Origin of the sequence: Herbaspirillum sp. RV1423, from assembly GCF_000577615.1 — a bacterium.
GTDB lineage: Bacteria > Pseudomonadota > Gammaproteobacteria > Burkholderiales > Burkholderiaceae_D > Herbaspirillum.
Window position 1 is genome coordinate 1 of the sequence record NZ_CBXX010000018.1, and the last position, 81609, is coordinate 81609.

At 61.2% G+C, this 81609-nt stretch carries 68 protein-coding genes and 1 pseudogene; 36 read left to right on the top strand and 33 right to left on the bottom strand.

Annotated elements, in window-relative coordinates; all coding sequences use genetic code 11:
• The first annotated feature begins 269 nt into the window (after positions 1-269).
• Positions 270-566, top strand: a complete 297-nt coding sequence (locus tag RV1423_RS16645) for a hypothetical protein (RefSeq protein ID WP_155835135.1) — start codon at positions 270-272, stop codon at positions 564-566.
• Here RV1423_RS16645 and hpaC read toward each other — a convergent pair.
• Positions 547-1077, bottom strand: coding sequence for a 4-hydroxyphenylacetate 3-monooxygenase, reductase component (gene hpaC / locus RV1423_RS16650; RefSeq protein WP_034298756.1), 531 nt, complete (start codon positions 1075-1077; stop codon positions 547-549). The genes RV1423_RS16645 and hpaC overlap by 20 nt on opposite strands.
• Before the next feature lie 384 nt (positions 1078-1461).
• Between hpaC and RV1423_RS16655 the strand changes: the two genes are divergently transcribed.
• Positions 1462-2094, top strand: coding sequence for a response regulator transcription factor (locus tag RV1423_RS16655; protein ID WP_034298758.1), 633 nt, complete (start codon positions 1462-1464; stop codon positions 2092-2094).
• Between the two features lie 167 nt (positions 2095-2261).
• Here the strand turns inward: RV1423_RS16655 and RV1423_RS16660 are convergent, their stop codons facing one another.
• The gene (locus RV1423_RS16660; RefSeq protein WP_034298916.1) at positions 2262-3656 is read right to left on the bottom strand and encodes a PLP-dependent aminotransferase family protein; all 1395 of its coding nucleotides are present in this window, start codon (positions 3654-3656) and stop codon (positions 2262-2264) included.
• Positions 3657-4098: 442 nt separating this feature from the next.
• Between RV1423_RS16660 and RV1423_RS16665 the strand changes: the two genes are divergently transcribed.
• The 9 genes from RV1423_RS16665 to prpE are packed head-to-tail and all read left to right on the top strand — an operon-like array spanning position 4099 to position 13128.
• On the top strand, positions 4099-4581 hold the full coding sequence (locus tag RV1423_RS16665) for an MSMEG_0572/Sll0783 family nitrogen starvation response protein (protein WP_034298760.1): 483 nt from the start codon (positions 4099-4101) through the stop codon (positions 4579-4581).
• 16 nt (positions 4582-4597) lie between these two features.
• Positions 4598-5665 carry a Nit6803 family nitrilase gene (locus RV1423_RS16670; protein WP_034298762.1) on the top strand — a complete coding sequence of 356 codons (1068 nt, stop codon included), beginning with the start codon at positions 4598-4600 and terminating at the stop codon, positions 5663-5665.
• Positions 5598-6710: an MSMEG_0568 family radical SAM protein gene (locus tag RV1423_RS16675; RefSeq protein ID WP_197034952.1), complete on the top strand. Its 1113-nt coding sequence runs from the start codon at positions 5598-5600 to the stop codon at positions 6708-6710. The genes RV1423_RS16670 and RV1423_RS16675 overlap by 68 nt, the downstream gene beginning before the upstream one ends.
• Positions 6707-7273 (top strand): MSMEG_0567/Sll0786 family nitrogen starvation N-acetyltransferase, encoded by a 567-nt coding sequence (locus RV1423_RS16680; RefSeq protein WP_034298764.1) that lies wholly within the window; start codon positions 6707-6709, stop codon positions 7271-7273. The genes RV1423_RS16675 and RV1423_RS16680 overlap by 4 nt, the downstream gene beginning before the upstream one ends.
• Positions 7270-8310: a sll0787 family AIR synthase-like protein gene (locus tag RV1423_RS16685; protein WP_051516724.1), complete on the top strand. Its 1041-nt coding sequence runs from the start codon at positions 7270-7272 to the stop codon at positions 8308-8310. Before RV1423_RS16680 ends, RV1423_RS16685 begins: the two co-directional genes overlap by 4 nt.
• A gap of 1 nt (position 8311) precedes the next feature.
• The gene (locus RV1423_RS16690; protein WP_051516725.1) at positions 8312-9529 is read left to right on the top strand and encodes an MSMEG_0565 family glycosyltransferase; all 1218 of its coding nucleotides are present in this window, start codon (positions 8312-8314) and stop codon (positions 9527-9529) included.
• Positions 9522-9809: an MSMEG_0570 family nitrogen starvation response protein gene (locus RV1423_RS16695; RefSeq protein ID WP_034298766.1), complete on the top strand. Its 288-nt coding sequence runs from the start codon at positions 9522-9524 to the stop codon at positions 9807-9809. The genes RV1423_RS16690 and RV1423_RS16695 overlap by 8 nt, the downstream gene beginning before the upstream one ends.
• Positions 9810-9867: 58 nt before the next feature.
• On the top strand, positions 9868-11187 hold the full coding sequence (locus tag RV1423_RS16700) for an MSMEG_0569 family flavin-dependent oxidoreductase (protein ID WP_034298768.1): 1320 nt from the start codon (positions 9868-9870) through the stop codon (positions 11185-11187).
• A 24-nt stretch (positions 11188-11211) separates the two neighbouring features.
• Positions 11212-13128, top strand: a complete 1917-nt coding sequence (prpE, locus tag RV1423_RS16705; protein ID WP_051516726.1) for a propionate--CoA ligase — start codon at positions 11212-11214, stop codon at positions 13126-13128.
• A gap of 34 nt (positions 13129-13162) precedes the next feature.
• Here the strand turns inward: prpE and RV1423_RS16710 are convergent, their stop codons facing one another.
• Complete coding sequence (locus tag RV1423_RS16710; protein ID WP_034298771.1) at positions 13163-13600, bottom strand: universal stress protein; 438 nt, start codon at positions 13598-13600, stop codon at positions 13163-13165.
• Positions 13601-13821: 221 nt separating this feature from the next.
• Between RV1423_RS16710 and RV1423_RS16715 the strand changes: the two genes are divergently transcribed.
• Positions 13822-14190, top strand: a complete 369-nt coding sequence (locus tag RV1423_RS16715) for an SPW repeat protein (protein WP_197034953.1) — start codon at positions 13822-13824, stop codon at positions 14188-14190.
• 206 nt (positions 14191-14396) lie between these two features.
• Here the strand turns inward: RV1423_RS16715 and RV1423_RS16720 are convergent, their stop codons facing one another.
• From RV1423_RS16720 to tssJ, 4 genes are read right to left on the bottom strand one after another with little or no spacing between them, the layout of a single operon-like run.
• Positions 14397-15176, bottom strand: a complete 780-nt coding sequence (locus RV1423_RS16720) for a hypothetical protein (protein WP_034298773.1) — start codon at positions 15174-15176, stop codon at positions 14397-14399.
• Positions 15177-15188: 12 nt separating this feature from the next.
• Positions 15189-16397, bottom strand: a complete 1209-nt coding sequence (locus RV1423_RS29895; protein ID WP_155835136.1) for a hypothetical protein — start codon at positions 16395-16397, stop codon at positions 15189-15191.
• A 4-nt stretch (positions 16398-16401) separates the two neighbouring features.
• Positions 16402-17781, bottom strand: coding sequence for a hypothetical protein (locus RV1423_RS16735; RefSeq protein WP_155835137.1), 1380 nt, complete (start codon positions 17779-17781; stop codon positions 16402-16404).
• A gap of 26 nt (positions 17782-17807) precedes the next feature.
• Entirely contained in the window at positions 17808-18320 is a 513-nt protein-coding gene (gene tssJ / locus RV1423_RS16740) for a type VI secretion system lipoprotein TssJ (RefSeq protein ID WP_081768857.1), read from the bottom strand.
• Positions 18321-18882: 562 nt separating this feature from the next.
• On the opposite strand from tssJ, the gene fnr reads away from it, so the two are divergent.
• The gene (gene fnr, locus RV1423_RS16745) at positions 18883-19650 is read left to right on the top strand and encodes a fumarate/nitrate reduction transcriptional regulator Fnr (protein ID WP_034298784.1); all 768 of its coding nucleotides are present in this window, start codon (positions 18883-18885) and stop codon (positions 19648-19650) included.
• 28 nt (positions 19651-19678) lie between these two features.
• Here fnr and RV1423_RS16750 read toward each other — a convergent pair whose 3' ends face one another.
• From RV1423_RS16750 to RV1423_RS16760, 3 genes are all read right to left on the bottom strand, one after another.
• On the bottom strand, positions 19679-20707 hold the full coding sequence (locus RV1423_RS16750) for a zinc-dependent alcohol dehydrogenase (RefSeq protein WP_034298786.1): 1029 nt from the start codon (positions 20705-20707) through the stop codon (positions 19679-19681).
• A gap of 57 nt (positions 20708-20764) precedes the next feature.
• Positions 20765-21415, bottom strand: coding sequence for a BON domain-containing protein (locus RV1423_RS16755; RefSeq protein WP_034298789.1), 651 nt, complete (start codon positions 21413-21415; stop codon positions 20765-20767).
• 63 nt (positions 21416-21478) lie between these two features.
• Positions 21479-21913, bottom strand: a complete 435-nt coding sequence (locus RV1423_RS16760; protein ID WP_034298792.1) for a universal stress protein — start codon at positions 21911-21913, stop codon at positions 21479-21481.
• 218 nt (positions 21914-22131) lie between these two features.
• Here RV1423_RS16760 and RV1423_RS16765 point away from each other — a divergent pair, with 218 nt between their 5' ends.
• The 10 genes from RV1423_RS16765 to RV1423_RS16810 all read left to right on the top strand — a co-directional run bounded on the left by RV1423_RS16765 (position 22132) and on the right by RV1423_RS16810 (position 37305).
• Entirely contained in the window at positions 22132-22980 is an 849-nt protein-coding gene (locus tag RV1423_RS16765; protein ID WP_034298795.1) for a universal stress protein, read from the top strand.
• Positions 22981-23100: 120 nt separating this feature from the next.
• Positions 23101-24900 carry an alpha/beta hydrolase gene (locus RV1423_RS16770; protein ID WP_034298797.1) on the top strand — a complete coding sequence of 600 codons (1800 nt, stop codon included), beginning with the start codon at positions 23101-23103 and terminating at the stop codon, positions 24898-24900.
• 119 nt (positions 24901-25019) lie between these two features.
• Positions 25020-27590, top strand: a complete 2571-nt coding sequence (mgtA, locus tag RV1423_RS16775; RefSeq protein ID WP_034298937.1) for a magnesium-translocating P-type ATPase — start codon at positions 25020-25022, stop codon at positions 27588-27590.
• A gap of 170 nt (positions 27591-27760) precedes the next feature.
• Positions 27761-29164, top strand: coding sequence for an efflux transporter outer membrane subunit (locus RV1423_RS16780; protein WP_034298800.1), 1404 nt, complete (start codon positions 27761-27763; stop codon positions 29162-29164).
• Positions 29161-30234, top strand: a complete 1074-nt coding sequence (locus RV1423_RS16785; RefSeq protein ID WP_034298803.1) for an HlyD family secretion protein — start codon at positions 29161-29163, stop codon at positions 30232-30234. Before RV1423_RS16780 ends, RV1423_RS16785 begins: the two co-directional genes overlap by 4 nt.
• Positions 30231-32990, top strand: a complete 2760-nt coding sequence (rbbA, locus tag RV1423_RS16790) for a ribosome-associated ATPase/putative transporter RbbA (protein WP_034298806.1) — start codon at positions 30231-30233, stop codon at positions 32988-32990. The genes RV1423_RS16785 and rbbA overlap by 4 nt, the downstream gene beginning before the upstream one ends.
• Before the next feature lies 1 nt (position 32991).
• Entirely contained in the window at positions 32992-34134 is a 1143-nt protein-coding gene (locus tag RV1423_RS16795; RefSeq protein WP_034298809.1) for an ABC transporter permease, read from the top strand.
• 46 nt (positions 34135-34180) lie between these two features.
• Positions 34181-35599 (top strand): bifunctional enoyl-CoA hydratase/phosphate acetyltransferase, encoded by a 1419-nt coding sequence (locus RV1423_RS16800; protein WP_034298812.1) that lies wholly within the window; start codon positions 34181-34183, stop codon positions 35597-35599.
• Positions 35596-36789 carry an acetate/propionate family kinase gene (locus tag RV1423_RS16805; protein ID WP_034298816.1) on the top strand — a complete coding sequence of 398 codons (1194 nt, stop codon included), beginning with the start codon at positions 35596-35598 and terminating at the stop codon, positions 36787-36789. The genes RV1423_RS16800 and RV1423_RS16805 overlap by 4 nt, the downstream gene beginning before the upstream one ends.
• Positions 36790-36831: 42 nt before the next feature.
• Positions 36832-37305, top strand: a complete 474-nt coding sequence (locus RV1423_RS16810; RefSeq protein WP_034298819.1) for a universal stress protein — start codon at positions 36832-36834, stop codon at positions 37303-37305.
• Between the two features lie 115 nt (positions 37306-37420).
• Here RV1423_RS16810 and RV1423_RS16815 read toward each other — a convergent pair whose 3' ends face one another.
• The 3 genes from RV1423_RS16815 to phbB form a co-directional block, all read right to left on the bottom strand.
• Complete coding sequence (locus RV1423_RS16815; RefSeq protein ID WP_034298821.1) at positions 37421-37987, bottom strand: phasin family protein; 567 nt, start codon at positions 37985-37987, stop codon at positions 37421-37423.
• Between the two features lie 84 nt (positions 37988-38071).
• Entirely contained in the window at positions 38072-38479 is a 408-nt protein-coding gene (locus tag RV1423_RS16820) for a bacteriohemerythrin (RefSeq protein WP_034298825.1), read from the bottom strand.
• A 29-nt stretch (positions 38480-38508) separates the two neighbouring features.
• On the bottom strand, positions 38509-39231 hold the full coding sequence (gene phbB, locus RV1423_RS16825) for an acetoacetyl-CoA reductase (RefSeq protein ID WP_034298828.1): 723 nt from the start codon (positions 39229-39231) through the stop codon (positions 38509-38511).
• Between the two features lie 353 nt (positions 39232-39584).
• Here phbB and RV1423_RS16830 point away from each other — a divergent pair, with 353 nt between their 5' ends.
• From RV1423_RS16830 to RV1423_RS16850, 5 genes are read left to right on the top strand one after another with little or no spacing between them, the layout of a single operon-like run.
• The gene (locus RV1423_RS16830; protein WP_034298831.1) at positions 39585-40802 is read left to right on the top strand and encodes an O-antigen ligase; all 1218 of its coding nucleotides are present in this window, start codon (positions 39585-39587) and stop codon (positions 40800-40802) included.
• A 43-nt stretch (positions 40803-40845) separates the two neighbouring features.
• On the top strand, positions 40846-42582 hold the full coding sequence (msbA, locus tag RV1423_RS16835; protein WP_034298834.1) for a lipid A export permease/ATP-binding protein MsbA: 1737 nt from the start codon (positions 40846-40848) through the stop codon (positions 42580-42582).
• A 32-nt stretch (positions 42583-42614) separates the two neighbouring features.
• A complete protein-coding gene (locus RV1423_RS16840) occupies positions 42615-43727 on the top strand; it encodes a glycosyltransferase family 9 protein (protein WP_034298837.1) in 1113 nt (370 codons plus the stop codon).
• Positions 43724-44722 carry a glycosyltransferase family 8 protein gene (locus RV1423_RS16845; protein ID WP_155835138.1) on the top strand — a complete coding sequence of 333 codons (999 nt, stop codon included), beginning with the start codon at positions 43724-43726 and terminating at the stop codon, positions 44720-44722. The genes RV1423_RS16840 and RV1423_RS16845 overlap by 4 nt, the downstream gene beginning before the upstream one ends.
• Positions 44723-44764: 42 nt before the next feature.
• A complete protein-coding gene (locus RV1423_RS16850; RefSeq protein WP_034298839.1) occupies positions 44765-45820 on the top strand; it encodes a glycosyltransferase family 9 protein in 1056 nt (351 codons plus the stop codon).
• 1 nt (position 45821) lies between these two features.
• Here RV1423_RS16850 and RV1423_RS16855 read toward each other — a convergent pair whose 3' ends face one another.
• The 3 genes from RV1423_RS16855 to dnaE form a co-directional block, all read right to left on the bottom strand.
• Positions 45822-46949 (bottom strand): glycosyltransferase family 9 protein, encoded by a 1128-nt coding sequence (locus RV1423_RS16855; protein ID WP_034298841.1) that lies wholly within the window; start codon positions 46947-46949, stop codon positions 45822-45824.
• A 75-nt stretch (positions 46950-47024) separates the two neighbouring features.
• The gene (locus tag RV1423_RS16860; RefSeq protein WP_034298942.1) at positions 47025-48275 is read right to left on the bottom strand and encodes an O-antigen ligase; all 1251 of its coding nucleotides are present in this window, start codon (positions 48273-48275) and stop codon (positions 47025-47027) included.
• A 12-nt stretch (positions 48276-48287) separates the two neighbouring features.
• Positions 48288-51746: a DNA polymerase III subunit alpha gene (dnaE, locus tag RV1423_RS16865; protein ID WP_034298843.1), complete on the bottom strand. Its 3459-nt coding sequence runs from the start codon at positions 51744-51746 to the stop codon at positions 48288-48290.
• Positions 51747-51941: 195 nt separating this feature from the next.
• Between dnaE and RV1423_RS16870 the strand changes: the two genes are divergently transcribed.
• A complete protein-coding gene (locus tag RV1423_RS16870; protein ID WP_034298845.1) occupies positions 51942-52832 on the top strand; it encodes a sulfurtransferase in 891 nt (296 codons plus the stop codon).
• A 96-nt stretch (positions 52833-52928) separates the two neighbouring features.
• Here RV1423_RS16870 and RV1423_RS16875 read toward each other — a convergent pair whose 3' ends face one another.
• Positions 52929-53504, bottom strand: a complete 576-nt coding sequence (locus RV1423_RS16875; protein WP_034298847.1) for a flavodoxin family protein — start codon at positions 53502-53504, stop codon at positions 52929-52931.
• Between the two features lie 210 nt (positions 53505-53714).
• Between RV1423_RS16875 and RV1423_RS30840 the strand changes: the two genes are divergently transcribed.
• Positions 53715-53846 carry a hypothetical protein gene (locus tag RV1423_RS30840; RefSeq protein WP_255344215.1) on the top strand — a complete coding sequence of 44 codons (132 nt, stop codon included), beginning with the start codon at positions 53715-53717 and terminating at the stop codon, positions 53844-53846.
• The gene (gene gluQRS / locus RV1423_RS16880) at positions 53843-54739 is read left to right on the top strand and encodes a tRNA glutamyl-Q(34) synthetase GluQRS (RefSeq protein ID WP_034298849.1); all 897 of its coding nucleotides are present in this window, start codon (positions 53843-53845) and stop codon (positions 54737-54739) included. The genes RV1423_RS30840 and gluQRS overlap by 4 nt, the downstream gene beginning before the upstream one ends.
• A 4-nt stretch (positions 54740-54743) precedes the next feature.
• Here gluQRS and RV1423_RS16885 read toward each other — a convergent pair whose 3' ends face one another.
• Positions 54744-56231, bottom strand: a complete 1488-nt coding sequence (locus tag RV1423_RS16885) for a DEAD/DEAH box helicase (protein WP_034298851.1) — start codon at positions 56229-56231, stop codon at positions 54744-54746.
• Positions 56232-56570: 339 nt separating this feature from the next.
• A complete protein-coding gene (locus RV1423_RS16890) occupies positions 56571-57254 on the bottom strand; it encodes a fumarylacetoacetate hydrolase family protein (RefSeq protein WP_034298854.1) in 684 nt (227 codons plus the stop codon).
• A 184-nt stretch (positions 57255-57438) separates the two neighbouring features.
• On the opposite strand from RV1423_RS16890, the gene RV1423_RS16895 reads away from it, so the two are divergent.
• Entirely contained in the window at positions 57439-59244 is a 1806-nt protein-coding gene (locus tag RV1423_RS16895; protein WP_051516730.1) for a tetratricopeptide repeat protein, read from the top strand.
• Between the two features lie 74 nt (positions 59245-59318).
• On the opposite strand, the gene RV1423_RS16900 is transcribed toward RV1423_RS16895, so the two are convergent.
• Entirely contained in the window at positions 59319-60200 is an 882-nt protein-coding gene (locus RV1423_RS16900) for an SMP-30/gluconolactonase/LRE family protein (protein ID WP_034298857.1), read from the bottom strand.
• Positions 60201-60383: 183 nt separating this feature from the next.
• On the opposite strand from RV1423_RS16900, the gene RV1423_RS16905 reads away from it, so the two are divergent.
• Complete coding sequence (locus RV1423_RS16905) at positions 60384-61325, top strand: LysR family transcriptional regulator (RefSeq protein ID WP_034298860.1); 942 nt, start codon at positions 60384-60386, stop codon at positions 61323-61325.
• A gap of 172 nt (positions 61326-61497) precedes the next feature.
• Here RV1423_RS16905 and RV1423_RS16910 read toward each other — a convergent pair whose 3' ends face one another.
• The 10 genes from RV1423_RS16910 to RV1423_RS16955 form a co-directional block, all read right to left on the bottom strand.
• The gene (locus tag RV1423_RS16910; RefSeq protein WP_034298863.1) at positions 61498-62274 is read right to left on the bottom strand and encodes an SDR family NAD(P)-dependent oxidoreductase; all 777 of its coding nucleotides are present in this window, start codon (positions 62272-62274) and stop codon (positions 61498-61500) included.
• A gap of 26 nt (positions 62275-62300) precedes the next feature.
• Positions 62301-63299, bottom strand: a complete 999-nt coding sequence (gene araD1 / locus RV1423_RS16915; protein WP_034298867.1) for an AraD1 family protein — start codon at positions 63297-63299, stop codon at positions 62301-62303.
• A 43-nt stretch (positions 63300-63342) separates the two neighbouring features.
• A complete protein-coding gene (locus RV1423_RS16920; protein ID WP_034298870.1) occupies positions 63343-65091 on the bottom strand; it encodes an IlvD/Edd family dehydratase in 1749 nt (582 codons plus the stop codon).
• 172 nt (positions 65092-65263) lie between these two features.
• A complete protein-coding gene (mmsB, locus tag RV1423_RS16925; protein WP_034298873.1) occupies positions 65264-66478 on the bottom strand; it encodes a multiple monosaccharide ABC transporter permease in 1215 nt (404 codons plus the stop codon).
• 240 nt (positions 66479-66718) lie between these two features.
• Complete coding sequence (mmsA, locus tag RV1423_RS16930; RefSeq protein WP_034298876.1) at positions 66719-68263, bottom strand: multiple monosaccharide ABC transporter ATP-binding protein; 1545 nt, start codon at positions 68261-68263, stop codon at positions 66719-66721.
• A 190-nt stretch (positions 68264-68453) separates the two neighbouring features.
• Positions 68454-69527: a multiple monosaccharide ABC transporter substrate-binding protein gene (gene chvE / locus RV1423_RS16935; RefSeq protein WP_034298879.1), complete on the bottom strand. Its 1074-nt coding sequence runs from the start codon at positions 69525-69527 to the stop codon at positions 68454-68456.
• 243 nt (positions 69528-69770) lie between these two features.
• Positions 69771-70796 (bottom strand): galactofuranose ABC transporter, permease protein YjfF, encoded by a 1026-nt coding sequence (yjfF, locus tag RV1423_RS16940; protein ID WP_034298882.1) that lies wholly within the window; start codon positions 70794-70796, stop codon positions 69771-69773.
• Positions 70797-70810: 14 nt separating this feature from the next.
• Complete coding sequence (locus tag RV1423_RS16945) at positions 70811-71908, bottom strand: ABC transporter permease (RefSeq protein ID WP_373419970.1); 1098 nt, start codon at positions 71906-71908, stop codon at positions 70811-70813.
• Positions 71905-73467, bottom strand: coding sequence for a sugar ABC transporter ATP-binding protein (locus RV1423_RS16950; protein WP_034298887.1), 1563 nt, complete (start codon positions 73465-73467; stop codon positions 71905-71907). Before RV1423_RS16950 ends, RV1423_RS16945 begins: the two co-directional genes overlap by 4 nt.
• A gap of 207 nt (positions 73468-73674) precedes the next feature.
• Complete coding sequence (locus RV1423_RS16955; RefSeq protein ID WP_034298889.1) at positions 73675-74646, bottom strand: ABC transporter substrate-binding protein; 972 nt, start codon at positions 74644-74646, stop codon at positions 73675-73677.
• 673 nt (positions 74647-75319) lie between these two features.
• Here RV1423_RS16955 and RV1423_RS16965 point away from each other — a divergent pair.
• From RV1423_RS16965 to dgoD, 3 genes are all read left to right on the top strand, one after another.
• Positions 75320-76318, top strand: a complete 999-nt coding sequence (locus tag RV1423_RS16965; RefSeq protein WP_034298899.1) for a 2-dehydro-3-deoxygalactonokinase — start codon at positions 75320-75322, stop codon at positions 76316-76318.
• A 13-nt stretch (positions 76319-76331) separates the two neighbouring features.
• Positions 76332-77012, top strand: coding sequence for a 2-dehydro-3-deoxy-6-phosphogalactonate aldolase (locus RV1423_RS16970; RefSeq protein WP_034298902.1), 681 nt, complete (start codon positions 76332-76334; stop codon positions 77010-77012).
• A 67-nt stretch (positions 77013-77079) separates the two neighbouring features.
• Positions 77080-78228, top strand: coding sequence for a galactonate dehydratase (gene dgoD, locus RV1423_RS16975; RefSeq protein WP_034298905.1), 1149 nt, complete (start codon positions 77080-77082; stop codon positions 78226-78228).
• Between the two features lie 90 nt (positions 78229-78318).
• On the opposite strand, the gene RV1423_RS16980 is transcribed toward dgoD, so the two are convergent.
• The 3 genes and pseudogenes from RV1423_RS16980 to RV1423_RS29900 all read right to left on the bottom strand — a co-directional run.
• Entirely contained in the window at positions 78319-79713 is a 1395-nt protein-coding gene (locus RV1423_RS16980; protein WP_155835139.1) for a T6SS immunity protein Tli4 family protein, read from the bottom strand.
• Positions 79710-81365, bottom strand: coding sequence for a hypothetical protein (locus RV1423_RS16985; RefSeq protein ID WP_155835140.1), 1656 nt, complete (start codon positions 81363-81365; stop codon positions 79710-79712). The genes RV1423_RS16980 and RV1423_RS16985 overlap by 4 nt, the downstream gene beginning before the upstream one ends.
• A 17-nt stretch (positions 81366-81382) precedes the next feature.
• Positions 81383-81609 (bottom strand): annotated as a pseudogene (locus RV1423_RS29900) (hypothetical protein); the annotation flags it as partial.

The following is an 81609-nucleotide window of genomic DNA, read 5'->3' on the forward strand; positions in this document are numbered from 1 at the left end:
GCGAGACGCAGGCACCCTTCATTCCTGTTACTGTCGTCCCGGCGAACGCCGGGACCCAGCGTCGTCAAAACGACCACACGGCGCTGGGTCCTGACTTGCGTCAGGACGACGGTGATGTGGAATTTGCAATGAAGGACTGAACGACGTCAGGCGCGCAGCCGGCTTTCCGCACCGGCGAGACGCAGGCACCCTTCATTCCTGTTACTGTCGTCCCGGCGAACGCCGGGACCCAGCGTCGTCAAAACGACCACACGGCGCTGGGTCCTGACTTGCGTCAGGACGACGGTGATGTGGAATTTGCAATGAAGGATTCAACGGTATCCGGCGCGAAGCTGGCTTTCCGCACCGGCGAGACACAGGTGCCATTCATTCCTGTTGCAGTCGTCCCGGCGAACGCCGGGACCCAGAATCGTGAAAACGACCATGCGACGCTGGGTCCTGACTTGCGTCAGGACGACGGTTATGTGGAATTTGGAATGCAGGACTCAACGGTATCCGGCGCGCAGCCGGCTTTCCATGCCGGCGAAGCGCCTCGGACGAAGCACCTCAGATCGCCATGCGCTTGACCTTGTGGAACAGGCGATTGAAGTAAATCAGGCTGTCTTTTTCTTCGCTGACATGGATGTCGCTCAGTTCGACGAACATGACGGAATGCGAGCCGACTTCCTTGAACTCCTTGATGCGCCCCTGCAAGGTCACCAGCGCGCCGGCCAGCACCGGCTGCCGCAGCGGCCCTTCTTCCCAGATATCCCACGAAAACCGTTCCTCCATCGCCACCTTGGTGGCGCCGGAAAAATGCATGGCCAGTTGCTCCTGCTCGTCGCTCAGCACGTTGACGCACAGGTACTGGTTTTCCTTGAACACGTCGTGCATGGCGCTGCCGCGATTGATGCACACCAGGACGGTCGGCGGCGCATCGGTCACCGAGCAGACTGCGCTGGCGGTGATGCCGCAGCGGCCGCCGCTGCCGTTGGTGGTGATGATGCTGACCGCTGCCGGCAGATGCGCCATGGCGTTGCGAAACGCGATCTGTTCCTGGCTCAAGGTATTGCCGCTGGTAACGCCTCTGGCGCTCATGCTCTGCTCCCGATTGACTGCTCGATTGCGCGTCGGGAACCGCACCGGCCGGATTCGGTGCAAGCTGCCCGAAGTTCGTCCATCGCGTGCCCCATCGCGGTTAATGGATCACCAGAGTAAAACAATTGCATGCCGCAAACAATTCGGCCGACTACCAGACTTCAGGGGGAATCCAGCTAAGGGCCTAGGTAGTTTTACCTATAGTCCCTTGCACCGGCTATGGAGAAATTTTCCACAACCCGCACAGCCTGGCGGCACATCAACGTGGACACCTGTCCGGGCCTGATTTTTGCTTGATACAAGGAGACGATTCATGACCTGCACCCGGGCGATTGCCGCTATTCGCTGCCATCGCCGCGTTGCTAATTTTTTGAAGGCATGCCGATGGATACCAGTACCCCCGTGGTTTACATTGTCGACGACGATGATGCCGTTCGCACATCGCTCGCATGGCTGCTCAGCTCGGTCAACATCCGCACCGAATGTTTCGACGGCCCGGAGGCATTCCTGAAAGCCTACGACGCCAACAGCCAGGGTTGCCTGATCCTGGATGTGCGCATGCCGGAGATCAGCGGCTTCCAGTTGCAGGAACGCCTGAATGAAATCGGTGCGGATATCCCGGTCATTTTCGTTTCCGGCCACGGCGACATTCCCATGTCGGTGCGCGCCTTGCGCAACGGCGCCGTCGATTTCCTCGAAAAGCCGTACAACTCCCAGCAGATGCTGGAACGCATCCAGGTCACGCTGAAAACCGTGGCCGGCAACCGCCACGCGCGCGAGCGCCGCCTGCAATTGCAGGCCCGGCTCAAGACGCTGACCTCGCGCGAGCGCGAAATCCTCGACAAGGTCATCCTCGGCGCCTCCAGCAAGATCATCGCGCGCGACCTCAACATCAGCGTCAAGACCGTCGACGTTCATCGCGCCAGCATCAAGGACAAGCTGGGATGCCAGAGCACGGCGTCGCTGGTGCGCGATGTGCTGCTGGATCTGGGACAGGATTTTCTCAAGGCTGCCTGAGGTCCCTCCTCCTGCACTTCCCGAAGAGCCGCCGCAAGTTCCATGCGGCTCTTGGCGCATTCCAGTGAAATCCTGATGCACGGCGGTGGATTGTTTTCTCCGTAGCAAAAAAAACCCGGACGCAATCACGCTCAGTCCTTCCAGCCGCGGATGCCGCCACGCACGCATCACACCACGGCGGGCCGGACCAGCGGCGATACGCGCAAAGTGTCCCTGATCAGTTCCAGCGCATGCTGGATATCGTCCCGGGTGGCGATGCCGCCGATGCAGACCCGGACCGCTTCCGGCGGTTCGTTGGAGACGGCGAAGGCATCGCTGGCCACCACGCCGATGCCCGATGATTTCATCTGCGCGGCGAAGGCGGCGGCCGTCCATTCCTTCGGCAAACCGATCCACAGATGGAATGCCTCCGGCTGCGAGACATAGCTATGCTCGGGCAAGATGCGGGCAGCCATCTTCTGGCGCAGCATCGACTCCTTGCGGATGCCGGCCAGCGCCAGATCGGCTGCGCCGTCGCGTATCCAGCGCGTGGCCAGCGCCGAGGTGATCGGCGACGCCATCACCGTGGTGGCGCGCAACGACGATGCCAGCCTGGCGGCATATTGCGCGTCGGGCGCGACCATGTAGGCGATGCGCAAGCCGGCGCCGACGCTTTTGGACAGTCCCGTCATGTAGAAAGTCAGTTCGGGACCGATGGCGGCGATCGCCGGCGGCGCCGCGCGCGGCAGGAAGCCGTAGGCGTCGTCCTCGATGATCGCCACCTCGTAGTGCCGGGCGATTTCCACCAGCGCCTGGCGCCGCGACAAGGACGTGGTGCAGGTGGTCGGGTTCAGCAACGTCGGATTGCAATACAGGGCTTTGGGCGCGTACTGGGCGCAGGCGCCGGCGAAGGCCACGGCATCGATTCCTTCCGTATCCATCGGCAGTCCGACCAGCTTGATTCCCAGTTGTCCCGCCAGCGCGCGCAAGCCGGGATAGGTCACGTCTTCGCAGCACAGCACGCCGCCGGGGCCGACCTGCATGGTGAGGATGGCCAGCAAGGCGCATTGCGCGCCCGGCACCACCAGAATCCGTTCCGGCTCGATATTGAGTCCGCGCCGGCGCAGCCACAGCGCGCCGGCTTCGCGATCCTCCATCGATCCGCCGAAATCCTGATAGCGCATCAGGTCGCGCAGCCTGCCGTTGACGTGCGCCCAGCCGGCCTGCATGAGTTCCAGCAACTCCGCCGACTCCGGTTCGGGCGGCATGTTCATGGACATGTCGACGTTGGGACGGCCTTCCGTGACGCGCGGGATTCGCGGACGGCGCTTGCCGCACACGAAGGTGCCGCGGCCGACCACGGAATCGACCAGGCCGCGCCGATGCGCCTCGCTGTAGGCGCGCGCCACCGTCGTGAAATCCAGGTGCAGGGCTTCGGCCAGTTTGCGCTGCGGCGGCAGGCGCTGTTCGGCCATCAGATGCCCGGTCGCGATGTCTTCAGCGATGGCGTTGGCGATGGCGAGGTATACCGGTCCGCTCCCTTTCTTCAGTTTCGGCGTCCATATAGTGGCGTTCTTGAGCATCGCGAATCCTTTCATTGAATGCCTCGGCATGTCGTCATTGAATGCAAATCCCATTCCATGCAATCGCCCTCGCCGGTTCCTCTTCTCGCCTTCCTTTTGCACCGTTTACCGCCCTTTCCGAGCATCTCCGCGCACCAATAAAAAACACGCCGCCACATGCAATTGCATGGATTTGTCGGCGATTGTATGGACGCATTGTATGGACCGGCCATTTTTTGCCGAAAGCCTTTCCCCGCCTGACTCTGCGGCGAACAAGAAAACATGCGGGAGATGCCGTCGCGTCATCGGATTGATCGGATTTTTCTGCATTCAATTTGATGCATTCCATCAATTGCATGGCACGCCCGATGCATTCAATCGGGATGTCGCGGCGCGTTGCCGGACCGACTAGCCAGATCGGCGATGTCCTCATATCAACAACATTCTTTCAAGGAGTTCCACCATGCCAGCAGTGACCAAAGCCGCGCACGCCCCGGGCGATTTCTTCGTCGATTACGAAGAGAAGGTATTCGAAGACGTCAAGGCCCAGCAGGGCGAGAAAGCGTTGGTGACTTTTCATACCGTGGCATTCGAAGGATCGATCGGCTTCGTCAATCTCCTGCAGGCCACGCGTCTCAAGCGCAAGGGTTTTGAAACCTCCATCCTGCTGTACGGTCCCGGCGTCACGCTCGGCGTGCAGCGCGGCTTCCCGACGCTGGGCGACGAAGCGTTTCCCGGCCACCAGAACTTCAACAAGCAGATCGCCAAGTTCATGGAAGAAGGCGGCAAGGTCTACGCCTGCCGCTTCGCGCTGCAGGCGCTGTACGGCCACGGCGAACCGTCGCTGATCCCGGGCATTCGTCCGATCAATCCGCTCGATGTGCTGGACCTGGTGTTGCTGCATCGTCGCGACAACGCCTTCATCCTCGACACCTGGACGCTATAAGCGGAAAGGGCGGACCATGACATTCAAAAAGAAAACGGTGCGTGCGGCGGCGGTCCAGATCGCGCCGGATCTCGACAGCGCGGACGGCACCCTCGGCAAGGTCTGCCAGGCCATCGCCGACGCCGCGGCCAGGGGCGCGGAGCTGGTGGTCTTTCCCGAGACCTTCGTGCCCTACTATCCGTATTTCTCCTTCGTCAGGCCGCCCTTCGCCTCCGGGCCCGAGCACCTGCTGCTGTACGAGCGCGCCGTGGTCGTTCCCGGCGCGGTCACCCAGGCGGTGGCGGCCGCAGCCCGCAGCCACGGCGTGGTGGTGGTGCTGGGCGTGAACGAACGCGATCACGGCACGCTGTACAACACGCAACTGGTGTTCGACGCCGACGGCGAACTGGTGCTGAAGCGCCGCAAGATCACGCCGACCTATCACGAACGCATGATCTGGGGACAAGGCGACGGCAGCGGCCTGAAAGTGGTCGACACCGCCGTCGGCAGGCTGGGCGCCCTGGCTTGCTGGGAACATTACAACCCGCTGGCCCGCTATGCCCTGATGGCCCAGCATGAAGAAATCCATTGCGCGCAGTTTCCCGGATCGATGGTCGGGCAGATCTTTGCCGACCAGATGGAAGTGACCATCCGCCACCACGCGCTGGAATCCGGCTGCTTCGTGGTCAATGCAACCGGCTGGCTGACCGACGCGCAAATCGCCGCGATCACCGCCAATCCGAACGAACAGAAGGCGCTGCGCGGCGGCTGCTGCACCGCCATCGTCTCGCCGGAAGGCAAGCTGCTGGCCGAGCCGTTGCGCAGCGGCGAAGGCATCCTGGTGGCCGACCTCGACATGGAACTGGTCACCAAGCGCAAACGCATGATGGACTCGGTCGGACACTATGCGCGCCCCGAACTGCTGCACCTGATCGTCGACGACCGCGCTGCCGTGCCGGTGTCGCCGCTGTTTCCGGCCGCCGCGCCCGCTTCTTTCAACGCATCCCACGCAACACCACCCTTGACGAGGTCGAACCATGCAGACAAACACAGCCCCGAACCAACAGTTGATCACGGAACTGCAATCCTTCGGGCTGCGCCTTAGCGATCCGAACGCGGGCGTGGCCAGCCGCCGCGGCGGCGCCGGTCCCTCCGATCACAAGGCCGTCACCGTCGACGGACATACCGTGATGATCCCGGTGCATACCGCCAGTTCGTGGTCATCGCCTTACGTCGCCGCGCCGCCGGGACGCGACGGCACCAGCAAGATCGTGCGCGACGGCGTGGAAGTGGGCGTGATCTCGTTTCCGCGCCAGCCGCGCTTCTACAAGATGCAGACCTTCGACGGCATTCCCTACAACAAGATCGCCACCCTGCATGGCGCCGACGTGCTGGCGACCACCGTCCTGCAAAGCTGCATCCGTTACGAGAGCCGTCGCAAGTCGTGCCAGTTCTGCGCCATCGGCCAGTCGCTGGCCGCCGGCCGCACCATCCTGCGCAAGACGCCGGAACAGCTCGCGGAAGTCGCCCGCGCTGCCGTCCTGCTGGACGGCGTCAAGCACATGGTGATGACCACCGGCACGCCCAACGCAACCGATCGCGGCGCGCAGATCCTGTGCGAAAGCGCATTCGCGGTGAAAGCCGCGGTCAACCTGCCGATCCAGGGACAGTGCGAGCCGCCGGACGACGACGCCTGGTTCCAGCGCATGCGCGACGCCGGCATCGACACATTGGGCATGCATCTGGAAGCCGTCACGCCGGAGGTGCGCGCGCGCATCATGCCCGGCAAGGCCAGCGTGTCCGTGGAACGCTATTTCTCGGCGTTCGAAGCCGCAGTGCGCGTGTTCGGCCACGGCCAGGTCAGCACTTACATCCTGGCCGGTCTGGGCGACACCCAGGAAGCCATCCTCGCCACCAGCAGCAAGCTGATCGACATCGGCGTCTATCCGTTCGTGGTGCCGTTCGTGCCGATTTCCGGCACGCCGCTGGAAGACCATCCGGCGCCGAGCGCCTCCTACATGCGCGAGCTGCTGACGCCGCTGTCGGCCATGCTGGAAGCCGGCGGATTGCGTTCCGGCGACATCAAGGCCGGTTGCGGCAAGTGCGGCGCCTGCTCCTCGCTGTCCACCTACGAGAAGAGGCCGTCATGAACCAGGTCGCCGACAACATCGCAGCAGTCGTGCAAGACGGACAGGCGCACATCGCCCGGCATGTCCGCATCAAGCTGGCGCTGACGCCGTGGGAGCGCGAAGCATGCCGGCGGCTGCGGCGCGAGGTATTTTGCGCCGAGCAGGGCATCTTTCAGGATGACGACGCCGACGCCATCGACGCCGTCGCCATGCCGATCGCCGCATTGCTGGAGGCCGACGACGGCAGCCGCGAAGTCGTCGGCACGGTACGCATCCATGCATCGGAAGCCGGCGTCTGGCATGGCTCGCGCCTGGCCGTGGCGCAGCATGCGCGACGCATCGGTTCGGTCGGCAGCGGCCTGATCAAACTCGCCGTCGGCACCGCGCATGCGCACGGCTGCCATACCTTCCTGGCGCAGGTGCAGAGTCAGAACGTGCCGCTGTTTCGCCGGCTGCACTGGGACAGCCTGTCGGAAATCGAGGTCCACGGCCGCGCCCATCATCTGATGCAGGCCGATCTCGGCTTCTACCCGCCGATCAGCGACGGCGAGGTCGGTTTCGTCCTGGAAAGGGGCCGCTCATGACTTGCGCCCGCCCGCTCCCCGATCTGGCCGCCGAGCTGGCGCCGTCGGCGCTGGAACAACTCGCGGAAACGCTGCGCCAGTCGCGCGGCATCGCCCACAAGCGCGACATCGGCGAAGTCATGCAGACCGTGCATCCCTCGCTGCCGACGATCGTCAACGGACAGACCATCGCCATCGGCGACGACTGCGCTGCCATTCCCGACGGCGACGGCTATCTGCTGTTCGCGATCGAGGGTTTCATCAACGAATTCGTCGAGAAACAACCCTGGTTCGCCGGCTACTGCGGCGTGATGGTCAACGTCAGCGACATCTACGCCATGGGCGGACGGCCCGTGGCCGTGGTGGATGCGCTGTGGAGCCGCGGCGGCAACGCCGCGCAGCCGGTGCTCGAAGGCCTGATGAAAGGCGCCGAGGTCTACGGCGTGCCGCTCGTCGGCGGCCACAGCAATCGCCGCAACGACCGCGAGCAATTGTCGGTGGCGATCGTCGGCCGCGCCAGACGCCTGCTGACCAGCTTCGACGCGCTGCCCGGCGACAACCTGGTTGCCGCCGTCGACTTGCGCGGCCGTTTCGAGGAACCGTACTCCTATTGGAACGCCAGCACCGGCGCGGCGGCGCAACGCCTGCGCGGCGATCTGGAACTGCTGCCGTCGATTGCCGAGGACGGCTTGTCCGCCGCCGGCAAGGACATCAGCATGGCCGGCATCGTCGGCACCGCGCTGATGCTGCTGGAATGTTCCGGTGTCGGTGCGACCATCGACCTGGATGCGATCCCGCGTCCCGCGGGCGTCGACTTCGCGCGCTGGCTGGGCGCGTTTCCCAGTTACGGCTTCCTGCTCAGCGTGAGCGATGCGGCATTGCCGGAGGTGCTGCAACGCTTCGCCGCGCGCGATATCGCCTGCGCCGCCATCGGGCGCATCGACGACACACGCCAGGTCCATCTGCGCAATCGCACGGCCAGCGTGCCGTTCTGGGACCTGAACCACGAATCCCTGATCGGCTGCGCCCCGACGAAACCGCGAAAAACAGGAGCCTGAGATGAGCCGCCTGTCCTTGCCCTCATCCGCGCCGTTGCCTCCACCGCTACCGCTCAGCATTGCGATGCTGACGCATTCGATCAATCCGCGCGGCGGCGTCGTGCATTCCCTGCAACTGAGCGAAAGCCTGCAGGCGGCCGGCAACGAAGTCACGCTGTTCGCACCCGATCCGCACGGACAAGGCTTGTTCCGCCGGCCGCGTTGCGGCTTCACGGCCATCCCCGGCGCGCAGAAAACCGACAGCGTGGCCGACATGGTCGGCCGGCGCATCGACGCCTACCTCCAGCATTTCTTGCGCGACGACACGCCGCGCTACGACATCTACCATGCGCAGGATTCGATCAGCGCCAACGCGCTCGCCACTTTGACGGAGCGCGGCGTCATCCCCGGTTTCGTGCGCACGGTGCATCATCTGGACCAGTTCGACGATGCGCAATTGCAGCAGTGGCAGGAGCGCGGCTTCCGCCAGGCCGACCGGCTGCTGTGCGTGAGCAAGCTGTGGCAAGACAAGCTGCGGCATGAACACGGCGTCGCCGCCGACATCGTCAACAACGGCGTCGACCTGGAACGCTATCAGCCGCACGCCGCGGCGCGCGATGCCGACCTGAGGGAAGAACTCGGCCTGGCCGAAGGTCCGGTCTTCCTGGCGGTGGGCGGCGTCGAACCGAGGAAGAACACCAACGGCATCCTGCAGGGATTCCTGCGCGTGCGCCGGGTCTTTCCCTCGGCGCAGCTCGTCATTGCCGGCGGCGCCAGCCTGCTCGACCATCGCCGCTACCGGCAACAGTTCGATGCATTGCTCCTGGCCGGCGGCATCGAAACCGGTCCGGGCAAACCGATCATGATTCTCGGCCAGGTGGCCGACGCCGACATGCCCTCGCTGTTTCGCTGCGCCGATGCGCTGGTGTTCCCTTCGCTCAAGGAAGGCTTCGGGCTGGTGGTGCTGGAAGCCATGGCCTGCGGCGTACCGGTCGTGGTGTCGCGCATCGCGCCTTTTACCGAATACCTGCGCGGCGGCAGTTGCGCCTGGGTCGATCCGGAAGATCCGGCCTCGATCGCCGCCGGCATGGCGCACGCCTGCGACCCGGCGGTGCGCGCGCAGTTGCGCGAGGCCGGCGCCGACATCTGCAGGCAGTTCTCATGGCCGCATTCCGCCGGCCTCCACCTTCACATCTATCGCGCCCATCTGGCGCAATCCAGGGAGATTTCTTATGCCTGAAATGCATTTCAGCGTGCGCTGGCCCGACAACAGCGTCACCGATTGTTATTCGCCGTCATTGGTGATCAAGGAATACCTCGAGGTCGGCAAGACCTATCCGCTCGACGACTTCGTCGCACGCAGCGCGACCGCCCTCCATATCGGCAGCGAACGCGTGCGGCAAAAGTTCGGCTACGCCTGCTCGTCGGCGCTGGACCAGTTGCAGCGCATCGAAGCAACCGCCAGCCGCTTCCAGGACGTCGCCGATGCGCAGGTAAGCATCGAGGGCTTCCGTCCCTGACGCCTCCTGGCGCCGATCGCCCATTCAATCACATCGTCATTTCATACAAGGAGTCGCCATGAACCTCTTAACAACGCAAGATCCCGACCGTCACTACGCCGTGCTCATCATCGGCGGCGGCCAGGCCGGCCTGTCGATCAGCTATTACCTGAAGCAGGAAGGCATCGATCATCTGGTGCTTGAAAAAAACCGCATCGGCCACGCCTGGCGCAACGAGCGCTGGGACACGTTCTGCCTGGTGACGCCGAACTGGCAATGCACGCTGCCCGGCTTCCCGTATAACGGCGACGATCCTTACGGTTTCATGAAAAAGGATGACATCGTCGCCTACATCGACGCCTTCGTCGCCAGCTTCCAGCCGCCGGTGCAGGAAGGCGTCGCCGTCACCCGCCTGCATCGCGACGCCGACGGTGTCTATCGGTTGGAAACCACGCAAGGCAATTACAGCGCCGATCAGGTGGTGATCGCGGTGGGCGGCTATCACTTGCCGGTCGTGCCGCGCGTGGCGGAGAAACTGCCGGCCGGCATCGTGCAGATCCACTCCAGCGACTATCTCAATCCGCAATCCCTGCCAGCCGGCGAAGTGCTGGTGGTCGGCACCGGCCAGTCCGGCTGCCAGATCGCCGAAGACCTGCACCTGGCGGGACGCCGCGTCCATTTGTGCGTCGGCGATGCGCCGCGCGTGGCGCGCACCTATCGCGGCAAGGATGTGGTCGAATGGCTGGACAAGATGAAGTATTACGACTTGCCGGTCGACCGCCATCCGCTGGGCACCGGCGTGCGCGAGAAAACCAATCACTACGTCACCGGCCGCGACGGCGGGCGCGATATCGACCTGCGCAAGTTTGCGCTGGAAGGCATGCAACTGTACGGCCGCTTCGAGGGCCTTGACGATGGCGTCGCCAGCTTCGGCCCCGGGCTGGCGGGTTATCTGGACGGTGCCGATGCGGTTTCCGAAAGCATCAAGGACAGCATCGACAAGTTCATCGAGGCCAACGGCATCGCGGCGCCCACGGAAGCGCGCTATGTGCCGGTGTGGCAGCCCCCGGCCGACATCCCGTCGAGCCTCGACCTGCAAGGCAGCAACATCTCCGCCGTGGTCTGGTGCGTGGGCTTCCGCACCGACTTCAGTTGGATCGAGGAAGCCATCTTCGACGGCCGCGGCTATCCCGGCCACGAGCGCGGCGTGACCGGCGCACCCGGCCTGTATTTCCTCGGCCTGCCGTGGCAGTACACATGGGGATCGGGCCGGTTTTCCGGCATTGCGCGCGATGCGCAATACCTGTCCGAACACATTGTTGCGCATCGCGGACGGCGGCAGGATGCCGTCGGATCGGCGCGGACGACGATGTCGCCATCGATGTCGCAGGCGGCCTGAGTTTTTGTGACGCCGGGATCCATCATGTCCACTTACCGCACGCTGCTGCAAACCGCGCTCGACAATCCGCACGATTTCTGGCGCGAGCAATCGCGCCGCATCGCATGGCGGCGCGATTGCTCCGCCGTCCTGGAAGGCAGCGATCCGCCCTCCGCGACATGGTTTGCCGGCGGATTGACCAATCTCTGCCACAACGCGGTCGACCGGCATCTGGCGGCGCGCGGCGATCAGGCGGCGCTGATTTTCGTCTCCGCCGAAACCGGTGCGGAACGGATCCTCTCGTATCGCGAACTGCATCGCGAGGTCAACGCCATGGCGGCGGTGTTCCTGAAGATGGGCGTGCGGACCGGCGACCGCGTCCTGATCTATCTGCCGATGATCGCCGAAGCGGCGATCGCCATGCTGGCCTGCGCGCGCATCGGCGCGATCCATGCGGTGGTGTTCGGCGGCTTCGCGGCCGCCAGCCTGGCGGTGCGCATCGACGACGCGCAACCGGCGCTGGCGATATGCGCCGATGCAGGATTCCAGAACGGCCAGCTCGTCAATTACAAGCAGTTGATGGACGAGGCGCTGGCGAAAAGCCGGCACGCGCCGGCCCGGCTGCTGCTGGTCGACCGCTGCCTGTCGCCTTGCGACATGACGGCCGGCCGCGACTTCCGCTATGCCGATGAACGCCTGCGGCAAGACCAGGCGGATGTTCCCTGCGTCTGGCTGGATTCCGGCGCGCCGTCGTACATCCTGTACACCTCCGGCACCACCGGCAAACCCAAGGGCGTGCAGCGCGACACCGGCGGGCATGCCGTGGCGCTGGCGACATCGATGGAACTGCTGTTCCATGCGCGCGCCGGCGACGTCATGTTCACCACTTCCGATCTCGGCTGGGTCGTCGGCCATAGCTACGGCCTCTATGCGCCATTGCTGGCGGGCCTGACCAGCGTGCTGATGGAGGGCTCGCCGGTGCGGCCCGATCCCGGCATCTGGTGGCGGCTGGTGAAGAAATACAAGGTGAACCTGATGCTCTCGTCGGCGACGGCCATGCGCTTGCTGAAGCGGCATGGCATGCCTGGCGCCGAACCGGCGCAACTCGCCTCGCTCAGGGCCTTGTTCCTGGCCGGCGAACCGCTGGACGAAGCCACCGCGCAAGGCATCGAGCGCAAGCTCGGCGTCCCGGTGATCGATCACTACTGGCAAACCGAAACCGGCTCGCCCATGATCGGCTTGCCGCCAGGAGATCCGCAAACCGCTCCGCGCACCGGATCGCCAGGCATCGCCGCCGCCGGCTACCGGCTTTGCATCGTCGACGAAGAGACCGGCGCGCCCTGCCCGCCCGGCAAGAAGGGACTGCTGGTCGCCGAAGGCGTGTTGCCGCCCGGCTGCCTGAGCACCTTGTGGCGCAAGGATGAAGAGTATCGCCGCCTCTACTGGAGCAGGCATGGCGCGCAGTGGCGCTATTCCACCTTCGACTGGGCGGTGGCCGATGAGGACGGCTACATCCGCATGCTGGGACGCGCCGACGACGTCATCAACGTCGCCGGCAAGCGCATCGGCACGCGCGAGATCGAGGAAATCCTGCTCGACGACGAGGCCGTCGCGGAAATCGCCGTGGTCGGCATGCCGCACGATCTGCGCGGCCAGATTCCGGTGGCGTTTGCGGTATTGAAGGAAGGCGGCGATACCGATACCGGACTCAGGGACGCCGAACGTCGCCTGATCAAGGCCGTCGGCGATTCGCTCGGTGCGCTTGCCAGGCCGCGGCGCATCGTATTCGTCGACGGCTTGCCGCGCACCCGCTCGGGCAAGGTCATGCGCCGCGTGATTCAGGACGTCATCGCATCCCGCTCAGTGCAGCATCTGGATGCGCCCGACCTGCAAGGGATCATCGCCGACCTGGCCAGCGCGTTTCACGGCGCCGCCGCAGAGCGGACCGCTCTGGAGACTTAGCACCGGCCGTCAACGTAACGACGCAGCAACGCCGTCACTTGTAAACGATGACGGGGACGGTGCTGTGGATGAGGATTTTTTGCGTCTGGCTGCCAAGCAGGATGCGGTTCAGGCCGCTCCTGCCGTGCGAGGCCAGGAATATCCCGTCGCAAGCATAGGTCTCCACGGCATGAACGATCGCACTCCAGGGGTTGGCGTTCTCCGCCGTGTGGACTTCACAGGGTACGCCGGCGCGCTCGGCCAGGTCGCGGATGATCCCGACATTGTCTTGCGCCTGCTGGCGAATCGACTCGGACAGCAGCGTGAAGTCTTCGCGCCGGCTGATCAGCGTAAATGAAGAATAAGGAAGGACCTCCGCCACCGACAGACCGACGATATGGCTGCCGTTGTCCGCGGCGAATTCGATCGCCGCCCTCACCGCGCGATTGGACAGGTCCGAACCGTCCGTCGGCACCAGTATCTTTTTGAACATGTTTTCCTCTGCTGGAGATGGAGTGAGCGTCTATCCTACGCCCGGAGCAGGTTCTATCCTTGATCGATATCAAATGATGTGCAAGGCGCACAGCGCCCGGCGGTCAGCACGTCCCATCGCTGTCGAGAAACCGGCCAACACGCGGCTTTTTGATTTGCGTCATGGTCTGCGCTGACCGCTTCTCCATAATGAATCCTGTCGTTCAAACCGGGAGGTCAATCATGAATATGCTCATGGAAACGGATGAAGCCGCACGCTGGCAGGATTGCCTGACGGTCGCGATAGGAATATCACTGGTCGTCTCTCCATTCGTGATGCAGTATCCCGGGCAAGCCATTTCGCAAAATGCCTTTCTCGTCGGCGCGGCAATTGCCGCCGTCTCCATCGTCGCCATCCTGATGCCGGGACTGTGGGAGGAAGCACTGTTGTTGATGCTGGGATGCTGGCTGGCGGCCTCGCCGTGGATACTCGACTTCACCAAGGATCGCGATGCGGCGCTGCTAGCGGTAATTGCAGGGGGCGCAGTCCTGCTCTGCGCCCTGTGGTCCATGAAGAATGAAGATCGCTCCAGAACCAGGGCGGCAAGCTGATCCAGGCCTTGCAGGACGTCACTTGCCTGGACCCAGGCGTTGTTGCAGACAAGACAAGTCGGGTTGAACGCCAAGGCGCACGCATGGTGAGCAAGCGGTATCGTTGGCCGCCTGCTCTTGGGCGGTCTTGGCCTTCTCTTCGGTCTTTTTCTTCCATCCGAAAATGGGTTCTGGAACTCATTTCATCAATAGGCGTGGGATGCGTTCTAGCAACCGGGGTCCCACAATGGCCAGTAAGAAAACTTGGCGCTGGGCTTCCACGGCTTGCCGGCTTGCAACGTGGTGGATAGAAATAACTGCAGATAGACGCCGCCACTGCGGGATTGGGACTGGAGCAGCAAATCCGGCTTGCCGTCGCTATCTATATCACCTACCCACACCAGAAATTGATTGACGTCGAATTGGACTTCTGGTCCCTGGACATAGTCATCGGGAAGAGAAATCAGGGTGCGTTCAATTGTTCCCATTGCCATTTTCCAGATCACTCCGGATTCTGGCTCACAGGCAGGACACTTGCGAATCGCCTTTTCTACCCGGTGCCCACTGATGTGCAAATTCGTTCCATTGACGTTGATGGTTCGGCTCCATCTGGGGGGTGTGAAGACGGGTTGATTTTGCCCATCGTCCCTGTAGCGGAAAGGCTGGAAATACCAGGTTTTCACAGGACCTTCCTTGAGACCGGGTATTCCGCGTACGAACGCCAGTGCTCTATTTATATCCGCGCGTTGCACGTAGCCATCCTGCTGCTCATCGTAGTCATACATGTCCACCTTGGCAGCCTGATTACTCAACCTGGCTAACCGCAGCTTGCATTTTTTTGCAGCGCAAACCAAAGCAAAATATTTTCCTGGGGGCGCTGCCAGATTTTTGTAGCGGTCGGCGAATTCCAAGCCATCCCTGGTGGCATAGGCCAATGTCGGGCGGGCGGACACTTGGCCAGCGCAGATTGCCACGATGACGAAGACGATCTTTGAAAGAAATTTCATTTGAACTCCTGATCACTTTCCTGAACCCAAGCGTTCTTGCAGATAGGCCAGATTGAACACCAAGGCGCGTGCGGCGACACGATGGATGCTGTGGGTAGCGACATCCACGCTGTCGGGATCGGTGACGGGCGCGCGCGTGGTGGGCAAAGGAGCGGTGTCGTTGGCCGCCTGTTCCTGCCCGGCGTTGTCGGGAGTAACACTGTCGGGCGCGGTCAATTGCGCCATATACGCCAGCATGCGGGCGATGCCGGCTTTGGCTGCGCTGGTGTTGTTGGCCTCCAGGGCGGGGATCAGGAGCTTGAATTCGCGCTGGAGTTGCTCAAAAAGGGCGGGGGCCAGCATGGTCCGGCTGTAATCATCATCCCGGTACCACTTATCCTCGATTTCGCTCCACAACTGACGTGTGACAGCAGTAGCGTTGAAAGGCTCGTCAATAGGAAAGACCGGTGCGAGAACGGGCAGCCATCGTCCGTCCGAACGCGCAATGGCTGCAATTTCAGCCTTTAGCTTGGGATCGTCGGTGTCGATGTTGTAGCTGCCGGGGAATTGGTCATTGTTGGAGAAGCCCTGCAATTTGGCGATGCGCACGCTGGGTAATTCGGGACGTGCAAAGGCGAAGCTGTCGGACCAGGCGTTGGGCGGCATGCCGTAGATCCGTTTATCTTTAGGAATGGCGTTGTCGGCAAGCGCCAGCCAGCCATAGCCTGCGCTACCATCGCTTTGTTTAAGAGAAGGACGCCAGGTGGAGGGGCTTTGCAAATATCGTTTTCCCGCACCAACGACGAATTTGGCATTGGCTCGTGAGCGCTTACGCCAAGCATCCATAGCCGCCTCGTCCTGCACTGTATTTCCGGTTCTCTTGGGGTAGGATTCATCTGGCGGAACGACAAAAACCTGTAAAGGCACGCAACAAATCCAGAAATAGTCAATGGGTTGTACCGCACGCGGACCATTGGCGAGCCGATAGCGATAGACGAACTGTTGCGCGGCCTGATCCCGATCAATCGTGCTGCGCGCCAAGAGATCGATTTTGTTTTGCAATACATAGCGGAAAGAAGTGACCTCCTCCGATTCGGGATCGAACTCGTGGACTTCCCATACATCCTGTCCGGGAAGTTGCGTGATGGTGCTTTTAACTGATTCGGGGGACGAGGTTTCTTGCGCCAATACACATTGGCACAGACACATCAGAATTAAAGTCCGCAAGATGGCATGGGGCATGGCGTCATCCTTTCTTTGGTTTCGCTGGTTTGGGTTTATCTGCTTCGTCTCGACAATTTGCGGGGCGCCCTGTTGGATCGGCGCCGATCAGGTAGACATGAAAATGCTCAGCCTTGCCGCGATGCCAGAGAATTTTGGTATTGGGTAAACGCTTGCTCAGCGCCTCGGAGTCTTCGGGATCTTTAGACGTGCTGCACAGGCCCCTATAAACCCCCGCCTTGGTATCCACTGCAATCGTCTTCGAATGCAGGTCTACCGCCGTGCCCGCGCTATGGTCAAAATGAGAAGGCAGCCAGTCGCCATCGATATCAAAGAGTCCCCCCCAAGGCAGTCCGGCATCGTTGACGCGCACGATTCCCCACTTGGCCTCGCTCATGGCTTCAATTAATTTTTCGAGGTTTTGTGCGGCTGCCTTGCTTAGGTAATGCCGTTGTGCATGCTTCTCCGCCGCGCCAGCGCCATCCTCTCTGGCAATGGCCGAATCCGGCACGTACCTTTCCAAATCCAGCACCTTGACATTGATTGTCGCCGTTTGCTCGCCACAAGCATCCCGAACACATTCGGCCTTGATGCGGTGCACGCCCGCCAGCTCGGAAGCAGAAAAGATCAGTTTGACCTGGCCTGCCCCATCCGTCGTTGCCGGCGCGACGACCTCGCCGCGTTCGTCCGTAATACGTTGCTTGCCGACAAAAAGGTCGGCCAAGGGAGGTCGCTTGCCGTGTTTGGCTTTGGTATGGCCACCGGAATCCTCCTCCACGGTGTGCGTGATTTTGATCGATTGGCCTGCGAGCGGCTTGTCATCGGCACCAACGACTGTGACGACAACGTAGCCTTGCCAGGGCAAGAGCTTGCTCGGGTTAGGCGCAGGCGGTGACAGTCTCGGGGTTATTTTTTGTTCTCCGTTTTTGTCCTTCTTCTTTTGTTGCCTGGTTCGGGTAAAAGAAGCATCGATACCCTCCGGCTTAAGCTCCGACGGCACGCTCATGCGAATGGCTTTGGGCTTGATCCGTTGGCACCACTGTTGCTGTCGATCATCCATCACCATCGCATAGCCGGCCTCACAGGATTTGACGCACTGGCCCTGTTCTGCCCTGGGACGGGGCGGCTCGGGTGGCGATGCCAGTTGCTGGCCATGCGCGTCGAGCCGGGCGGGCGGCGGAAATCCATTGTCCGGCGGACCGCCGTTGTCCGCACCGCCGGCCGCGCGGGCCGGGGCCAGGCCGGAGCGGCCATCGCCGTTGTTCGACGAGGTCGTATCCGACCTGGGAGGGTGACAGCGGTCGGGCGTAAGCGCGTAACGTTCGCCCCGGTCTTGAGCTTGCGCTTGTACTTGCACGGCTTGTGCTGCGATCGCCCAGATCAGCGCGCATAGCAACGTCTTCATATGATGTCCCATGAAGTTTTCCTAAATTAGCGGCTTGCCTGGTCCTGCATGCGAATGGTGTATTCCGAGATGGACAGCATCAGGTTGGGCTTGGAGAGCAGCGTCTTGCGATCGACCACGAGCCGCCACGTGCCGCCATCGGGCTTGCGAAAGAAGGCGACGACGCCCAGATATTGCGTCTCCTGGGATAAGGGCATGCTCAGGTGCGTTCCGGTGTTGGGGCTGACGATCTGGCTGTCCGCCGACAGCGCGTCATAGGCCAGGACTTCCTTGTCCTGATGATGAAGAGCGTCATAGGACGCTCTGTCAAAAGCTTCCCGCCTTCTCAACTGGTAGACGCGTATCACGACCGAGAGAGGTTTGCCGGTCCCGTTGGGATTGGCGGTGTTGTCAGTGACGATGCCGATGTGCAGCGTGTCTTGTTTTTTGGGGAAGATGGTCCGATAGGCGTTGCCGGCGGCGTCGGACAGGGTTTGCATAGTGCTGCAACCGGTCAGCAGAGTGGTGAGATGAAGCGCAACAAGGCATCGAAGCAACATGAGTTCTCCAGGAACATGGCAGGGGAAGTAATCCGGCCTGGGCAGCTATTTGGGGGGCTCAGTTGAACATTTACCTTGTGTGAAATCAAGGTAGATAAGGAGGACTGCGGAAATTTTCACAAACCGCAAAGAAAATTCGATTCACCTATAAACATAAGACGAACGGAGGCTGTGAGCTTGGCCATGTTTTCGAGCGTGTCTGATTTTCTGCTCTGCCGGTCGCATTCAATATCGGAGATTCAAATACGCTTCATCCGACATTCAAGCGCGCTTTACCCTTACCGACGAGGCAATTGCCTCCGTCTCCGTCGCCGCCATCCTGATACCGGGGTTGTGGGAGTAAGCCTTGTTGTCGATGCCGGGATGCTGGCAGGAACATACGCCGCAGGTCAGGAGTTGCCGACAAGACAGCAAATGAAGCCCTTCGTGGACATGTTGCTCAGACAAAACTTGATCTGGAACAGGAAACTCGAAATTTGAATGAAAAATAAGCTGATGCAATCAGGACAGGCGCTCTAGAATGAGTTCCGCACTTAAACGTTTCCCCTGTTCGGAGGGCATCATGAACCAACTTGTACAATTGCAGCCGCCTCTCGCCATCAGCAATCTGTCGCCAAGAAGTTGCTCCGGATGCAGCATGCATCAGATCTGCCTGCCGATGGGGCTCGATGAATGCGACACCCAACGCCTGGACAAGATCATCGGACGACGGAAGATTGCGCGCGACACTCACCTCTATCGCATCGGCGACCGCTTCACCTCGCTGTATGCCGTGCGTGTCGGCCATTTCAAAAGCTACCAGGAAAATCTCGCGGGCGACCGCCAAATCACCGGTTTTCAGATGACCGGCGAACTGCTTGGCATGGATGCGATCAGCAGCCAGCGCTACCAATGCGATGCCGTCGCGCTGGACGACAGCGAAGTCTGCGAAATTCCGTTCTTCATGCTGGAAAATTTATTCACGCAGATGCCCACGCTGCTGCGCCACTTCCATCGCGTCATGAGCCAGGAAATCACCAGCGAACAACGCGTGATCATGATTCTCGGGAACATGCGCGCCGAACAACGCTTCGCTGCGTTCCTGGTGAACCTGTCGGTGCGCTATGCAACGCGCGGCTATTCGCCGACGCGCTTTCAATTGCGCATGACGCGGGAAGACATCGGCAACTATCTCGGCCTCACCATCGAAAGCATCAGCCGGATGATTGCCAAAATGCGCAAGGACGGACTGATCGAGGTGCAGCAGCGCAACGTCGAGGTGCTTGACCTGGCGAGCCTGACGAAACTGGCGGCAGGAGTGGACGCCGACGAAGCGCCCGTCCATCACTGAAACGCCAGGCCGGAAGTCCGGCCTTTCATCATGAGAAATCCAGCACTACGCGCGACGGCACATCCCCGCGCTGCAGGCGCTCGAAGACGTCATTGATCGCGGACAAGGGTTGCAATTCGATATCGGCCTTGACCTTGCCGGCGGCGGCGAACGCCAACGCTTCCGCCATGTCCTGGCGCGTGCCGACGAATGAACCCCGGATCGTGATGCAATTGGCGACGACGTCGAACAGCGGCGTCGGGAATTCTCCCGGCGGCAAACCGACCAGAACGCAAGTGCCGCGCTTGCGCGTCATCGCGACGCCCTGATGGAATGCTCCCAGCGAAGGCGCCGTGATCAGGACGCCATGCGCGCCGCCTCCGGTGGCCGCTCTCATCTTCTCGATGGCGTCGGAATTTCTGGCGTTGACGAGCACTTCCGCGCCCAAGCGCCGGGCATGCTCCAGCTTGTTGTCGTCAATGTCGATGGCGCATATGCGCAGTCCCATCGCTTTTCCGTATTGCACGGCCAGATGTCCCAGGCCGCCGATGCCGGATACCGCCAGCCATTCTCCCGGCTTCGCCTTGGTTTCCTTGATTCCCTTGTAGGAGGTGACGCCGGCGCAAATGATCGGCGCCGCTGCGCTTGCCGCCAGACCTGCGGGGATATGCGCGACGTACTTCGGATCGGCCAGGATGTATTGGGCAAAGCCGCCGTTCTTGGTATAGCCGCCGAACTCCGCCGAGGCGCACACCGTCTCCCACGCCGCCAGGCAGTGCTCGCAGTGGCCGCACGCCGAATACAACCAGGGAACGCCGACGCGCTCGCCCAGCGTCACTTCGGTGACGCCCGGTCCGATCGCCGCCACCAGGCCGATGCCTTCATGCCCGGGCACAAAGGGCAAGGAAGGTTTGACCGGCCAGTCGCCATGCGCGGCATGCAGATCCGTATGGCATACCCCGCATGCTTCCGTTTTCACCAATATCTGGCCGGGTCCGGGAATCGGTAATGGAATGTCCCGGATCACCAGCGGCTGGCCGAAATGCTCGACCACTGCTGCTTGCATTGTGTTTGCCATGAATGACTCTCTTCAAAGATGAAATGCAGGATGAAAATATACGGCTGCGAAAAACAACTACACCACCACCAGTTTGTCGACCACGCGGGTAACGCCAGGTGTGCCGGCTGCGGCTTTGAGAGCCTCGCGTCGCTCCTCCAGAGAGGAAACGGAACCGTTGAGCGTGACCTGATCGCCGACGACGATGACTTCGATGGCCCTGACCTCCTCATGCGCCCGGCGCTGCAATGCCGCCTCGATATGCACCTTGATGTCGTGCGTCGTCGCCGCCGGCTTCACCGCGATCTGGTTGCTGATGCCGACGACGCCCAGCAGGCTGCGCAGCGCATCTTCCGCGGCCCTGCGCTGATACTGGTATTCGACGTCGCCGCTGAGCGTGATCCAGCCGTCCTCGACCATGACCTTGATGCGATCCTTCGGCACCAGCGTATTCCATTCCAGTCCCTGGATTGCCGTCCTGGCGATATCGGCGTCGGTGCGCTGACTCGATCCAGGCAGGATGACATCGATCTCGATGGCCACGCCTTTCACGCCTGCGACACGCTGCACGGCCTTCTCGGCGGCATATTTTTCCGCATAGCTGTTCAGGTTGCCGGTCAGGGTGACGATGCCGTTGCGCACCTCGACGCCGATTTCCGTATCGTCGACAGCGGACTCCCACGCCAATTCTTCCATGACGTCTTTTTTCAGTTGTTGGTCGGTTTTCATAGAATCTCCTGTTGATGGTGATGTTCAGTCGAATGAGCATGGCTTGACCATGCGATCTATTGCTTACTTGAAAACGAGGACGGGGATGGTGCTGTGCGCCAGCACCTTTTGCGTTTCGCTGCCGAGCAACAGCTTGTCCAGTCCTTTTCGCCCGTACGAGGCCATGACGATGGCATCGCAATGGAATTGCGTCGCGCACTTCAGAATCTCTTCGTAGGGATGCGTTCCCTTCACCGTATGGACCTCGCAGGGGACGCCGGCTTTCTTGGCATACTCCGCAATGACGTTGACGTTCTGGACCGATTGCTTGTAGACCTCTTCTTCAAGCGCGTTCAGATCGTAGGTGATGAGTACCGGTGTAACCAGATTGGAGAAAACCTCGGCTACGCACAAACCCACGATCTTGCTGCCGTAGGAAGCGGCAAAATCGACGGTTGCGGCAATTGTTTTTCTGGAAAGCTCCGATCCGTCCGTCGCCAGTAATATCGTCTTGAACATAGGGGCCTCCGCCAAAGTTGGTGTAATTGAGGCTATCCTATTCCCCAAGCCCTGCCGACCGTTTGACCTGGATCAAAAGCCCCCGAACCAGCGTTCATTTGGAATGATCGCCGTCCTAACGCGAGCGTATTTGATATAGGTCAATCGCTCTCCCGCAACCGCGCCTAGCATGGGGACCAGAACTCATTTCAGCAATCGGAATTGTCAGGAGCGATGCCATGCCGTACAGATCCATCTTGGTCCACGTCAGCAGTTCCCACGACCTTGAACAACGCGTGAAAGTGGCGGCCCGGCTGGCTTCCCGCGACCACGCGACGGTAATCGGCCTGGCGGTGACGGGCATATCGCGGTTCCTGTCCGGTTTGCCGGGCGAACCGGGATCTGCGCTGCTATCCCCGACGCCGCCCGCAGATGGCGGACATCACGACAAGCTGCGGCAGGAAATGACGATGGCGCTGGAACGCTTTGAAGTGCTCGCCCAGGAATATGGCGTGAAGACCCGGCAGGGCCTGCTGGTCGACGACGATGCCGCCACCGCGTTGAGCAACTACGGCAATGCCGCGGACCTCATCATTCTCGGCCGCAAGGAACTGACGCACGTCGAAAAAAAGGAAGAAAGCGATTTTGTCGAATATGTCACGCTCAATGCAGAGACCCCCGTCTTTACCGTCAACCAGAAGCCGTTCTTGTGGAAACACGCATTGATCGCCTGGAACAGTAGCGGCGCAGCGGCGCGCGCGGCGCGCAACGCCGTGCCGATCCTGCAGGACATGGGGCAGGTCAGCGTGGTCATTTTCGGCAGCGGCGCTGCGCCGGGCTCGGCGCTGACCGCATCCGAACATGATCTGAAAGAATGCCTGTCGTCCCTGCCCAAGAACGTCACCGTCATTCATCGTCCCGCCGTCGACAACATCGGGCAGGCATTGTTGACGCTGGTTGACGAAATCGATGCCGATTTGCTGGTGATGGGCTGCGTGGCGCATCCGCGATGGCGCGGCGCCTTGCTGGGCGGCACCACGGGCGTGGTGCTGGCGAACGCGGCGATTTCCCTCTTCATGTCGCGCTGACCGGCGGGGTTGCCCTGCCTGCTTTCCGCGTCTTAAATCCGATGGCTTGATCTGCGTCAAGTCGATTTGCGCAGGCATTGCTACGCTAGAGCCTATTCATTATCTCCGCGAGAGTTGCCCATGCGTGACAAACCTTCCTTCGGCCAACATGGATTTGAACGTCTGGCCAGCGCCTGGCTGGCGCCGTTGACATACGACTATCCTGAACGCAGCAACGAATTCTCCCGGCTGGACCTCATGAGCGATGCCTGGCTCGGTCGCCTGACCGGCAACATCTCTCCCGCGGCCTTGACCAACGCCTATGCCGACTGGTTGATGCATCTGGCATTGTCGCCGTCCAAACGCGCCGTCCTGCTGGAAAAGGCATGGAAAAACTGCTGGCGCTGGACGATGTACTCCCTCAATTGCGCGTGCAAGGATGACCAGTCGCCTTCGGCGCTGTGCATTACGCCATTGCCGCAAGACCGCCGCTTCAGCGATCCGGCCTGGCAGGCATGGCCGTTCAATGCCATCTCCCAGGGCTTCCTGTTGCAACAGCAATGGTGGCATCGTGCGACGACGGGCGTGCGCGGCCTGTCGCAGCATCATGAGGACGTGGTGACGTTTACGGTGCGTCAGATCCTGGACATGCTGGCGCCGTCCAATTTTCTGTTGACCAACCCGGTGGTGCAGCAGGCCACTCTGGACAACGGCGGCGGCAACCTGATCCAGGGCTGGCTCAACGCCGCGGCAGACTGGCGCCGCAGCGTCGCCGGCAGCCAGCCCGGCTCCGACGACAAGTTCGTCGTCGGCAAGGACGTCGCCGTCACGCCGGGGAAGGTCGTCTTCCACAACAAGCTGATTGAACTGATCCAATACAGTCCGTCGACCAAGACGACCTACGCCCGGCCGCTGCTGTTCGTGCCGGCGTGGATCATGAAATATTACATACTGGACCTGTCGCCGCAGAATTCCCTCGTGAAATACCTGGTGGACCTCGGTTATACCGTCTTCATGGTTTCATGGAAGAATCCGCACGCCGAAGACCGCGAGCTGTCGATGGAAGACTATCGACGGCTTGGCGTCATGGAGGCAATCGACGCGGTCACCGCGCTGACCGGGGCGCCGCAGATCAACGCCGTCGGCTATTGCCTGGGCGGCACCCTGCTGTCGATTGCGGCGGCGACGATGGCGCGCGACGGCGATGACCGGCTTGCCAGCGTGAGCCTGTTTGCGGCGCAGGTGGATTTCCAGGAACCCGGCGAGCTGTCGCTGTTCATCGACGAGAGCCAGGTCAGTTTCCTGGAAGCCGTCATGTGGGAACAAGGATATCTCGATACCAAGCAGATGGCCGGCGCATTCCAGCTCTTGCGTTCCAACGATCTGATCTGGTCGCGCCGGCTCAACCAATACCTGCTCGGCCTGCCCGAACAGCAGAACGATCTGATGGCCTGGAATGCCGACGCCACGCGCATGCCGTATCGCATGCATTCCGAATACCTGCGCCAGCTTTTCCTGCACAACGATCTGGCCGAAGGACGCTATCTGACCGATGGAAAACCCATCAGCCTGGGCGACATCCACGTTCCCGTCTTTGCGGTCGGCACGGTGACCGACCACGTGGCGCCGTGGCGTTCGGTATTCAAGATTCACCGGCTGTCGGACACCAAGGTGACATTCCTGCTCACTTCCGGCGGCCACAACGCCGGGGTCGTGTCGCCTCCCGGTCATCCGCATCGCAGCTACCAGATCGCGACCCACTCCGACAGGGAACCTGCCATCGATGCCGATACCTGGCAGCAGACCGTCGCGCACCATGAAGGCTCATGGTGGCCGGCTTGGGAAGCCTGGCTGCGCGGACGTTCCGGCAAGCGGGTGGCGCCGCCGTCGATGCCGGCGCACAAGAGCGCGGCGCCCGGCAAGTACGTGTTGCAGCCCTGAAGCGAAAGACAGCCGCGATGTTCGGTTTTCGCAAAGAAGCCGTCGCGGCCGCCATGCCGTCCGTACACGATGCCGGCGCCAAGCCGCCCCTTGCTCCCGAGCGCGCGGCGGAACTGGAGATGCGCGGCATCGCCGTATTGACGCCGGAGGCCGCATTGCAACGGCAAAACGCCTCTCTGCTCGGCCTGTCGGCGGATGAAGCGGCAGACAGGCTGCGCAACTGCGGTCCCAACATCATCGCATCCGAAGCCCGGCACGGCGGCTGGCGGCGCTTCATGCAATTGCTCGCCAGTCCCCTGTCGCTGATGCTGCTGGTACTGGCGAGCGTCAATTTTGCGATTGGCGAAGCATGGGGCGCACTCATGATCAGCGTCATGGTGATCCTGTCTTCGCTCTTGTCGTTCGTGCAGGAACATCGCTCGGACCGAGCCGCCCAGCGGCTGCGCTCGATGGTGGCGACCACCGCCACCGTGCTGCGCGCCGGCCGCGAGAAATCGGAAATCCCCTTGTCCGCGCTGGTCCCCGGCGATATCGTTTTCCTCTCGGCCGGCGACATTGCGCCTGCCGATGTACGGATTCTCTCCGCCAGGAACCTCTTCATCAGCCAGGCGGCGCTGACCGGAGAGTCGCTGCCGGTCGAGAAAACGCCCACGGCCCTCGCTGGCGCCGATGCCGACGCCGGCGCCTTCGCCGATCTCTCCAACCTGGCCTTCATGGGCACCAATGTCGTCAGCGGCACGGCGACCGCCGTGGTGATCGCCACGGGCAAGCGCACCGCGTTCGGCCATATTGCCGCCGACCTTCTCAAGAAACGCGAACTGACCAGCTTCGATCTGGGCATCAACCGGTACATCCGCCTGATCATGCGCGTCATGCTGGTAATGGTGCCGCTGGTGTTCCTGGTCAACGGCGCAACCAAGGGCGACTGGCTCGAAGCGCTGCTGTTCGCCGTCGCCGTCGCGGTGGGACTGGCGCCGGAGATGCTGCCGATGATCATCACCATCAACCTGGCCAAAGGCGCGCTGGCGATGTCGGAGAAAAAAGTCATCGTCAAGCGGCTCAACGCCATCCAGAACTTCGGCGCCATGGATATCCTGTGCACCGACAAGACCGGCACGCTGACGCAGGACAAGATCATCCTCGAGAAGCACGTCGACATCAACGGCGCCGACTCGCAAAAGGTGGTCGAGTACGCCTACCTGAACAGCTATTTCCAGACCGGCCTGAAGAATCTGCTCGACGTCGCCATCCTGGCCTATGCCGATGTGCACGAAAAGATCGAGCCGGACCGGCATTTCCGCAAGCTCGACGAGCTGCCGTTCGACTTCGAACGGCGCCGCATGTCGGTCATCGTGCAGCAGGCCGACGGCGCACGGCTGCTCATCTGCAAAGGCGCGGTGGAAGAAATACTCAGTATTTGCACGCATGCGGAACACGACGGCGTGCCTGCGCCGCTGGCCCCCCGACACGGCGCCGCGCTCAATGAAACGGTGGACGACCTGAACGAAGACGGCTTCCGCGTGATCGCCGTGGCCTATCGGCAACTGCCGCCGGCAGACGGTCCGGGCGAACAAACCTTTTCCACTGCCGATGAATCGGCGCTGACGCTGGTCGGCTATATCGCCTTTCTCGATCCGCCCAAGGATAGCGCCGTCGAGGCGATCAAGGCGCTGCACCATTACGGCGTCACGGTCAAGGTGTTGAGCGGCGACAACGGCGCCGTCGTGCACAACGTCTGCCGCCATGTCGGCCTGTCCGGCGAACGTGTTGTCCTCGGCGACGACATCGACGCGCTGGACGACAAGGCGCTTGGCGAGCTGGCCGAACAGACGAGCATGTTCGCCAAGCTCAATCCGCGACAAAAGGCGCGCGTGATCCGCTGCCTGCAGCAACGCCGCCACGTGGTCGGCTATCTCGGCGACGGCATCAACGACGGTGCGGCACTGAAGAGCGCAGATGTCGGCATCTCGGTCGATAGCGCGGTCGACATCGCCAAGGAGTCGGCCGACATCATCCTCATGCGCAAGAGCCTGATGGTGCTGAAGGAAGGCGTCATCGAAGGACGCAAGGTGTTCGGCAACATCGCCAAGTACATCAAAATGAGTTCCAGCTCCAACTTCGGCAATATGCTCAGCGTGCTGGGCGCCAGCGCCATCCTGCCGTTCCTGCCGATGGCGCCGGTCCAGATCCTGCTCAACAACCTGCTCTACGACTTTTCCCAGACCGCGATTGCCACCGATCACGTCGACAAGGACTACCTCAAACAGCCGCGCCGCTGGGAAATCGTCGATATCGGACGCTTCATGCTGGTGCTCGGGCCGGTAAGTTCCCTGTTCGACTATGTCACGTTCGCCACGCTGTGGTACGCCTTCGGCGCCGGAGAGCACCCGCTGCTGTTCCAGTCTGGCTGGTTTGTGGAATCGCTGCTATCGCAGACGCTGGTCGTGCATGTCATCCGCACCGGCAAGATACCCTTCATCCAGAGCAAGCCCAGTTTGCCGCTGTTGGTGACCACGGCGGCGATCTGCCTGCTGGCATTCTGGCTGCCGGCATCGCCCATGGCCCCCGCGCTGGGCCTGAGCGCGCTGCCGTTTTCGCTGAACGCCGCCATTTTGGCCATCGTTGCGTGCTACCTGCTGGCCACGCAACTGTTGAAATCCTGGTTGATCCTGCGTTTTGGCCTGAAATGACATTTTGTGCACTGCGGAACATTTGATTGAAATCAAGGTGCGCCTTGCATATTGCCCGTAGACTGCTGCGCAGGGCATTCACCAACGCGGGAGCGAACGTGGTTTCAAAAGCAGCATCGGCAGCGGTGGGAAAAAAATACATAACAGGCCGGCATTTGGCCGTCCTCGTCATGAGCCTGCAACTGACGGCTTGCGTTTCCTTGGCGCCGACCTATACGCGCCCGGCGTTGCCGGTTTCCGCAACCTATGCCGAAAACGATGCAGGCGAGCCGTACGAGGCCGCAACGGCAGGATGGCGCGGCTATTTTCAGGATGCGGGCCTGCAATCGCTGATCGCGCTGGCGCTGCGCAACAACCGCGACATGCAGGTCGCCGTGGCGCGGGTCGACGAGGCGCGCGCCGCCTACGGCATTGAACGCGCGGCCGAATTTCCGTCGATCGGCGCGCAAGCCGAAGTCGATCGTTCACGCGTGCCGGCCGATCTCAACCTGACAGGAAAACCGCTGGTGGGCAGCCAATACCAGGTCGGCCTGGGCATGGCCAGTTGGGAACTCGATTTCTGGGGCCGCGTGCGCAGCCTGAAGGATGCCGCGCTGGAAAACTATCTCGCCACCGATGCGGCGCGGCGCGCAGTCGGCATCGACCTTGTTGCACAAGTGGCAATCTCTTACCTGACGTTGTCCGAACTGAACGAACGGCTGTTCCTCGCCGGCCAGACGCTCGCCAGCCGCGTGGAAAGTTATCGCATCTTTTCACGCCGCGTTGACGTCGGCTCGACCTCGCGCCTCGACCTCAGCCAGGTGGAAGTGCTGCTGACCCAGGCCCAGGCGCTGGTGGCGCAACTGGAGCAAGATCGTGCAACGCAGGTGCATCGGTTGACCTTGCTGGCCGGCAGTACACTGCCGACTGCAATATTGCAGCAGCGGCTGTCGGCAGTCGACATGCCGGCCGGTCCGCGCGCGGGCCTGCCGTCGGACCTGCTGACCAACCGTCCCGACATCGTCGCCGCGGAACACAGGCTCAAGGCGGCGCATGCCAACATCGGCGCAGCGCGCGCGGCATTTTTCCCGCGTATCGCCCTGACCGGCTCGATCGGCACCGCCAGCGCCGAACTGGATGGCTTGTTCGGTTCCGGCAGCCGCGCCTGGGCATTTTCGCCATCGCTTTCCCTGCCGCTGTTCGACGGCGGCCTGCGCCGCAACAACCTCAGCCTGTCCGAAGCGCGTCGGGACATCGCCGTATCCACCTATGAAAAAACCGTTCAAAGCGCCTTTCGCGATGTCTCGGACGCCTTGTCCGCACACCGCTGGCTGACCCGCCAGGTGGAAATCGCCCAGGCGACGCTGGCGGCCCAGTCGGAACGCGCGCGCCTGTCGGTGCTGCGCTACAACAACGGTGCGGCGGCGTTCCTGGAAGTGCTCGATGCGCAGCGCGACCTGCTGACCGCACAACAGCAACTGGTACAACTGCAACGCGCCGTCGCCACCAGCAGCGTCAGCCTGTATGCCGCCATCGGCGGCGGTGCGGAAGACGACGGCCTCGACAACAAGACCACTTCGGATAACCCATCATGAGCATCTCCCCGTCCCGCAAACTGATTCTGTCCTGCCTGGCGCTGGCGTTGCTGGCAGCGGCCTGGTACGGCTGGCAGCGCTTGCGCGCTGACGGTCCGGGCGACAATTTCGCCAGCGGCAACGGCCGGATCGAAGCCACGGAAATCGACGTCGCCGCGAAACTGGGCGGACGGATCGAGGACATTCTGGTCAACGAAGGCGACTTCGTCAGTGCCGGCCAGCCGCTTGCGCACATGCAGATCCAGACGCTCGAAGCGCAGCGCGACGAGGCGGTTGCGCGGCAGCAGCAATCCGTATCGGCGGTCGCCAGCGCGCAGGCGCAGGTGGCGGTGCGCGAAAGCGACTGGCAGGCTACCGAGGCGCAGGTGGCGCAACGCGAGAGCGAACTCGATGCCGCGCGGCGGCGTCTGGCGCGCTCGGAAACGCTGGTGCTGGAAGGGGCATCGTCGATCCAGGAAGTCGACGACGACCGCGCGCGCGTGCGCGGCATGCAGGCCGCGCTGGTGGCGGCCCAGGCCCAATCCAGGGCGGCAATGGCGGCAATCAATGCGGCGCGTACCCAGGTCGTCGGCGCCGACGCCACGGTGACCGCCGCCATCGCCACCGTCGCCCGCATCAAGGCGGACATCGACGACAGCGTGCTGAATGCGCCGCGCAGCGGCCGCGTGCAATACCGCGTGGCCCAGCCCGGGGAAGTGCTCGGCGCCGGCGGCAAGGTGCTCAACCTGGTCGATCTGAGCGACGTCTACATGACGTTTTTCGTGCCCGAGACAGTCGCCGGCAAGCTGGCCATCGGCAGCGACGTGCGGCTGATCCTGGATGCCGCGCCCCAATACGTAATCCCGGCCAAGATATCGTTCGTTTCCAGCACGGCGCAGTTCACGCCCAAGACGGTCGAAACGGCCAGCGAACGCCAGAAACTGATGTTTCGCGTGAAGGCCCAGATCGCTCCCGATCTCCTGGCGAAACACCTGAAACTGGTCAAGACCGGTTTGCCCGGCGTCGCCTGGGTCAAGCTCGGCGCGCAACCCGACTGGCCGCCTGAACTGGCAGTGAAGGTACCACAGTGAATCCCGACAGCGGCAACGCTGAAGCGCCGGCGCCCGTCGCCCGCCTGACAGGCGTCAGCCTGTTGCTGGGCAAGACACAGGCGCTCGCCGACATCAACCTCGCGATTCCGGCCAGACAGATGGTCGGGCTGATCGGTCCCGACGGCGTGGGCAAATCCAGCCTGTTGTCCCTGCTGGCCGGCGCGCGCCGGCTCCAGCAGGGACAGGTCGACGTGCTCGGCGGCAGCATGGCCGACAAGCGTCACCGAGAAGACACCTGCCCACGCATCGCCTACATGCCGCAAGGCTTGGGAAAGAATCTTTATCCCACGCTGTCGGTCGAGGAAAACCTGCAGTTTTTCGGACGGCTGTTCGGACACGACGCCGCCACGCGCCGCCGCCGCATCGATGAACTGACCGGCAGCACCGGACTGAAGCCCTTCCTGTCGCGCCCGGCCGGCAAGCTGTCGGGCGGCATGAAGCAAAAACTCGGCTTGTGCTGCGCGCTGATCCACGATCCCGATCTGTTGATCCTCGACGAACCGACCACCGGCGTCGATCCGCTGTCGCGCGCGCAATTCTGGGAACTGATCGAGCGCATCCGCGCCGAACGCGAGGGTATGAGCGTCATCGTCGCCACGGCCTATATGGAAGAAGCCGACCGCTTCGACTGGCTGGTGGCGATGGACGACGGCAAGGTGCTGGCCACCGGCACGCCGCGCGAATTGCGCGAACGCGTCGGCGCCGCCTCGCTGGAAACCGCCTTCATCGCCTTGCTGCCGGAGCAGAAACGACGCAATCACCGCGCCGTCGTGGTGCCGCCGTTGCAGGCTTCGGAGAAAGATGAAATCGCCATTGAAGCCAAGGGACTGACGATGCGCTTCGGCGATTTCGTCGCCGTCGACCATGTCGATTTCCGCATACGGCGCGGCGAGATCTTCGGTTTCCTCGGCTCCAACGGTTGCGGCAAGTCGACCACGATGAAAATGCTGACCGGCCTGATTCCCGCCAGCGAAGGCCAGGCCTGGCTGTTCGGCCATGAAGTCGACAGCAGCGACATTGCCACGCGGCGCCGGGTCGGCTACATGTCGCAGTCCTTTTCGCTGTACGGCGAGCTGTCGGTGCGGCAAAACCTGGTGTTGCACGCCCGCCTGTTCCAGGTGCCGGCAGACGATATCCCTGCGCGCGTGACGGAAATGGCGGAGCGATTCGGTCTGGTCGCGGTTCTCGACGAATTGCCTGAACGGCTTCCACTGGGCGTGCGCCAGCGTCTTTCGCTGGCGGTGGCGATGGTGCATCGGCCGGAATTGCTGATCCTCGACGAGCCGACGTCAGGCGTCGATCCGGTGGCGCGCGACATGTTCTGGCAATTGATGATCGATCTGGCGCGCAACGATCATGTGACGATCTTCATCTCCACGCATTTCATGAACGAAGCCGAGCGCTGCGACCGGATTTCGCTGATGCATGCCGGGCGCGTCCTGGTGAGCGCCAGTCCGGACGAACTGGTGCGGCAACGCGGCTCGGCGACATTGGAACAGGCCTTCATCAGCTATCTGAAGGAAGCCGACGGCGATCAGCAATCCGACCAGCCGGCAGCCGTCGGGGATCCACCCGTCGTCGCCGGCGAGCCTGCGCGCACGAGACGTTTCGGTTTCCACTTCGGCCGGGCCTACAGTTATGCCTTGCGCGAAACGCTGGAGCTGCAACGCGACCCGGTGCGCGCGACGCTGGCCCTGCTGGGCACGGCGATCCTCATGTTCATCATCGGCTACGGCATCAGCCTGGATGTCGAGAATCTCTCCTACGCCGTGCTCGACCGCGATCAGACGGCGCTGAGCCAGAGCTATGCGCTGAACCTGTCCGGCTCGCGCTACTTCATCGAAAAGGCGCCGATCGTCGATTACGGCGATCTCGACCGCCGCATGCGCGACGGCGAGCTGTCGCTGGCCATCGAGATCCCGCCGGGATTCGGCCGCGACCTGGAACGCGGCGCCTCGGCGCAGATTGGCGCCTGGGTCGACGGTTCCATGCCCATGCGCGCCGAAACGATACGCGGCTATGTGCAGGCGATGCACCAGATGTGGCTGGTCGACATGTCGACGCGCCGGCTTGGCGTGCGTCCGGTCTCGGCCAGCTCGGTCGAGACGCGCTATCGCTACAATCCCGACGTCAAAAGCCTGCCGGCCATGGTGCCAGCCGTCATTCCGATGCTGCTGATGATGATCCCGGCGATGCTGACGGCGCTGTCGATCGTGCGTGAAAAGGAATTGGGATCGATCATCAATCTTTATGTGACGCCGGTCACGCGCAGCGAATTCCTGCTCGGGAAGCAGTTTCCCTACGTGGTGCTGGGCATGCTCAACTTCCTGCTGCTGGCCTTGCTGGCGGTGACCGTGTTCGACGTGCCGATCAAGGGGAGTTTCGCGGCGCTGTCGCTGGCGGCGCTGATCTTCGTCATCTGTTCCACGGGTTTCGGCCTGCTGGCGTCGACATTTACGAACAGCCAGATCGCGGCCATCTTCGTCACGATGATCGGCACCATCATTCCTTGCGTGCAATTTGCCGGCCTGCTCAATCCGGTGTCGTCGCTGGAAGGCGTCGGCGCGCTGATCGGACGGGTCTATCCGGCATCGCATTTCCTCACCATCAGCCGCGGCATCTTCAACAAGGCGCTCGACCTGTCCGGCCTGTGGCCGTCGTTCCAGGCGCTGCTGATCGCCGTACCAGTGATCCTCGGCCTGTCGGTGATGCTGCTGAAAAAGCAGGAGGGTTGATATGACAACCGCCCTGTCCCTGCGCTCCCTTGCCAACATCGCCCGCCTCGGCGTCAAGGAATTGTGGAGCCTGGCGCGCGACCCGATCATGCTGGTATTGATCGTCTACACCTTCACCGTATCGATCTATGTCGCCGCCACCGCCATGCCGGATAGCCTGCATCATGCCGCCATCGCCATCGTTGACGAAGACGGCTCACCCCTGTCGGCGCGCATCGCCGCCAGCTTTTATCCGCCTTATTTCAAGACGCCGGACATGATCTCGCTGAACCAGATGGATGTCGGCATGGACAACGGCAATTACACATTCGTGCTCGACATCCCTCCCGATTTCCAGCGCGACGTCCTGGCGGGCCGTTCGCCGACGGCGCAGCTCAATGTCGACGCCACGCGCATGAGCCAGGCGTTCACCGGCAACGCCTACATCCTCGACATCATCAACGCGGAGGTCACCGAATTCCTGCAGCGCTACCGCGGCGCGGCGCCCTTGCCCGTGGAACTGGTGCTGCACACCCGCTTCAACCCCAACCTCGAACGCGCGTGGTTCGGCGCGCTGATGGAGATCATCAACAACGTCACCATGCTGTCCATCATCCTGACCGGCGCCGCGCTGATCCGGGAACGCGAACACGGCACCATCGAGCATCTGCTGGTGATGCCGGTGACGCCGATGGAGATCATGCTGGCCAAGATCTGGTCGATGGGCCTGGTGGTCCTGATCGCCGCGGCGGCGGCATTGCTGTTCATCGTCCAGGGCGCGTTGCAAGTGCCGATAGAAGGGTCGATAGGACTGTTCCTGCTGGTGGCGGCCCTGCACCTGTTCGCCACGACTTCGATGGGTATTTTCCTGGCGACGCTGGCGCGTTCGATGCCGCAGTTCGGCATGTTGCTGGTGCTGGTCCTGCTGCCGCTGCAATTGCTGTCGGGCGGTTCGACGCCGCGCGAGAGCATGCCGGTGCTGGTGCAGGACCTGATGCTGGCGGCGCCGACCACGCATTTCGTTTCCGCCGCCCAGGGAATCCTGTACCGCGGCGCCGGAATTACTGTCGTCTGGCCGCAGATGCTGACCATCCTGGTGATCGGCGCGCTGTTGTTTTTTGCTTCGTTGACGCGTTTCCGCAAGACCATCAGCCAGATGGCCTGAAGTGCGCGGCATTGGCGTTTTCGTTTTATGGAATCGGGAGAAGTCTATGGACACCAACGATCTGGCACTCGTGCAAAATCGCGTCTTCGATGAAATCGCCATCGGCGACGAAGCCGTCGTCGAGCGCACGCTGACCGCGGAAGATATCCAACTGTTCGCCATCTTGTCGGGCGACATCAATCCGCAATACCTGGATGCCGCATTCGCCTCTTCCACCAGTTTTCACGGCGTGATCGCCCACGGCATGCTGGGCGGCGCGTTCATCTCTGCGTTGCTCGGCACCCGCCTGCCGGGACCGGGCACCGTTTATCTGGGACAAACGCTGAGGTTCCTCGCCCCGGCGCGCATCGGCGACACGCTGACCGTGCGCGTGCGCATCGCCGAACGCGACGAAGCCAGCAAGCGGCTGACCCTGGCCTGTTCCTGCGTCAACCAGGGCGGCGTCACCGTGGTCGAGGGCCAGGCCGAGGTGATCGCGCCCACGGAACGCATTTCGATGCCGCGCAGCACCTTGCCCGAGGTCAGGCTGACCGCCGGCGACAACGGCTTGCTGCGGCTGCTGCAACATGTGCGGCCGATGGGCGCGGTGACGACCGCGGTTGTGCATCCTTGCGATGCATTGAGTCTGTCGGCGGCGCTGGATGCGCATGCGGCCGGGCTGATCGATCCCATCCTGGTCGCCCCGCGCGCCAAACTGGAAATGGTTGCCGCCGACGCCGGCCTGGATATCTCCGCGCTGCGCATCGACGACGTGCCGCACAGCCACGCGGCCGCGGCGCATGCGGTCGCCCTGGTCGCCGACGGCGAGGCGGCTGCACTCATGAAAGGCAGCCTGCATACCGACGAACTGATGTCGGCCGTGCTGGCGAAGCCGGAACTGCGCACCGGCCGGCGCCTGAGCCATTGCTTCCTGATGCAGACGCCGGCCTATCCGCGTCCCTTCATCATTACCGACGCGGCCGTCAATATCGCGCCGACGCTGGACGAAAAAGCCGACATCGTGCGCAACGCCATCGGCCTGGCCCAGGCAATCGGCGTGGCGCAACCGCGCGTGGCGATCCTGGCGGCGGTGGAAACCGTCAATCCGCACATGCCCGCCACGCTCGACGCGGCGGCCCTGTGCAAGATGGCCGACCGCGGCCAGATCACCGGCGCGATACTGGACGGCCCGCTGGCGTTCGACAACGCCATTTCGGCGGCAGCGGCGCGCATCAAGGGCATTACCTCGGAGGTAGCCGGCCGCGCGGATATCCTGGTCGTGCCCGACCTTGAAAGCGGCAACATGCTGGCCAAGCAACTGGAATATCTGGGTGGCGCCGCCAGCGCCGGCATCGTGCTCGGCGCCACGGTGCCGATCATCCTGACCAGCCGCGCCGATTCGCGCGAATCGCGGATCGCCTCCTGCGCCCTGGCGTTGCTGCTGACCGACCGGGAAAGAAAGACCGCAAAGAGGACGACATCATGAGCAAACTGATCCTGGTTCTTAATTGCGGTTCGTCGAGCATCAAGTTCGCGCTGTTCGACACGGCGTCGCCGGCGCAACGCGTGCCGCTGTGGAGCGGCAAGGCCGACGGCATCACCGGCGAGGCGCCGACGTTCGAGACTTCCGACGCCACCGTCGAGGCCTTGCCGGTCGATGCCGAACAGCCTTACCACGCCGCCCTGCTGCACATCCGGCAGCGCACCATTGAGCGCATCGGCGACGGCGAACTGGTCGCGGTGGTGCATCGTGTCGTGCATGGCGGCGCCAAATATTTTTCCCCGGTGCGGGTCGACCTGCAGGTGCTGGCCGACCTGCGCAGCTATATCCCGCTGGCGCCCCTGCATCAGCCGTTCGCGCTGGAAGCTGTCGAGAGCCTCTTGGCCGACCGTCCCGAACTGCCGCAGATCGCCTGCTTCGACACCGCCTTCCACCACACCCTGCCGCGCGTCGAACAGATGCTGCCGCTGCCCTATTCCGCCTGGGAACGCGGCGTGCGGCGCTATGGTTTCCACGGCCTGTCGTATGAATACATGTCCATCGCGCTGGCCGAACGCCACGGCGACGCGGCGCGCGGCCGCACCGTCGTGGCGCATCTGGGCAGCGGCGCCAGCCTGTGCGGCATGCTAGGCTTGAGCAGCGTGGCGACGACGATGGGATTTTCCGCGCTGGACGGCCTGATGATGGGCACGCGTTGCGGCGCGCTGGACCCTGGCGCCTTGCTGTATCTCATGGAAACGGAAAAACTGTCGCTGCCGCAGTTGGGCCATCTGCTGTATCACGAGTCGGGCCTGCTCGGTATTTCCGGCACATCTTCGGACCCGCGTGCACTGCTGCTGACGGAAAGCGGCGACGCGCGCGCGCACGATGCGCTGGCGCTCTATGTCCGCAGGATCGTGCGCGAAATCGGCGCGTTGGCGGCGGTGCTGGGCGGCCTCGACATGCTGGTGTTCACCGCCGGCATCGGCGAGCATAATGCCGAAATCCGCACCCGGGTCTGCGATGGCCTGCAGTTCCTGAATCTGAAGCTGGACGCGCAGGCGAACCTGGCGCACGCCGCCACGATCTCTGCGCCGCCGAGCCGCGTCGCGGTGGCGGTCGAAGCCACCAATGAAGAATGGATGGCGGCCCGCCATGCGTATTCCCTCTTGCCGGAGCTGGCGGCAGGCCACTGAAGCAGACCTTCCCCGATCACTTTTTCATCAAGGAGCAATATCATGTACAAACATATTCTGGTTCCTCTCGATGGCAGCACGACTGCCGAACAGGCCGTCCATGAAGCTTGCAGCCTTGCCCAATTGTGCAAGGCGCAGGTGCGTCTGCTGCACGTGCTGGACATGGCGACATACAGCAACGGCTTCGAGCAGCCGGAGGTCTACATCAGCACCATCAGGCCGCTCGCGCTTCAGGAGGCAGAAGAAATGCTGGCGCGCCATCGCGCGATGCTGGAGGCGAAAGGCATCGACGTCGACACCGAAATAAGGGAAAGCCTGGGCGCCCGCGTCGCCGACATCATCGTCGAGCGCGCCGTTGCGACGGAAGCGGACCTGATCGTGATCGGCACGCATGGACGGCGCGGGATGCGGCGTTTTGTGATGGGAAGCGACGCCGAGCAGGTCGCGCGCACATCGCCGGTGCCGGTGTTGCTGGTGAAGTATCGCGTTCCGATCAAACCGGCGAGCGAAGCATAGAAGCAAGCGTAGAAGGACGAATGATAAAACGCTGCCGGCATCGACGATACATTTTCGTCAATGCCGGCAGCGCCATTTGGAGACGGTTGGCAGCGTTTGGCAACTCTTGCTGCGCTTATTTGCGGGAGCGCGGTTTTGCCGGGGCAGCTTCTTTTGCACCGCCCGCATGGGCCAGATCGGCATCCATGGACTCCATCGCATGCAGCGCATTCGCGGTCCATTGCGTATAGCCTTTGCTGGCCTGGTCGACCATGGTGCGGATGAAGGCCATCGCCGACTCGCCGCCATTCTGCACGCCGGTGCCGCCGCCTGTCGCCGCAGTATTCTTTTGCAACAGACCCGCGGCACGCTGCTGGGCAATCTTTGCAAATTCTCCTTGCAGGTCGAGCATGATCTTGGTCATCTGCTGGCCGTAAGCAGTGGCGTTTTCGATGTCGTTCTTGAGATGGCCGATATCCAGCCATGCAGGCATGCTTTTTTGATCGGTGTGATCGGCGTTGGCCAGTTTTTCGGTCTTTGCGGTCCAGCTTTCCATCGCCTGCTTCAGCGCATAGAGGTTCAGGTCGGCGATCCTGAGCGTGACGTCGAAGGCATTGGCCGTGACGGCATTGTACAAACGCAATTCGGAATTGATCAGGCTATTGACGTCGTATGGAACCTGCATCGTGGGAAATGAGAACATGGGACACTCCTTTGGTTGGTGATCGTTTGCGCTACGGTCGGTTGCGTTCCTTTTGGCTCGCACTCATGCCTATTGAAATGAGTTCTAATCATGCTCGACCGGCTGCGCGCCTGCCAGGTTGAGCGCCTTCACGAGCGCCGCATCCATCTTGACCAGATGTCCCAAGAACCATTGGGGCAGCATGGCGAGGACCTGGCGCGGCAGTACATAGTCGCCGCTCATGGCCTTTGGCACCACATGATGCAAGGTGCTGAGAAGTTCGGCGTGGTCTTCGCGATGCGCACGCAAATCCGCATAACCGATCTTTTCCATCAATTCTTCCTCTTCGCGGAAATCGGTTTCCAGCAAATCGACAATGCGCTGCAAGCTCGCCGCGAATTCATGGTCGGGAACCTGCATGATGTCGGTGAGCTCCTGGATCAATGCCTTGTGCGCATTGTCCATCTCGGCAATGCCCAGAGACAGTGCCGGCGACCAGGTAAGTTGTTCCATCGTTGACTCCTTCATTGAATCCGGCGGCGTCACGCCATGAACTGTCCGCCGTTGACGTCGAAAGTTGCGCCCGTGATGTAACCGGCGTCGTCGCCGGCCAAAAACAGCGCCAGCCTAGCGACATCCTGCCCGGAGCCCAGGCGTCCGACCGGGATCGTGGCGACAATCTTGTCCAGCACGTCTTTCGGCACGGCAGCCACCATTTCCGTATCGCAATATCCAGGCGCAATTGCGTTAACGGTGATGTTCTTGCGCGCGCTTTCCAAGGCCAACGATTTGGTGAAGCCCAGTATCCCGGCCTTGGCGGCGGCATAGTTGGTCTGGCCCAGTTGTCCGCGCTGGCCGTTGACCGAACTGATATTGATGATGCGGCCGAACTGGCGTTCGCGCATGCCGTCGATGACGTTGCGGCACATGTTGAAAACCGAACCGAGGTTGGTGCCGACGACCGCCTGCCATTGCTCCGACGTCATGCGATGCAGCATGGCGTCGCTGGTGATCCCTGCATTGTTGACCAGAATGTCGATCGGCCCGATTTCGCTCTCGACTTTCTGGACGCCCTCATGGCATGCGGCGTAATCGGCAACGTCCCAGCGAAAAACCGGAATGCCGGTGGCTTCCCTGTACACTTGCGCAGCGTTGGCGTTGTTATGATAGACCGCGGCAACGGTGTATCCCGCCGATTGCAAGGCGAGCGCAATCGCCGCGCCCAATCCTCTGGTGCCGCCTGTGACCAATGCGACTTTTTTCATAAATGTCTGCCCTCAAAAAAAATGCATACGAAAGAAACTATCTCCATATGTGAAATGTAGTACGAAGCCTGTACAGACATTTGATCCACATCAAAGGGCCGCAATTCGCGAAAAAGAATTGGGTTGCTCGCCAGCCGCACTCGCAATTTCGCCAGGCAGCGGCAACCGACATGGCGTTGAAAAACACCGACGGCATCTCGGATAATTATTTTTGTGACAACACCATCAGATGCCGGCTTTACACCCGGCGCAGGTCAATTCGGCCCGCCATTGCATTACAATGTGCGGTTTCTCCGATTTGCGGCCTGACCGCGTCCTTGCGGGCGAAATCAGGCCCGCCAAGGACTGCCTGGATGGTTGTATTCACCTCTGTCGCCGTGTTTCTGTTCTCCGCCATTGCGTTGGTGGCGGCGAGCGGCTTTTCGCTGGGTGCGGCCATGCTGGTGTTCGGAAGTCTGGTCTTGTTGCACCGGCGTCCCGCATCGTTCCGGCTGGAGCGGCCGGATTACCTGCTGATCGCCGCGCTGTGCGTGTATTTCCTGATCAACGCCACCGCCAACCTCGTACATGCCGCGCCGGCCCGCGAATATGACGCGCCGCTGCGTTTTGCGCTGGCCATTCCGGCGCTGTTGCTGCTGATCGCCTACCCGCCCCGGGCAGCGGCGTTCTGGTCCGGCCTGACGCTGGGCGCGATCGGCGCCGGGCTGTTCGCCGGCTGGCAGTTTTTCGTCGGCGGCGATATGCGCGCCGGCGGCACCACCAATCCGATTCAATACGGCAATATCAGCATGGTCCTCGGCGTATTGTGCCTGTGCGGCCTGTCCTGGGCCGCAAACCGGAGCCATCGCCTTGCGTGGATGGCAACGCTCTGCGCCGGCGCCATGCTCGGCATCGCCGGTTCGCTGTTTACCGGCAGCCGCGGCAGTTGGCTGGCGCTGCCGGTTTGCCTGTCTATCCTCGCCATCCATCATGGCGGCGTTCTCGGCAAGCGCCTGTTGCGCGGCGGCGCCATCGCCGTCTGCGCCGTGTTCGCCGTGCTGTGGGCCGTGCCGCAATCGGGGCTGAAACTGCGCACTCAGTCCGCAGTTGTCGAAGCGAGTGACTACCTCGCCAACGGCAACGCCGATTCATCCGTCGGCGCACGCCTTGAAATGTGGCGCACCGGCGTCGCCATGCTGCCAGGACACTGGCTGGCCGGCTGGGGCAAACAGGGCATGTTCGACCGCAAGGCCGAACTGGTCCGTCAGGGACTGGCCGCGCCGTCCATCGAGGAACACACCCACCTGCATAACGAATACCTGGACGCGCTGGTCAAGCGCGGCCTGCCCGGCTTGCTGGCGGTGCTGCTGCTCTACCTGGCGCCGTTGGCCCTGTTTGCGCGCCGCCTGAAGCATGGCGACGGCGCGGTGCGCGGCTACGCGCTGGGCGGCACGCTGCTGGCGGCAAGTTATCTGACGTTCGGCCTGACGCAGGCGTTCTTGACACACAATAACGGCGTTATGATTTTTGCCTTCATGACGGTCATCCTCTGGGCCGGTTTGCGCGCTCGGGAACGGCTGGCCGCGGCATGATCGCCCATTGCATTTTCATTTGCAGCAATCAGTAAGGAACAACATGTTTTTGTCGTCCAATATGAAAAGGCTCGCGGCCTTGCACTGGCCTTACCGGAAACGCCTGGCGCTGGCGTTCGTGGCCATGATCGTCACCGCGGCGACCGAACCGGTGGTGCCTTACATCTTTCAGGTGCTGCTGGACAAGGGCTTCGTCGGCAAGCCGACCTTCTCGCTGTGGCTGGTGCCGGCGGCAGTGATCGGCATCTTCTTCATCCGCGGCATCGCCACGTTCACCAGCTCGTACATGATGACCTGGGTCTCGACGCGCATCCTCAATGAACTGCGCCGCCAGATGTTTGCGCGCATGCTGGACCTGCCGATCAATTTCTATGCGACCAATACGGTCGGCAAGGTGATCAATTCGATGATGTTCGAAGTGCAACAGATCATCGACATGGTTACCAAGGTGTTCATCTCCATCGTACGCTCGGCGCTGACGGTGCTGGGCCTGCTGGCCTGGCTGCTGTACCTGAACTGGGTGCTGACCATCGTCACGCTGGTGCTGCTGCCGCTGGTGACCGTCGTCGTGCGCACCACCGGCAAGCGCCTGAAAAAGCTCAACCGCGATTCGCTCGCGGTCAATGCCGAACTGACCCAGGTCATCGAAGAAACCACCCGCGCCCAGCAAGTGATCAAGATCTTCGGCGGCCAGGAATACGAAAAAAGCCGCTTCCACGAGCGCGCCGAAAACCTGCGCCGTTACACCATGCGCATGACGACCGCGTTTTCCGCCACGGTGCCGATCACGCAACTGATGACCGCCTGCGCGGTGGCGATCGTGATCGTGATGGCCCTGATCCAGTCGGGCAACGGCCAGATCACCGTGGGCGGCTTCGTGTCCTTCCTCACCGCGATGCTGATGCTGCTGGCGCCGCTCAAGCAACTGGCCGAAATCAACGGCCCGTTGCAACGCGGCATGGCGGCGGCGGAAGAGGTCTATCTCCTGATCGACAAGCCCGTCGAACGCACCGGCGGCGAAACGCTGGCCACGCGCAGTTCCGGCAAGCTCGAACTGGTCGATGTCGACTTCTCGTATCCCGGCCACAGCCAGTTGGCGCTGCAGAAAATCAACCTGAGCGTGCAGCCGGGCGAGACCATCGCCTTCGTCGGCATGTCGGGCGGCGGCAAGTCGACGCTGGTCAGCCTGATCCCCGGTTTCTATTCCGCCACCGGCGGCAAGATCCTGCTGGACGGCAAGCCGATTGAATCGATTTCGCTGACCAGCCTGCGCCGGCAGATCGCCATGGTCAGCCAGAACACCGTGCTGTTCGACGACACGCTGGCGGCCAACATCGCCTACGGCGACGCCAGGCCCGATCCCGAACGCGTGCGCGCCGCCGTGGTTGCCGCGCACCTGACCGATGTCGTCGAAGGCATGCCGGAAGGACTGGAAACCCGCATCGGCGACAACGGCTCGCGCCTGTCGGGCGGCCAGCGCCAGCGCGTGGCGATCGCCCGCGCGATCTACAAGGATGCGCCCATCTTGATCCTCGACGAAGCCACGTCGGCACTCGACACGGAATCCGAACGCGCCGTGCAGGCCGCGCTGGACCGTCTGATGGAAGGCCGCACCACCTTCGTGATCGCGCACCGCCTGTCGACCATCGAGCGCGCCGACCGCATCGTGGTGCTGTCGCACGGCCAGATCGTCGAAGTCGGCAGCCATCAGCAACTGCTGGCCAACGAAAGCGTGTACGCCAATCTCTACCGTTTGCAATTTTCGCAACAAGCCGACTGACGTCGTCGGAACAACGATCATCACCGTCAACCATGCCAGAAACACTGATACCGCCAGCGCTGCTGAAGAAGTCGGACAAGATCCTGTTCATCGCCCACCTGGCGCTGGGTGACTTCACCTACCTGCAGAATTTCTTCCAGGCTTTCGCTCGCGCCAATCCGCAGTTGAAAGTCCATCTGTGGGTCGATGAAGTCCGTCGCACCAGCGACGCCGCGCAATGGAAATATCTGGAAAAGTACGCGCTGTACGACTGGGTCGCGGCTTGCCCGTTCTTCGACAAGATCTACACCCGCACCTACAGTCCGGCGCTATACCAGCAATCGATCCTCGAAGCGCGGCAGGAGCACTATCCCATCGTGGTCTCGCTGGCGACGCTGCGGCCGCACCTGTATGCCGGCCTGGCGCGCAGCATCAGCCCGGACGGACTGGTGATCGGCATGAAGAAGCGCGTGAAGTTCTACCAGCCGCATCATCAACTGGCCTATCGCAAGCTCGACGCATCGATCCCGCCGTACAGCGTCGACCGCAGCAATCCGCAGCACATCAGCGACGTGTATGCGCACTGGTTCCATCAGCTCAGCGGACTTGAGGTGAGCGCGGCGGAACGCTTTCCGTTCGTCGATATTCCGCCGCAATGGCGGCAGTACGCGCAAGACAAACTGGCTGCCTGGGGCTTCGCGTCTGCTGACGGCAAGCAAGGCAAGCTGGTTTTCATCAATTCTTACGCCAAGACCAAAAAGCGCTGCTGGCTGCTGGAACATGTCGCCGAACTGATCATCGCCATGAAGAAGCAGGACGCCTGGCGCGACAGCAGCTTCATCGTCAATGCCGTCCCGCAGGAACTGGCGCATGCGCGCCAGATCATCGGCAACTACAAGCTGGAACGCACCGAACTGTTCAGCGCCGAAGAGAATTTCTTCCAGTTGCCGGCCATCCTGGAACAATGCGATCTGATCGTTTCGGTGGAAACCGCGGTCATGCACCTGGCCAATGCGGTGCATGTGCCGGTGATCGCGCTGATGCGCCAGAAGAATCCGGAATGGGTGCCGATCGACCGCGCCAACAGCACCGTCATCACCGCCCCCAATCGCCGCGACTGGGTCAAAGCCGTCACCGTCGAACAAGTCATGAAAGCCATCCAATGAATCAGCCACTGAACCAGCCAGCGAGTCAGCAAATCGCGCCCGTGGGCAGCAACGGCAAGCCATCCTTCCATATCGCCTTTTGCGTCGACAATAATTACTTCCGCGCGATGGGCGGCACCATCGCGTCCATCATCGACAACAATCCGGGCCAGCATTTCACATTCCATGTGCTGGCCTTTGAAGTGTCCGACGACCACCAGCGCCGCCTGAAGCAGCTTGAGCAAATGTACCCGGTCAGCACGCAACTGCATTTGCTCGACCTGGCGTCGTTCAAGCAGTTTTCGCATTTCATCGGCCACTCGCACTACTCGCTGTCGATTTTCACGCGGCTGGTGATCCCGACCGTGCTGCAGGGCCAGACCGACCGCGTGCTGTATCTCGACGCCGACATCCTGTGCGTCAACAAGCTCGACGAACTGATCGACATGGACATCAGCGACGACATCGCCGTGGTGGTGCCGGATGCGCCGGTCACCCTACAGCGCCGCGTCGCCGCGCTCGGCCTGAAGCACAACGAATACTTCAACGGCGGCGTGATCTTCATCAACATCGACAAGTGGATATCCGAGGACATCACGAAGCAGACGCTGGACGCGCTGCTCGACAGCAAGACCGACATGCGCTTCAACGACCAGGACGCGCTCAACATCGTGCTCAACGGCCGCGCGCGCTACATCTCGCCGCGCTGGAATTACCTGTACGACCTGATCCACGACCTCAACGTCAACAAATTCGCCCTGCGTCCGGTCGGCAAGGCCGTGTTCATCCACTTCGCCGGTGCCGTCAAACCCTGGACCGACTGGAGCGGCCACGATGCGCGCCAGCTATTCCGCAAATACCTGATGCTATCGCCTTGGGCCGACATGCCGCTCGACCCGGAACCGAAGAACAGCAAGGAAATGCGCATGCATTCGCGCTTCATGTATCGCCAGGGACGGCCGCTGGAAAGTCTGAAGTGGTATATCCGGTATCTGCGCAAGCGCGCGGGCAAGTAATCCGTCACGGACCTCGCAACAATCGTCAATCGAATATCAGATATGCCTGTCACCAGCTCTCACATTCTCATCAGCCGCCAGGACAACATCGGCGACGTCGTCCTGACGCTGCCGATGGCGGCCCGCCTGAAACAACTCAATCCGGGCGTCAGGATCACCCTGCTCTGCCGCGCCTATGCCGCGGAAGTTGTCCGCTATTGCGACGACATCGATGAGGTCGTCGAGATCGAAAAAATCGGCGACGACCTGGTCGGCTACCTCAAGAACTCGGACATCGACACAGTGATCCTGGCCCAGCCCGACCGACCGCTCGCCGTCGCCGCATTCCGCGCCGGCATCCGCCATCGCATCGGCAACGCGCGCCAGAAGCTTTATCAATTGTTTTATTGCAATCGCCGCGTGCGTTTCAGCAAGGGACTATCGGAAAACCACGAGGCTCAGATCAATTTCGAGTTTCTTCGTCCCTACGGCGACGTCCGCGTCCCGGACCGCGCCGACATTCCAGATTTGTATCACTTCAGCATTCCGGAAGACCCTACCAGTTCAGCCTTGTTGAAACCGTATGCCTTCAACCTGATCCTGCACACCAAGTCCAACGGCCACGGCAGGGAATGGCCGGTCGAATATTATCTGGCGCTGGCGCAGCAACTGGCCGCGCAACCCGATGTGCATGTCTGGCTGACCGGCAGCGCCAAGGAAGGCGAATGGCTGGAGCAGAACACCGGAGAACTGGTCGGCCTGCCCAACGTCAGCAATATCTGCGGCACCCAGACGTTGGCGCAGTTGACGAGCTTCATCAAACAGGCGGACGCCCTGATCGCCAGCGGCACTGGCCCGCTGCATCTGTCTGCCGCCATTGGCCAGCGCACGCTCGGCCTGTTTCCGCCGACACGCCCGATGCATCCCGGCCGCTGGGCCGCAATCGGCAAACGGGCCGTCAATCTTTGCGTGTCGGAGGAAAGTTGCGTCGGTTGCAGCAAGACCGAGCAACTCACTTGTGATTGCATGCGGGCGATTACGCCTGATGCGGTGATGGAAGTGGTGCAGGGATGGATTGAGGAAAAAGCCGCAGGCCCTCGCATTCAAGCGAGGGCGTAATTTACCAAGTCATCTGCGCGGGATCAGGCAAAGCGGCAATCACTTGTTCCAGATCGATTTGCTGCACCCAATGGTCGCGCTGTTCCGTCATCACAACGCGGCTATTTTGCCTGTCAATGGGTACCCACTCTGGCGTCAACTGCCGCATCAATGCAACGACGGGAACATGAACCGCGTTGGCAAGATGCATCACGGCTGTCTCGACCGAAATGATCAAGTCGCACTGTTCCAGTACAGCGGGCAATTGAAAAAAATTGTCGCGGGCGCTGAATAGGAATACGTTCGAAAGAATTTTCTGACGCGCCATGATTGCCTCGGTTTCATCCCATTTTTCAGGAACCGTATTGACGATGAAATCATTGTCGCGCCATTGATTCATCTGTCTCATCGCTTCGACCAGGCTCAGCGCCTTCTCCACCGGCCAAGAACGCTCATCCTGTTTGGAAAATGCATTCACGAATATGACACGGTTCCGGCGCCGGGCCTTATCGACGATCCCCCACTGCTGCAGATGATGCAGCGCATCGGTACGCCATCTATCGGGAATATCCATTTGCGGGAACCGTTCCTCCGCCCCTATCCTCAAGCCGAACAGCCGCTGAAACCATGATGCATAGATATCGCTGACATGCGTCGCCCCCTCTGGATGATCGACAAGACGCACATCGATGTTTTCGAAGACATGTCGTTTGACGATATCGTAAGATTTGTAGCGTTTGGCGATCGCGGCGGTCACGGCGTCCGGATTCAACTTGCGCACCAACCGTGCATAGAACGTGCGGCGAGACAATCCAAACGACACCACGATAGGATAATTTTGCTGTTTCGCTTCACGCAACGAGCGCGCAAACACAAACGGGCTATAAGTTTCCTTATAGACTTTATGAAAACAAGGACTGACGTCCAGCCAATCGAACAACGAATATTTTCTGAGGGCTGCCCATTGCCTGAAATCCCAGGTACGCCTGAGTTCATCAACCCAAAGGTCGATCTGAATATGTGGATAGGTTTGCTGGAAAGCTCTGAAGCAACTTTCCATATAGGTGAAGTCGCCCAAGGCAAGATGCGCAACAAAAAGAATTTTGTCGGCTTTGCGCAAAGTGTCCTGAGAAATCAACTGATCGGTCATGGCCTGCCTATGCCCGACGCAAGCAGACGCTCGATTGAAGAATATGCATGAACAGCCTCCCTGAAGCCGACAATACTACACATCGCACAACTCTTCTTTCCTCCGAATGATGAATGCCAAAAAGATAGCGATAGACATCGCGTAGAAAATATCGCAAATACGCCACATGAACATGACGTCGACCAATCCGAACACCAGATATCCCAAACAAAGGCCAAGCCCCATGGCGGCGGTCGCTTTTACCTGACGATCCTGATGCCGGAGTTCCCTGAGGAAGTAATAAATAGGAACCAGATAGATCGCCAGAATGCCCAAAAGGCCAAATATGCCGAGCGTCGCCATGTTGAACAACACTTCATTGTGGGAATGAGGATAGGTCGCAGCCTCTGGAGTGATAATTTCTCGTTCTGACAAGCTCGCCAAGGCCTTCGGGAAATTGTCTTGCCCAACGCCGAACCATGGATTTTTTTTAAACAGAATCCATGATGCATTCCACAATTGAAAACGCGTTCCGATAGACGTATCGAGATTCTTCTTTTCTGCATAAAGATGAATGTCACTTACGGCCTGATCGAACCGTGAACGAACTATATTTGTCGTGCTGAAAGCGGCAACCATAAACACGGCAATTAGCGCAGACCAAAGCATCGCTTTAAGCATGCTCACCTGCTTAAAGAGCGTTATACAAGCAAGCACAACAAGAACAGGAATGGCAATCCAGGCTCCCCTGGTTTGAGAAATATAGATGTTGTAAAGTCCGACCAATCCTGTGGCAGCCAACGGAATTGCCTTGAAAACCTGGAAATGACGTGACCAAACAATTGACAGAAGAGCAAATACGGCCAGCAGCAAGGCTAATTGCGAATACGCAATAATGGGCACAAAATCAATTACACCCTCACGATAATGTCCAAAATCTGTCGCAATACATAATTTGATCGTTGCAAGTACGGTGCCGATAACAAAAGTCCAGCGCAGACTTTTAAGGTAACCAATAGGCATCAGTAATGCTGCCCAAGTGAGAACGCCGAGCAGGGCCAGTCTCGACGCATTGTCATAGGAACGTATCTGCACCGTCCCCTGATTAATTTCATGTGCCAGAATAGCAATCGCCATACCGGCGACGGATACATAAAGCCACTTATATTGCCCCCACCATCGCCCCAGCATCGGACCATTTTTTCTTATGGTCCAAGCGTGCGTCAACGCCAGCAACATCAATAGATAGAAACTTATGTTTCCGATTTTGCTTGATACGAGAGCGAAACAGAAAAAGGAAGAAAAAGCGATCCAAGCAATCCCTGCGGACAAGGGTATTCGTTTCATTATTGTCTTCATTCAATACTCAACCACAACCGCTTCCTGCCCAAACGACTCCCGCAGCGACAACTGCAAGCCGTCGCTCGGCACCACGCGCCATGCATCTCCCAGCATGACTTCGCAGCCGACGCCGGACCGGACGTATTTCATCACGAATGGTAGCCCCTGCTCCTGACGATAGGATGACAGCGTGTCGCGCAGGTACGCCGGGTCGACGCTTTTGTTCAGCGACACCACCATGCGCTGGCCGTACTGAATGCGGGCGGCGCCGATGTCCATGACTTTTTCCGCGGAGATACGCAGGCCGCCGGAGAAGCGGTCTTCCGATACCTTGCCCTGCACGATCAGCAGTTCGTCTTCCTTGAAGATGCTCTTGTTGGGTTCGAACAGTTCGTTGTACACCGTGACGTCGACTACGCCGGTGCCGTCGTCGAGTGTGGCGATCAGCAGCTTGCCGCGCTGGGTCATCTGCACACGGATGGCGACGATGATGCCCGCCAGCGAACGCGGATCGCGCGACGGCTCCAGGTTTGAAATCTTGGTGCGCACGAACTGGCGCACTTCCTTTTCATAAGCGTCGAACAGGTGGCCGGACAAGTAGAAACCGAGAGCGGCCTTTTCCTCCGTCAGCCGCTGCTTGTCGGTCCAGTGGCGCACCTGCACGTATTCCAGCGGCGCTTCGAGATCGCTGTCGTCGCCGCCGAACAAGCTTACCTGGTTGGCCGATGCTTCGGCTTGTTCGGCATTTTCCCAGGCCAGGCCGACCGAGGCTTGCAGCACCGCGCGGTCTTCACCGAAGCAATCGAAGGCGCCGGCGCGGATCAGCGAATCGATGGTGCGGCGGTTGATCTGGCGCTTGTCGACGCGTTTGGCGAAGTCGAACAAATCCTTGAACGGACCATCCTGGCGCGCGGCGATGATCGCCTCGATCGCGCTCTGGCCGGAGCCTTTGACCGCGCCCAGGCCGTAGCGGATGTGCACGGCCTTCTTGCCCGGTTCGCCGACCGGCGTGAAACGGTAATCCGACAGGTTGATGTCGGGCGGCAGCAGGGTCAGGCCGCACACGTCGAGCGCGTCTTCGACCAGAATCTTGATCTTGTCGGTGTCGTCCAGCGCGAGCGACAAGTTGGCTGCCATGAACGCGGCGGGGTGATGCGCCTTGAGGTAGGCGGTGTGATACGAGAGCAGCGCGTAGGCGGCGGCGTGCGATTTGTTGAAGCCGTAGCCCGCGAACTTTTCCATCAAGTCGAAGATTTCGTCGGCCTTCTCCTGCGACAGGCCGTCCTTGGCGGCGCCTTCGCGGAAGATCTGGCGATGCTCCGCCATTTCTTCCGCTTTCTTCTTGCCCATCGCGCGGCGCAGCAAGTCGGCGCCGCCGAGCGAGTAGCCGCCCACGACCTGCGCCATCTGCATCACCTGCTCCTGATACACCATGATGCCGTAGGTTTCGGACAGGATGCCTTCGGTGCGCGGGTCGGGGTAGTCGAATTTCTCGCCGTGCTTGCGTTTGCAGAAATCGGGAATCAGGTCCATCGGACCTGGACGGTATAGCGCCACCAGCGCGATGATGTCTTCGAAGCGGTCGGGCCGCGCATCCTTGAGCATGCCTTGCATGCCGCGGCTTTCCAACTGGAACACGGCGACCGTCTTGGCCTTGGTCAGCAGTTCGTAGGAAGCACGGTCGTTGAGCGGCAGCCTGGCGAGGTCGAAATCGGCCATCTCCGGGTCGAGCTGCTTGATGTAGCGCACGGCGCGGTCGAGGATGGTCAGCGTGGTGAGGCCCAAGAAGTCGAACTTGACCAGGCCCACGGCTTCGACGTCGTCCTTGTCGTATTGCGACACCACGCCGGCGTCGCCGCCCTGGGTATAGAGCGGGCAGAAGTCGGTCAGCTTGCCCGGCGCGATCAGCACGCCGCCGGCATGCATGCCGATGTTGCGGGCGATGCCTTCGACCTGCTGGGCCAGATTGAGGAGCTGCTTGACCTCTTCCTCGTTTTCCAGGCGCTCCTTGAGCAACGGTTCTTCTTCGATGGCGTCGGCGATCGTCACCAGTTTGCCCGGCTTGAACGGGATCAGCTTGGATACGCCGTCGCAAAAGTTGTAGCCGAGGTCGAGCACGCGGCCGACGTCGCGCACCGCGCCCTTGGCCGCCATGGTGCCGAAGGTGGCGATCTGCGAGACCGCATCCTTGCCGTAGCGGTCTTTCACGTATTGGATGACGCGGTCGCGCCCTTCCTGGCAAAAGTCGATATCGAAGTCGGGCATCGATACCCGCTCGGGATTGAGGAAGCGTTCGAACAGCAGGTTGTATGCGAGCGGGTCGAGGTCGGTGATGAGCAGCGAATACGCCACCAGCGAACCCGCGCCGGAACCGCGTCCCGGACCGACCGGCACGCCATTGTTCTTGGCCCACTGGATGAAGTCGGCGACGATCAGGAAGTAACCCGGGAAGCCCATCTTGATGATGGTGTCGGTTTCGAACTTGAGGCGTGCCTCGTAGCGCGGCCGTTCTTTCTCGCGCCGGGTTTCATCGGGGAACAGGTGATGCAGGCGCCCTTCCAGTCCATTCTTGGCTTCGGCCACGAGGAAGTCGTCGATGGTCATGCCGTCCGGCGTCGGGAAATCGGGCAGCTTGGGCTTGCCCAGCGTCAGCGTCAGGTTACAGCGCTTGGCGATCTCGACGGTATTCTGCACGGCGCCCGGCAAATCGGCGAACAGTGCTGCCATCTCCGCCTGGGTCTTGAAGTTTTGCTGTTCGTTGAAGCGGCGCACGCGGCGCGCGTTTGCCAGGATCTCGCCTTCGGCGATGCAGGTGCGCGCTTCGTGGGCGATGAATTCTTCCTGCGACAGGAACTGGATCGGATGCGTCGCCGCCACCGGCAATTGCAAACGTGCCGCCAGGGCCACCGCCTGGCGCACCTGGACTTCCATGTTGGGCTGGTTGGCGCGCTGGATTTCGATATAGAACGCGCCGGGGAAAATCTCGCTCCAGCGCTGGGCGCAACGTTCAGCCGCGGCAATGTTGCCATTTTCGATGGCGGTGCCGACGTCGCCGAAATGCGCGCCCGACAAGGCGATCAGGCCGTTGCCGCCGTCTTCGTGGCGCAACTGTTCCAGCCATTCCGGACGCAATTCGGCGCGGCCGCGATGCAGGTTGGTGAGCCAGGCCCGGCTGAGCAGGTCGCACAGTTGCAGGTAACCGTGATGGTTCTTGACCAGCAGCAGCAGGCGCGAAGGCTTGTCGCGGTCGTCGTCGTTGGAAATCCAGACATCGCACCCGGCAATCGGCTTGACGCCCTTGCCGCGCGCGCCTTTATAGAATTTGACCATGCCGAACAGATTGGCCAGGTCGGTAATCGCCAGCGCCGCCTGGCCGTCTTTGGCGGCTGCTTTGACGACATCGTCGATGCGGACCAGACCGTCGACGATGGAATATTCGGAATGGAGTCGAAGATGAACAAATTGCGGTGTAGTCATAGCCCGATATTTTACCGTGCTATGACAAGGGTCTTTTGTGGAATTTGCAGACGAGCCGCCTGCCGCACGCTTCGCCCCGGATCGACATGCCAAACGACCTGATTTTGATCTGCATCATAGTTGGCGCAAATTGTCGGCGAACGGTTCGCGAGAAGTTTATAATGCTGTCAATTCAAAGACTTAGGCAATAGCACCATGCAACAAACCGAGAATTCTTACGTCAATATCGCTGCTTACAAGTTCATCACTTTCAATGACACCGTAGAAAAACGGCCTGTGTTCTTGGAGTTTTGTCAAAAACACAATTTGCGCGGCACCGTCATCCTGAGCCCGGAAGGCATCAATTTGTTTCTGGCCGGAAAACGCGCGGCAATCGATGCTTTCCTGACATGGCTGCGCGCCGACGCCCGGTTTGCGGATATCGAAGTCAAGGAAAGCTATTCCGAGCATCAGCCGTTCAACCGCATGCTGGTCAAGCTGAAGGCCGAGATCATCACCATGAAGCATCCGCTGATCAAGCCCGAAGAAGGCCGCGCGCCTTTCGTCGAAGCAACGACGCTCAAGCGCTGGCTGGACCAGGGACACGACGACGCCGGCCGTCCGGTGGTCATGGTCGATACGCGCAATGCCTTTGAAGTCGACGTCGGCACGTTCGAGAACACCATCGATTACCGCATCAGCAAGTTCACCGAATTCCCGCAAGTCATCGCCGACCACAAGGACGAGCTCAACGACAAGACCGTGGTCACCTTCTGCACCGGCGGCATCCGCTGCGAAAAGGCGGCGATCCACATGCAGAACATCGGCTACGACAGCGTCTACCAGCTCGAAGGCGGCATCCTCAAGTACTTCGAGGAAGTCGGCGGCGCGCACTACCAGGGCGACTGTTTCGTCTTCGATTACCGCACCGCGCTCAATCCGCAATTGCAGGAAACCGCGACCGCGCAATGCTTCGCCTGCCGCGCCGTGGTGACGCCGCGCGAGCAATTGTCGCCGGCTTACGTCCCGGGCAAATCCTGTCCGCACTGCGCGCCGGAGCTGGCGACTGCTGCGGCCGCTGCGCCGGTCGCAGGCGCCGCAGCCTGATCCGGTTCGTCCGGCCAAACAAAAAAACCACCGTCGTCCGGTGGTTTTTTTGCATGGGGAGGGTGAAACGACTGCACGGGGAGAAACCGATCTGACTTACTTCCTGAACTGGGCCGCGGTTTCCGCAACGCGCTTGCCGAACAGCTTGGCGGTCTCCAGATCGCCCGGCAGCGGGCCTTCTTCCGGCGACGAATCCGACGGGCTTTGCGCCATCAGGCCGGAGAACGAACCGACGAAGTTGATATCGTTGCGCTGCGCCGCCTTGGAGTTGGCAGGCATCATGCCGGTGCCGACCCAGATCATGCTGTGCTGCATGCCCAGCGTGAACAGATAGTGCAGGGTCGACAGCTTGTCGCCGTTCATGGTCGCCGAATTGGTGAAGGCGGCGCCGATCTTGTCTTTCCATTGTTGCGTGAACCACGGCTTGGAGCTGGCGTCGGCAAATTTCTTGAATTGCCAGGACACGGTGCCCATATAGGTCGGCGAACCGAAAATGATGGCGTCGGCGGCTGCCAGCGTAGCCCAGTCGGCGTCGGCGATGTTGCCTTCGGCGTTGATGGCGATGAGCTCGACGGATGCGCCGGCGGCGGATGCAGCGCCGGCCTGGACGGCTTCGGCCTGCTTCTTGGTATGGCCGTAGCCGGAGTGATAAACGATGGCGACTTTGCTCATGTTGGTTTCCTTGTTGGATGGGATGGACTGACGGGAAAACGCGCGAACGCTTGCTGCATCGGGGAGGATAGCGCTCTTGCCTCCGCCGCGCGCCGCGTTCACACAAATTTTCTGGTGCCGGACTACACTATATCGCCTCAATCGGGATGGAATAAGCCCACGGATTTAAACATATCGTTCAGAAAATTTAAACAATCGCGCCCGACCTCCATGAACCTGACGCTGGAATCCTTGCAAATACTGGACATAATCGACCGCAAGGACAGTTTCGCCGCTGCCGCGGTGGTGCAATTGTCGCAACCGGAAATCCAGCGCTCGCTGCTGAACACCGCCCCGACATGACGACACATTACATCGGCCGGTTCGCCCCCTCCCCCTCCGGTCCGCTGCATGCCGGTTCGCTGGCGGCGGCGATGGCCAGTTACCTCGACGCACGCACACACGGCGGACGCTGGCTGCTGCGCATCGAAGACATCGACGAGGCGCGCACCGTCGCCGGTGCGGCGCAGGACATCGAGACCGCGCTGCACACGCTGGGCATGCGCTGGGATGGCCCGGTGCTGGTGCAAAGCCATCGCCGACAGCATTACCGCGATGCCTGCGACAAGCTCGGCGATCATGTCTATCCCTGCGGCTGCACACGCAAGGAAATCGCCGATTCGCGGCTGGGCGTGGCCGCCGACGGCGCCGCCATCTATCCCGGCACCTGCCGCAACGGACTGGCGCCGGGCAAGACTGCGGGCGCGTTGCGCGTGCGCGTTCCCGATCCTGGGCAGGAAATGGAACAAATCGGTTTCATGGATCGCTGGCTGGGTTGGCAAAGCCAGCATCTGGCCAGCGAAGTGGGCGATTTCGTGCTCAAACGCGCCGACGGCTTCTGGGCCTATCAACTGGCAGTGGTGGTCGACGATGCCGAGCAGGGCGTGACGCACATCGTGCGCGGCGCCGATCTGCTGGATTCGACGGCGCGCCAGATTTACCTGCAGCACTTGCTCGGCTATCCGACGCCGACTTATCTGCATGTGCCGCTGGTGCGCCATACGGACGGCGAAAAGCTATCGAAGCAGAATGGCGCGCAGGCGCTGGATCTGGCGCATCCGTTGCATGAATTGCACAAGGCGGCGGCGTTTCTGGGTCTGGAAATGAAAACGGCGACCGATGTCGCCGCATTCTGGGAACAGGCGCTGCCTGCATGGCGGCGCCGGTTGGAGGGTCTCAGGGCCGGTTCGCCTTAACGCCTTAGCGTTTGGGCACACCGCCCAGCAATGCCGCCACTTTGTGTTTCGGCGGCTTGCTACTCGCAGGCTTGACTGCGGCCTCGAGCGGCGCAGGCGCGGCTGCCGGCTCGTAAGGCTTGAGGAACCATGGATCGACCTTTTCCTTGCGCGACGATGCGCCGCTGCCGGTGCGACCGTAGGACTGGGTATCGCGGCGTACGCTGGAGCGTTCGCCATCGCGCTCGCCACGGCTGCTGCGCTCACCGCCGCGTTCGCCACGTTCGCTGCTGCGTTCTACACGTTCTCCACGCTCGCCGCGCTGGCGCGGCACGAAGCCAGCCAGTTCGGAACGCACAAACTTCATCTTGATCAACTTTTCGATGTCGACCAGCAAACGCTCGTCCTTGTCGGAGTAGAGCGAGATCGCATCGCCCGACGCGCCCGCGCGGCCGGTGCGGCCGATGCGATGGACATAATCTTCAGCGTTGTATGGCAGATCGACGTTGATCACGCACGGCAGGTCGGTGATGTCCAGCCCGCGCGCGGCGACGTCGGTCGCCACCAGCACTTCGATCTGACCCTGCTTGAAGGCTTCCAGCGCGGCCATGCGCTCGCCCTGCGATTTGTCGCCGTGGATCGCGGAGGCGTTGACGCCGTCGTTTTCCAGTTGGCGCGCCAGTTTGGAGGCGCCGATCTTGGTGTTGGAAAACACAATCACCTGCTTCAACTGACGTTCGCGGATGATATGGGCGACGGCTTCGCTCTTGGCGTCTTCGTTGACCTTATAGATCGTCTGCGTCACGCGCTCGGCGGTGGCGTTGCTGCGCGCCACTTCGATGGTGACCGGGTTGTTCTGGAAACTCGCGGCCAGCTTCTTGATTTCCGGCGAGAAGGTCGCGGAAAACATCAGGTTCTGGCGCTGCTTGGGCAGCAGGTTGATGATGCGTTGCAGGTCCGGCAGGAAGCCCATGTCGAGCATGCGGTCGGCTTCGTCCATGACCAGGATCTGGGTCTGCGACAGGTTGACGGTCTTTTGCTGGACGTGGTCGAGCAAGCGGCCCGGCGTGGCGATGACGATCTCGACGCCGGCGCGCAGGGTGGCGGTTTGCGGCGCCATGTCGACGCCGCCGAACACCACGGTCGAGCGCAGCGGCGTGAAGCGCGAATAGGCCTTGACGTTTTCGGCGACCTGGTCGGCCAGCTCGCGCGTGGGCGTCAGGATCAGTGCGCGCACCGGATGGCGCGCCGGCGACATGCTGGCGCTGGCATGCGCCAGCAACAACTGGATGATCGGCAATGAAAAGCCGGCGGTCTTGCCGGTGCCGGTCTGCGCCGCGCCCATGACGTCGCGCCCCTGCAGCACGACCGGAATCGCCTGCACCTGGATCGGCGTCGGATGCGTGTACCCCTGCGCCGACAGCGCTTTCAGGATATCGGGAGACAGGCCGAAGTCCTCGAAGCGGACGGCAGTCGTTTCTGGTGTTGCGGTTTCGGGCAATTGCTCAGGCATGGTCAGGGGGGTGTCCTCAGGCAAACCCCGCGTGAGTCGACACAATGTTCTGCATGGCAGATTGCGGCTGACACATTCGCGAAGAAGCGCTGTTGCTTTCAGTAATAACGGATGTTTGACATATCGCGCGACGCCGATCATGCAAGAAACCATGCAAGAAGAACAGGAGGCTCGCGTCAGGAAATTGCCGGCAGGAAATCGCCCGGCAAACCGCTATTATACGCCGCCCGGCCATTTGACTTCATGACAGTTTAATGTCGCCGGGCGCGGCGATGACAAAACGACAATAAAGCCGTTATGCCGCTCCGGGAGGCGGAGCGGCGCCCTCATAGGGAAAAATCAGGCAATCGTGACGTTCAGATCGACCAGGCCGTCCACGTGGCCGTGCAGCTTGTCGCCCCTCACCACCGCGCCGACGCCTTCCGGCGTGCCGGTATAGATCAGGTCGCCGGGAAACAGCTCGACCAGTCCGGACAGATAGGAAATGGTCTCCGCCACGTTCCAGATCAGGTCCGACAAATCGCCCTGCTGACGCACCTCGCCGTTGACCTTGAGCCAGATCGCACCCTTGTCGGGATGGCCGATCTGCGACACCGGCAGCAGCGGCGCGCACGGCGCGGAATGGTCGAAACCCTTGCCCATGTCCCACGGACGCGCCAGTTTCTTGGCTTCGCCCTGCAGGTCGCGGCGCGTCATGTCGAGGCCGACGGCATAGCCGAACACCAGGTCCAGCGCCTGGTCCGCCGGCACGTCGCGGCCGCCCTTGCCCAGCGCGACGACCAATTCGATCTCGTGCTGATAATCGTTGGTCTTGCTCGGATACGGCACGGCGCTGTCGGTCGGCACGATCGTGTCGGTCGGCTTCATGAAGAAAAACGGCGGTTCACGATTGGGATCGTGACCCATTTCGCGTGCGTGGGCGGCGTAATTGCGGCCGACGCAATAGATGCGGCGCACCGGGAACGGATCGCCGCCGACGACCGGTACGGTGGTGATGGCGGGAACGGGTATGGCGTAGGACATGCTGGAACTCCGGCTGTATGAGTATTGTGGATACTGTTGAATGTGCGTTCGGGCCATGGGAGTGTAAAAGAAAAAACCCGCCCGTGCAGGCGGCCCGCGGGAAATTCCGACATGACAGAGGATTTTTTGTGTAGCATCGTCAGACTTGACGCTTTCTCACGATCCCGCACCTCGACACCAGCTTATGCGCCCCAATCAACAAAATCCTGCCGTTGCCGCACAAATCCAGCAAGCAGTCGCCCTGCACCAACGCGGCGACCTCGACGGCGCCGAAACTCTCTACAAAAAAGTGTTGGCCAAGACACCTCGCCATTTTCAGGCTTTGTATCTGCTGGGCATGCTGGAACTGCATCGCGACAATCGTCCGGCGGCGCTTGAGCTGATCGATGGCGCGCTGAAAATCAACCCGACCCATGTCGACGCGCAATTCGACCGCGCCACCATATTGGAAGACATGGAACGCGACGCCGAAGCGCTGCGCGGCTACGACCTGGTGTTGGCGCTGAAACCCGATTTCGCCGACGCGCTGTTCCGGCGCGGCAATGTGCTGCGCAAGATGGAGCGCCTGATGGAGGCGCTGGATTGCTACAAGCGCGTGCTGGCGAGCAAACCCGACCACGCCGAAGCCTGGTTCAAGCAGGGAAATACCTTGCACGACCTCGACCGCATCGACGAAGCCCTGGCATCGTACGAACGCGCCGTCGCCGTCGCGCCGGAATATCCGGAAGCGCTATTCAACCTCGGCAATACGCAAAAGGACCTGGATCTTTTCGAAGATGCCCTGGCCACCTACGAAAAAGCCCTGGCAATCGAACCGGACTTCGCGGAAGCCATCGCCAACCACGCTTATGTCCTGTATGCGCTCAATCGCCTCGACCAGGCGCTGGCAGGCTACGACCGCGCTCTGGCGCTGATGCCGGAAGACACCGGAACGCTGTTCAACCGCGGTTCGACGCTGGAAGACATGCAGCGCTACGGCGAAGCGATCGAGAGCTATGCCAAAGCCCAGGAAATCGACCCGGATTTCGTCTCCGCGCACTGGAACGAAAGCCTGTGCCGACTGCGCCTGGGCGACTTCGACGCCGGCTGGCCCAAGTATGAACAGCGCTGGGAAACCGAACAGTTGCAGGAACATCGCCGCCGCTTCTCGCAACCGCTATGGCTGGGCAAGGAGTCGCTGCTGGGCAAGACCATCCTGCTGCATGCGGAACAAGGCTTCGGCGACACGCTGCAATTCGCCCGCTACGTCCCGTTGATCGTCGCCCGGGGCGCGCGCGTGATCCTGGAAGTGCAGGCGCCGCTGAAAACCCTGATGGCGCAGATCAAGGGCGTCAGTACCGTCATCCGCGCCGGCGAACCGCTGCCGCCATTCGATTTCCATTGCCCATTGATCAGCCTGCCGCTGGCCTGCTCAACCATTTCCGTGCAAGACATCCCGACCCAGCGATACCTGTGGGCGGATGCCGCCAAATCGGCCGACTGGCAAAGCCGTCTCGGCCCGAAAAACAAGTTGCGCGTCGGCCTGGTCTGGTCGGGCAATCCGCGCGCCGACAACCCGGCGGCGCGCCGTCTCGACGCCCTGCGCTCGATGCCGTTCGCAACGCTGGCGCCGCTGGTGGAAAACGACGCGGTGGAGTTCCATTCGCTGCAAGTGGGAGACAATGCCGTCTCGCAATTGAAAACCCATCCGCTCGGCCGCCTGGTTGCGGATCATGCGCGCGACCTCCGCGATTTCGCCGACACCGCCGCCCTGATCGACAATCTCGACCTGGTGATCTCGGTGGACACCGCCGTGGCCCATCTGGCCGGCTCGCTGGGCAAGCCGGTCTGGCTGCTCAATCGATACAACACCTGCTGGCGCTGGCTGCTGGAGCGCACCGACTCGCCGTGGTATCCGAGCATGCGGATCTTCCGCCAAGACAAACTCGGCGACTGGAGCAATGTCATCAGCGATGTACAGAACGCACTGCGTCAAACCGTACAACACTAATGCAGCACTAAACCGAAACGCCCGACGATGTATCGCCGGGCGTTTTTCATTCCGCTTGCAATGCCTTGCCAGACTTATCCGGCAAAACGCACCTCCTGCAAGCCGCGCAAGCCGTCCAGCTCGACCGCGAACAATCCTCCCGCCGCGGGTTCCTCCTGACGCTGACGCGCATTCATGCCCTCGTGCGCGGTCGTCACATACAAGGTATTCAGGCCGACGCCGCCAAAAGCCGGACAACTCGGTTGCGACACCGGCACCGCAACGATGCGATCCATCAGCCCGTCGGGCGCGTAGCGCACCACGCGCGCGCCGCCCCATTGCGCGTTCCAGAGATAACCCTGGCTGTCGATGGCCGAACCGTCCGGACTGCCTTTTTCGTCGTGCAGATCGACGAACAGGCGCTGCGCGCCGATCGCGCCGGTGACCGGATCGTAGTCGCAGCACATGATCTGCTCCTGCATGGTGTCGCAGTAATACATGCGCAAGCCGTCCGGACTGAAACAGATGCTGTTGGAAATCGCCACGCCGGGCAGAGGCAGGCGCTCCAGGCTGAGGTCCTGATTGAGGCGGTAGAAACTGCCGATCGGCGCGCGCCCACTGTCCTCGTTGAGGGTGCCGAACACGAAACGTCCCTGGCGATCGCAGCGACCATCGTTCAAGCGCGTGCCCGACAAATCCTCTTCGACGTTGCAGATCGGCGTGAGCTCGCCGCTATCCAGATCGCAAAACGCCAGACGCGAAGCGAGGCCGATCAGCAGGCGATTGGTTTGCGCGGTCAGCGCGAACACCGACAAGCGTTCCGGCATGTCCCAACTGCGCGTGATGCGCGTACCCGGATGATGGTTCCAGAGTCTGCCGCCCTGAATATCGGTCCAGAATACCGACTGCGTCCTGTCGCACCAGATCGCGCATTCGCCGAGTTCATGTCTGCCGTCAACGATCAGGCTTGCTTGCATGGGTTGTCATCTCCGTGATGGGTTTCCTGGAACTTTAAACAAAAAAGGAACGCACTTGTCCTTTTCCGGTGCCGACGGCCCGTCAATGCTAAGGATTATTGACATGCATTTCCAGTGAAATATTTGCCTGATCCGATACCCGATTTGATATCATCGCCAGATATAAAAAAGAGGTGGAGACAAATGAAAAACAGCGACCCCAACTGGTTCCTGCGCGCGCGCCTGAAAACGCGGCAATTGCTGCTGCTGATCGCCCTCGACGACGAACGCAACATCCATCGCGCCGCCGGCGAACTCAACATGACGCAACCGGCCGCATCCAAACAATTGAAAGACCTGGAAGACACGCTGGGCGTCACGCTGTTCGACCGGCTGCCGCGCGGCATGCGGCCGACCATCTATGGCGAGGCGATGATCCGCCATTCGCGCATGGCCCTGACCAGCCTGTCGAAGGCGCACGAAGACATCGTCGCGCTCAAGTCCGGCCTGTCCGGCCAGGTCGATGTCGGCGTCATCCTGTCGCCCGGCTTGTCGCTGATTCCCCCGGCGATTGCCCGCGTCAAGGAACATTCGCCGATGCTGCGCATCGGCGTCGAAGTCGAAAGCAGCAACATCCTGCTGGCGCGCCTGCTGCATGGCGAGCTCGACTTCCTGGTGGCGCGCATCCTCGACGAAGAAAATAGCCGCAACCTGCACTACGAAGAACTGTCGGACGAACCGATCTGCGCCGTCGCACGCGTCGGCCATCCTTTGCATGCCGCCAAAAACCTGACGCTGCAAGACATCGTCGACCAACCCTGGATCATGGCGCCCAAGGGCAGCATCCTGCGCAGCCGCTGCGACCTGATGTTCCGCAAGAACGGCCTGACGCCGCCGGCCAACGTGGTCGACACCACCGCGATCCTGGTCATCACCAGCCTGCTGCAGCAAACCGATTTCCTGTACGCGATGCCGACCGAAGTCGCGCGCTATTACGCCCAGGCGCGCCTGATGGACCTGCTGCCGATCGAACTGCCGTGCAAGATGGACGGTTTCGGCATCATCACGCGCCGCGATCACCTGCTGTCGCCGGGGGCGGTGATCCTGCAGGAGGCGATTCGGGATGTGGCGAAGACGATTTATTGAACAGGGAAAAGTGCAGCCGTAAAAAGAGCGAGACAAAAGCCTCGCTCTTTTTTATTCCTTCAATAACGTCACTGAGATTGTTCAGAAGCACCGCTGGCAAGGCGCCCCGACGCAGACAGTGCGCAAGTACAGCAAGGCGGGGCAACGCCGCCAGCGGTGCTTCTGAACAATCTCAGGCCCAGCCGGCGTCTACGATGAATTCCTGCGCTGTGCACATCACGCTTTCGTCCGACGCCAGGAACAGCACCATGCGCGCCAGATGCCACGGCAGCAGCTCGCCTTGCAGGCATTGATTGCGCTTGATGTCTTCCTTGCCCTTTTCGTCCAGCCAGAGTTCTTTCTGGCGCTCGGTCATGACCCAGCCCGGCGTCACGGTATTGACGCGGATGTTGTGCGCACCGAGGTCGCGCGCCAGGCCGCGCGTCAGGCCCAGCACGGACGCCTTGGCGGTGGTGTAGGCCGGAAAGCCGCCGCCCGAGGTGTGCCAACTGATCGAGCTGAAGTTGATGATGGAGCCGGCCTTTTTCCTGATCATGCCGGGCGCCACCGATTGCACCGCAAAGAATGCCGGACGTTGGTTGATGGCGATGCGCTCGTCCCAATATGCCTGCGTCACCTCTTCCAGTTTGTGCCGTTCATCGTTGGCGGCGTTGTTGACCAGTACGTCGAAATCGCCGATCTCGCCGGCAAGGCCGGCAATCGTGCCTTGCAGGGAAGCGATGTCGCGCAGGTCGCAATAACGGAACGACGGCGCCGTGAAACCGGCGTCGGCGATCTTCTTGCACAAGGCTTCGCTGGCGTCCTTGGCAATGTCGACGAACGCGACCACTGCACCCTGCTCGGCCAGCGCGCTGACGATCGCCGCACCGATGCCGGTGCCGCCGCCGGTGACGAATACGCGCTTGCCCTTGAGGCTGGGGTAGCTCGCCAGTTGATATGTTGCAGACATGTTTTCTCCAGAAATTAAATTGCGCCTCAGAGGACGTGTACCTGCGGATGCGGGACGTCGTCCAGGCTCAGGCGATTGCGCAGCGCCGGACCGAAGGCAGCGACGTCGATCTCGAAAGTCTCGCCCGGCGCGACGGTGATGTTGTCCGAGCAGCTCAGCGTCGCGGTGCCGAAGAAGTGGATATGCACGTCGCCGGGACGACGGAACAGCGGATATTTGAAGTGATGGTATTCAAGATTGGACACGGTATGCGACATGTTGTCTTCGCCGCTGACGAACGGCTTTTCCCAACGCACCTTGCCGTCTTGCGCGCGGATGCGCGACATGCCCTGCACGTGCGCCGGCAGTTCGCCCACCAGCAGCGCCGGACCGACCGAGCACGCGCGCAGCTTGGAGTGCGCCAGGAACAGGTAATTCTGGCGTTCGGTCACGTGGTCGGAGAACTCGTTTCCGATGGCGAAACCGAGACGATAAGGCTGGCCGTCGTCGCCGATGATATAGAGGCCGGCGATCTCCGGTTCCTCGCCGCCGTCGAGCGCGAAGTGCGGCATCGCCAGCGGTTCTTCGGCAGCGCGCACGATGGAGCCGTCGCCCTTGTAGAACCATTCCGGCTGCACGCCGATCGCGCCGGCCGCAGGCTTGCCGCCTTCCAGGCCCATACGGAACATCTTCATGCTGTCGGTCAGGTTGTCGCCGGCGCCGTCGAGTTTCTTGTGCATGGCGTCGCGGCCATCGGCGCTGCCCAGGTGCGTCAGGCCGGTGCCGGTGACGTAACAGTGTGCCGTGTCCTCATGATCGAGCGGCGCCAGCAGGCCGCCGCTCGCCGCGACTTGCGCATAGTCGAGCACGGTCGAGCCGAGCGCGGCAGCAGCGAAATCCTGCAAGGAACTCTTCTTTGCAATGGCGGCGCGCGCCAATGCATAGGTGCTGCGATAGCCGTCGACGACGCGGATCTTCTTGCCGTCGTCTTCGAGACTGCCGACCAGGCGGCTGCCGTCGGCTTGTTTGAATTGCACCAGCAACATGTCTGTACCCCTTGATTTAAATTCTTAGAACGTCTTCACGATCTTAATGCGAATGCTTGGGAACGGCGGCGCCGCGGCAGCCGACCAGGAAATCGAAATCGCAGCCCTCATCGGCCTGCAGCACGCGGTCGATGTACAAGGACTGGTAACCGCCCTGCATCGCCGGCGTGCCCTGAGCCAGTTTTTCGGCGCGCGCGGCCTGGCGTTGCGCCATCTCCGCGTCGCTGATGTCGAGATGCAAGCGTCCGGCGGCGCAATCCAGTTCGATCCAGTCGCCATCCTGCACGATGCCCAGCGGGCCGCCGGCAGCGGCTTCCGGCGCCACGTGCAAGACCACCGTGCCATATGCCGTGCCGCTCATGCGCGCGTCGGAAATGCGCACCATGTCTTTGACGCCTTGCGCCAGCAGCTTGGGCGGCAGGCCCATGTTGCCGACTTCGGCCATGCCCGGGTAACCCTTGGGGCCGCAATTCTTCATCACCAGCACCGAGCTGGCGTCGACATCCAGATCGGGATCGACAATGCGTTCCTTGTAATGCGCGAAATCTTCGAACACCACGGCGCGGCCGCGATGCTTCATCAATTCAGGCGACGCCGCCGACGGCTTCAACACGGCGCCGCGCGGCGACAGATTGCCGCGCAGGATGCAGATGCCGCCGTCGTCGATCAACGGTTTGTCGAGCGGACGGATCACTTCGTCGTTGTACAGCGGCGCGTCCTGGTTGTTTTCCCACAGCGTCTTGCCGTTGACCGTCAGCGCCCCCTTGTGCGGGATCAGATCGGCTTCGCCCAGGCGGCGCAACACCGCCGGCAGGCCGCCGGCGTAGTAGAACTCTTCCATCAGGAAGCGGCCCGACGGCTGCAGGTCGACGATGGTCGGCGTGCCGCGCCCGATGCGGGTCCAGTCTTCCAGTTCCAGGTCGACGCCGATGCGGCCGGCAATCGCCTTGAGGTGAATCACGGCATTGGTGGAACCGCCGATGGCGGCGTTGACGCGGATGGCGTTTTCAAACGCTGCGCGCGTCAATATTTTCGACAGGCGCAGATCTTCCCACACCATGTCGACGATGCGCATGCCCGACATATGCGCCAGCACGTAGCGGCGCGCATCGACCGCCGGGATCGCGGCATTGTGCGGCAGGGAGGTGCCCAGCGCTTCGGCCATGCAGGCCATGGTCGAAGCCGTTCCCATGGTGTTGCAGGTGCCGGCCGAACGCGACATGCCGGCTTCCGCCGACATGAATTCATGGATGGAAATCTTGCCCGCCTTGACTTGCTCGCTGAGCTGCCAGACCACGGTGCCGGAACCGATATCCTTGCCTTCGTGTTTGCCGTTGAGCATCGGGCCGCCGGTGACGACGATGGCCGGCACGTCGCAACTGGCCGCGCCCATCAGCAATGCCGGCGTGGTCTTGTCGCAGCCGACCAGCAGCACTACCGCGTCGAGCGGATTGCCGCGGATCGATTCCTCGACATCCATGCTGGCCAGATTGCGTGTGAGCATCGCCGTCGGACGCAGGTTGGATTCGCCGTTGGAGAACACCGGAAACTCGACCGGGAAACCGCCCGCCTCGATGATGCCGCGCCTGACATGTTCGGCGATCTTGCGGAAGTGCGCATTGCAAGGCGTCAGTTCCGACCAGGTGTTGCAGATGCCGATGACCGGCTTGCCCTGGAACTCATGATCGGGAATGCCCTGGTTCTTCATCCAACTGCGGTACATGAAACCGTTCTTGTCGGCCGTGCCGAACCATGCCGCCGAACGCAGCGTACGCTTCTTGTCGATAGTCATTTATTCATCCATTGGAAACTGGTCCTGTGCCGTCATCCTGACGAAAGTCAGGACCCAGCGTCGTATTGACCGTACTCACGACGCTGGGTCCCAGCGTTCGCCGGGACGACGAGAGGAAGGGTTTTAGGCTTCACTGAACGAAATTACTCGTCCCCTCTTGCAAAACTTCTTGCTATTTATTTTTGTTGTACACGTCGAAGAACACCGCCGCCAGCAACACCAGGCCCTTGATCACCTGCTGGTAATCGATGCCGATGCCCATGATGGACATGCCGTTGTTCATCACGCCCATGACGAAGGCGCCGATAACCGCCCCCATGACCTTGCCGACACCGCCCGATGCCGAGGCGCCGCCGATGAAGCAGGCTGCGATCACGTCCAGCTCGAAGCCGGTGCCAGCTTTCGGCGTCGCGGTATTGAGGCGCGCGGCGAAGATCAGGCCGGCCAGCGCCGCCAGCATGCCCATGTTGACGAAGGTATAGAAGCTCACGCGTTCGGTCTTGATGCCGGACAGCTTGGCCGCTTTTTCATTGCCGCCGACGGCATACACGCGGCGGCCGATGGTGGTGCGGTTGGTGATGAAGGTGTAGATCACCATCAGCGCGAACATGATGATCAGCACGTTCGGCATGCCCTTGTAGGACGCCATCAGGTAGCTGAAGGCGATGATTGCCGCGGCGAACAGGATGTTCTTGAGCAGGAAAAACACCGCCGGCTCCTCTTCCATGCCGTGCTTGACCTGTTTGGCGCGGCCGTGGACTTTCACCGCCAGCAAAATCGCCGCCGCCGCCACGCCGACCAGCAGCGAAGTCATGCGCACGCTGCCCGTATCCGCAAAGAATTCAGGAATGAACCCGGAACTGAGCAACTGGAAGTCGCGCGGGAAAGGCCCCACCGATTGTCCTTCAAGCAACGCCAGCGTCATCCCCTTGAACACCAGCATGCCGGCCAGCGTGACGATGAACGACGGGATGCGGAAGAATGCCACCCAATAGCCTTGGGCCGCACCGATCAATGCGCCGGCAATCAGGCAAATGATGGTGGCCAGGATGAAGTTCATTTGGTAATTGACCATCAGCACCGCCGCCAGCGCGCCGATGAAACCGACCACCGACCCCACCGACAAATCGATGTGTCCGGCCACGATCACCATCAGCATGCCCAGCGCCATGATCACCACATAGCTGTTTTGCAGCACCAGGTTGGTCAGGTTGAGCGGCCGCATCAGCGTGCCGTCGGTCATGACCTGGAAGAAGGCCATGATCGCCACCAGCGACAGCAGCATGCCGTATTCGCGCATGTTGTTCTTGAGGAAGCCGGCATATTCCTTCTTCACTTCAGGAATCGCCTCCACCGTAGGTTTCTTGCTCATTTCAATATTCTCCATTCGTGGGGCTCATTTCATAAATATTTGTGAGATGCGTTCTTACTGGAAATGGCGCTGGCAAGGCGTGCGACGCGTCGCGTAGCGGCGCTACGCGGCCAGCGCCATTTCCAGTAAGAACCCGGAGGGAACGAACTATTTGGGCGTATTGCCGCGTTGCGCCGCTTGCCAAGGGACCCACCCTTGGCTGCGCGACGCGCCTTGCACTACATCCCAAACAGTCTCGTTCGCACTCGCAAATATTCATGAATTGAGCCCCTTAATCCTCTCGTTCCTTACGATGGAACGCATGATTTTCTCCTGCGACGCCTCCGCCGCATCGAACTGGCCGACGAACTGTCCTTCGTTCATGACATAGATCCGGTCGCACATGCCGAGCAGTTCCGGCATTTCCGACGAGATCATGATGATGCATTTGCCTTCCGCCGCCAGTTGGTTGATCAGGGAATAGATCTCGAACTTGGCGCCGACGTCGATGCCGCGCGTCGGTTCGTCCAGGATCAGCACTTCCGGGTTGGAGAACAGCCATTTGCTGAGCACCACCTTCTGCTGGTTGCCGCCGGACAGATTGACGACCTTTTGCAGCACGCTGGAACAGCGAATGCGCATCTTGCTGCGGAACTCCGCGGCCACCTTGAATTCGCGCGCCTCGTCGATCACCGTGTTGTCGGCTATCGCGCCGAGATTGGCCAGCGAGATGTTTTTCTTGATGTCGTCTTCAAGCACCAGGCCGTCGCCCTTGCGGTCTTCCGTCACGTAGGCGATGCCGTGGTTGATGGCTTTCTGGATCGTGCCGACGTCGATCTTCTTGCCGTGCAGATGGACTTCGCCGCTGATCCTGGTGCCGTAGGCGCGGCCGAAAATGCTCTTGGCCAGCTCGGTGCGACCGGCGCCCATCAGGCCGGCAATGCCGACAATCTCGCCCTTGCGCACGTACAGGTCGATGTCCTTGATGACCACGCGTTCCGGGTGGATCGGGTGATGCACGCGCCATTGCCTGACCTCGAAAATGGTCTCGCCGATCTGCGGCGTACGCTTGGGATAGCGATCCGCCATCTCGCGTCCGACCATGTTCTGGATGATGCGGTCTTCGCTGATGGCTTCCTTGCGGCAGTCGAAGGTGTCGACCGTAGCGCCGTCGCGCAGCACCGTGATCGAATCGGCCACCTTGGAAATCTCGTTGAGCTTGTGCGAAATCAGGATCGATGAAATACCCTGCGCCTTAAGTTCCAGCAACAGTTCAAGCAAGGCGTCGCTGTCGCTTTCGTTGAGGCTGGCGGTCGGTTCGTCGAGGATCAGCAGCTTGACCTCCTTCGACAGCGCCTTGGCGATCTCGATCAGTTGCTGCTTGCCGACGCCGAGATTGGTGATCAGCGTCGACGGCGGATCCTTGAGGCCGACCTTGGCCAGCAACCCCTTGGCCTTGGCGTAGGACAGTTCCCAGTCGATCACGCCGCCGGTGGCTTGCTCATTGCCCAGGAACAGGTTTTCGGTGATCGACAGCAGCGGCACCAATGCCAGCTCCTGGTGGATGATGATGATGCCGACGCTTTCGCTGTCGACAATATCCTTGAATGCGCGGGTCTGGCCCTGGTAGATGATGTCGCCGGCATAACTGCCGTGCGGATAGACGCCGCTCAGGACCTTCATCAGGGTGGATTTTCCGGCGCCGTTTTCGCCGACCACGGCGTGGATTTCACCGGTGCGGACAACCAGGTTGACATTGTTGAGCGCCTTGACGCCCGGGAACGTCTTTTCAATTCCGCGCATTTCCAGAATTGTATTCATCTGTTCTAGCCTCTTCTTTTACGCCGGCCTGCCGTCATGGGTGGGGTGACACGGGCCGGTTTTCCCGGCGCCGCCGATACGGATCGGCATTGTCCGGAAACACCAACCCCGCGCGCGCAGCGCGGGGCTGTCTTGTACTCTTGCATCGCGCCCGGCCATCAAGCCGCCGGGCGACACAAACCCGGCGAACTTACCTGACTTGCGCTTCGGTGTAGTAACCGCTGCCGACCAGGACTTCCTTCCAGTTGCCGGCGTCGACGCTGACCGGCTTGAGCAGATAGGAAGGCACCACCTTCACGCCGTTGTTGTAGGTCTTGGTATCGTTGATGGTCGGAGCCTTGCCCGACAGCACGGCGTCGACCATCGACACGGTGACCTTGGCCAGTTCACGCGTGTCCTTGAAGATGGTCGAGCGTTGCTCGCCGCGGATGATGGACTTGACCGAAGGGATTTCCGCGTCCTGGCCGGTCACGACCGGCATCGGCAGCTTGGGCGTACCGTAGCCGACACCCTTGAGCGACGACAGGATGCCGATGCTGATGCCGTCATACGGCGACAGCACCGCATCGACATGCGCGTTGCTGTAGTAGGCGCTCAACAGATTGTCCATGCGGGCTTGCGCAGTAGCGCCATCCCAGCGCAACGTTGCCACCTTGTCCATGCCCATCTGCTTGCTGCGCACGACCAGTTTGCCGCTGTCGATGTACGGCTTGAGCACCGACATGGCGCCGTTGTAGAAGAAGAAGGCATTGTTGTCGTCAGCCGAACCGCCGAACAGTTCGATGTTGAACGGCCCCTTGCCGCCCTTGAGGTCCAGCGCCTTTTCGATGTAGGCGGCTTGCAGCACGCCGACCTGGTAGTTGTCGAAAGTCGCGTAGTAGTCGACGTTCTTGGAGCCGCGGATCAGGCGGTCATAGGCGATGACCTTGATGCCCTTGTCGGCGGCTTTTTGAAGTACATCGGACAATGTAGTACCGTCAATCGCGGCAATGACCAGCACCTTGACGCCCTTGGTCACCATGTTCTCGATCTGCGCCAGTTGATTCGGGATGTCGTCTTCCGCGTATTGCAGGTCGGTCTGGTAACCCTTTTCCTTGAATACCTTCACCATGTTGTTGCCGTCGGCAATCCAGCGCGCCGAGGATTTGGTCGGCATCGAGATCCCGATCAGCCCCTTGGTCTGGGCGCTGACCTGCGCGCTCACAGCCATCAGACCCATGCTCAGGCCAAGCGTCAGCCCGGCCAATACCGATTTGAGTTTCATGCTTCTTGTCTCCTAAGTTGTTTGTTGTTGTACTGGAACTCATTTCATAAATAACCGCGAGTGCTGACATTTATGAAATGAGTTCCATCAATGCAAAAGTGCGGGGGGAACGCCTTATTCTGCAAGGCATCTACGATAATCATTAAACCAATACATTTCTAATGATTTTTTTCATGAAACCCATATTGTTTTCAACATCAGTTTTGCGCAAACGGCGCCATTCGCGTCTGCCGCATCTTCCTTTTACGCTGCCTGCACGGACGGTTTGACGGCGGCGCCGACGCCACCCGCATCCACCGCCTTGGCGGCGCCCGCCGACATGAGCCGCTGCGCCAGGCAAAAAACGAACAGCAGCACGCCGATCACGATCTTGGTCCACCACGAACTGAGCGTGCCGTCGAACGCGATCAGCGTCTGGATCACGCCGAGGATCAGCACGCCGGTCAGCGTCCCGGCCACGTAGCCGTAACCGCCGGTCAGCAGCGTGCCGCCGATGACCACTGCGGCGATGGCGTCGAGTTCGGTGCCTTGCGCATGCAGGCCGTAACCGGACAACATGTAGAAAGAGAACAATACACCCGCCAGCGCCGCGCAGAAACCACTGAATGCATAAATCGCGACCTTGGTGCGACCCACCGGCAAACCCATCAGCAGCGCCGACTGCTCGTTGCCGCCGATCGCGTAGACCGCACGACCGAAACGCGTGTAATGCGCGATGTAAATCGCCAGCAGCAGCATCAGCACTGCAATCACCACGCTGGGCGAGATGAAGGCCCCGCCGAACTCCAGCCGCGTCTGCGACATCGCGACATACAGCGGATCGTCGATGGTGATGGAATTGATGCTGATCAGATAACACAGGCCGCGCGCCAGGAACATCCCGGCCAGCGTGACAATGAACGGCTGCAGCTTGAAGAAATGGATCAGCACGCCCATCGCCGCACCGAACAGACCGCCCAGCGCCAGCACGCAAACGATCACCACCAGCGGATGCCAATGCCACGATTGCAGCAGATAGGCCGAAATCATCGTCGTCAGCGCCAGCACCGAACCGACCGACAGATCGATGCCGCCGGACAGGATCACAAATGTCATGCCGATGCCGATTGCCAGCAGGAAGGCATTGTCGATCAGCAGGTTGAGCACCACCTGCACCGCAAAGAAACCATCGTAGGCGACCGAACCCAACGCAAACAGCACCACCAGCAAGGCGACGGTGACCAGCGAGGTGAAATACGGCAGCGCCAGCAGAGAACGAAAATTCTTCATGATTTTTCCTGAATTTAGCTCCGGTTGCCCGACTTGAACAGGCGCAGACGGCGGAACTCCGGCGACTGCGACAGGCAGGCCAGGAACACCACCACCGACTTGACCACCATATTGACTTCCGGCGGTACACCCAATGAGTAGATCGTGTACGTCAGCGCCTGGATGATCAGCGCGCCGATCACACTGCCGACCAGGCTGAACTTGCCCCCCGCCAGCGAAGTGCCACCCAGCGTCACCGCCAGGATGGCGTCCAGCTCCAGCAGCAGGCCGGCGTTGTTGGCGTCGGCGCTCTTGATGTTGGCGCTGATCATCAACCCGGCCAGGCCGGCGCACAGGCTGCAAAAGATGTAGACGAAAAAGATCAGCGCCGCGGTGCGGACGCCGGCCAGGCGCGACGCCACCGGATTGATGCCGACCGACTGGATGAACAGGCCCAGCGCGGTCTTGCGCATCAGCAGCGCGAGCAGGACGAACATCCCGGCGACGATGAACAGCGAGAACGGCAAGCCCCACAGATAGCCGCTGCCGAGATAGAAAAACGGCTTGTAGTACACCGTGATGATCTGGCCGTCGGTCAGCAACTGCGCCAGGCCGCGTCCCGCGACCATCAGGATCAGCGTGGCGATGATCGGCTGCAACCCGAGCGTCGCCACCAGCAGGCCGTTCCAGGCGCCGCACAACAGCGCCGCGCCGAGCGCCGCCGCCAGCGCCCAGCCCATCGGGATGTTGCTGACGTATTCCGGCACGCCGTTGTTGACGACCATGGTGCCGCCGATCAGCATGGCTGCGATCGTGCCCGAAATCGCCACCACCGCGCCCACCGAAATGTCGATGCCGCGCGTGGCGATCACCAGCGTCATGCCGAGCGCCGCCAGCATCAGCGGCGCGGCGCGGTTGACGATGTCGATCACGCTGCCGTACAGATGGCCGTCCTTGAGTTCGATGCGGAAGAAGCCGGGGATCATGAAAAAATCGATCAGCAGCAACACCGCCAGCGCCGCCAGCGGACGGCCCAGCGGATGATGCACGGCGCGCCGCAACCATTGCGCTGCCGGCGTATTGCCGGATTCATTGTGCTTGGAAACCAGATTGGAATTCATCGATGCGCTCACGCTGACTCTCCTGCAATCACCTCCAGCACCGACGCGTCGTCGAGCTCGCCGCGCAGGTACTCGCCGCAGCCGCGGCGATCGCGCAGCACCAGCATGCGGTCGCTGCAACGCAGCACTTCGGGAATTTCGGAAGAGATGAAAAGAATGGACATGCCCTTGCGGCACAAGGCCATGACGTAGTCCATGATCTCCTGTTTGGCGCGCACGTCGATGCCGCGCGTCGGTTCGTCCAGGATCAGCATGTCGGGATCGATCGCCAGCCAACGCGCCAGCAAGGCTTTTTGCTGGTTGCCGCCGGACAGCAGGCCGATCGGGGTGTCGATGTCGGCGGTCTTGATGCCCAGCCATTTTACGTAGTCGGCCGCAATCTGCTGCTGGCGCTTGCGCGGAATCACGTGCAACAGACCGTCGCGCGCCTGCAAGGCGAGGATGATATTTTCGCGCACCGACAGGTCGAGAATGGCGCCCTCCTTCTTGCGGTCTTCGGAACAGAAGCCGATGCCTGCGGCGATGGCGTCGCGCGGCGTCGAAAACTTTACTGCCTTGCCCTTGATGCTGAGTTCGCCGCTGTCGGCCTTGTCGGCGCCGAACAGCAGGCGCGCGGTCTCGGTGCGTCCTGAACCGAGCAGGCCGCACAAGCCGAATACTTCGCCGGCGCGCAGATCGAGATCCTGCGGCGCCAGCGCGCCCTTGCGGCCGAGGCCGCGCGCCTGCAGGAAGATGCCGCCGCCATTGACGGCCGGCGCGGTGTCGGCATGCTCGGCCAGCGCATGATCCGCCATCACGTCCGCGGCGGCGGTGGCATCGACCGGCGTGCCGACCATCTTGTTGACGAGATCGAGGCGCGACAATTCGCTGGCGGCGTATTCGCCTTCGCGCACGCCGTTGCGCAACACCGTGATGCGGTCGGATATCTCGTAAGTCTGATCGAGGAAATGCGTGACGAACAGAATCGCCATGCCTTCGTCGCGCAGGCTGCGCAAGACCTTGAACAGCAACTGCACTTCGGCCTCGTCGAGGCTGGAGGTCGGCTCGTCGAGGATCAGCACGCGGGCCGACACGCTCACGGCGCGCGAGATCGCCACCATCTGCTGGATCGCCAGCGGATACGCGGACAATTGTTTTTGCACATCGATGTGCAGGTCAAGCCGGGCCAGCAATTTGGTCGCGCGGCGATGCATGGCGGCCCAGTCGATGGGACCGACGCCGCTCCATTTTCGCGGATAACGGCCGATGAAAATGTTCTCGGCCACCGTCAGATTCGGACACAGGTTGACTTCCTGATACACAGTGCTGATGCCGAGCTGTTGCGCTTCCAGCGTCGAACCAGGCTGGATGGCGCGGCCGCCCAACCGAATGTGGCCGCTATCGGGCGTATAGACGCCGGTCAGCACCTTGATCAGCGTGGATTTGCCGGCGCCGTTCTGGCCCATGAGCGTGTGGACCTCGCCCGGATACAGGCGCAGGCCGACGTCGGCCAATGCCTTGACGCCGGTGAATGATTTATGGATGCCGATGAGTTCGAGCGCCGGTTCGGCGCGGCCGGTTGCGTTGGACATGGCGTTTCCGCAAGTGAAAAGACGGCGGGCCGAAGCCCGCCGCACAAAGCCTGTTGAACAGATCCGCTACAGCGCCGCAGCGGCATTGCGGCGGATCTTCCAAGGCCCAGGGGTTACTTCAGAACAGAGGAGAAACAACACCGGGAAATCGCTTTCCCGGCGATACGATCGTCCCCCGGCATGGTTCGCATGCGTGTCAGGGGCCGATCAGTATTTGCGGTTAGGGAATTCCTTGGCCGCGACTTCGGCCGGGAATACGCCTTCTACAGTCGTGATGCGCTTCGGCACTTCCTTGCCGGCCTTCACGTCCTTGGCGATAGCCATCAACTGCGGCCCCAGCAGCGGACTGCATTCGACCGTGACGTTGAGCTTGCCGGCCATCATGGCTTCAAACGCACCCTTCACGCCGTCGATGGAAATCACCAGGATGTCCTTGCCCGGTTTCAGGCCGGCTTCTTCGATGGCCTGGATGGCGCCGATGGCCATGTCGTCGTTATGCGCATACAACACGTTGATCTTCTTGCCTTCGGCCTTGAGGAAGGCTTCCATGACTTCCTTGCCCTTGGCGCGCGTGAAGTCGCCGGTCTGCGAGCGGATAATCTTCAGGTTCGGATTGGCCTTGATTTCCTGCTCGAAACCGGCCTTGCGGTCGATTGCCGGCGCGGAACCGACCGTGCCTTGCAGCTCGACGATGTTGATGTCGCCGGCCGGCATCGTCTTGGCCCGCTCCAGCAGCCAGCGCGCGGCGCGGCGGCCCTCTTCGACGAAATCGGAACCGATGAAGGTGACGTACAGCGACTTGTCGGCCACGTTGACGGCGCGGTCCGTCAGGATCACCGGGATCTTGGCGGCCTTGGCTTCGAGCAGCACGGTGTCCCAGCCCGATTCGACCACCGGCGAGAAGGCGATCACGTCGACCTTTTGCGCAATGAAGGAACGGATGGCCTTGACCTGGTTCTCCTGCTTCTGCTGCGCATCGGCGAACTTCAGGTTGACGCCGGCCTTCTTGGCGGCGTCCTTGATCGAGGCGGTATTGGCGGTGCGCCATTCGCTTTCGGCGCCGACTTGCGAGAAGCCGATCGTCAGCGGTTTGTCGGCAGCCATGGCGCCGGACAGAACGCTCCAGCCCAAGGTCATGCCAACGGCGGCGCCCAGCAGGGTTCTGCGTGTCATTTTCATTGCGTTGTCTCCGATTATGTTTATCAACGATCTGTTTTTATTGGTGTACGGCGCCATCGTGGGGCGGATACGCCGTCATTTTGCGTGTTCGCATGCACCTGGCGTGCAGCGAAATGTGCCGATCCATATTAGGAGAGCGAGAAATATCTATCCAATGAATTTTTAACGACTTCCGATACCGAAACAGGCATGGCGGTTTAGCAGACTACATTGACGATGGAATGCCGAGTCGCAGATCGTTTTTGATATCAATGTTCATAAATTTTTCATTATTCCGTATCGGTAGCCGATGTTAGGATCGGCCCTGTTTTTGCTGGACCTGTCAGAACCTGAGCGAATCTGTCGCGAGAGGCCATCAGCCGGTATCGACCGGAGCGCAGGAACCGGAATGTACGGAAGTACACGAGGATTCCGAGCACCGTACGATGACGGATCATGGCCTCGCGGTAGGACCTGAACGGGTTCCCGGCAAACCGAAGGCGGAGCAGACCGTACAGCATCCCGTCGCCAACTATCGAGACGCCATGACCCATTCCGCCCTTGCGCAGCCAGCGATCCAGGCTGCGACCTTACAACCCGGACATCAACGCCCGAGCGTGCCGCCTGCGCCGCGCGCCTCCGTGCAACTGTTCGCGCGCTTCGAAGCAAGCGGGCTCGGGACCTGAACCGGACCATGACGCAGGCAACTTCCACTTCTTCCGCCAGCGGCCTGATCGCACTCGACTGGGGCACCTCATCGCTGCGCGCCTACCGCTTCGACGCCGACGGCCGCGTGACCGACAAGCGTGCGCTGCCCTGGGGGGTCATGAACCTGCCGCCGGCGGAAAACGACTCTGACACATCCGCCGACGCCGGTTTCCGCCGTGCGCTGCAAGCCGCCTGCGGCGACTGGCTGCGCGATTTCCCGGACACGCCGCTGATCGCCGCCGGCATGGTCGGCAGCAAACAGGGCTGGCGTGAAGCCCCCTATCTCGACGTGCCGCTGGGCATAGACGACATCGGCCAGACGCTGACCGCGGTCGACACCGGACTCGGCGTGCAGTTGCATATCGTTCCCGGCCTGCTGCAATGCTCGACGCTGCCCAACGTGATCCGCGGCGAAGAGACCCAGGTCGCCGGCATCCTCGACCAGTTGCAGGTCGACGACATCCTGATCGGCCTGCCTGGCACGCATTCGAAATGGGTGCATGTGCGCGACAGGCGCATCGCGCATTTCGACACGTTCATGACCGGTGAAATGTACGCGGTACTGTGCAACCACACCATCCTCGGCCGCACCATGCAGCGCGACGGCGAGGCAGACGCCGCCGGCGACGAGGCATTCCTGCGCGGTGCGGTCGTAGCGAAAACCACCGACGGCTGCGCCGGTTTGCTGTCGAACATCTTCAGCAGCCGCACGCTGGGCCTGACCGGCGAGCTGTCTCCCTGCGCGCAGGCGCATTACCTCTCGGGCCTGCTGATCGGCCACGAAATCGCCGCCTTGCCGGCGCTGACGAACAACGTCCTGCAGCAACGCATCGCCTTGATCGGCGACGATTTCCTGTGCAACCGCTACCGCCAGGTGCTGGCGCTGTACGGCGTCAAACAGGTGGAAATCGCTGCCGCCGCCACCGAACACGGCATGTGGAAACTGGCCCTGCATGCCGGGCTGATCGCTCCATCCTCCCCATGAAGAAAGCCGCATCATGCTGAAAAACCTGTTCCAACACGCACTGCAGCACTGCGGCCTGATCGCCATCCTGCGCGGCGTTCGTCCCGATGAAGTCGAAGCCGTCGGCAAGGCGCTGTACGAAGCGGGCTTCCGCATCATCGAAGTGCCGCTCAATTCGCCCGAGCCGCTGCAGAGTATCGCCACGCTGCGCCGCACGCTGCCTGCGGATTGCGTGATCGGCGCAGGAACGGTGCTCAGTCCCGGGCAGGTTGCCCAGGTCAAGGCGGCCGGCGGCGAACTGATCGTGATGCCGCACAGCGACGCCCGCGTCATTGCCGCCGCCAGGGAAGCCGGGCTGTGCTGCGCGCCGGGCGTAGCCACGGTGACGGAGGCATTTGCGGCGCTGGCCGCCGGCGCCGACGTGCTGAAGATGTTCCCGGCCGAGCAGCTCGGACCGCATGTCGTCAAAGCCTGGCGCGCCGTGATCCCCGCTGCGGTGGCGTTGCTGCCGGTAGGCGGCATCATGCCCAGCAGCGTGTCGGTGTTCATCAACGCCGGCGCTTCCGGCTTCGGCCTTGGCTCCGCGCTGTACCAACCCGGCATGACGGCGGCGACGGTCGGCGAAAACGCCAAGGCCTTCGTCAGCGCCTGGCAGACCCGCAACGGCGACTCGACGCCGACCTCAAGACCCCCGCAGTCGCCGGCTGTCCTTTAACCTCAACCAGCCTCGCCGCAAGCCGAGGCGCCATTTTCCAGAGACTTCAGAAACGGATATCGCCCCGATGAAAATCACCAAACTGACCACCTTTATCGTTCCGCCGCGCTGGTGCTTCCTCAAGATCGAAACCGATGAAGGCATCGTCGGTTGGGGCGAACCCGTGGTCGAAGGCCGCGCGCACAGCGTCGCCGCCGCCGTCGACGAGCTTGCCGACTACCTGATCGGCAAGGACCCGCGCAATATCGAAGACCACTGGACCATCCTGTATCGCGGCGGCTTCTATCGCGGCGGCGCGATCCACATGAGCGCGCTGGCCGGCATCGACCAGGCGCTGTGGGACATCAAGGGCAAGGCACTCGGCGTGCCGGTCAGCCAGTTGCTCGGCGGCCAGTTGCGCGACAGCATCCGCGTGTACTCGTGGATCGGCGGCGATCGTCCCGCCGACACCGCCAGGGCCGCCAGGGATACGGTCGCGCGCGGCTTCACCGCCGTGAAGATGAACGGCACCGAAGAACTGCAATTCATCGACACCTATGACAAGGTGGAAGCCACGCTGGCCAACGTCGCCGCCGTGCGTGACGCCGTCGGCCCCAACATCGGCATCGGCGTCGACTTCCACGGCCGGGTGCACAAACCGATGGCCAAGGTGCTGGTCAAGGAACTGGAACCGTACAAGCTGATGTTCATCGAAGAACCGGTGCTCAGCGAAAACTACGAAGCGCTCAAGGAAATCGCCCATCTCACCGCCACGCCGATTGCGCTGGGCGAGCGCCTGTACTCGCGCTGGGACTTCAAGCGCATCCTCAGCGAAGGCTACGTCGACATCATCCAGCCCGACGTCTCGCACGCCGGCGGCATCACCGAAACGCGCAAGATCGCCACCATGGCCGAAGCCTACGACGTCGCGCTGGCGCTGCACTGCCCGCTCGGCCCGATCGCGCTGGCGGCCTGCCTGCAGGTCGACGCCGTGTCGTACAACGCCTTCATCCAGGAACAGAGCCTGGGCATCCATTACAACAAGAGCAACGACCTGCTCGACTATGTCGTCGACGCGGACGTGTTCAGCTACAAGGACGGTTACGTGGCGATCCCGCAAGGTCCGGGACTGGGCATCGAGATCAATGAGGAATATGTCAAGCAACGCGCCGAGGTTGGACATCGCTGGCGCAATCCGGTCTGGCGGCATAAGGACGGCAGCTTTGCGGAGTGGTGAGCCGGCAGCCGCCTGAAGAAATTGTCGTGCCCCGTATTGAACATCGTCGCGCCCATGGAACAGTGTAGCGGCCTTTAGCGGAACGACATCTCACAAGAAATAACTTGTCAGTACCCAGTCAACCTGGTGCGATGCCAGTGCCATAGGCAAGCGTTCATGCTTAAGCAGCATCCTGTTGACCAAACCGGGCAGCCAGCGATAAGGAACAGGCTCCATCAGATTGAGCGTGGGTGCGGGACGGTCAGGGCAAAGCAACTTGCGGTAGGTCTCGCCATTCCAGTGCGTGTGGTAGTAGCCGCCCTGGCGGCAGGTCTGGCCGCTGCAGACAACGGTGCCAAGCGGCAGGCGATGTTCGGTCGCCGACACCGTTGGCAAGGGCATCGCGTCCATCGCACCCGGACGCACGCGGATCGTGCGCGAGACGGCATCCCACAGGGCGACGGCTTCGCCTTCGGTGAGAGAGGCCTTGATGATTTCATCTCTTGGCACATCTTGAGGGAAAGCGCCGTTATCCATGTCCAATATCAGCAAGGGTGTCTGTGCGCTACCGACAATTGAGTTCGCTTCCAAAGCAAAGCGATGCCCCATGACTTTGGAATTGGTAATGCCTGTTAACAGCCACTCTTCTGCTGATGTCAATCCTGGGAGATCGATCTTTCCTTTGCGAATGGTATGTCCGTCCCGAGTCTTAACTGCTTTTTCGATCTGAGAACCACGTTGCAGCAAGGTAGTTTTTTCTCGAATATTGGAATTGGTCTCTAGATCAAAACTCACATCCCGTTTGTCACGCAAATAAAACGACATCGACACCTCTTCCTCATCGGAGGCCTCGCTCTTGATGAATCCACCCGTGAGACACACACCCGGTTCCTTTGGAATCTCTCCGTTCGACAGACCTCGAAAGTCGTGTAACAAACTCATCATATCGCCGAGTCTGGAAGGAACCCGGTTGCCCATTTCCTTGGCGCGCGGTTTATCTTTGACGATTGATCTTGTGTAATCCCATGTTTTTGTTTCCAACTTGATGCGATAACCCTTGTTCCATTTATAGGCTTCAAGAGTTCTTCCCATATCCCCGGAATATTCGTCATCCAAATGGATGAAGTGCCAAATCCCTTTCTTCCGCATCTGTTCTGTACTGGAATTCATCGGGTGATACTCGTTGTCGCCGAATAAAAACTGATAGCCATGTATGTGCTTCATTGCTTTGAGTTCGGCATCTCTTTTATGCATGCCATCCAAAAACGCCTGCTGCGACATCGGTTCTATCTTGACATCGACATCGTTCAATTTTGCATGGCCATAGATATCCACGTCAGCCGGTAAATCGATCAGGTAGCGACCCACACACTGGGTCTTCATATTGGTGGTCAGTTGGGTCACAGTGCGTTGCTCCTGTTCGGTCAAGGGTTTCGGTTGGCAGGCGCTGAGCGTCAGCGTCAGGCCAAGTGCAATAATGGATTTTAAAAATAGGGGTGAATTCATCGCGGGCATTCTCCATCGATCTCGTAGCGCAAGGGCGGTTTGACATGCTGGGCGATCTTGACGATGGACCACAGGGTGAAGAGGCGTTGTGCTTCGTGCTTGTATGCGCCCTCGTGATCCACGCCTTGGTAGCCGACGCAGACGCGCACTTTGCCTTGCAGCGCGCGACCGGAACGAACCGGCACGGTGCCGTCGCCGTTCTCGTTGGCTTCTGTCAGTTTGAATCCGGTCGGCATGGCGGTGCCGCCGCTTTGTTGCAGCAGCAGTTGTTCGCCTTGTCCGTGGTCTTGCAGCACGCGACCGCTCTTGACGTCGTCAATCGGCGCGGCCGTGCCCAACATGCGGGCCGCATGGGAGAGTTTGCGCTCCCAGGTGACATCCCCCCAGGCGCTGTGCGCCTTGTCGTCGCCGTAGAAGGCGTAGGTGATGGGATGAAATCGATTGGCAATATCTTGATGAAACGGCTTTACTTTTTCATCAATTAGTTTTCCAAAAGCGTCCCAATCCTTATCCAAAGTCGGCTTCGTCTTTTGCTCATCCAGTGGATTAATCAGCTTGTCATCAATGAGCCCCCACCATTTGCCGCGCACGGTATAGATTTCATCATAAGGATCGTTGCCCTGCGGCAGACTGATCCGTTGCTCGCCATCCCTGATCTTGAGCCAGCCGTTGCCGTACTCAGCACTAGGCAAGAGTTGCAGCGGTCCCGGCGCTTGCGCGAAGACGGCTGTGACTTCGGCTGCGTCGTCGCCCACGACAATGCCGGCGCTGCCTTCCACGCCGGATTTCACGCGCTTGTAGGCCGTGGCCGCACCAGTCGTCGGCATCACGCCATGCACCACACCAAGCACCTTGTCGCGCTGGTTGAGCACCTCGCTGTAATGTCGCGCCACCAGCCCGCCCATGCTGTGCGTGACGAGGATGACGTTTTTGCAGGTATAGGTTTTGTCGTAATACCGGATGAATTCGTCGATCTTCGCTTGCAGGCGCTTGGCCGAATCGGCGTTCGATTGCAGCCAGTTGTAGCCCACCGCATGCACCGGAAACTGATAGCGATAGGACAGCCCAACTTCGTCGAAGGTCAGCGGCTCAATGCCGGGCACGTGGGCGACCAGTTCTTTCATCAGGCGCGGGCGCAGGCCGCTGCTGGCGTATTCCAACCCGGTCTTCGTATAATCGGCGTCGTTGAGGCTCTCTTCCAGCCACTTGAGCCAAGGGCCGTAACTCAGGTGCGACACTTCGCCCCAGCCGCGCCGGAGCAGTTCGTCGTCGATTTCTTTCTGCGTCGGCGTCGGGTGAGTGTGGAAGACGCTGCGCGGGGCGGCGCCTGATGGCAAGTCGCCTGTGCGGTAGAGTTCGGTTTTATTGGGATCAAGAAGTGATTTCCGTTTTTTTGCATCTCTTAATCCCCAATCAGCAAGAACCCTTTGAGTGCTGTTGACCACCCATACTGGTTCGCTTTTCGAAGTTCGTGTCGCTATCGACTGCAAATTCGACCCCATCACCCCCGGCACAAAGATCACCGGAATGATTCGGTCCGGCACCTTGTGGCACATGGCGATGCTGTCGTCGGGCGGCGAGGTCACAGAGTGGTATTCGACGACGCCGCTCTTGAGAATGCGCGGTGGAATGATGCGTTTGATAGTAGCCATGATTGATGATGTCCCGTTTATTTTTGAGGAGGAATGCACAAGCGTAATGGATCGATGGAGAGGCTTTTTTGCAGTGTTGTTTGTCCGTTGCGGTCGGTGACACCATCAACGCCGCCGTGATTGCCGATGATCGTTTTTGTCGCCTGACGGATTGTCGATTGTTGGCTAAATCCCCAACGCACGCCGAATTGCTCGTCGAACTTGGCCTGCGTCCAGGTGTTCATTTGCCGCATCAGGCTGGTCG

Coding starts and splice junctions, on each gene's coding strand:
- hpaC (WP_034298756.1), bottom strand. CDS start 1,077: ATGAGCGCCAGAGGCGTTACCAGCGGCAATACCTTGAGCCAGGAACAG.
- RV1423_RS16655 (WP_034298758.1), top strand. CDS start 1,462: ATGGATACCAGTACCCCCGTGGTTTACATTGTCGACGACGATGATGCC.
- RV1423_RS16660 (WP_034298916.1), bottom strand. CDS start 3,656: ATGCTCAAGAACGCCACTATATGGACGCCGAAACTGAAGAAAGGGAGC.
- RV1423_RS16665 (WP_034298760.1), top strand. CDS start 4,099: ATGCCAGCAGTGACCAAAGCCGCGCACGCCCCGGGCGATTTCTTCGTC.
- RV1423_RS16670 (WP_034298762.1), top strand. CDS start 4,598: ATGACATTCAAAAAGAAAACGGTGCGTGCGGCGGCGGTCCAGATCGCG.
- RV1423_RS16675 (WP_197034952.1), top strand. CDS start 5,598: ATGCAGACAAACACAGCCCCGAACCAACAGTTGATCACGGAACTGCAA.
- RV1423_RS16680 (WP_034298764.1), top strand. CDS start 6,707: ATGAACCAGGTCGCCGACAACATCGCAGCAGTCGTGCAAGACGGACAG.
- RV1423_RS16685 (WP_051516724.1), top strand. CDS start 7,270: ATGACTTGCGCCCGCCCGCTCCCCGATCTGGCCGCCGAGCTGGCGCCG.
- RV1423_RS16690 (WP_051516725.1), top strand. CDS start 8,312: ATGAGCCGCCTGTCCTTGCCCTCATCCGCGCCGTTGCCTCCACCGCTA.
- RV1423_RS16695 (WP_034298766.1), top strand. CDS start 9,522: ATGCCTGAAATGCATTTCAGCGTGCGCTGGCCCGACAACAGCGTCACC.
- RV1423_RS16700 (WP_034298768.1), top strand. CDS start 9,868: ATGAACCTCTTAACAACGCAAGATCCCGACCGTCACTACGCCGTGCTC.
- prpE (WP_051516726.1), top strand. CDS start 11,212: ATGTCCACTTACCGCACGCTGCTGCAAACCGCGCTCGACAATCCGCAC.
- RV1423_RS16710 (WP_034298771.1), bottom strand. CDS start 13,600: ATGTTCAAAAAGATACTGGTGCCGACGGACGGTTCGGACCTGTCCAAT.
- RV1423_RS16715 (WP_197034953.1), top strand. CDS start 13,822: ATGAATATGCTCATGGAAACGGATGAAGCCGCACGCTGGCAGGATTGC.
- RV1423_RS16720 (WP_034298773.1), bottom strand. CDS start 15,176: ATGAAATTTCTTTCAAAGATCGTCTTCGTCATCGTGGCAATCTGCGCT.
- RV1423_RS29895 (WP_155835136.1), bottom strand. CDS start 16,397: ATGCCCCATGCCATCTTGCGGACTTTAATTCTGATGTGTCTGTGCCAA.
- RV1423_RS16735 (WP_155835137.1), bottom strand. CDS start 17,781: ATGAAGACGTTGCTATGCGCGCTGATCTGGGCGATCGCAGCACAAGCC.
- tssJ (WP_081768857.1), bottom strand. CDS start 18,320: ATGTTGCTTCGATGCCTTGTTGCGCTTCATCTCACCACTCTGCTGACC.
- fnr (WP_034298784.1), top strand. CDS start 18,883: ATGAACCAACTTGTACAATTGCAGCCGCCTCTCGCCATCAGCAATCTG.
- RV1423_RS16750 (WP_034298786.1), bottom strand. CDS start 20,707: ATGGCAAACACAATGCAAGCAGCAGTGGTCGAGCATTTCGGCCAGCCG.
- RV1423_RS16755 (WP_034298789.1), bottom strand. CDS start 21,415: ATGAAAACCGACCAACAACTGAAAAAAGACGTCATGGAAGAATTGGCG.
- RV1423_RS16760 (WP_034298792.1), bottom strand. CDS start 21,913: ATGTTCAAGACGATATTACTGGCGACGGACGGATCGGAGCTTTCCAGA.
- RV1423_RS16765 (WP_034298795.1), top strand. CDS start 22,132: ATGCCGTACAGATCCATCTTGGTCCACGTCAGCAGTTCCCACGACCTT.
- RV1423_RS16770 (WP_034298797.1), top strand. CDS start 23,101: ATGCGTGACAAACCTTCCTTCGGCCAACATGGATTTGAACGTCTGGCC.
- mgtA (WP_034298937.1), top strand. CDS start 25,020: ATGCGCGGCATCGCCGTATTGACGCCGGAGGCCGCATTGCAACGGCAA.
- RV1423_RS16780 (WP_034298800.1), top strand. CDS start 27,761: ATGAGCCTGCAACTGACGGCTTGCGTTTCCTTGGCGCCGACCTATACG.
- RV1423_RS16785 (WP_034298803.1), top strand. CDS start 29,161: ATGAGCATCTCCCCGTCCCGCAAACTGATTCTGTCCTGCCTGGCGCTG.
- RV1423_RS16795 (WP_034298809.1), top strand. CDS start 32,992: ATGACAACCGCCCTGTCCCTGCGCTCCCTTGCCAACATCGCCCGCCTC.
- RV1423_RS16800 (WP_034298812.1), top strand. CDS start 34,181: ATGGACACCAACGATCTGGCACTCGTGCAAAATCGCGTCTTCGATGAA.
- RV1423_RS16805 (WP_034298816.1), top strand. CDS start 35,596: ATGAGCAAACTGATCCTGGTTCTTAATTGCGGTTCGTCGAGCATCAAG.
- RV1423_RS16810 (WP_034298819.1), top strand. CDS start 36,832: ATGTACAAACATATTCTGGTTCCTCTCGATGGCAGCACGACTGCCGAA.
- RV1423_RS16815 (WP_034298821.1), bottom strand. CDS start 37,987: ATGTTCTCATTTCCCACGATGCAGGTTCCATACGACGTCAATAGCCTG.
- RV1423_RS16820 (WP_034298825.1), bottom strand. CDS start 38,479: ATGGAACAACTTACCTGGTCGCCGGCACTGTCTCTGGGCATTGCCGAG.
- phbB (WP_034298828.1), bottom strand. CDS start 39,231: ATGAAAAAAGTCGCATTGGTCACAGGCGGCACCAGAGGATTGGGCGCG.
- RV1423_RS16830 (WP_034298831.1), top strand. CDS start 39,585: ATGGTTGTATTCACCTCTGTCGCCGTGTTTCTGTTCTCCGCCATTGCG.
- msbA (WP_034298834.1), top strand. CDS start 40,846: ATGTTTTTGTCGTCCAATATGAAAAGGCTCGCGGCCTTGCACTGGCCT.
- RV1423_RS16840 (WP_034298837.1), top strand. CDS start 42,615: ATGCCAGAAACACTGATACCGCCAGCGCTGCTGAAGAAGTCGGACAAG.
- RV1423_RS16845 (WP_155835138.1), top strand. CDS start 43,724: ATGAATCAGCCACTGAACCAGCCAGCGAGTCAGCAAATCGCGCCCGTG.
- RV1423_RS16850 (WP_034298839.1), top strand. CDS start 44,765: ATGCCTGTCACCAGCTCTCACATTCTCATCAGCCGCCAGGACAACATC.
- RV1423_RS16855 (WP_034298841.1), bottom strand. CDS start 46,949: ATGACCGATCAGTTGATTTCTCAGGACACTTTGCGCAAAGCCGACAAA.
- RV1423_RS16860 (WP_034298942.1), bottom strand. CDS start 48,275: ATGAAACGAATACCCTTGTCCGCAGGGATTGCTTGGATCGCTTTTTCT.
- dnaE (WP_034298843.1), bottom strand. CDS start 51,746: ATGACTACACCGCAATTTGTTCATCTTCGACTCCATTCCGAATATTCC.
- RV1423_RS16870 (WP_034298845.1), top strand. CDS start 51,942: ATGCAACAAACCGAGAATTCTTACGTCAATATCGCTGCTTACAAGTTC.
- RV1423_RS16875 (WP_034298847.1), bottom strand. CDS start 53,504: ATGAGCAAAGTCGCCATCGTTTATCACTCCGGCTACGGCCATACCAAG.
- RV1423_RS30840 (WP_255344215.1), top strand. CDS start 53,715: ATGAACCTGACGCTGGAATCCTTGCAAATACTGGACATAATCGACCGC.
- gluQRS (WP_034298849.1), top strand. CDS start 53,843: ATGACGACACATTACATCGGCCGGTTCGCCCCCTCCCCCTCCGGTCCG.
- RV1423_RS16885 (WP_034298851.1), bottom strand. CDS start 56,231: ATGCCTGAGCAATTGCCCGAAACCGCAACACCAGAAACGACTGCCGTC.
- RV1423_RS16890 (WP_034298854.1), bottom strand. CDS start 57,254: ATGTCCTACGCCATACCCGTTCCCGCCATCACCACCGTACCGGTCGTC.
- RV1423_RS16895 (WP_051516730.1), top strand. CDS start 57,439: ATGCGCCCCAATCAACAAAATCCTGCCGTTGCCGCACAAATCCAGCAA.
- RV1423_RS16900 (WP_034298857.1), bottom strand. CDS start 60,200: ATGCAAGCAAGCCTGATCGTTGACGGCAGACATGAACTCGGCGAATGC.
- RV1423_RS16905 (WP_034298860.1), top strand. CDS start 60,384: ATGAAAAACAGCGACCCCAACTGGTTCCTGCGCGCGCGCCTGAAAACG.
- RV1423_RS16910 (WP_034298863.1), bottom strand. CDS start 62,274: ATGTCTGCAACATATCAACTGGCGAGCTACCCCAGCCTCAAGGGCAAG.
- araD1 (WP_034298867.1), bottom strand. CDS start 63,299: ATGTTGCTGGTGCAATTCAAACAAGCCGACGGCAGCCGCCTGGTCGGC.
- RV1423_RS16920 (WP_034298870.1), bottom strand. CDS start 65,091: ATGACTATCGACAAGAAGCGTACGCTGCGTTCGGCGGCATGGTTCGGC.
- mmsB (WP_034298873.1), bottom strand. CDS start 66,478: ATGGAGAATATTGAAATGAGCAAGAAACCTACGGTGGAGGCGATTCCT.
- mmsA (WP_034298876.1), bottom strand. CDS start 68,263: ATGAATACAATTCTGGAAATGCGCGGAATTGAAAAGACGTTCCCGGGC.
- chvE (WP_034298879.1), bottom strand. CDS start 69,527: ATGAAACTCAAATCGGTATTGGCCGGGCTGACGCTTGGCCTGAGCATG.
- yjfF (WP_034298882.1), bottom strand. CDS start 70,796: ATGAAGAATTTTCGTTCTCTGCTGGCGCTGCCGTATTTCACCTCGCTG.
- RV1423_RS16950 (WP_034298887.1), bottom strand. CDS start 73,467: ATGTCCAACGCAACCGGCCGCGCCGAACCGGCGCTCGAACTCATCGGC.
- RV1423_RS16955 (WP_034298889.1), bottom strand. CDS start 74,646: ATGAAAATGACACGCAGAACCCTGCTGGGCGCCGCCGTTGGCATGACC.
- RV1423_RS16965 (WP_034298899.1), top strand. CDS start 75,320: ATGACGCAGGCAACTTCCACTTCTTCCGCCAGCGGCCTGATCGCACTC.
- RV1423_RS16970 (WP_034298902.1), top strand. CDS start 76,332: ATGCTGAAAAACCTGTTCCAACACGCACTGCAGCACTGCGGCCTGATC.
- dgoD (WP_034298905.1), top strand. CDS start 77,080: ATGAAAATCACCAAACTGACCACCTTTATCGTTCCGCCGCGCTGGTGC.
- RV1423_RS16980 (WP_155835139.1), bottom strand. CDS start 79,713: ATGAATTCACCCCTATTTTTAAAATCCATTATTGCACTTGGCCTGACG.
- RV1423_RS16985 (WP_155835140.1), bottom strand. CDS start 81,365: ATGGCTACTATCAAACGCATCATTCCACCGCGCATTCTCAAGAGCGGC.